We start from the raw sequence: 115,343 nt of genomic DNA, 5'->3' as shown, positions 1-115,343 counted from the left end.
CACAATGGTAATAGGATCGCCTGCAACATCAGCCTCAACTTTTAATTGCAGGTCACCATTAAAATCTTCTCTACCTGACACTTCGATATACGCACTGGAATCTGCCACACGCAAAGATTTTTCGAGTATCACTTTGTTATCATCTACCAAACTAATCAACACTTTTGCTCGCGATATCTGCTCGCCTTTTAAAGTCAACTGGATCGGTTCTGGGTGAATGAAGCGGTATTTATTCAACGCTAACGAAATAGTACCGCTCATATCTGATGTCGGTACAGTCACAGGCACAAAACGATTAGGCTCTATACGATCAATATCGTTGCTGGTTAAAGGTTGAGAATAAGGTGCAAAACGTAAAGTTTCACGATAATTATTGGCAATGACTTTAGCCGCTTTTTGCGTACTGGTAAGCTGAAATGGTGACATATCAACTGCGCTTGGGACTGGTTTAGATTGAGGCTCAATGGCAACTTGAATAGCTTGATTTTCAATAATCTGCGGGGCTTCTTTTTCTGCTACCGCAGGCTGTTGTTGAGATTCACTTGGCGATAAAAAACGCCAAATAATAAGTGCCGTTAAGGCACTTATTATGATTATAACCACTTTCTTCATCGTATTTACTCAGGCATAGCAGCATATAAAAGTGCTGACATACTGGTATTATCCGATTGTCTTACGTATCTATACTTTTTCTTCCAAATCCAAAAGCCTTTCTCTTCTTCATAAGTAGAGAATGCAACACGCTTATTTGGCGCAAGTTGAGCTGACGCATTGGCGGTTGTTACTTTACCTTTTGACTGGTTAACAATCACTGAGAAGTGATCATAATTATCACTCATCAACATTGGGTAGTGATATGGCCAGAAGTTTCTTACACCATCTTGGCTTGTTAATTTTCCATCCATGCCAACACTGGCACTACAACTATCGAAGGCACCTGCTTGGTTTGCGCCACATGCTGAATGTGCTGCAACAACGCTATCATCGATACCTGGTAAGAAGAGTTTAGTTGCGTTGAAGTAAAGATCACCATCAGCTACAAATCTCAATCTTGGAGTACGCTCGCTTGGGAAGCTTGCTAACTGACGCGCATTATTCACTTTCAAGTCATGCAATACACCGAGAGTTTGGCCAACTGAACGACCTAACCATGCTCTCACAGCCGCTTCGACTACTGGATTCGCCAATCCATTTGCAGCATTCACAGCCAAGTCAGCCAGTTCACTACCACCACCAGCACCAGCCACATCAAAAGTCGCGACAATATTAAGTGGCTCAAGGCCTGCATTTTCCAGCCAGTTTGCTTGGTTATCTATGATATAACGTGTGATTAAATCACCCGTAGAGTGAGTCAAAAAGATACAGCCAGGCTGACAAACGCCTTGCTCTGACATGGTACGCAATTTGGGCCATAGATAATCACTCGCGATTTTACCTTCTATACGCTCATATGATGGCCAGTCTATACGCTCATCTGCCAATGCTCCCCAGTAATCAGCCCAATAAGCCTGACCATCACTCTCTATTTTTCTTGGATCAATTGCAGATAATTGCTGTGATTGAAATCCATGAACTAAAACGGTTTTATATGCTTTAGCGCTGACATTGGCACTTACACCCATCAACGTTAACACAAAACTACTAACCAACATCTTCTTGATTAATTTCACTGACGTACACTCCATTTTTATTATATTAATGACGTAAACACACCAACGACTTCGTGCTTAGCCACAAAATAATTGCAAGTAAAAACTCAAAAATCAAATTTATGACTCAAATATGTTTCAATTATTTAACCTTAAAGATCAAAAAAGGGACTATTTGTCGATCTTTAAGCCACAAATAATAGGGACTAAAATTGAAACAAACGTGATGTTTAAGTTAAAAATGGATTAAATTATCGAACTGTAAAGTTATATAGACGCAGGCTCGCAGACTATTGATATGAAACACTTAAATGGATAGAGAGGAAAAGAAGTAACTTATCCAGCTACTTCTACACGGTTTCGTCCATGGGATTTGGCAAGATATAGGGCTTTATCGGCACACTCAACTAAGCTGTGCCAAGTCATTGTTTTACCATATAATGCTATACCAAAACTGGCACTGATATGCTTTAAAACTTCGCCAGTTTCTTTATCTTTTATGGACAACTTTGCAATGTCTTCACGGATGCGATTAGAAAAGCCAACAGCTTCACTGATGCTCGAAAAAGAAATCAAAATACAAAACTCTTCACCACCATAGCGGTAAGCTTGACCTTGTGCATTGCTGTGAAGCTGAAGCTTTTGCGCCACTTTACGCAGTACATCATCACCACGCTGGTGACCAAAGTCGTCATTAAACTGCTTAAAATGATCTATATCTACGAAAATGAGTACTTTTTGAAGTGAGCTTGGCTCATCACAAAATTTAATAATATCATCATCAAATTTGCCACGGTTGAGCAGCCCTGTCAGCTTATCAGTACTTGCTTTGGTTTGAGCGTCTGTCAATGTTTCTTGAAGCTGCTTAATTTCACTGTATGCAACTTCTAACTTCTTTTGAAAACACAGCGCATTGTGTTGCATTACAATAGACTCTTGCGTCAATTTCGACACATAATTCAGTACATCGTTATAAATCTCAGGACCGGCTCCAAGATCTTGCTTCTTAAGTTGATGCAAGCCTACATGACATTCAGATAGCACAGCTGAAAACTCTTCAGAGCAGTTCAAAGTATTATTAATCTCTTGTTCAACACTAGAGAGTGTGCCTTTGACCAGATCAGACATTTCGTGAAAAAGCGCCAAATCTTGCTCGCTGAGAAATTCATCAAAAAGTGACTTAGCATTTTGTGGCGGACAAGTGCCATGTTCAGCCAAAATCTCGTCGAGCTTTCGATTGAGATCAGGTTCTTTACCCAAGACGTAACAATACCATATCGCATAGTTCATCGGCGATAATGGGATCTGGTATTTCACCATAAAAGGGACTGCTTGTTTTAAACAACTTGCAGACTGCGCAAAAGAGCTATTTTGTTCCATGTAAGACCCATCAAACCACGGCTAAGGCGGTATAATTATTAATTTTTGTTCTGCTTTGAGAGCCAAGAAATACAATACTAAATAATTAGAAAAAATTAATCAATCATGAATTTAACACTCTAATAACAACGGACCTATGCAAAAAAAATGCATACGAATTAAGTATAAATAATAACGTGCGAATAATTTATGTAGCCAAACCATTAGACAGTACCTTTACAAGGTATTTGGTAATTGCATTTTAATCAACTCAATCTCACTCAACTGTTTCTTTTTTAGGGTCAATATTATCTCTTAGCATACTTTTAAATTGGCCTAATTGCCAAGGCCGCATCGCAAGTAATAAACCGACACCTCTACGTTTACACAACGGTAATTTAATATCTTGCTCATTAAGCTGCGCAATTTCTTTGGTCAGTTGCTGCAGTCGACGCTTTATTGTCGCTATTGTTGCATCGCTATAACTACCTCTTAAATAGAAACGATAACTATCTTCTTGATTAAATTCACCCTGTAAAAACTTACCTAACACCTGCTGCTCGATATATGACTCCAACGGTCCCCCAGGGATCCAGCTAAAGTCTTGTGCGATTAATAGTTTATATCGGTTATTAGGTAATAACTGAATCATTTTCAATCTATCTAGCTGTGCTAAAAGTCGAACACACTCCAAAGCTTCAATCTGATATCTAGACACGATGTCTTCAAACTCCCAGCCATCTCTCACACAGACCGCCACTAAAAAAAGCTTTGGGTTATCCATAAGTTCTTGCTCTTGCCTGACGCTTAATTGGCTGATCCGTGATTGCTGTGATTGAGTCAATGAAAACAGATCGCACAACGTTAGCTCCAGAAGCTCACAAATACTCTCAAGTTTTTGTAACGAGAATAAGTCATTAGAGAACATTCGCTTTATTGTTGCCTCACTTTGTTCAAGGTGTTCAGCGACATCCTTATAAGTGAGTTTTTTCTGCTTAAGAAGTGTCTTAATTGTATTGGAAACTAATGGGATCTGACTCATGGTATTAAAATATGATACTTAAAGTATCTAATACTTATACATGGTATTAATAAATTTACAACTCCGTCCAGTTTGCTAGTTTAAGAAGCAACACAACGAAATATGGAGTTTTCACATGATTATTCAACATCTAAAACAAGCAGCTTTACTGAGTACTGCACTGTTTTTAACACAGCCGAGCTTGGCATCTGACAACGCGTCAAATGCCAGCACACACGGCAGTCATGCAATCAAATATAGTGCACTAGCAGCAACCGATAGCTTGGCAACAACAGCTGCGATTTCTACGGCAATTGTTGCCGTACCTGTCATGATATCTGGTGCTGTGTTACTGAGCGGCGGCGCTGCAAGTGTGGCAATTGCAGACAACGCATTTAAATCAAAAAAGGCACAACCACTACCAATTAGTGATGATGTCATTATCGCAGGCCCACCTCCCTCAAATACATTATAAGGAGAAAGACATGGGTATATTAAGGCGCGTCGCTTATCTAGTGCTGACTATGCAAAGCATGCATGCTACCGCAGGCAGTGAACAATCAGGGGAGCACCACTATTCACCAAAAGAAATAGCGCAGTTTGCTAAAAAAGTGGAACGATACAGCGCAGCGCATCAAGCCCATGTGTTTATCATTGCAAGAGTCGGGCAACCGAGTAACACACTACCTAAAGGCGTAGAGTTTACGCATGTAGCCTTAGCTGTGTATTCACAGATAACAATGCAAAATGGCGAGACAAAACTAGGGTATGCTATACATAACCTTTACCAACAAGCAGATAACCCAGAAATTAGTGAATTAATCATTGATTATCCAACAGATTTTTTTTGGTCTGTGCAAGACCTTAAAGCTGGGATTGCAATACCCACAATAAATGTTCAAAAACAGATACTGGAAGCAATCAATAATGGAGTGGCGAAGCAAGTTCATAACCCTAAATATTCACTGATTGCTAACCCTTACAATAACAAAAGACAAAACTGTACAGAGCATACGCTCAATGTCATTAATGCCGCTCTTTACAAAACAACGGATATGAAACAGATAAAAGCAAACACAAAGGCCTATTTTCAGGCACAGCCTTTATCAATTAGCCGATTTAAATTGTTCTTCGGTTCTATATTTAAAGATGACATCTATAAAAAAGATCACAGTGGTGATGTGCGCATAGCAACCTTTACCAGTATTCGTAATTACCTCAAACAATATAATTTGCTAGCACATTCGGCGGTACTTACGCCAGATACACCCATAAACACCTTGAAGGAAAAATAACGATGGAAAAACAGACTTCAACACAACCATCTAACAAAGCTTTTAACTTGGCCTCTCTGCTGGTTTTAGCAATTGGTGTAGCAACCTACTGCATTGGTCTATTTAATGCTTCTATGCAACTTAATGAAAAAGGGTATTATTTGGTGATCCTCTTATATGGACTGTTTTCAGCCGTTTCATTACAAAAAAGTATTCGAGATAAACAAGAAAATTTAAACACGTCTAGGATTTATCATATATTGAGTTTAGTTTCGACAGGCAGTGCTATCTTATTTCTCCTCATTGGTTTGTATAACGCGGATTTGCTACTCAGTGAAAAAGGGTTTTATGGTATCGCCTATATTATGAGCTTGTATGCAGCTGTTGCGGTCCAAAAGAACCTCAGAGATCAAGCATGTCACGCTGATGCAGAGCACAATACAGAGCACTTACAAGATGCACTGCAAGAGTTAAGTTAAAGCAAGCTAGACATCGGCTGTTAATTTGCAGGACATAATCAACTTATCGTTGTGGGTCTCAACAATCTCAAAGTTATATTTTTGATATAAGGCTACGAGGTGAGGCTCACATTTTAAATTTAAAAATGACCAACCAAGCTCTATTGCTCTCTGCTTGGCAAAATTGACCAATACCTCTGCCAAGCCTTTGCCGCGAAAGCCATCATCCACATAGACACCATCTAACCAACAGCGTCCATTATTAAATTTAATCTCCGCAGCGCCTGCAAGCTGCTCATTAAAGTGTACAACAAACCCAACTCGCTGCTCAGTACTGGAGAGTTTTGTGGTGACATCTGACACGCTGGTATTTAATTGCTTACTATCCCATTGCTTATAATACCAATTTGCAACTTGTTGCAACTCTTTAGATTCCGCGAGTAATAACGATATGCTTGTACACATTGTTTAATCTTAATTTAATAACGCTGATAAGGTGTGTGTTTATACAAGATTTTATATCAGCGACGCAACAGCGACATGGCCGATTATGAATATGCTAATAGCGTTACTCTAAAAAGACTAACGCGCACCGAAGTGCGCGTTATCATGACATGGTGAAGGGGCGACTCCAAGGATGTGTTACACATCAGAAACCCTTCACATGTATAAACGCAGCAGCTATTAAGTTGGATCAAAAAAATTTAATAATTTTTCTAACCGCCCAAACAACAAACAAAAACCAAGCCGTATCATGTATTTTTTGAGCTACTCCAAGTTTTGTAAGCCTTTGGTGTGCGTCCTAACTTTAATTTAAAGTTTTTCGCAAAATTCCCTGCGTGCTTATAGCCAACCTCTTGAGCAACTTGCATAACAGGAAGTTCAGTGCGCGCCAATAAGCTAGCGGCACGATTAAGGCGCAGCTCTGTCAAATACGCAAATGGCGCGCGGCCAAACACCGTTTTAAATTGCTGCTTAAGCTTATAGTCATTCTCACCCACGATTTTAGCCAGCTCCACAATACTCGGAGGAGACTGCATATTGGTTTCCAAGTATTTTGCAGCTTGATAAAGCGCTTTTAAGTCAGTTTCTTTAATGGTGGCCAGACTATTGTGATAGGTTTGATTGTACTCAAGTAATTCAGTCATCAGTTCCATCATTTTGGCCTGCACTAATAGTTTCATGCTTTTAGCAGATAATTGGCAATCATAAACTTGATTTAGCATATTTTTTATTGCCAATTTAATTGGAAAACAAATGAAGTGTTTTTCGATTAAAGATGATACAGAGTTCGCTGATTGATATTGTGCTATCAACGATGACATCAGCGCGTGACTCAAAGTGAAGCTCATCACTTTATTTTCGCCTGCACTATATTCAAATGTACAAGCCGCTTGCTCAATAAAAAATAAACACAGATGATCTTTTGGGATCATTACAGTGCCTGTGACAGGGGTTGTAATGCTCACTCGCCCCTCTAAAACAAAAAATGCGCCACAGAGTTTACCACTATCAGCCGTGAATTTTGTCTTTTGGTCAAAGTTCAGTTCATTGATTTGCAACGCACTATCGTCATTATAATTAAATCCAAAACTCACTCCCTTACCAAGCTTCTCAGGCAAAGAAATACAATAATCCGAATCTTGTGACCACCTACTCCTACAGTCTAATACTTTTTCTGATTGCAATACCTGTTTGCTTGCTGAAAACGCGGTATTCCCTGCTTGTTCAGTATGCACTATTCAATACTCCATTCAGTGACAAAATAACTCCTTGTCGTGCTCTGCTTGCTCTGAGATATAAGTAAAAATGTGTGTTCAATACAACACGTACTCTCAATACAAACCACAAATGATGAACAACTTTACTCCAGTTAATAACAATGACGACAGCAAAACACCAGAAATTAAAGGTACGGTTTTAAAGCGATTTAAGCCGCTCAAAAATGCTTTTGTACATAACTTCACACAACATCACGAAACTGGCGCTGAGATCTGTGTTTATCACAACGGACAATTAGTGGTTAACTTATATAGCAACAACGCACTCACTTCACCTTGGCAAGCAAATCACAGAGTCAGTGTAATGTCTTGCTCAAAAGCAATGCTGGCTATCTGTATCCACAAATTAGCTGCCAATCGGCAAATCGAGTTAGATGCCCCAATTTGTCGTTACTGGCCCTGGTTTGCAAAACACAACAAAGCACATATCACCATTGCTGCTGTGCTCAACCACAGCGCAGGACTACCTTGCCACTCAACGGGAAAACCCCATGATATCTTTGATTGGCAAGCATCGATTAGCAACCTGGAATCAGCCAAGCCTATTTTTCCCGCAGGACAAAAGCTCGTATATCATGCCCTTACTTACGCTCATATTTTAGGTGAAGTATTACGCCGTGTGGACGGTCGTATGCCAAGCACTTACTTTGAGCAGGAAATTGCACAGCCATTTGATATTGATTGCGCACTAACAAGACAGGCAAACCATCCGCATCGAGATATAAAACCAAGCCCAGCCTTTTCTCGTTTTGGACTAACATTGATGTCTCGCTGGCTGCCTTATATTCCTTTTTGGAAAAACCAGTATTTTAGAACCTGTAGCGAACACTATCACCCAAATTCATTGGCTTGGCACAACAGTGAGATTCCTGCGGTGACTGGTCATGCATCAGCTTTGGGGCTTGCAAAAATGTATGCTTTTTAGCCAGTTGCGGTACTTTACAAGGCCAAACACTCCTGCCGCAGCCTCAGATTAAAACAATGATGCAACTGAGTTTTGCAGGGAAAGAAATGGCAACTCAAAAACAATGGCGTATGGGCGCCGGTATGATGCTCAACTCCCCAGATTTTTGCCCATTGGGGCCCAACTTAGCGGTATTTGGTCATATGGATATGGGCGGTTCAATCGGGTTTGCCGATCCCGAATCAAAACTTGCTTTTGCATATGTGACCGAGTCTTTTCATACCCCAAATAAACACGACAAAAGCCTCTGCGGTAAACGACAACAGAACTTAATTAAAGGGTTATATAAATCCATTTTATAACAGGTTATTAATCAAGAGTGACTGGTCAAAAAAGTACATTAATTTCATTACCTTTGTTTTTAAACCATGCTAATTTGATAGCAAAATAATAATAATGGAACGACAATGAAACCCATTTACTTTTCACTTATCTATCTTTGCACTATGTCGGTGTATGCCAACTCTCCTCTGCCCGACAATAGGCATGTAAGTATACAAGGCAGTGCAACAGTTGAAGCAAAGCCCGACTTAGCTGACATCTCTTTTGAAGTTGAAGTCATGAAAAGCACCACTTTGGCGGCAAAACAAGAACTAGATAAACGGGTCAATGCTTTATTAGAAGGGTTAAATACATTTGATATTCAAGATGAACATGTCTCAGCGTCTAGTTTATTGACTGAGCCTCATATTATTTATGATGATGAGGACAACCCAATAGAGTCAGGTTATATCGCCACTCGTTCAATCATTATCACGCTCACAGACATAGATAAACTCAATGATTTTCTCAATTTTGCCTTGAGTGTTAAAATAGACACAATAGAAGACATCAAATTCAGATCATCAAAATCGTCCCAATACCGACAAAAAGCAACCATGCGAGCGGTTCGTAACGCAAGAAATAAAGCAAATATGTATGCTGAGGCTTTTGGCGCGAAACTTGGCCAAATCTATAGCATCGATCCCAGCGCACATGGTTCTAGATACCAATACGGTATTGAGCGCATAGAAGTAACTGGCTCGCAGATTGACAGCGCCTATTTATCCACTGGGCGCTATTTACAAGCAACCATTACATTCTCTGTGTCAGTCAATGCCGTGTTTGATTTAGAAGTAGAGTAAATAACAGAGGTGTTCGTCATCGTACACAGACGACTTGCTCAGCCCATGTCTGATAAGCACTTTCTTTATGCTTTTCAAGTTCATCCGTTAAGAATGAAAGAAAGACGCGCACTTTTGCCGGTAAATAGGTCCGTTTGGGGTAAATTGCAAATACCCCATTTTCTATTTGTGGTGGCCTAAAGTAAGGGTAAACAGAGATAAGCTTACCTGACTCTAAGCCTGCTTTTGCTAAAAAGTGTGGGAGTTGCGCAAACCCTACCCCATCCTCACACATTGCCACCATCATTTCACCATCATCCGTAATGTGACTAGCTTCAAGGTCGTACAGTGTATACTCACCTTGCTCATCAGGTAAATAAACTGGCTGCAGTTGCTGGGTTTCTTTTATACGAAACCCAATCCACCGATGTACTTTGAAATTATCTCGCAGCACAGGCGTGCCATTTTTCGCTAAATATTCCGGTGATGCACAGACGAAAAAGTCCATCGGGCTGAGTCTCTTAGCTACCAACCGACTGTCTTTCACATACCCAGTTCGAATGGCAATATCTACCCCATTATCAATGACATCTGTGTGCAAATCATTAAGTTGCAAGTCGAGTTTAATATCGGGATAACGCGCACAAAACGCAGCCAATATAGGCCGTAAATACAAATGGCCATAACACACTGCGGCATTGATCTTTAACACCCCGCTTGGCGAGTCATTGAGATGTTTAATCTCACCTTCACATGCAGAGAGTTCCTGTAACAACTTTCGAGCAGTAGACAAATATTGCTTACCTGCATCGGTGACACTCAACTGCCTGGTCGAACGCTGGATCAAAGTCACTTGAAGCTGAGTCTCCAAACGACTAATTGCTTTACTCACTGCAGATGGGTCTGTATTACAGGATGCAGAAGCCGCAGCAAAACTCCCAGCTTCACAAGTCGCAATAAATAGCTCCATTGCTCTTAGCTTATCCATTTGATATTTCCTTTATTATTTTTCACTCAAATATACCAGTTTAATCCGTGAATTATATTCATGGCTGAACTGTAATTTTTACTATTTTTCCGTAAGTGGTGTCTTCATACACTGAGCTAACCATTTTTAAGTACTATTTTGGAGGCTAAGTTTTGCGACAACTCAACGAGAATACACCTGACAAACAACCGATGCTGCTATATTTTGCAGTGGCTTTTATTGCGATGTCAGGGCTCTCTTATATTAATTTTCTACCGGGATTAATAAATGTCCTAGTAAATGGCTTAGGATATACAGAAAGCCAAGCAGGCCAAATTGCTGCACTCAATGGGTATGGCGCTTTATTTGGCACTGCGCTGGCCATCTTTAGCGTGAAATATATACATTGGAAACCGTCGATTATCAGTGCCATGTCTGTACTGCTGATTTTTGAGTTGACCACTCCCGCCATGATTAGCTTTGATACCATGTTAGTGCTGAGATTTGCCGCAGGCTTTGCAGGCGGGCTGGCCGTTGGTGTGTCATTTTCTGTACTTGCAAAAATGCATAATACGAATCGGGCTTTTGGCTTTTTGTTATTTATTCAATTTATTATCGGCGCATTGGTCATGTACGCACTGCCCTTGCTAGAAGCTACCTTTGGTTCATATGCTGTATTTTATGTCATGGCAGCAATAGCAATCATGAGTATTTTTATGGCGATAAATATTCCTTCTGGGCGATTTCCAACTTACACACAGTCACAACAAAGCCATACAAAGATAGGCTCCCTTAGCCTATCAATGACGATCATGTTAGGTATCTTTATTTTTTTAACCGCAGCCAGCGCTCTTTATGCTTATGTTGGTTTAATTGGTATGAGAGCGAACCTAAATGAAACGCAAGTGAGTACATATATCGCCTTTACAGGCTTATTAGGTTTGCTCGGCGCTATCATTCCCATGATACAAGTGCCATTGATTAAAAGACGACCACTGACCATAATCAGCATTTCATTATGTCTCGTTGCAGTGCTCATATTACTCCAACCAACCATATCCATAACTGCCTATATTGTCGCACTGGCTTTGTTCTTCTTCGCCTGGCCCACAGTGCAATCCTTTTTATTTGCGGCGATTGCCGATATCAGCCTCAGTGGACGACTATCTACTATAAGTTCACTCGTATCCTCTATTGCGATGGCATCAGGGCCTATGCTAGCCGCATTTTTAATAAAACCAAGTGACTATAGCCTGATGCTCACGGTCTGTGCGTCGTTATTTGCGCTTTGTGCAGTCATTTTATATATGCCGCTCAAAACAGCGCCTCCTGCAAAGAGGCAATCTACTCCCACTCTTGCCACACAAGCTAAGTAATAAAAGGAAGTATCATGATCAGGTTTTTGCTTAATAAACAGATACAAGATATGAAGTCGAGGTACGATTATGATGTGCAATATATGGAAGATATTTTGCAATCTAATTTGGCCGCTTTTTTCAAATATTGGGGTTTTACCAGTATGTCATCCCATAGCGCACAGGTACCCATTGCCCCATTATTTGCTGCACGCATACGTACACTTATCAAGGAAGATTGCGGGCCCTGTATACAGCTTGCTGTCAATATGGCATTAGAAGCTGGATTAGATGCGGCACTGATTGAACGTATTATAAAAAACCAACAAAACAAAGTACCTAAAGAAGTGGCGCTTACAATGCGCTTTACCGAGCTGGTGCTTGCCCATGACCCTGATGCTGATGACCTCAAGGCACAAATAGTTTTGCTTTGGGGCCAACAAGGGCTAATCACACTAAGCTTTAGTATCAGCACCTATCGCGTATTTCCAACGCTCAAATATGCGCTAGGCTATGGCAAAACCTGCCATAAAATTGAGATAAATCAGGCAGTACATAAACCGAGCTAACTCTACGAAAGACGACAGCTCTTGCCCACTTTAGCGAATAAAAGTGGGCTTATTGATCCGCTTAAACAGAAGTTAAAAGACCCCATTCGCATTGTTAACTTTACCGCCCATAAACAAGTTATACAGTCGCATTGACATATCTAATGGCTGTATCGCATCCCAGTGCTCTACCAACCTACCATCTCGCACAGTCCATGTATCTATAATGTTCATGCCTTTCGTATCATCACCACGATGCTTTTCTTTTAATGTCGCATGAGAATGAATGATCACTTGTTCACCATCAACAAACATACGTTTGACGTCATAACTAAATTCAGGCGCTAATTTCACAAAGTCTTTAAGCGTTTTTACCACACCAGCGATACCATCCGCCATGGTACGGTTGTGCTGCTTGTATTGGTCATTTCCAAAGCGTGCGATTACTTCGTCAAAGTTGTGATCGTTCATCAGTAACTGCACAAATTCAGCTACAGCTTGGGCATTACCCAGTTCTTCTGCTTGCCAGTGAGATTGAGTTAGTGCTTGTAAATTGATCTGTGGTGTACTCATTGTTTGCCCTTAAAACTTGATTCAACTAAGGCTATCAAAGCCTTGAATTTCACTTTTAAAATGCAAGTTAAATTATTTGATTGCAAAATGCAAGTGAATTATCATGTAAGCATATCGAACAAAGAGACGTATTATGACCAAACGTTCTGACTGCCCTATCTCTAATTTGCTTGATATTGTTGGGGATAAATGGAGTTTACTGATCATCAGAGATCTGATGTTTTTTGCTAAACATTCTTACTCTGAACTACAAAACTCTGAAGAAAAGATGGCTACCAACATTCTATCCAGTCGCTTAGAGAAGTTAGAAAAGCAAGGGCTCATCAAAAAACTACCTGATGAGAAAGATAAGCGAAAAAAGGTATATCAGCTCACAGAGCCTGGCATCGATTTAATGCCGACTCTGTTAGAAATGATACTTTGGAGCGCGAAACACGCTTCAAATCTAAATATACCAACGCAGCTAGTCGAGCGTGCACAAAGCGATCGGGCAGCATTATTAAAAGATCTGATAGCGAATATTAGACAATAGCGCAATCCATGCTCTGTTTTCTATTGTAACGACATGCGCTCAAATGTGGCGGAGGTGCCCGTTGCCCCCGCTTGTTTTGCTCCGCCGAGCAAGTAGATATGATTATTTGTACTTACCGCACCAAGCCCATGACGCGTCGATGTCATTTTAGAAGGTTCAGTGTGCCAGAGGTTGGAATCCGGATCGTAACGCCAAATACCATCAAAGGTACGTGTTTTCATTTCTCGTTCTCCCTGAATGTTCATGGTGTATGTATACTCTTCACCACCAAATACATAGATTTGGCCATTAAAAACTGCACTAGCGAGCCCTGCACTGGCCTGAGGCATGTTTGCAAGGCGCTCCCAGCTATCTTGCTTGACGTCATATCGCCATAAATTATCGAGATTTTTAAAATCGAGTGCATTAACACGGCCACCCATCACATACCATTGATCGTTAATCACCACTGATGTCGCTGAATTACTTGCTATCGGTAAAGGTGCAGCTTGCTGCCACCGGCCTGCTTTGAGTACCCAATGCGCATTTGTGTCACTCAATTTACCGTTTATCAAAGTGCGACCACCAGCAACATGCACATAGCCATTGATCACACCATAAACAGATTCCCCCATAGGTATCGGTAAATGTGGGCCAACTCCCCATGTACCACGGCCTTTTTGCAATGTAAAAACAGTTCGCTTTACTTGCCATGCATTCTGTGATGTTGCATTAAACCCGCCTATTGCATAGAGCACATTGTCGCTGGCTATCAGCCCTAAATGGTGTCGAGATTCCGGTAATACAGGACCACGCGTCCACTTTTTCGACTGCTCATGATACACATAGGTACTCTTTGAGGCCGCCAAATGAGCAAGTACTGCGTGCTCATGCGCGCTTTGTTCAAAAGCGCCAGCCACATATATTTTTTCATCAAAAACAGCTGGGTATACTTCTTGAAGTGGTGTGGGTAACTTTGTCTGCGGTTGCCAATGGATATTTTTTGGCTCAGAAGCTGCGCCTTGCGTTGCATTCACCGAACAAGCTTGCAGTATAACCAAGCAAATAGATGCGAGTAAAAATGAATAGTACTTTTCGTTCATAGATTGAGGCAATGATAATTTTGGTCTGAAAAGTAAAGCATACTCGACTGATAATACCTGTGATTTTTTCCTCACCTTAAAACTTATCTATATAAATTAGGCTTTTAAGTTTGCACTGTACCCTGTATATAAGCAGTGATGTACTATTTTTGCTGAGTGTTGAAAACATAGTAACCAAAACAAGTGTTACTTTTTGACTTATCTGTGGTACTAAAATATTTCCCAAGCAAGCCATATTTCACTTTAAATTCAATAATTTCAGGGCAATATAATGTGTATACCTCACCTAATCGGAGCAAATCAAACTGTAATTACTCAGTTTGACTCGGTGTTCAGCTACTTTACTTTGAACCGTGTTAAATATACGTCACCAAATAGGAGGAATCGAGATAATAAAACAACGAACGCGAAGGCTACATATATTTGTTCCTGATTTACACGCACATCAAACACTACAATATAAAAGCCCAAGATAACAAACTGAAACAAGCTACTTTGTATACGCTATCAATCACATTTTGAAAACGAGCCTGAATGATTTATTATGCCTTAACCTTCCTTGATTGAAGTCTCTTAACGACGGCACGCACCACTTTCACAACGCGCCTTGCCTGTCAGTAAGTACGAGATTCGATAACGATTTTTTGCAAACAATAAATAAAGCTTATCCGCCATTGGTTTAATTAAAGGCCAACGAAGTGGTGCATACAGCCACCCCATACCTACCAGTTGCCATGCTCGGTGTGTGACATCTAAGCCCAGCAACAAGCCGTCTTGCTCGTCAAGCGCATGTAAAATCAAGTTGGCTTGATTGGGGTCTATATGTGGATAGTTGATAAATTCATCATTGTGAATGTCGACTGTTTTAATTTGTGCTGACTTATCACGTTTGGTCAACGCCATCATCTCTTTTACGCAAAGTGGGCAAGTACCATCATAAAATATCGTTAATTTAGTCATGTTTCTCACTCATGTTTATTACCCGATACGTACAGACAAAAAAATACGATCAGTACCGTGCTTGCAAATACACCATAACGCAGTAAGGGTGGATATTAAACTAGATTACAAGAAATTAGCCTATGTGAAGCATCAACAAACGTATGAGGATTTTAAAGTAAAAAGAGCCACAATTGGATGGCCCTATTTTTCATAAGTAAGTTTAATAGTAGTTAACTATTTCGCCCTTATTATCTACCACCGAAAACACGTGGAGTGCCACCTTCATTAGTACAACGAAAGTATGCGCTATTGATAGAGCCATCACTATATGCCTCCTCATACCACAAGAATGAACCATTTTTATAGCATACAACATAAGTGGCTTCTTGAGCTGTAGAAAAAGTAGGTAGTGAAAGTGTCACGATGGCTGCTAATGCTACCAGTGTTGTTTTAATCATTATTTGTCTTTCCTTATTTTAATAATTTTCGTGATTTAAAATTACGCAAAAATGCTATCAAAATAAGAATCAAAAGAAAACAAAATGTATATACTGATATTTTCCTGATTAGAACTAATATTTTCGTCTTTTCTAAAACTCCCCCGTCTTATATGTGTTAATAATTTCGGAGGTGAAAATGCAGTACCTAAAAACTCAAACATTCGACTTACAATTTCCAATAAAAACAACCAGCGCGCACAAACCAAAAGTGCTGGTTCTATATGGCTCGCTAAGAGCAAACTCCATAAGTAAAAAGGCAGCCTTTGAAGCGGGCAATATACTGACCTACATGGGCGCAGAAGTCCGATATTTTAACCCCCAAGGTCTACCTGTATTTGATCATGGTGAGAGTGCCGAACATCCCAAAGTCATAGAGCTTCGAGATTTAGTCACTTGGTCAGAAGCACAAGTATGGAGCTCACCAGAACTGCATGGCAATATGTCTGCCGCACTTAAAAACCAAATCGACTGGATCCCATTGTCTATTGGTGCTGTAAGGCCTACACAAGGCAAAGTCCTCGCTGTCATGCAAGTCAATGGTGGTTCGCAAAGCTTCAATGCGGTAAATAATATGCGAATTTTAGGGCGTTGGATGCGTATGCTAACCATACCTAATCAGTCATCGGTAGCGAGGGCATTTAATGAATTTAATGATGATGGTTCCATGAAAGCAAGCAGTTATCGAGATAGAGTCGTCGATGTGATGGAAGAACTGATGCGCTTTACTTACTTAACCCGAGACAATAAAGACTTTTTAGTCGATAGGTACAGTGAACGAAAAACCCAAGCTAAGCCACAAACACAAATATCCGCTGCGATGGCAGATATCCTAGAGCAAAAAGCACCATTCAATGAAAACAAGCAAGTATCTTGCTGCTAAGATAAAGGAGCGATAGCAAACTAGCTATCGCTCCTTTGAGAGTAGAAAATGACGATAGAAGAAATCTGGAAAAAATATAGGAATAGCTTAAAAGCTTTTTTACATAGCAAAGTCTCTAATCCAGATGATGTTGAAGACTTACTTCAAGATGTATTGCTTAAAACACACCTCGCCATGCATAGTTTAAATCAAAAAAGCAGTGTCAAAGCGTGGCTCTTTCAGATTGCGCACCATACAGTGATTGACTATTACCGAAAAAACGGGCAAGAAAAACACATTCAATCTCAGCAATTATGGTATGAGTCTCAACAAAGAAATATAAAAATTGAACTGGCGCAGTGCATCAAGCCTTTTATTCAAACACTGCCTGACTACAGTGCCTCTTTATTACAGGAGGTTGAACTTGAGGGCAAAACTCAAAAACGACTTGCCCAAGAATTATCTATAAGTTACTCAACTTTAAAGTCGCAGGTACAAAAAGCCCGAACGGAACTCAATGATGTGTTTCACGCTTGCTGTGAATATGAATTGGACAAATATGGCAATCTCATTGAATACCATCCTAAGTCAGACTTTGATTCTCGTGGGTTAAAGTCAGATTTAAAACAACAAGTACACAAACGACCATGTAATGATTTGAAGTTGATACTCAAAAACGCAAAGGATTAATACTTAATTCACAAGACGCTTTTTGGTTTTTCGAGGGAATAAGCGTAGCCAAAATGCGGTTTCCAACGCAACCCCTAACACTACAAAAACAAAGGCACTATGGGCACTACCGTAGCTGTATGCACTCAGCGCAGCAATTAACAGTGCCAAGATAATCAAGATCCGAAATAATGTTTTCATATTTGTTCCAACTGTCTAACTCGGTCATTTATACAGTACGAAAAAATCGCGTCAAAAGCCAAAGGACTTTGTAACAAATATTAAACGCTTGTTGAATGGCAACTAAATTAGATTCAACTTCTGAGGTTAACACCAGTGGGTAGTAATAAAGCAGCGTACCAATATATGTAAAGACTATATTGGTACGCACGATATAAACCTAAACTGACACTATTGCCATTTCAAGTCATCCCAAGTTGCTTTAGTCCAGCTTGTTTTTGTAGCTGGTAAAGTACCAGTATCACCGCCACCTTGGTCGCCACCACCTTGGTCGCCGCCACCTTGGTCGCCGCCGCCTTGGTCGCCACCACCTTGGTCGCCGCCGCCTTGGCCACCACCACCTTCGTCGCCGCCACCTTGGTCGCCGCCGCCTTGGTCGCCACCACCTTGGTCGCCGCCGCCTTGGTCACTGTCACCTTGGTCACTGTCACCTTGGTCACTGTCACCTTGGTCACTGTCACCTTGGTCACTGTCACCTTGGTCACTGTCACCTTGGTCACTGTCACCTTGGTCACTGTCACTGTCACCTTGGTCACTGTCACCTTGGTTATTATTTACGTTCGACGCACTAGATGATTGCTTATTATTGGCTGTTGAAGCACCATCACCTCCGCCACCGCAAGCACTGAGAAGCATAACCAAAAATACGACGAAAATGATTTGCAATAAGTTCATACCCGCCTCATCAAAGTGCCGTTACACGGATGTAGTTTGCTAAACGGCTAAAATCAACCACCTCATCAATTCGATCTGCTTTGGCCGGCCAGTTAAACCCGTTTGTCAGATCATACTGGCCGCTAGCAAGTGCACCTTGCCCATCAACCTCCATACCGCCAGACCATTTACCTAAAGTAAGGCTAAAACAGGTGTAACGACCTATCTTTACTTGTATTTGAGGCCTGAGCCTTTGAAGTGAATAAGAACTCTCAATTTTATCACTTCCCATTTTGTACTGTCTTTGCATAAACCCACTTACAGAAAATATCGCTTTAGCATTATCACCTATGGGTTGTGAAGGAGATAAATGAAAAGTACTACACATGGTACTTACACCAATCGACTCGTAAGTATTTCCTTCACTTAGGGGGATATCGACGGCATACCTTTGGTTTGTTTCAAAATCCATCACCGGGAAACGGTACATTCTAAAATTTTCACCATGTAAAGAAAATACATCGCCGGGTGCTGTGGCAATATAAGAGTAATTAATTGGTGCGTCCAAAATATCTTCATGCGGATTAATGATTGGATCGTACGTCTGTATTGGCTGACGTGCAGCCTCTAGCGCATCCAATCTACCACCATGTCCCTGCACAGATGACTGTATGGTTGAAATTGTAGAAGATTGCGTATTGACTGTAGCACTCAAATTAGAGACAGCCGCATCTAAATTGGTTAAATCTGTATTCAATGTTGTTTGCGACGAACTCAGTGTTGTGATTGAATTTTCATTATTCTGAGAACGCGTTGAAATAGCAGAGAGCTGGGTATTTACTGATGATACCCCATTACTCAATTGCGTTACTCGATTCTCAATATTTGTATCAACAGCCTCCTGTTGAGCTACTCTCTCCTGTAACGCATTCAAACTACTCTCGTTAGCCTGAGATCGAGTAGAAATAGCAGTAAGCTGGGTATTTACTGAAGATATCCCCGTATTCAATTGCGTTACTCGATTCTCAATATTTGTATCAACAGCCTCCTGTTGCGTAACTTTCTGCTGAAGCGCACTTAGGCTGCTCTCGTTGGCCTGAATTCGCGTATTCGCAAGGCTAACGGCTTGTGTCTGTACTTGCAAACTCGTATTCATTACCTCTAATGCAGCGCCATTTTGAGTTGAAGCTGTATTCAATGCAGTAATCGTTTGTGCCTGATCTGCCATCTCTGCACGAATACTACCTAAGCTTGTATTTATCTGCGTAATTTGTGTGGTTTTTAATTGTTTGTCTGTTTGTAGCGATTGAATACTCACTAAAGATGAACCAATAAAGTTATTCAATGCATTTTCATTTCCACTAACAGCCTGCTGTAGGGTAGATATAGAGGTGGTGTTATTTTCAATTTTATCATTAGCATTGGTTAGCTGACTGTTCAATCCAGATACAACTGAAGTCAATGACGTGTTTAACTCTGCAAGCTTTGTCTGGTTTTCACTGATATGCCCTGATAAGAAAGAAAAATTTTCATTCACTTCAGCTGCTTTTGCAGGCGTATTTGCAAAAAACTCATGTGGTACTGCCACACTATTGCCTTCATTTGCACTTAACGACATGGTAGATAGAGCGGCCCCAACCATTAATATGTGTTTCATAATGTCCTTTTACTCATAATAAAAAGAAGTATTCTAAATAAGAAAAATCAAATTAAAACAACAAAATCAAAAGTTCTTTAAAAAAACAATTGAATCCTAACTTTAATTAATAAATTAATATTTAATACATTAAATTTTTGAGAAAAGGGAAGATAAACTTTATCTTAACGGTAATACTATACACCACATCGCGTGCAAAAATAGAATGACTTACTTAGCACTCAAATATATAAATAAAAGCGACTATTACTCTTTGGTTATCTCTTTGGTATTGTCAGAACCTGACCTATTTTAATAGCATTGGTCCTCAAATTATTGGCTTGCTTGATGCTTTTTATAGTCACACGGTACTTTTGCGCAATAATTGAAAGTGACTCACCTCGCTTTACACGATGAGTTAAAGAGCTGGTTGCTGAAATTAGTGTGCCTTTCGGAGGGTATTGGTTAAAATAATTTAAAATTGCATTAGTTATAGCCACCGCCAACTTTTTCTGGTGAGTTGGGCTATTTAAGTTTTTTTCATCTTTAGGGTTGGAAATAAAACCCGTTTCAATAAGTACCGACGGAATATCTTGTGCCGTCAATACAGCTAAACTCAACCCAACAGGCTTTGTCTTATGTAACTTGGTGACTTTTTTTAACTCGCTTAAAGCTTCCGAGGCAAATACATAACTACTTTGAGTCGTAAACTCTTTAGTCATATCAGCCAGGATCACGGCCAAATTGTCGTCTTGCGTATTTTTAATTATTTCCCCAGCACCTCCGAGCAACTGAGACTCTCTTTCACGATTTGCTATCACTTTCGTGAATTCCGAATTCGCTCTTCGCGCAGATTGAACCAAAACGGACGCACCATTAGGTTTAGAAGACGTAAAGGCATCCGCATGAATTGATATTAATAAATCAGCTCTGTTTTCTCGCGCCATACGTGGCTTTCGCTCATGCCTGACAAAATAGTCACCAGTTCTGATCAACACAGCCTTAAAGCCAGATTTCGCATTAAGTTGAGCAGCCAACTTTTTGGCAATTGCCAGCGTAACATGCTTTTCGTAACTGCCTGCATAACCAATAGAACCAGGATCATCACCGCCATGCCCTGCAACAATTGCAACGACAACGTCTCGGTTATCATCAACTGTCTTACTTTTAATCGCTTGTTTCGCCTGCACTGTATCATGCAACTCAACTACCAATCTGTGACCATATTGTCCTGTCGGAGCCAAAGGAAAAACAACCAATTTATATGTATCCCCCAACTCTAATACAACACGTTTTGATGCTTTATTTTTGGGTGTACTGGTACGCACTTTTTTAACTCGGTGGTCGCTTTTGGTCAAATTTTTAAAACTAACTTGAGAGCCACTATCGTTAAAATCAATCACTAGACGATTAGGAGAACGCAGACTAAAAAAAGAATAATCAGGTTTGTCTTTTAAATCAAAAACCACTCTTGTGCTTGTTGGAGCAGACCAGAGCCGCACAGACTCTATAGCATTGTTAGCATATACTTGTGCACTACTTATAGTCACTAAGAGTAAGGTGGTGGCTAAAACTGAGCTTGCCAACAATTTTTTGTATACTAAACCGACTTTCAAAGCTTGTCCTTTATAGCAAACATACTGCATTTATGCAGATTATATTAGTAAAATAAATAATGTAAGTGAATTTTAATTCGATGAAGTGCGAAACCCATCATGTTTAGGGCTAAGCTATAGAGTGAAGCAACTTTAAAAGCAAAAACGATAGCCATAACCACTTCTAATCACCACTGTGTAAATTTAGATGTGATTTCAATATCTAAAAGAGTTAATAGGGGCTTGGCTCACGTTATCAGGATTGATTTATTTTAAGAGACTTATTTAAATACAAGAAAAAATGCAAAGCTAGAAAAAGCCTTGCATGAACTCAGATCAATCTCATTTAATAATTATACTCGATCACAATTTTCAACTGACTTAGAAAGATCTGTAGAGAACCCTATTTCCGCTGTTGTTCTGACTGGTTGGGCGAATTTATTGCTCTCAGCGGGTTGCCATTTAAACTGTCTAAGTGCCTTTTTAGCTGCGGAAATGAATCGTGTACCAGGGATTGACTTAATTGTCTCAATATCTGTTGCTTTTCCTTCACTTGAAATCACGAACTCAAACTCTACACAGCCACTTATCCCTTTCATTGCGGCACTAGACGGATAAACAGGTGCTACATGCTTAGTATTATACCAATACAGCTCGACATCCTTTTTAGAAGAAGTTAAATCAAGAATCGGCTTTTCTTTTGTGCCATCAATCCCCTGCTGTGATGCACAACCAGTTGAAAGTGCCGCTATTAATCCTATTGTGATTATCTTCATATTATTTCCTTTAATTTAAGTTAAAAGTTATTGCATAAGCTATTTTTTAAATAAATAAAAGCCATAGCCCAGTGTATTTCTTCCCGACTCAAGATAAATATCCATCCACGAATCTAATTGCTGAGTCTTTGATTTTAGTGCGTCGTTGTAAGGGGACTCTTCCAACAACATGTGCGCGTACATCACACGCCCCCATTCAAAGTTGTCCCAATCCTCATCACTGCTAGTAGTCGCATATAAAGCGGTAAAACCGACTTTACGTGCCAGCTTTATATTGCCATGATGCGAGTGATATATATCCTCTGTGACTCCCAATACATTCAGATAACCTTCCTTAGGCGGCTGTTTCCAGTAGCACTCCCCTAGCAGAAGCTTACCGTTTGGTTTTAATAACTTAATCGTTTCCGACAATGTGCTTAATAATGCATTAGGGCCTTGTTCATATGCATGCGTTGCGCCATTGCAAATAATTAAATCAAAATGATTTAAAGGCAGCTCTACATCGTTAATCGATTGACTTATAAACTCAAAACGATTTGGCTCAAAGTGACTCTTGGCATAGTCCTGTGCTTGTTCAATGAGAACATCATCAATACCCACCCCTAAAACATGAGCATCATAGGCTTCCAAGACTTGGTGTAAAAACTTGCCATTTCCACACCCTACCTCTAACACATGTGAGGATGGCGGCAACTGCAATTTTGAAATTAAATACTGTGCTTTTATTTTCCCTAAAGGACTATTATATTCCATTTGTTAATTACCTCATAAAGAAACAAAACAAATGTAATACAAATATTTAAAAAATATAATATTTGGGTAATTTACCTAAAATGGAAGCTATGAATTATGTCAAATAAATTTAAACAATCTCTGCCATTGATGATAATCAAATTATTACAGTTCAGAAGTTGATAAATTCGACTAACAAACGGAGTTTGGAAATTTAAATGATTCAACTTATCCAACGAATAATAAGTAAACAAGCACTTTGGCAGAAAATAGTATTCGCTTTAATTTTAGGATTAATTATTGGGTTAATACTCTCTCCTAAAGGCCTAGGAGCTCTAAACGAACAAAGTGCACATCAAGTAGCTCAGTGGGTTGCCTTGCCAGGTAAATTGTTTTTGGCCTTGATCCAAATGGTCGTCATTCCACTCGTTATGTCTTCTATTATTTTAGGTATTGCTGGAAATCAAGATACTGAGTTTTTAAAAAAAGTTGGCCTTAGGATCTTTCCCTATTTCGTCGCAACAACCATTGTTTCAGTGAGCATCGGCGTTATGGTTGCTTCAGTCGTAACACCCGGAGACTTTGTCGATGGTCAGCTATTAAAAGATCTTGGCGTGGGCATGGTACCAATAGCGACTAACGATGCAACTCAATCAAGTATCCCCGAAAAAGTAGCTGCAATGATCCCTGCCAATTTCACTCAGTCTGCGCTAGATAAAGATATGCTCGCTGTTGTTTTATATTCTGGGTTTATTGGTGTGGCCATGGCCACTCTCATCGCTAAGCAAAAAAGATTACTGCTAGATATCACTGAATCCGTGCAATCGCTATCACTTAAGGTCGTAAATTGGGCGATGAACTTGGCGCCTTTTGCTGTGTTTGGTTTGCTATGTGATATCACAATACGAATTGGTGTCGAAGCGTTGATCGGTGTTTCTGCATATGTAATCACCGTTATACTAGGCTTGTTGATACTGTTATGTGCCTATCTGCTGCTGGTTTATCTGGTTGGAAAGGTCCCTCCATGGCAATTTATAAGCACAATCAAAGATGCTCAGCTTCTCGCGTTTTCTACATCAAGCTCAGCAGCTGTCATGCCACTATCCATGAAAATTGCAGAGCAAAAGTTGAAGGTAAACAAACCGATTGCGCAATTTATTATCCCGCTTGGAGCGACCATCAACATGGATGGAACTGCGCTATACCAAGTTATTGCAGCTTTATTTCTCGCTCAAGTATTTGGTGTAGAGTTATCGCAAAGTCAAATCATACTATTAATGCTAACGACGGTTGGGGCATCAATTGGCTCCCCAAGTACGCCAGGGGTGGGCATTGTGATACTCGCTTCGGTTTTGACCAGTTTTGGTATTCCGCCCTCTGGTATTGCGCTTATCTTAGGCGTGGATAGAATTTTAGATATGTGCAGGACAACCTTAAATGTCACAGGGGATCTGACAGCATGCTTGTTAATGAATCGATGGCTGAGTAAAACAGTATAAAGGGAACCTAGTCGACACTTTACTCAGCAAATCTGAGCGCATCTATGGGTGCACTGATGCGCCACCAAATTGTTCAGCAAGCGTATTAACTATCTCAATAGGATCCGTAATGGGGCTTTTATCAGATTGTATTAAAACTGGTAACCATTGTTTATCTTCGCCTAATAAATCCACCAACATTTTACGTGGTTTTGGAAAATCAATTCGATGCACTTCAATATCAGCTTCCCAGTGTTTATTTACAGACAGAGCACCTTCAATTAATGCACAGTGAGCACAAATCCACGTCTTTCCAGGCCCGTCTTCAAATGGCATTTTTAGCACTATTAACTTCGGTTTCAATTGATACTCCATAAAATTAACTAGCTGTAATTAATAAAGATAATATCAAACGGGAACGCTCGAAAAACTTGAAAATTGTTCACCGTACCTCAACGCATCCACATTGACTTTATCCATATAAACTATGTAATAAAACGAATAGTGGAACAAATGGTCAGTCGTATCATCTATAATGGTTTGTGTTGAGATATTCACTTTATAAAAAGTCAGTGAAACACTATCAAAGCAGCCAAGCTATGCGACAGCCACGACTTTAATCACCGTTAATTAAGCCAATGATGCATCATGTTTGCTCTTTCCTGTGTGCTGCCTTATACACAAAAAGTATGCCCAAGAAATTAAAATTAGCTGTAACGGCCCTCTAATAAGCAAATAGATAGGTCCCCACTGATGACCACCGAGGCCTATACTATTGATCGCAGCATACACATTTGCAGGAAAGAAAAGTACAAACATCGCAATCGCCGCTTTCGCTGCCCGCACTTGATATTTAGGAATAAACAGCGCAATACCCACAACCAATTCAAGTATACCCGTTAAATACACCAAAGCTAATCGGTATGGGATCCAAGCAGGTAACATCTCCACCATACCTTGCGTTTTAACAAAATGACCAATAAAAAAGAATAAATATGCTAGTCCCAACCCCCAACAAGCAAATTTTTGAACATTAGGGGACGTGCTTTTTAAGTGTGAAATAACATAATGAATAACAAGCGGACTTATTAGTAAGAACAAAATAACGATGGGCGTAACCATGGCATACTCTTCTTTCGTTGTGCTTGATGATGATTGGCACTGTATGGAAAACAAACCAAGCTTTTTTGCATCCATGCACCATACTTGTAAAACCAAGATATTTAAAATGAATACTGTGCCTTTTTCAATCACTACTTTGTAAAAATTGTCCCTTACACCCTCACAAAAAACTAAATTTTATTGTCATCAATTTGTATCTATGTATACCTTTAAAATTGTACAAGTACTTGTATAAATTCAATCGCATGCTAATGTACAAGTACTTGTATACTTATGCGATGCACCATGAGCGAATACCTAAACACTTTAGACCAAGCATTTCTTGCCCACTTTTGTCGTCGTTTGTCTGATTTGATCAGTGAACAAGGCACGACAGTGCTTCAACGTTATGGCATCACAGCCCCAAGCACAGCTATATCAAGCATGTATTATCTTGAGCAAAATAATGGCGTCACCGTTGCTGAGTTAGCCGCAGCGCTTTGTGTCACACATCAGATGGCAACACAAAGAATACATATTCTGATCAAGCTCAACTTAGTTTGCCGAAAACCTAACCCAAAGGACAAGCGCGCAAAAACACTGCATTTAACCGACCTTGGTAAACAAGAAGTGATGCAGTTAAAACCTTTGACGTCGAAAATGACAGAGGTATTCACAGATCTCATTCAACAAATCGAATGTGATTTGCTGCAAAAAGTGCGAGAAGCTGAAAAAGTACTCATCGAAACGCCGCTTATCCAACGCTTCGAAATGTTAAATAAGCAGCGGTAAACCAAAATCGAACTATATCAAGGGTGGCGACATGAAAGCGTGTATTTCATTATTGCTTTTACTTCTAAGTGGTTGTTCAATTCACACAAAACACACCATAAACACGCACTCAATGAACGAGGTATCCCCGCCAAACACCGCACTCGCAAAACTTAAATGGCACCACGGAGCTCAAAATTGTGAGGCATCACAAGCGACTGCCCATGATATTTATCATCATGATGCAAGCACTTATATTATTAGACAAAGCAAATGCTTAACATATGAAGCGCCTTTTATATATGTCTTGGTTGGCCAGCAAGCTATTTTGATTTTAGACATGGGCGCTTTGGGAGAGCGCACTTCGTATAATTTGTATCAAACATTGGAGAAGTTGTTAGGTAAAAAGCAGCTCTCAAAAAAAGAACTGCTGATCATACACTCGCATGGACACAGTGATCACTACCAAGGTGATTGGGCTTTCGACAGCCAACCAAATACCACACTTATCCGACCTTCAAAGGCCGCGTTACAAGCCTACTTTAAATTTAAAAGATGGCCTGATGAACAGGCGCTAATCGACCTTGGTGGACGAACCTTAACAATTCTGCCCACACCAGGTCACCAAGAAGAAAGTCTAAGTATTTATGATCCGCAAAATAAATGGCTATTAACAGGCGACACACTTTACCCCGGATATATCTATGTAAAAGACTGGAACGCATACAAATACAGCATCAATAAGCTGAGTCAATTCGCAAAAGATAACGCTGTGAGCGCTATACTAGGTGCCCATATAGAAATGAAAAATGTACCAAAACAATATTACCCTATTGGCTCAACGTACCAGCCCAATGAGGCATCGCTGGATTTAAGTGTAGAGAAACTTCACGCTCTCAATAGCGTATTAAAAGCAAATGAATCACCCACTGAGCTGATATTCGATAGCTTTATCATTAAGCCGATGAACTTTTTCCAAAGAACGCTAAATAATATAGTTAGGTGGTTTCAGGCCAAATAATATGGCTAAGATAAAAATAAAGCCATGGCTATTTATTGCTTCTACGAACACGTTACTAATGTGGGCCTGTTCATTGTTTGATGATAAAATCGGCACTCTTACTCTAAGCGTCATGATATCCCTATCTCCTTTTAATCAAAACTTATACATTATTCTCTTTTTTACCCATTTCCCGAATAAAAAAGCAAATAAAAACAATACAAAAAATTAAGTTAAAGACTATTCTCCAATAGGTGTATGGATACTAAATGCTCTTTAGACGCACTGAAAAAGTGGCTATGTAAGATAACTAACTACCTAAAAAAAAACATCAAAAAGGACTCTTAGTAAACGCCCTGAGACCGCAATATAAGAAAAACCAAGCGCGACGCCAAAACTACTAATACAATGAAACCAATTAAGTAACTCTGTAGAGTTTGTACCTATTATCCCCAATAATTCAAAAAACGAAAACCCCCAAAGTAGCAGTGCTGTAACACCTGCAAGTAACCTAAAGAAAGGTCGTATAGTTACCATATTACTCATATTCTACGATGCATTTAGTGATGGTTTAAAATAGAAAAAGCCGACGGCATAGCTCATCGACTTTTTCATTGTTCATATGCTAAAGCATATAAGGGTTATCGCTATTTTGACTTGAACCTTGACTCGGTGCAGGCTGTCGCTCAATACGTGCTAGGCGCTCTAAAATCACATCCACTTTGCGACCAATCTCAGGGTCTAGGGTGCTTGATTGCTCTGCCTGTTGCACCAGCGAAGGTAACGCAGTGTTGACCAACTCACTCAATGCAAGTGCCACTTCATCACTCGGTGTCGCTTGCTGTGCACTCGCCACCTGCTCTCGCAGCTGAGCAACTAGTTGCTCCAACACAGAGCTATGCACTTGTACCTGTGTAGTCAGTTCATCATGATGCTCTTGCAACTCTCCTGAAACACTTGAAAGTTGTTCTGCCGTTTGGTGCTGACTAGACTCAAGTACCTCTTTTAACTTGAGACCTAGCACATCTTGGCTTTTTAAAAAGTCGCGGCTGAGCCCAGATAAAGCGTCACCGATATCAGTCTTTTTAGCCATCACCTTTAACGCTTCACTTTGTTGCGCTAACAGCTCGGACTGACGCGAGTGATGTGCAACTGAGTTTTGCGCCTCCAACACCTTAGCCATATGCTCCAATTTGCTGGAAACACACTCTACTAAAGCCTGCTGATGCCCTTTAGATTGCTCTACCTGCGATTCTTTGAGCGTGTTTTGAGCACTCAATGTACTTCGCAATTTTGTTAATTCATCAGCTAACTTCGCAAGTTCTGCGCCGTGCCTTGCCATGCCTTCACTATGTTTTAAAGCACTTTGCTCTGCACTACTAATCTGACTGTCGCGCTGACTCTCAATTGCACCCGAGACTTGTTGTAACTGCTCAGACAATGCCGCTGTTAAAGCTTGCTGTGAAGCAAGTCTATTATCCGCTCTTTGCGCATCGAGCTGTGCTTGCTCTGAATAACGCTCTGACTGAGTATTTAAAGCGCCAGTAAGTTGTGCCAATGTTTCATTCACCTTGTCCACCAGCGTCTCAGTCGTATTCACGCCTTGATGCGCTAAATGTTCACTGTGTGTCTGCCTTTGCTGATGCTGCTCAGCCAAAAGCCCTATAAGCTGCTCAAATGATGCCGTAAGCGACGACTGCTGCGCAGTTTGTTCAATCACTTTTGCTACCGACTGTATGCTGTCATTGGCGTCTTGCGCACTGACCACTTGATTCAGAGATTCAAACAAGGCTGAGTAATTATGGCTTAATTGCTCTTTATCCAACTTTGTTGCAATACTGGTGAGTGACTCATTCAGTTCACCAAGTTGCTCGACAGCAAGTAGTATTGGACTGCCTGCATCATTGGCTCGGTTAAGTAGCGCGTAATCATCTAAAATCTGCTGCCAACGTGCTCTTGCCTGCTCGTCCAACGTACCACGTAGCTCAGCGAGTTTAAGGAGGTTCTCCTCACTGCCTTTGCTGAGCGTTTGCGCCTCACCGCGGTAATGATCTTGAATAAGGTTTTCTAATTCCTCATCATTCATTGCCGCCACCACTTTTTCAGCCATCTTATTCATGTTTCGATAACTGCCCTGCAGCTTAAACGGTGGCTCAATACGATAATCATCGTCTTGCGCTGCGGAGGCAATATACTGGGCATTCACCTTCAATACGGTATTTCTTATCTGAATAAGCTTTTGTAACACAGATACAATTTCATTTGCTTGCGCCTGCGAATAGTTATGCTCCAGCTCGTTTAGAGAGATGTCTTCGCCTTCAGAAATACGCACTAATTTATACAAATCCTGCATGTTACGGTTGGCAAGTGGCGCAAGCACTGCGTTTGAGGTGAGTGCATTTTCAATGAAGCTCATTGCAAACTCTTGCTCACAACCCGATAAAGTGTCACCTAAATTGTAGATATCGGCACGGTTAGCCAACATATCTGGAATTTTAAAGCTCTCGCCAGATTCAGTGTAAGGATTACCCGCCATCACAACTGCAAACTTTTTACCACGTAGGTCATAGGTTTTACTGCGACCATTCCATACGCCATCAATACGCCTAGAGCCGTCACAAAGTGAAATGAATTTTTGTAAGAATTCAGGGTTGGTATGCTGAATATCATCCAAATAGAGCATGACGTTATTGCCCATTTCAAAGCTCTGATTAATTTTTTCAATCTCTTTTGCGGCCGTTGCATTGATCGCTTGGCCTGGGTCGAGTGAAACCTGATCATGGCCTATTGATGGGCAATTCACTTTTACAAACGTTAAACCAAGTCGATTGGCAACATATTCAATCAGCGTCGTTTTACCGTAACCCGGTGGAGAAATAAGTAACAACATCCCCATTAAATCGGTACGCTTGTTATTACCTGACGCACCAATTTGCTTCGCAAGGTTGTCACCAATGATTGGGAAGTAAACTTTATCAATCAATTGGTTACGGACAAATGAACTCAATGGCCTTGGCTTGAATTCATCGAGCTGTAAACGCTCCTTTTGCTCTACCAAAATATCAGACTTAATTTCATGATAGTGACTAAACCCACGTACATGTTCAGCCAAATACAGCTCTGTACGCGCAAAAAACTCCGAGTAATCAAGCGTTAATACTTGCTCATCAATACGAATATGTTGACCTAACAGCCCATTAACTTGATTAGTGACGGCCACATCTTGCGCGTTGAACTTAGCCGTTTTTAGATGCTGTAATAGCACCATATTAGCCGCCTCGATCAAATCATCGCTACTGACTTCTGTATCATGCTGTTGTCCATATGCGTTAAGCCAGCTAGTTGCCATAATGGCTTGATCTTGCATATGTTCCAATGCCTGCAACGTATCTTGCAGTGAACCTGCAAACCCTTTACTTCTGGCAACACTGTTAAATTGCTCGGCTAATTTTTTAACCGTATGGGAGGTCGAAAAAACAAGGTCTTTTTTGCTGTGCGCCAACTCTTTGATTAAATATTCAGCACTTAACTGTCCAGATAAGGCCGATGTGTAACCCAGGTAACGGTTTAGATCAGTTTGTGCAAACTGTGTGATCACCTCGCCAAGTTCAGTGGCTAGCTGCACTTTAAATCGCGCATCACCTAACAAGGTCTCCATCAACTCAGCCTGCTTAGACTGCTCGCGCCACTTGATTAATTGCTTGTCATCACATTGACTTGCATACAGCTGCGCTACCACACGCGCTGATGTAGGGTATATCAATAATCCTAACGCCTGTTTTTGTGCCAGCAAGTTTTGCAAGATCAAGGTTGCATCATGGTCATGAATGCCCTTTTCATAACCCTCTTGATATCTAGGCTCTGCAAATTTCTGCACTAACGTGAGCAGTGAATCATCAGCTATCGCAGCATTTAACCCATCAAGCGTCAGTGCGTGAGTCGGATCTGTCGCCGCTGTCAGCACTTGCGCGGCTAGAAACTCACCACGATATATGTCGTTATTTTCAGAGACTAAGTTCTGCTGCCAATATGGGCGATAAGCCAGCAAAGTTTCGCGAATACGCTTATCCCCTATAGGCTCAAAATACTCAGTACCAGTAAGATGAAACATCAAATCTTCATCACGAGGCAATAAAGTCAAGTCTAGTTGCTGCTTATTGACTCCAAAATTGTGCTTGCCAATTTTGACCGAGTTACCACCATCACTGTATATATCTTGCTTATCACGTAGAGAGCGGATCCCTTGATCTTTAGACGCTTTTAGCTTAGCTTGAATATCATCCGCTTTAATCTCATCACCCAGATCTTTAAGCTCTTGCGTCAAACTGCGTAACTTGCTGATCATAGGATCAGAAGCAAAATAGCTGTTTATTTCATCAATATCAGTGAAGTTTTGTGAGCGTCTAGTTACCCCTTGCAAAATACGCTCAGCGGCATTGGCTAAGTTTAGTGCTCTGCGCTGCCTTTCATCTATCAGCTGCTGCTTATGTGCTTCAAAGCTTTCATAGACATCATCGCGCTTGGCCATGATCTCAGCAAGATACTCGTCATATTCACTAAACTGAGACTCCAGCTCTTCTAATTGAATTAACAAGCGAGAGAGCTGCTCATCACATTGCTCCGGCGTACGCGCGTTGTTCAAACTGCTGGTAATACTTTGACTAAACAGTTTAAAACGCGCTGCAAATTCCGCTTTTGCCTCTACACTACCAAGACTTTTTCGGCGGATCTCAATACTGGCTTTGGCTCGATTAACCAAGCCATAAACACCACTGACATCCTCTAGGATCTGTGTTCTAACACGACTATCATCGATTTCTAAATCAAGCATGGTATGATTGAGTAAATCAAGCTCATCGCCCAGAGTATCTAACGCATCTAAAAATCCATTGAGCTCAGTGACACTCTCACTTTTCTCGCTCAAGCCGGTGAGCTCACCGAGTTTGTCATGATAAGGCGCTAAAGCAGCCTCTTTTTGTAAAAATTGCGCCGTCGCTTTACTCAACTCTAAAGTCAGCTCATCAAGGCGTATTTGCAGCGCTTGCAAAGCGGTAACATCTATATATTTTACCTCTTCCAAGCTAATAATTTTGCCTTTAAGCAGCTTAAGCGCTTCAAGGCCTGTGACAAATTCAGTGGCCAGTTTAAAGCTATCAGGGCGAATATCCTTAGTGGTCGCCTTATATTCTTGCTCAATATCAGCCAGTGCTTTTTTGGCTGTCTCTTGTATTTGGCTGACTTTCTCAAACTCATCCAAAACCTGCTCAGAGGTTTCAAATATCTCATGTAATTGAGTATTGAGAGGTGTAAAGTCAGGCTCTGTTAGCCAGTGATATCTGTCTAAGATACTGCGTGTTAACGAGATCAAACTTTCATAGTGAGACACATTGGGATTTTGCTCACTGATAGCCTTGCAAACACTGTATAGATCTGAAATACCTCGCACCAAATCTGGATTCCCAATCTTACCCAGCATACTGCTTGGTGTAGGCGCATTGGCAGCAAACTCAACAGAGCAAAATGGGCTATCCCAGATCTGAATTGGATGAACGCGCTCAGCTTCTTCCTTTTCAGCCTTGAAGGTGATGGTTAAACCATCTTCATAGACACCATAACCATGACAATAGATTGGGTTTTGAAGGTTTTTCTCGATCAGATTATAGGCAAATAATGCGTAGCGCCCTTCGCTTGGCTCATAAAAAACATATAAAACATCCTCACCATTAGGAGATTTTATCTGCTTATGAAATTCTAAGTTTTCAATGTGGTCTTCAAACGAACGAGTCTGCCCTGATTGTAAATAGTAACCACCTGGGAAAATTATGCCGTGGTCATCAGGAAGTTGTACACATGCATCTGAAATAGCATCTTGGCGGATGACCTTTTCGGTCACACAATTGAAAATATAATAGCGCCAAACCTTTTCGCGATAAGGTAGCACTTTAAGTAAGATGATTTCGCCAAGCTTCGCATAATCTACATCACAATCAGCGAGGGATTGGTTTTTATCTTCAACTGGCTCCGCATAGATCCCTTCACCACTTTCAGTATTATTCTCGATTTTAATGGTTAGATCGCCACCAACCGTCTCAACAAACACGGTATCAAGAATATTAATATGCGGATGACGACCTTCTACATGATTACTTCTATCGGTTTTTATCCATTCAAAGTCATAGTCCTGACCCGTATTTAAATCCCGTTCGCCGCGATTATCTATGTAATCAAGGGTGTTATCTGCTGCTATCTCCCAACGAAAGACTCGTACATCGGTGAGCTTGTCACCGATTTGAAATAGCGCGTAAAGCTTGCCATTTTGCTGAAATAAATGCTGTAAGCGGGTTTCTTTGTAATAGGTATATAACTCGTCAAAATCTCTCAAAAATCGATTGTCTGTGAGAAACTTTGTTTCACTTGGATATGCTTCTACCTCATAGTGATCATCTTGCTGAACTAGCTTTTGAACACTGAACACATCACCTACTTGAGTATTCTTTTTCAATCCTAAAAATACGTTGTAAGCAAAGATGAGTTTATCACCAATGAGCACGATATCTCGTGGTATACAATTGTGTTCTGTTCTTACTCTAGCACGCCCTTTTACTTTGATTTCAGTGCTGCCAAAGGTATCTATACGGTTTTGGTTGAGTAAATCAATGTCTGTGCGCAATTGGGCACCCGAGTTACTCAAACGGCGCTTGATTAAATCATAAGAGCCCTGTTCTAGTGCGGCATTATTTGCAGAGTCCGTCATAGTCTACTGTCCTGTTGTACAAGGAGGGTAATTAGAAAGGTGAGAGCATGCTAGAACGCATGCTCTGTTCATCATTTCAAACGATGCTTAGCTCTGCTCGTTTGACTCAACTTGCTTCGAATTGCCGTTTAGCGTACTACCAAGTAGCGCTAAAAGCTGCTGCTTTTCAGCATCGCTGCTATTTCCTAACTGACTAAAAAACTTACTCATTGCCACATTTTTCATCGTCTCTGATGACGCATTCGCACCACTTAAAACACCTTTTAGGTCATCCATGATATTTCTTTCCCCATTTAAATGATCTTTAAATAAGGTTTGTACTGTATCACTCTCACCCACTAAGCCATCAATTGACTTACCGAGTGTGATAGCCTTCATAAACTGATTAAAGAACTGACCATCACCACCCATGATGTTGATGTCTGCACTACCCAGTGTTTTACTAAGCACTTCAGATTGATGCGCTGCAATGTCTTTTTCAGCTTCTAATTTAGCAAGCATTAACTCTTTTTGCTGGTTAAGCTGCAACGTAAAGCTTTCATAATCGCGCGCCGACTGATCCATCGCATTTAACGCTTGTAGCTTCTCTTCAAGGCCTTTTGCTTCTGCTGACATACGACGTTCAAGTGTCTGAGCTTCCGCTTCACCTTGTTTCTCAATTGCCTCAGCCATTGCCGATTGCACTTCAGCATCTGCAAAACCGATGTCACGTTTACCTTGTGCTTCTGCCGCCAGTTTTTGTTGCAATACTTGTGCTTCCGTTTCACCTTGCTGCGCGTTTGCTTCTGCTTTCGCTTTAGTAACTTCGGCTTCAGCTAAACCAGCTGCCGCTTTTTCTGCGCGCTCTGCTTCCGCCAACACTTTTTTCGACTCAGCCGTTTGATTTGCGATACGCAGCTCAGCTTCAGCCATTTTTTCAAGCTCTCTCGCCTTGAACTCTGACGCTTGCTCTTGCGCTTTAGCTGCTTCAATATCTTTCACCAGTGCTTCTTCTGCTTCTGCTTTGGCTTTAATCACAATTGCTTCTTTTTCCCGCTCTGCAGCTGCCAATGTTTGCACATCTTTAATACGCTCTTGTTCTTCTGCAACCGTTTTCTCAACGGCTACTCTGTCACGTAACACTTCAGCAATTTCTTTACGCTCCACTTCAAGCGCTTTTTCTTTGTTAATGCGCATGATTTCCGTTTCTTTCTCACGCTCAATAACTTCGATTTCACGAGAACGCGCCACTTTTTCTTCTTCAATGGCCAGTACACGAAGGCGATTTTGTTCAGCAATGTCAATTTCACGCTGTTTGTTTTGCTCGGCAATCTCAATTGCTTCATCTGCTTTTAAGCGTGCATCTTCTGACTTCAAACGTTCTTCTTGCTTTACACGTTCCGCTTCAGCCGTCTCCCTTGCACGGACCGTTTCAATCTCGCGCTGCTGCTTTGCTTTAGCATCTTCTTTTTGACGCTCGATTTCCAACGACTTCTCTAACGCCGCTTGGTTTTGGATCTCAATTTGCGCTTGCTCATCACACTTCAGTTGATTGGTTTGAACGTTTTGTTCCGCTGTTTTTTCGGTAATGCGACGGATCCCTTCAGAATCCAAAATGTTGTTTTCATCAAGTTTGTGAATGGAGGTTTGCTCTAGATAATCAATCGCAACATCTTCCAATGTATAACCAGATAGATCCTGACCAATCACCTCTTTAATCGCATCTCTAAACTGGTTACGATGGGTAAACAACTCCTCAAAGTTCATTTGCTTACCCACTGTTTTCAGTGCTTCGGAAAACTTAGCTTCAAACAGCTCTTGTAGAGTCTCAGGTTGAGAAGCGCGTGCACAGCCAACTTGCTTGGCAACACGTAAAATGTCCTGCTTGTTTTCATTAACGCGAATATAAAAGGTAATTGCAATATCTGCACGGATGTTATCTTTACAGATCAAGCCGCTGTTCTCTCTGCGCTCCAATACCATGCGTTTGGTTGAGATATCCATCACCTCCATTTTATGAATAACAGGGTAAACAATGCCCCCCGTAGTTGTGACATCTGGCTCATTTTTCATTTTGTTAATAATGAGCGCATGCCCTTGATCCACTTTTCGATAAAACTTCCCCACGATTAAAATAATCGCAAAAATAACGGCGATGACCACGCCAACGATTGTTAAAATTGGTCCGAGATTATCTAAAAATTCCATGTGTATTCCTAAATGTTTTAATTATTCCAAACCATGGCTATGTTTGTTTTCACGTAGAGCTGCCATGGGATATTTTCCCCAATCACCATGATAGAAATTGGAGAAGTTGATTAAATATTATTGATGACTTAATTCGTTATTATTACCAAGGCTTTTCAACAACTAAGTAACTGTTTTTATGAATATCGTGTTCAATTAGTAGCGCGACATCGCCAAGTCCAAACAACCCCTCTTCATCGGCTCTGACTTCTATCAATTGTTCTGTACCTTGAAACTGGACTTTTGCTTGGCCAAATTGGCTGTTAACTTTGCTTGTTGCAATCACACATTCAAGACCAATAAAGTCGTTTTTAGACGCCGCTTCCTTACTATCAAAAAAGCGTCTCAAAGGTTTAACTAATAAAGCGGTTAAAGGAATGGAAGCTACAAAACAGCCAAGCATCATCAAACTGCCAAGTAAATAAAACATCACCCCATCGCCTAAAGCATAAGCAAATAGTTGATGTGCGTAAAAGCTTGCAACCCAACTGATCAGCACCACTAAACTAATTGAAATAGTCAGCGGTACGCCACCAAATCCCATTTGCAAGAAAGAATCGCTGCCCCCCTCAACTTCAAGCTCAACGTCGCCTTCTAGCATATCGATATCAGCAAAACCTAACAGCGCAATCAGCCAAAAAATAATGACGATAAGCAATAAAGTGGTAAACACCACGGTGGGAAAAGTAAAAATAGTATTGAGAAAGTCCATAATCTTTTGTGTTCCTATGAGTTAGGGGCTATTCAAACCACATGTACTCTTTTTAAAAGCGCTACTTACTGTTTTTGACATGCTGGATAAGCAAATCAGCAACCTTTTGCTTTACCATACGCTTATCTCCATCAGCAATGTCAAAACGCTCCGCCAGCAGCCCAATTTCCTCATCGCTTAAATTAAAACTAAGCCTTTGGCGCGTTTTTTTTGATTTTATTTCTAATCCTAGGATCCGTCGGATCATATCCGATGGGGTGAGCTCCTCATCAATTGCGTTTTTCTTAATAAATTTTTGCACTTCGGAGCTTAAGTCAAAAGCAAGCTGTGTAGCTCTAACTGCCTTTTCTTGCTTTTGCCAAGTTTTTTTATTTTCACTCATCCGTGTTACTTATTTTGTTTTGCTCGGATCCGAGCCAATACATCTGCGCCCTTTGTTGCTTCTTCACCGATACCAGCTGCGCGCATTTTATCATTAAGTGATTTATCACTATTTTCATCAGCTAATTGCTGTGCTGCATCTAGTTGATCTTGCCTGTCCATTTGCCGCTGTTTAATACGCTCAAGTGACTGTTTCGCAGATGTCATCGCAGAGTCACCCGATGCCATAGTATCATTCACAGCCATGGTTGCTTTTTGTACGCTTTCAGTGGTTTTAACCATGCTTAGTTGGCGTTGATTCTCAACAATGGTTTTTTCAGCTTGCTTAATTTGCTCTTTAAGCTTGCTCACATTAGTCGCAAACGTATTGAGCACTTGCTGCTGCTCTGCTTTTTCCTGCTCAAACTCGGCTATTTTACTAGCGATTTCAAGCGCCAAAGTTTCTTCATCTTTATCAAGTGCCTGCGCAGCATAAGTTTCGTGCTGAACGATATCTTCATCGAGACTTTTGATAGCGCGTGTAGTCTGTATTTCCTTAGCCATCACTTCTGTTAGGCTGCGCTTGGCATCATTCAATGCGGCTTGGGCATCTCTAATTTCTTGCTCAAAAATACGAATTGCATTGGCGTCAACAATGCCTTCACCCACTTCATTCACACCACCTTTAACCGCAGTAAATAACTTCTTTAAAATACTCATGATTAATACTCCTTATTATTCAGTCAAATAATCACTAATTGCATCTAACGCATCTATCGAGTTGGCAGATAAAGTGACAATCTCATGACCAAGCTGCTCAAGTGTTGAATTTGTAGAAAGCGCACCAAAAATTGCGTATTTATTGTCAATCTTAGCAAATGCACTCAACGGCATAGGTACGTTTAAGCGCAATAATGTATCGTTTAATTCAGCTTGCTTTTGTGCAGTTATTTCTTGCTCTGAGAACAAATAACAAATACACAAGATTTGCTCTTCTGTTCGGGTAACAAAAATTGGAAGTTCATCATTTCCATCAACAATAACTTGTAGAACTTCTTGTCCAACATTGTTGATAAAAAAGGACTCAAAACTGGCCCCTTCAGTTTCATACTGAGAGAGTTTGAGGGAAAGCTCATTTAATTCCATATAACAGATTCCTTATATCTAATTGGCTTTTTCCGTAAGTAAAAGCCGAACTGTTTGTATGAGTTAACGACTTTAGATTTGCACGTCATGACATAATATGTCAATAACATTTTTGAAAAAAACGCAAGTTTACTTATCTCGCTTCAAGCCAAAAGCTCAAAGAGCCATAGTTAACCACCGCTATTTATAACAGCAATTTATAACAGCAATTTATAACGAGGTAAAATTAATATATTCATATGAATAACAACATGTTATGGAGTACAACAACGATTATAAGCAGGCTTTATGATTTTAAGATTGATGTGTGTTAGTTGGAGGTGTAGATCGTTTTGGAGTAACGAGTTAATGTCCTCATCACTCCGACAACACAATATTAATTACTTCGTAATCTGGCTTTTAAATTATTTTTTACCGCAGGCCATTCGTGAGACAAAATTGAATAGATAGCAGTATCTCTAATTGAACCGTCAGGCATGACTTGGTGGCTTCGTAACACACCATCCAACTTTGCGCCTAGCTTTTCAATTGCCACCCGAGAAGTTTGATTAAAGAAATGCGTTTTAAACTCCAAAGACAACGCGCCTTTAGTGTCAAAAAGGTGAGACATAAGTAAGTATTTGCTTTCAGTATTTACTCCGGTTCTTTTCACCGAGTCTGAATACCAGGTGTAGCCTATTGATGCTCGGCGGTGCTTTTCTTTTACGTCATAAAAACGAGTAGTTCCAACCACTCTTCCGTCATGTTTGGTTTTTACAACATAAGCCATTTCCCCACTTTCCATAGCTTCAAGCGCTTTTTGAACATAGGCTTGCATCCCCTCTGGAGTAGGCACAGTTGCATACCAAAGTTGCCAACTTTGACCGTCACTTACGGCCTCTTTTAACAGATCACAGTGGGTAACTGACAAAGGCTCCAAGACGACGAGCTTGCCTTCAAGTGTACCGCTGGATAACCACATATTTAAATTCCTTTAAATGAACACTATGTTCAATTGTAAAGGATATAAAAATCGGAAACAGTAACTTTTATAGTGAACATCCTTGATTAATCGATACGGACAATTCTTCTGATAATATGCTTATGTTGTTTGAGAGTATATGAGTGATAAACGGACTCATGATAAGCCAGGGAATCACTCTTATCCAACTCATAACATACATACTGTATGCCAGTGTTTTGATAGCACTTTTGATTGTGCACGGCTTCCCAAGCATCGCTCAACAGTGCTTCATAATCTCCTTTAGGTTGCTCTCCTATTATTTTCTTTAATTCTAATATTGAAAGCTTACACCCTGCTTCGCCTTGCTCACTTTTAGCTAATCTTGTTTTATTTTGTCCTACCACCGGGGTCATTTGTGCGTTGTTCTTTATTTCGTCTAATTCTTTTAAAGCGATGATTGAAATATCTCGAATCATCTGCGTTTGAAGCAATTGAAAAACCTCTTCCGAAGTGTGCTCTCCGTATGCTGCAACACGGTCTAATGCCATTATTAGGCGATTATCAGGCATGCTTTCTTGTGATAAATACATACCATAATCTGGGTCATTAAAAATAATAAAATCGAATATATCTTCTTTACTTATTTCAGTGCCAACACGATTATTTTCATGACAAATGCAAGCAGCTAAGAAACTGTCAAACCCTTGCATAAACGACACGTTCAAACTACCATTTTCAGAAGATTTAACACTGATAATATAGCTACTTTCCACAACATTGTTGCAATCATCTTGAGAAGTAGTTATCTGATTATTATAAGAAATACTGTATTGACCATCCTGCATTATAACGACTCCCCTCTTTATTGAGGCTATTAAACTCCGCAACTAGCTTCCACCACAACATCGACGCCGAATTAATCAATCGGCGTATAAATTAAGTCGCAATGAAATTTATCCATAACAGATATGCATTTTATTATTTTTTGTTTAGATATTAATCTAAAGCTAAATACCTATAATGTAAACATTAAATTTACATTATAGGTTAGCGTTCGTTTATAAGTGAAGAAATGGGAGGCTAGAATCAATAAAACACAATCAAGGCCTTGCTGTACGACTTAATTTAATAAGGCAAAGCGCATATTAAATACACCATCTGCAACTTCCTCTATTTCAATCGATGCAGAGTGACGGTACAAGTTTAGCTGTGTCAACAGTTTAATTCTATCTTCATCTGAGGCGTTGCTTTCATCCAGAAGCAATGTGGCATTAATATAGTGCTTATTTGACTCAGCATATTCACATGATTGAGAATCACGCTCTTCATACTTAATTTGTTCTATAAATTTCTGATCCATAGCACGTCTTTATTGTAAGTTATTCAACATTAATAACTATATAAAAGTCCTTGTAGCTCAACTATTACAAAGTATTACACGAGTATCAAGTTTAATTTGTCACCATTCTCAAGTGATGCAAAAAACCCACTGCTTAGAGATGGGTTGATAAAAGCTGAGCTAGCCCTTAACTACCGAGTATTTAAATACAATGATTGCAATGGTCCAGATGTCAACCACTCCACCATCACTTGCCGCTGACTTACAGAAAACATAAGTTGACCACTGTCGTCTACTTCCGAGTTCATAAAGTTCATGTACAAGTCACTATTTTTGCAAGCTGTGGTCGCTTTACCATCACATGTTAAATGGCTATGGGTATTTTTATCGGTTGGCATTCCATGCGTATGCCCTATTAAACCCAATAGATGCCCCAGTTCATGTGTAAATGTTTTGCCTTGATTAAATCTGGGCTCTCGTGGCTGAATGATGCCAAATGCAGTATCCGCTACTACCACACCAATTACCCTATCATCAGCCAAGCCAGGTATGTTTGCCCTGCCAACTAAGCCTAAAACGCCCTTAAAATCCCTCGCATAACCCACCCAAACATTGAGATATTGATCAGTTGGCCAAGCATCTATTCCTCCTTCTTCCGACTTTGCGTAAGAATGCTGAGCACTAATTACACTCAAATTAGCAACTTTACGATTTATGCCTGAATGTGGGTTACCATTGGGATCATGTGATGCTAAATACAGCTGAATCCCAGTGTCCGCTATGTATGGCTTAAACTGATCATCAATTGATTCAAGCTCATTATGATTCAACCCTCTAAAGTGCTTATTTGTCGCCTCAATTTGCGAAATAATTTGCTCATCACTGATTTCAACATACTCATTTTCTAGCACGTGTACAACAACAGGTAACCGGATCCTTTCGATCCCTTCCTCTGGGAGTGGGAAATGGCTTTGTAGTTTAATTGTAACAGTACAGTCAGCTTTGACAGCTCCCGTTTGATAGCGCAAATCATTCAAACTACCATCGCAGCCTACTGCAGACTCAATATAATGATCACTATTTGGTATAACTAAAAACTCAACTTTATTGCCATGAGCTACCTTATAATTAGGCTGAGCCACCCATCCCCCTGTTGATGTTTCCACATTGACAGCATATTGATGAGCTTTAAATTTAGCCTCTATAGTACAATCCTTATTTATATTCTTGACACTAAAGTCGTGCCCATTTAGAACACCACCACACCCCGAAATGTTTTCTAGCTCATAACCTTGCTCCATCTCAATCTTGAATATTTTGGAGTTTGAAGCTCCCATTTTGAAAGATAATGGAGATATTCCTCCACCCTTGTTAAATGATGTTGAGACCACATAATTTACAGGCGCAGGATATGATGAGTTAGGTGTATCTGACTCACTAGAACCACCGCAACCCAGCAAAAAAATTGATAAAATACCAGTAAAAGCTATATATCGCATGAAACTTATCCTTAAATTAAAAATGCAACTAATTAACTACAATAGCCAAGTGTATATAAAACATCCAAGTTAAATTTGTTATTTGTTGTTACTCACAATATTTTCTATTAGTAAATAAAAGCTGATTTTCATTTTAATATTACTGGGTCCGAGCAATTTAAGGAAATAAAAATACTTGCCATTTTAAGTTTCAGGAATAAAATAACCCAACATAGAGCCAAAGCTCTATACTGTTAATTATTAAGGATGAATGATGAAAAAATTAATTACCTGCCTCTTAGCACTTTGCGCCTTGAACGCATCAGCTAACACTGACCAAATTAACGCAAAGTTGCTTTCTAATAAGATTAAAATAGTCGCATTTGGCAAAAGCGGTTGGGATGCACGCTGGAGAGAACCAACATGCAGCGTGTCAAAATCAGATAAAGATGAAAATGGTAGGCCCTATCTCACAAGTTACTATGATATGTGTACATGCCAAAATAGTATCCAAGCTAAATATTTGATAGAAGACACACAAGATAATCCAAAGGATGAGCTTGTTATTTGTTATCTTAACAAGTAAGTATTCTTACTCTAGTAGGCCAGTTTAATCTCGGCCTACTTTTAAATTCTAAAAAGTCAAAAAAGCAACAACCCCTTTCAATTAAGCAAAGAAGCAGCAACGACAAAACAAAGAATTTTATATTCTTAAACCCTTATTTACCTAGAGTAATAAAATTACCATCGCACTGGTTAAAATGTTATACTGTAACAGTAATAACCATGAAGACAGTATTAGCTTCATAACCTATAGGTATTTAAATGTCACCATTTCAATTAGAAACTTACATCAAATATAGTAAATTTGTTGCTGTTGCAGCCATCCTTATTAGTATTACGGCATGGGCTGTAGAGCTAGCTGGCGTCGTATATGTATGCCCTTACTGCAGAACACAACGCACGGTCATTGGATTACTGGGCGTACTATTGCTTCTTCCAAGCGCATCACACTGGATTTCTAAATACATAGCGCTTGTAATAGGTTTCTTTGGTGCAGTTGTTGCGGCTAATCAACACTTTATGGGGTGGAAATCCATATCGGCAGGCAAATTTAAGTTTCATGAGCATATCGCAATGGATCCATTCTTATTATCTGGCTTAGCAATGACAGGGATCATTGGCTTAGTATTTTTGAACATAAAGCAATCAAACGTTCGTCAAAAAACAGATTAGCAGCCAGCATGTGCACAGCACCGGCTTAATTCTATGTCGGTGCTAAGCGCATATGGCGTATGTTTATAAGCCATAAACACTTGGATTCCTACCATCTTTCAATATCTGCTTTTCCAGCTCCGTTTTGTAAGCAATATCAGCGTCGTCATTATGCCAATACCTACTACCAAATAGTTCGACCACGCGCTTCATAATGACAGCTGTTGGCATCCTCACTCCGGCCTGAAGCAACATACTATAAAATAGGTCATCTGCAGAAACTCTATCTAATTCATGGGTATGATATAACCAATCATGCACCAAGGCGGCTTGCATATATCTGGGGTTGAACGGCGTACCTACAAGGTAATATGCCATTTTAGGAATGCTTGCACCATCATATTGAAAAAACTTGGGCACCCAATACACTTTACAATCATACTCATATTGAAAGTCTTCAACCAATTCATAGGCACTGTTTAGTTTATTTGAATGTGAAATACTGACAGGTTTTAAGTTTAGAACATTCATAATTGCTTCCAAAAAGATAAGAGTCTGGAGCTATTAATGCATTTTTAAGTGTCAGTTTTATGAGATAGCTTCTCAAGAGAAGTACATTGGAAATGTAAGAAAAACGATGGCAACTCCAAAATGGAGTTGCCATACTGGCCAAGAAATACCATCCCTTTTTATTATTATTTGATGGGATACCAAAATTTCTTTTTGCAAAAAAACCTTGGTCAATCGGGGTTTTAGTTATTGTTATGGTTCCCCTAATTTGGCTTCAACTTGTGCCTCAACGAGGACCTATATTAGGTATATATGGTGTGTTGTGTCAACGTTAAAACACCATTAAATTTAATAAAACAAAATATTATTAATTTTTTTATTTACACACCAGAATTTGTTACTTTTTTATACAAAATTCACTATTTAAGTACATACCTTAAAGGACACCCACTGACCTCCACTTTGAATTTAAAATTGTTACACTCCTAAAAAAGTAGAGAAATTACATAAATATGAGTGACATTCGAAATTCAATATACCGCTGTGTACACCCTATAGTTAACGCATCAGACGATGCCATATTGTGGCAAAACAAAACGGCATTTTTACAATACCGAGAACTTGTTAAACCTGATGACAAATACTGGCAAGTAAAGCTAGACCCTTGTAGCCATGAGAAAGCGCTTTTACACAGCCTACAAATTTATCCAACTATTTCTTTTGAGGATAGAACTACACCTAATATAAGCACTGTATTAACATTAGAGTTAGAGATGCAGGATCCGAACTGGGAGTTTGCGGATATCATATTTGTGCCACAATCTTTGGTAAACCAAGAAACTGAAAATATGGGACAGCCAACACAACCCAGAATTTTAGCGGATGTAAATTTAGCAAATAAGCGTAAAGCTATCATTAGATATAACATTGAAGCGGGCCACCCGCTGACAGACTTATCTCTGCGATCTGCAATTTTCGAGTTCTTTATCCGCGGAAAAAACCTCAAAACCGGTCATTATCATACTACGGATGGTCCAAACACCTTTGCACTGGACTTTCTGAATCATAACTAATGACTCTCAGCCCTGAGTATGCACCCCATACTCATCATACATACACAACGACCTACCTGTATAAAAATAAAACGCATCAAACGTTATTTTTACAAAAAATATACATTTATATATTAAGGCGAGTTTAAAAAAACAGACTCGCCATATTACAAAATATATAAAAGGATTCTCATGTATAAGGTAAAAACTATATTAATCGGTTTATCACTACTTGGGTGTGCAACTCAAGTATATGCACACACAAATAGCTCCGAGTTCAATCGCTACGTCAACTTTAATTGGGGTGAATGCCCTTCAACTTTTAAGACCCCTGATGGCAGGAACCAATGCTCATTCGCAAAAGTACCTATTAATTGGGATAAACCTAATGAAAAACTCATTGATATCTTAGTTTCAAAATACCCAGCAAAACGCCCACAACCTAAAGGGCAAATTTGGTTTTTACAAGGTGGGCCAGGTTATTCAGCTGACTTTTATACAAAACATTACGACACAACACTTGCACAATATACACAAGATTATGATCTATATATTCTTGAACACAGGGGAGTCGGGTGGTCAACACATTTAGCTTGCCCCAATCAATTTGAAGGCGATTATGCAAAGTATCAGCAAGCATGTTACGAAGCACTACATCAAACATGGCAAGACGACCTCTTTCATTTTAATACAACAGGCGCGGCCAAAGATTTAGCCTATTCAATTGATAAGAGTAAGGCAACGAATTGGATCCCAACTTATGTTTATGGTGCTTCCTATGGCACTCTTTGGGCACAACGATTTGCACAAGTCGCTCCCCAAGGTGCACAGGCACTTATTCTCGATTCTATCGTACCGTCCAAAGGCTTTAGCCTTGACTTATGGGACGAAAACTTCAACTCTATCTTTGATGAATTGACTCAATACTGCAACCAAGATCCGCTTTGTCAAAATAAGTTAGGCAGTGACTCTGAAAATACCATTAAGGCATTATTAAAAAATGTCTACTCACAGTCTCACTGTAGCGCAACCAAGTTCAAACAAGGTACCTTACAAGCATTATCTACTTTACTTTTAATGCGTTCAGTAGAAGGCGCACTCATGCCAGCATATTACCGACTAGCTCGCTGTAATGAAGATGATGTTATTGCTTTGAATAACTTGCACCAATTTATATTTGAAGGTGTGGGTCGTGAACTACTGGAAATTAAAGCGAAACACCCACTTAATTATTCTCAAGTATTGTCTAGCCTGATTGTGCACAACGAGATCAGCCAAGAGCAGCGAACTCTTACCGATCGCCTTGAGTTCTGTAAAGATGCGGTATCATGTATACCAACAGATTTGTTATACACACGTCAAATTAACAGAGATGTATGGGGGAGCAAATATAGTAACCAATTTATATATCAAGACATCCACCATTACATGCCCACTCTTGTTTTAAACGGGGATTTAGACCCACAAACCCCACATAGTTATGCACATGAGTTTATGCGCACATCTACTAATGCAAATCAACGCTATGTAGAGTTTCCTCAAACTGCACATGCAGTTATTTTTGAGTCCCCAGCAGATACAGATACGGGCAACAACTGCGGTGTTGATGTAATGCAGAGCTTTTTGAATAATATATGGCAACAACCCAATACAGATTGCATTGCACACCTTGACGGGCTCAATTTCAGCTTATCTACATTTGAAAGTAAGGTACTATTTGGCACTGATGATGCCTATGAGGGCCGTGCACAGCCCCTAACTATTGAGTCACTTAAACAAATAAAACATGGACAGCCAGAGTTATTTAACGCATCTAGTGATACCTTCATGCGCTTAGCTGACTTTTGACACAAAACACCTAAGCTTGAATGCCAAGTGAGATAAAACTCGATATAGGCGTCAATTAGGCGCCTTTATTATTCGAAACGATAGAGTAACAGATTCACTTGACCTACCAACCTGAGCTTTACTAACTCAATTAATGTCTTATGATACAAGCAATTACTCGCTATTCTTGATATGTTCGGGTCATTAGCTTATTTGTCTAATTTAAGTATCGAAAAGTATGTTTATGAATTATTCATCCCGCTACTCGCCTGCTTTGCTGCCCTGCTTATATCCATAAGGTAAAATTACCCGATATTAAAAACAAGCAATATTGCGTAGTGTTACTTTGCGTTACAAAATACCTATTCACTCACCGTATAAACCATTCTTTATTTCTCCTTACCTATTATACTCTCAATGATGTGAGTAAAATACGTGCGTATAAAAATGAAAACGATAAACTATTTAGCAAGTATATTCATCGCCTCTAATGTGATGACTATTACAGTAGCAGCAAATGAAAAAGTAGAGCAGGTCTTTAAAAACAATTGTGCCTCATGCCATGGTGTGCAGTTGCAAGGGGCAATGGCAAGCTCATTATTAGATAACCAATGGATAAGTGATGGATCAGACGACTCGCTGACTAAAGCGATATCAAACGGCATTGTTGACCGCGGTATGCCTGCATTTGGGCACGCATTGTCTGAAGAAACAATTCGTACTTTGGTTGTTTATATAAGAGAGACAAGTTACAACGCCGACATAGCTAAAATCCAAACACCAACCTTAAGTAAACAATTTAAGACAAACCTCCATAACGTCAACACCCGAGAAGTCCTTTCAACGAGCGGTATAATTTGGGCAATGGATTTCTTGCCTGATGGAAGCCTACTCTACACTCTAAGGCATGGGGAACTCTGGCTCCAATCCCCCAAAGGAATACGTACAAAAGTAGCCAACACACCTGATGTTTGGCACCGTGGCCAAGGTGGCTTGCTTGACGTACTCCCTGATCCTGATTACGACAAGAATGGTTGGATATATCTGTCTTATAGCAAAAAAACAGGAAAAAATGCCTCGAACAAAGATATTGGTATAACGGCTATCGTGAGAGGAAAAATCAAAGATGGAAAGTGGGTAGAACAACAAACTTTATTTGAAGCACCAAAACAAACACACAAAAATAGAGGCTGGCATTTTGGTTCTCGATTCGCAATTGATGGACCATATCTCTTCTTTACTAATGGCGATGAAGGACATCAGGATGATGCACAAAATTTAGAAACGCAAAACGGCAAAGTTCATCGTATTTACAAAGATGGGCGCATTCCCAAAGATAACCCCTTTTACAATCAAAAAGGCACTCTCAAGACTATCTGGACTTATGGTAACCGGAACCCTCAAGGCCTCGTGATCCATCCTAAAACACGTCAAGTTTGGTCAACAGAACATGGGCCAAGGGGGGGGGATGAACTAAACCTCATTACCAAAGGGGTGAATTACGGTTGGCCAAAAGTGACATATGGTATGAATTATGATGGTTCCCCAATCACGCAACATACTGACTTACCGGGTATGGAACTCCCAGTCCATCAGTGGACCCCTTCTATCGCCGTTGCAGGCATGAATTTTTATACCGGTAAGCAATTTAAAAACTGGCAAGGTGATCTATTTGTAGGTAGCTTAGCAAAAAAACAACTTCACCGTCTGAGAATTAAAAATAACCGCGTTATTGAGGACGAAATCATATTGAAAGGACTTGGACGGATCAGAGATGTTGTTACTGCGCCTTCAGGGGAGTTATTTATCACAATCAACGATCGTCAGAGCAATCAAAGTAAGGTTGTTGCTCTGAGTGAAGTTAAATAACTCAACGATGTAGCGGTACTGTTGTTGCCGCTTCATCACCTAATTGACAAAGGACAAGATCATTCCCAGTGCATCGCTGAACTGCTGAAGTATTTTTGGACATGAGCCCAACGTCAAAAGGCAATGGAACTAATTATCTCTCGAAGACAATTTAAAAAAGGACGCAGAAGCACGTAACCTTTCGGACAATGCAACAACGCTTTTCACCGAGTTAGATAAGTCATTACTTGCCGTTGTAGAACGTTTAGAGGCAGTATCAACAGCCTCTACTGTTTGGTTTATTTGACTAAGACCAGCTTCCTGCTGCTTAGAAATCTCCATAATATTTTGCACTAGATTAGACGTTTTATTTGCTGCTGGAATAATCGTTTCTAACTGGCTTCCTGCATTTTCGGCCAAATTGACACTTTCTGACGCGCTTGTACCTATGCGCTCTGATGCATTTTGGCAACGTTCAGCTAATTTACGAACTTCACTTGCCACAACCGTGAATCCCTTTCCATGCTCACCCGCACGGGAAGCTTCAATGGTTGCATTTAATGCTAATAAATTAGTTTGATAGGCAATTTCATCGATGATTTTGACTTGTTCTGCTATGGTCTTCATCGCCTCTATGGTTGTTTTCACTTTTTGCCCACCGTCATTGGCTTCTTGAGCTGTATTAATCGCGACTTGTTCAGTAGCCAAAGCATATTCACTGTTAGATTTTATAGAGTCACTGATAGATATCACCGCATGTTTTGTATCAGCGACACTGCGCTCTTGAGATGCCGCGGTGACCTCCATTTCTTTTGCAGTGCGAATAACCAATGACGCAAATTTTTCAAGCGCGGCTGCACTTTGTTTCACTTCATGAATAACCGCTTTAAATTGCTCCGCCATGTCTTTTAAAGCCTGCATCAATTTGGCCGTTTCGCTGTGGCCTTTTACTTTTTTCTTAAGGTGAAGATTGCCTTGTGCTAATGCATTTGCGATTGCAACAGCTTCATTAATAGGCACCGTAATTGAACGTGAAATCAGCAGTGCGAGTATAATCGCTATTACTAAACTCAACACACTCACGGATATCACAAACTGTTGCGAAACCTTATTATCTTTTTGTAATACTGGTCCCATTAGGTCTTGTTTATCTTTGATAGATAACTTCAATGACTCTATTTTATTTGCGGCTTGTTGACCAATCACATCTAGATTTTCCCGCTTCAATCTATTACGAGAATTTATCACGCTTACTAGCTCTGTAAACTGATTCATATATCTGGGAGCCAGTCGACGGACATTGGTAAAATGACGCCTTCTAGTATCATCTTGCAATTGATCATCGAGTGCTTTTAAATTAACTATGAATGCTCCATATTCTTTATTTACCTTTTCAACATCTTCACTGTCATTACTGTCTAAGAATTTAATCACATGAAGTCTAACCAATAAGAGGTTTCGCAGTGCCAAAGAGGCATAAAAAGCCTCCTCCATATCGTTATCTTGGCGTGCGCTGAGTAAAATACTCGACAAATCTTGTTCCATGAGTGGACCCATTTTATTGAGCTGTTCATGAACAATCGCATTGCGCTGAGCTATTTTGTCCTCAACTTTTTGAAAGGTATTGGCATATTGATTGGCAAGTTTTTCAACATCAATGAAAGTCTGTATCTGTTCGTTGCTGATTGCGTCTTGGTGGGCGTTTGCTAGCAACTCATTCAAGGTTGCCATTCTTGTTCGCTCTTCTTGCAATGCGATATGACTACCCGTGTTGATATAATGCAGTGCCGCTATCCTTAAGGTCAGCAAATTTGCTTGCACACGCCCTGCATTATTAGTATTTCTGGCCAGTGACCGGTAATCACTAAAACCGTCAGCCGCGGTGTTAAGCGCTTGAATAGAAACCAAAACAGCACAACTAAACAAAAGTAGTAACACACAAAATCCGACACCTAGTCGACTCGATATTTTTAGCTGTGCAAACATATCAACCTTCCGGTACTATCCATACCCGCTATACACATGTCTAAAAATATAATACAACTATTCGGTATTGCAGCCTTTTATTGTTAAATACTCATCAAATGTCGTTTTTAACTTTCTGTTTTGGACAGAGGATGCCTAGCATAAGTTATCTACCAATCTAACTTCTGGTGACTCTACATCAATAAAGAGCTTTTCAGTAGGAGCAAGTATGGTTGCGATACCAAACACTACTTCTTCATTTCTTTGGTTAGTACATTGACAATCAATCGTTAAAAAGCCATGGCTGTAATCTTTATCAACCACTGTGACTTTGGTCGTGATCACATCCCCCACTTTTACCGGCGCAACGAATTTGAGATCTTGCGAAAGATAGACCGAACCGGGACCTGGTAGCTTCGTCCCTATCACCGCCGAAATTTGCGCCGCACTCCACATGCCATGAGCAACAATACCGTGAAATGGGGTGTGTTCTGCGTAATCTTGGTTTAAATGAATGGGGTTGCAGTCTCCAGTCAATGCCGCAAACCCTGTAATATCACTCATTTCAACGTGGCGAACAAGCGCTGCACATTGACCTATTTCAATATCTTCAAAGACCGTATTTCTTAATTTCATCATTTAACCCATCATATGATAGCCATTATCAACATATATCGTGCTACCTGTCACTGCATGTGACAAATCACTCACTAAGTATATTGCTGTGTTTGCCACATCTTCGCTGGACAGGCTCCTTTGCAAAGGAGAACCTATTTGGCTTTTTTCGATTAGTTGTTCAAAGTTTTTGAGCCCTGATGCGGCTCTGGTTTTTATTGGACCTGCTGAAATCGCGTTTACCCTGCAGCCTACACCACCCAATTCCATGGCCAAATATCGAACACTTGAGTCTAAGGCTGATTTTACAGGCCCCATCACATTGTAATTTTGAACAGCTCTTTCTGAGCCTAAATAAGACATTGTCACCACGCTGGCCTGCGCGTTTAGTATCCTTTCAAATTTACTGACTAAACTGATCATAGAGAGGCACGACACATCAATTGCATCTTGAAATCCAGCCTTGCTACAATCGATTAAACGGCCCTGTAGGTCAGACATCGGCGCAAATGCAATTGAATGTACTATAAAATCAATTGAGCCTAGATGAGACTCTGTCAACGCGAATAAACGAGTAATAGAAGAATCATCACGCAGATCACAAGGCACCAATAACACGCCTTCTAGGGTGCTTTGCAACGGCAGAACAAATCTCGCCGCGGACTCACTTGCGTACGTTGCGATAACTTCCGCTCCCGAGTCATTTAATTGTTTGGCACACGCATAAGCCAAACTATGTTCATTGGCAATACCGATAACCATGCCTTTTTTACCAGACAAATTAATCATACTATTGTCCAAAGGTTTTAATTCAATGCCTACTTAAACCATGTTCATAATTATAAAAGCCAGACTTTTCATAAATAAGACAGTAAGAAAAATAAGAAAGTGAATTTGATTCTCAAACACCCGATTACTCAGCTTTAATGGCTATACTTCGCTTGTATAGTTAAAACACTGGCCCAAAAAAATCGTATCATTTTCAAACAAAGGTTAAATTAAGTTTCAAAAAACCCAATTATTGCACAATTTACACCCAATTTAATTCCAAAAAAGTCAATAAAAACATTGTATTTAAATTTAACAACCAACTGAAAAGCCTCAAAAAACAGCCATAAAAATAGATAAAACACACCAACCAGTGCATTTAAAATACAAAATAAGTAAAAAACAACCTAATTATACCAAATAAAAAATCAAACCATTTTTTGCAAAAATATACTTTACATTAAGTAAACAATCGGTATGATTCGCGGCTGAAAATAGTACCTAAAACAAGTAAGGAAATCATGAAACTCATCTCTTTGGCGCTTTCTGGTGCACTTTTATCTGCAACTGCCCATGCAAACGACAACTTTAACTTTGATTACATTGGCGCAGGTCATGCAAAGTTTAAAATGGAAGCTGTGGACACAGACATCAGCCTTAAAGGCTATGCTGTTGAAGGCAGTAAGCAAGTCGACGAAAACTGGGTAGTCTCTGCTCAATATTTAAAAACATCAGATGAGCATAGCTACAACACGGTTGATGAATCTGAAAATACGGTTTCACTGAAAATACTCGATGAAGACAGTGATGCAACCCAATGGAATGTTAATGCAGCTTATCTCATTCCTTTAGAAGAAAATGCACTTTTAGAGTTTAAAGGCTCAATTGGCAGATTGGATTACAAACAGACAGGCATTCAATACGATCGTGTTTTTAGCACAAATGATGCTGATATGCTTGGTAATTTACTTCAATACAGTGTGCAAGGACACAGCAGTGTGTTTGGCGTTGAAGCCAATTACCATATCAATCTACATGGCAACTTTACTGCGATGACAGGTATTGGTTACCAGCACATAAAAAATGCGGCTGAGAAAGATGAATTAGTCATCAAGTTCGAATTACAGTATCAAGTTACTGAAAATGTCGCCCTAAGTGCGCGCTATGAGAACTTTGATGTGTACGAAAACCATTTCGTAACTCTTAGATATCGCTTCTAAATTTAAAATATGTGGGGCCTATGCCCCACTTATTTCATCAAGACATAGTTCACTTTTTATTTTCAATAATATGTACATCTCTTTGTGGGAAAGGAATTGATACGTTCGCACTATCTAAGGCGGGTTTTATTGCACGATTTGTCGCAAAATACACATCCCAATAATCGTCTGTTTTACACCAAACCCATACAGCTAAATCAATCGAGTTATCGCCATACCCAACAACACCAACAAAAGGAGCTGGATCTTGCAAAATACGCTCATCACTTTTAGCCATTTGTAATAATGCTTTTTCTGCTTCATCCACACCATTGTTGTAACTGATCCCCACACTAAGGTCGACTCTTCGGATTGGCTCGTGCGTTACATTATTGACTTGTTCACTGGCCAAAGGTCCATTAGGGAGAATAATTCGGCGATTATCTAAAGTCGTTAGAAAAGTACAAAATACATCAATTGCTTCAACCACACCTTCCTCTCCCTGTGCAACAATATAGTCACCAACTTTGAAAGGCTTAAAGATAAGGATCAGCACACCACCGGCAAAATTAGATAGACTGCCTTGTAATGCAAGCCCTACTGCAAGGCCTGCGGCACCCAATATCGCGATGAAAGATGTTGTTTTAACACCCAAAATTGAAATAACCGATATGAATAAGCAAGCTTTAAGTAAAACCGTCGCAACACTACTTAGCCATTTTCTTAAAGAGATATTGAAATCTCGCTTCTCAAGCAAGTAATCAATCGCTTTGCCTACGAGTGAGATCAACCATAAACCAACAATCAGCGTAATAATCGCCAGAGCCAATTTAGGCGCAAAATTAACAGCATGCTCAACCATCAAGTCAATCACTTTCTGTGGGTCAATCGAAGACGTATCCATAAAAACCTCATTAATTAAACCTAAAGAACTAAGCTTAGTTAAAAAAATGAAATTAATTATGAATATTTATTACTTTGAGACTATAAACTGAGCTGTTCACAAACCTAGCTATACAAATCAGTGTAATACGTGGGCACTCAGCACATAAACTTTCGTCTATAGCAACAACAGCGGTAAGGGAAAATGTTACTGCTCTTCAAGTTTAGTGCGCTAAGTTCAAATCATCACTCACCTTGCTCTCATTTAAAACAGTAAGTTAAAAAAGAAAAGTATCAAACACGCCTCATTTTTTAAATCACACAAACAACGTTTTACCGTCTTCAGTGTAATCCACTGTAATTTCTAGCGTTACAAATCCATGCAAAAATATTAACAATCATCAACTACCGTCTGAGAAAAATATGTCCAATCAGCATCCGATTTTACTTTGCTGGCTACGAAAGAAATGGCCATGGATCCTATCTGCGCTCATTATCCTAGCCATTATTTTGGTCTCGTTACGCACCATTGCTGCCCTAAATGAACTGAAATATGCACTAACCCCACCTAAACTGCCAGAATATAAACAACTTGATACTCACTTTATCAACCAAAATGGTTGGCCTAGCACGAAAGATTACAACCACCAATGGCCCTACCATGCATCCCAAGGAACAGCCACGCTCCCCATCCCCTATGAGTGGTTAATTGCGCTTGAAGCTCCAAAAAACACACCTTGGTTTATTTTATTTGGCCAAGAGAAAACCTTCCTGACAGAGTACATTTATCGACTAGGCTTTATAAACTTAAACGACCCTGATCAACAAGACAGCGTAGAAGTACAACTTCCTTTAGGCCTTGCCAAAACAACCAGTATCCCAATGGCTGGCCTGAACCGAAAGGCCACAGCAGTTGGTTTTACATGCGCGGCTTGCCACACTGGGCAATTCACCTATCAAAACACGCGATATGTGGTCGATGGCGGCCCAGCAATGACAGATTTGGGATTGTTGACAAAATCTTTAGGCGCGGCCATTGGTCAAACGGTATTGTCCAGTAAACTAGCGCCTTTCGATGGTCGCTTCGAGCGATTTGCTAAAAAGGTACTTGGCAGTAATTACAATGTTGTCAGCAAAGCCAAACTCAAAGATGCGCTGAATGCTACGGTTGCAAAATTAGCTAAAAGCCAAGATACCATCAATGTTACCGAAGGGTTTACCCGACTAGATGCGCTCAATCGTATTGGTAACAAAGTATTTGCTGACAATATGGATAGACCTGAAAATTATAATCCCATCGAAGCACCTGTGAATTATCCACATATATGGACCACATCTTGGTTTGATTGGGTGCAATATGACGGCTCAATTATGCAACCACTTATTCGCAATGCAGGCGAAGCGCTTGGCGTTGCGGCCTATGTTGATATGCAAATTCCGACCAACCCATTGCAACAGCCAGCAAGCTTTGCAAGCTCTATCCCCATCAAGTCACTCTACAACATTGAACAATGGTTAGCAGGTGAATATCCACTTCGAGATTACCAACCAGGAGAGCTGGGCAAGATCAACGGCCTAAGAGCCCCCAAGTGGCCTGATAGTCTGCCTAAAATTGACGAAAAATTAGCTGCAAAAGGTAAAGAACTTTACATAAAAAATTGCCAAAGCTGCCATTTACCTCCGATGGATAACCCTCAATTTTGGCAAGAGCACTGGCAGAAAATCCGCTATGAAGAAGAGGGGGAAGTTAAACAGACTGATTTGAAATATCTAAAGCTCAATCTGATCAACTTGGCATACATAGGTACAGATCCTGCGCAAGCCGAAGTACTTCCGAACCGTACCGTCAATACAAAAGAACTAGGCCTCAATACTGACGTGTGTGTGCACGTCAATAAAGAACAAAAAACTAAACACATGAAAGAGGAGTTGCAGTTTGTTACGGTAAAAGACAACGCAGCAAATAACTTTGCGCTAGCACTTGGCGCGGTCGTCGAGGAAACTAATCAACAATGGTTTATACAAAACTACACTTCCGAAGAGCAACAACATAAGCTTGAAGGGGGGAGACCAAATTGTCTCAAACATAGTTTTGCATATAAAGCGCGTCCGTTAAACGGGATTTGGGCCACAGCACCATACTTACATAATGGTTCAGTGCCAAGCCTATACAGCCTGCTATCGGAACCTCGCGAAAGGCCAACTTTTGTTGAGCTGGGTCAACTCGAATTTGATCCAATTAACGTCGGTGTATCTCAAGGAAAGTATGTGAATGCACTTAACCTGCGTACGGATTTACAGCCTGCAAACCAAACAGATGATTATCAAAACGGATACTTCATTTTAGATACTCGCCAAGCTGGAAATTTCAATACTGGTCACGCGTTTACTGACGATCCGACAGTGCTAGGTAAAATAGGTAAAAAACTAAACCATGAAGAAAAAATGGCCTTGATAGAGTATTTAAAAACACTCTAAGCGCCTGCGAGTGCATATTCTGTGTGATATGCATTTAAGCTTATTTTTTTACACCCATAACTCGCTTTCGCCAAGCAAACTGCATGCGAAAGCGACTTGGCGTCATGTTTTCATGCTTTTTGTAAAACTGATTAAAGTACGCACTACTGTTAAAACCACATTGCTGTGCGACCACACTGATAGGCAGTGAAGTCGTAGCAAGCAAATGCCTTGCTCGCTTTAGTCGCAATTGCTCGCAATATTGTGAATAGCTCACCCCCAAGCTATCTTTGAATACTCTTTTAAGTGTCGAAATACTTAAATTAGCCAGAACGGCCGCTTCTGATAAACTAGGAAAACGAGTTACATCCTTGTTCAAAACTTCCAAAACCGTCGTAACTCTGGTCACATGCCTGCTTGATGCATTAAAAGGTATCTCTTTCTCAATTTGCGCTCGCATCAATAATGACAATACTTCACTAAGCAATGTCAGTTTTTTAAGCGCGTTGGCATCCCCCATCTCTAGCAGTAATTCCTTCACTTTTAACGCACTCTCTCGAGAAAAAACACAGCCATATTCAAGCCCTTCCAACCAAGTTTGGAGCGCTTCAAATTCATTAATATTTACCGCGAATAACGCTTTCGGCCAAAGCACAACTACAACATCACCAACCGGTGCTTGCTGATCTTTGTTATCCCATGTATGAGGTTCACCAGGCAGAAGCAAGGCGAGATCAACATCTTCAAAAGCGTGAACGTCATCAGCAATAAACCGCTTGCCTGTGGCGCCTAAAGTGAGTATCAGCTCATAGCAATCATGCTGATGCCACTCGAACAACAATGGGCTTTGTTTAATATGCTTCACGCTCACAGACTCATTGACACTGAAACGAATCGGAACCGGTTTTATTTTATTTATGACCTTAAACCTTAAAAAATTGAGCTAATAGCTAAAACTGAAGTGTGCATTTTTGGCAAAGTAAACGCAACTTAAATAATGGGATGTAAAGTAATGAATGTTGTATTCGACCTTGATGGTACATTAATTTTTCAAGGCCAACCTATGCAAGAAGCAGTATCAAACGCAATTCAAACGATTGAACAACAAGGCGCAACAATTTACTTCGCAACAGCGCGGCCTCTCAGAGATACGCTTCCTGTCCTTGCTGAATACTTTTGGGACCACAACATCATTGGTTGTAATGGTGCAATGATCAGTAAAAACAAAGCAGTGACTGATGCGTTACACTTTAGTAGGCCACAAATTATTCAGGTTCTGGAGTGGCTAGACAAGGAGGAAATTGCCTACCTTTATGATGGCATTGAAGAGTACGCCATTTCACACACCTCTCATCACTTTCACCAAGAAGTTAAGAAATTAGGCCGAGAACCTGCTTGTAACCAAGCTCTCAGACTACAACCAATTGTTAAACTATTGGTACTTGAAGAACACCGACATGAAGAGGTCAAAGCGTTTCTCAAGACAGTATTGGATGATTTCGATGTTTACCATCATAACGGCTACAATAGCTTTGATGTAGTCCCAAAAAATAGCAATAAGCTCAATGCGTTATTGCGGATGGGTTTAGATATGAACAAGACTATCTGCATGGGGAATGATCAAAATGATATTGCAATGTTAGAAGCGGCCAAAGCTGCTTTTGTTGTTGGCGATTTAATTACCTTAAAGCGAACATGCAATATAGTTAGCCAAGAGACATTGATATCGCAACTTAGTGAAATAGCCAAGTTAGTTAAGCTATCTACTTAACATGTAATGACGAGGGAGTGATATTGCGCACTCTCCTAACATCAAATAATAAGCATGGCGTTAATGCCATGCATATCTCTAAGCATTACATAAAAAAATATTCATCTATAAATTCATATATAGTTCTCCTGCAGTATCAAAAAATCCAAAGCAAAGCGAAAAAGCAAAAGCTAACGCTTAATAATGATACAAAAGTAAACCTATCTCGTAATACACACGTATCACCAAGAAACCTAGATAGGAGGTTGTATGAGCCACTATGTTATTAAAGGGCACGACTACGAAGCATTTCGTGATACCCAAGACGAGCTAGAAGCTCTGCATGTTGATAATGAAGATGTCAGTGCAATTTGCGACGACAAATCCCACCCTCTGCATGATTGCTTAACAAATCATTTAGTCCAACTTATGAAATCAGAGTTGGTGGTTCTGTTTACTATCATCACCACGGCATATTGTGCTGTCACATGGGTGCTGATCCCACCGACAGCCGCGATAATAGGCACGGTTATCTTAGGGATGTTCAGTCTTTGGGTGAGCGGTATGATTGGTACAGATTTAATCAGATATTACATGATGTGTAAGGATTCAACACAAGGGGAGCACCACCCGCTAGTTTTACATGTTGAAATTGATGATAGCCAACAAGACACGCTCAACAAAGTAATGCAAAATCATCCACAAATGAACCTGCAGAAACTCATGTAATTGTGTTGGCCTGCAAATGCAGGCCAGCATCTTGGTACAAGGTTAAATCGCTCGTAACTCTTTTTCACTAAAAAGTATGTCTTTACACAGGCTCGGTAAATCAGATGGTTTTAAACCACCGGGAAGATACCTCAACTTATTGAGGCTCTTACCTGATTTCACTGAGTTTTCAGGATCAGTCATTACCCCATTTATCCATGGCAGAAAATAAGAAACACGAGAATAGACCTCTATACTGTTATATTTTTCGAAAGGCCCACCGCCATAGCGCGAGCTTAAGCCAATGACGTAATAATCATTTCCCTGCTTTAAATATGCAGGACCACCGCTGTCACCACCGCCGGAGATCCCTTCTAAAGGCAATGCTTTTTCTCCTTTATCAAATTTGAATTTTAAAATTGGCCCTTCTGCATGTTCAACTCGGTTCTGGGCTTTTCTCAATACCCCTTTGTTTTCATAGTTATCAATCGTGATCCCGGTTAAGCCATTGCCCGTTCCACCAATGCCGATAAACCAGATTGTTTGTCCTGCTTCATTCTTTTCTTTGTATAACTTTGCAGATATTACATGCAAAATAGGCTCAGCAAGCTCAATTAATGCGATATCGTGACTCACGCCTGGGGTATGTGAAGGGTGTACATGTAAACGCTTAACAACCGCGCTGCCCCGAGTGGTTTTAACTTTAGTACCAGCCTGTAAACAAAAGGTCGTATGTGCCGCGGTGAGAATCCAGTTTGGCCTAATCAATGTGCCATGTGCGCCATCAATATAGAATGTGACCAAAGCTGGGAATTTAGACGGCTTTGTTAAATAGCGCTGTTCATCAACGTCATGCCGAATAATAATTGCATAGCTATTAAAAGAAAGACATAATAAAAACAATGAAATATACTTCACAAACCCCCTCTACAATCACACTACAAGCTATTTGTAGAAAACGCTTACTCTACCCAAAGCTAATTAAATATAAAAAGCATTAAAAATAAAGCCAATTATTTATAAAACAAACACAACCAGCTTATAGATCCGCATTTATTATTTTACATATAAGCATATTCGATATAGGTCATAAATAGAGATAGTTCTATAACCAAGATCGAATACAACTTATTTTTTATGTTTAATTTAACATGCCTTTGTTTCCATTATTGGAAATGAAAAGTACCTTCGTATGCGAGCCCTTCATCAGTAGTAAAGTGCCCAAACCACTTACCAGCTTGAACTTCATATATTCCGTCTTTAGCGTTAATTATTTTAAAACCATTGTTAGGTTTAACTTGTTCTAAATAACCAACACCATAAAAAGCCCAACCTGAAAATAGATCTGAAAATTTATGAGAGTGAATTAAATATGCATTTGTAAAGTTAGCTTGTTCAGTTAAAACCAGTGATATGAAACGATTATCATTCCTAACCTGAATAATTTGACCACACCCAGTTAAAAACCCTGTTTTACCAGTTTGCCCATAGAGCTTAGGTAAACCATCGCTGTACTCATTTATAAAGTCTTGAACTGGCGTATATTCATCGTAGCATGGTAAAGAAGCAATAAGATCTGCTTGTGTCGGTAGTTTGCCTATGACTAACCCAGCTATCCTCAGTTCCGATTCATCTTCAGAAATTCTATAGGTGTCATAGTCAAGCATACTATACTGCTGCTCTAAAACGGCTAAGTGAGAAGCGGAAATAGCTTGATTCACTATGTTAAGACTATTTCCATCAACCTTGAGAGACGGTTTTGATGCAGCCAATTCTATCAGGTTACTCCATACCTTCGGTAGCAATTGCCTGTGATACTGAGCCCCAACTAAAATGTCTTGTTTGAAAAATAAGGCGGTATTACGCCCTACGGTTACTAGTCGCCAAATATCATTAACTTGCCAATCGAAGCTAAACCGACCAATTACTTTAAGTGCATTATCATAAGACTCCCCTAGACCAAGTCCATAAATACTATTTTCATTTAGCATAGTAGACATTATTTGCTGGTCTAAGACCGCCGTACTCACTTGTCGTTTTTCGAGTGCTATGTTTGAATAATTATAAACAAATCCAAGCTTATTATATTCATTTTTGTTAATCACTTGACCATGTTCACAATCTGTAACAGCAGACAGATGCAAAAAACCTGTTAATTGAGCACTTCTAGTGATTTTCCCACTCTCAATTTTTCTTCATCTTGCTTAAACCTGAGTGACTGAATCACATAACTTTTGCCACTTGAAATTTGGTCATAAGCTTTTGTTAGTAGTGTCTGCTTTAAACTAGCAAGCGCCTCATGTTTTGGGAACTTTTGATCAAATATTGTGGTGTCACGAAAATAAACATCTTTGACATTATTATCTGCTTTACACTTACTGCCTCGAAAATAAATATCACTAGCACTTGATAAGAAACTAGCTGAAATCAATGATAGAAAAATTATTACTCGCATCCTTACCTCTTTCTTCTTAAACATTCATTGACCAACATATATAAAAAAACAAACCCAGTCAAAAAACCATCAGATTAAATGAATAATAAAATTAGAAATTATGAATTTATGAATTTATGAATTTATAAAAATATTAGTAAATTCACACACTGAATTATTCAAAAGCCTATTTTTCAATGGCGTAGAACGTTCAACAATAGAACAAATATCAAGTCCTAGCTAAAAAATAAAACGCAACACTCAGCATTGACCGATAAGAGAGCCAAAAGGTTAAAATCAATAATCTAAACACAGCACCCAAAAGAGGTTAAACCTTCATACTATTCGCATGCATGTTACATTATCCATATTGAGTTTATATTTTACAATCACCCTTCAAGTTTTTCTAAAAAATCTTACATCGTTTTAGTTCATCAACTTTAATACTAAAGCCTAAATCATAAAAATTAATCTATATAAAAACGGTTTACTTTCAAAATCCTGTTTGAGCTAATTTGATGGCCTTGAGGTAAAATCAGCTAAGCAAGTATATTAAATTCGCCGGGCTTAATTCTATATTATTGATAACATTAGATATGCTTTAAATAAACAAACGTTCCATCATAGTGGAAAGCCCATACAACTTTAGTTTTTAAACTCAACTAAACAACAACTCACTTGAAAAAACATTCGCCAAATTTACAACCAAAGGTGTCTCTACAAAGTTGCTGTGCGATTTCGCCGCTGGCGGAACGAACAACAAGTCTTGGAGGATCAAGTTGATCGGTCATGAAACGGTGCTGACGGTTTTCTGTCCATCAACCTACTTAACAACTTGGCGATTTAGTGAATCAACATCATATGCAACCTGTTTACTAAGCGCTGCATGAATCTATGCAATTGAATAAATTGAAATTTTCTGATGGGACTTAATTTATCAACAAAGTTTAGTGAGTACTGTTTAGACAGTCTCAACTGGGTCCATACAAACAATGACGCATTTTAAAATCAGCAATGACAAAGATGGACCCGCAAAAATAAAGCATATTGTGGTCAATTTGGCAGGTTTGAATCAGATAATTTTTCGGCTTTATGTTCTTCTTCAGTGCAATCTAATTTCCAGTAGCTGCTGACGTACATTTGCTCTTTTTCAAGCCCTTTTTCCTTTTTAAACCAACGGCGAAGGGTCTTCATCATGTCGAATTCACATGCACACCACACATATACACCACCTTGCTGCCAGTCAATGTCTTTAACGGCATCGAACAACGAACTATTTTTACCTGGTGTGGTATTAACCTGCCAGATAACCTCAATGCCACTGGGCTTATTTAAATCTTGAATATCTTCTGGGCTTGTCACTTCAATAACCGCATACCCATGAGCACACTCAGGTAAGTCCTCTAAATAACAGCTGATGGCTGGCAGAGCGGTCATATCTCCTACCAATAAAAACCAGTCAGCACTGTGATCAACACCTATTGTTTTACCGGGCCCGCCAACAATAATCTCATCACCAAACTGAGCCGCCTTAGCCCAGTCAGAGGCAGGTGCAATTGCGCCTTCTTTTTCATGCAGTGCAAAGTCTATCGTCAATTGCTGAGCCTGCTTATCAAATGCGCGTACTGTATAAGTTCGCATCATGATGTTGTTATTTGCCAATTGCGCAAAGGCTTCATCTTCGCGTAACACTCTGCCTTGTTTAGTAAAAAGTAATTTTACATATCCAGCTTCAAACCCCTCTGGAAAACTGGCTAAATCCGCTCCTGTTACAACAATGCGCTTCATATTTGGTGTTAAATATTCGCTTTTTAAGACCTGTGTTTTTCGATAATTACCTACAGCCATACCTAAACTCTTTTGTTCTTTGTTATTAATACGATTGGCAGTTTGAAATATTTAATCAAAGTAGTGATAAAGTCGCTCAAGGCACCAGGCACGGCTGGCAAATACGTATGAATTATGTTGTTGGGTGAAGAGGATGATAAAAAGCGGTTAGGCCTTAAAAGCATACTTAGCCAAGTTACTTGCTCAAAAGCATGCTTTGGAATAACGTTATCTGACATAACCGTCTGATAAAGGCGATTTTATACCGCACTTAAAGCATCAATTAACGCTTCATTTCTGTATCTAAAGTTGTCGTACACATCAGCCGAATTGGCGGCTTAGCACCACCAGCAACCAAGTCGGCTAGCTTAAGGTTTAAGTGCGTATCTTCACTTAGCTGTTTGAGGTTTTTTTTCTTCAAGTTCATTTTGCATTTCTCCTTTATTTCATAAAAACCATCCTCAAACTAAACGTTCTCAAAAAGATCATCAAGTACATAGCTTAAAATTATGATTTTTTATTCCCAGTAAAACAGTTAGATAAAAATATTTATAAAAACCTAGATTGACAAAGTAGATTATAAGCATAGAATAACCACATTCGAATGTCATTCGAATAAAAATCAAAACTGCTAATCTAGAGGTACTTGTATGGCACCAGCGCCAAAATATGACCAACAAACTCAGCAAAAGATGATCCTTTCAGCCGCCGAGCAATGTATCAACGAATCATCAATTACTGACTTCACCATGGCAAAAATTGCGCGTATTGCCGGACTTTCGATGGGGTCTGTCTATAAATTCGTACAAAGTAAAGAAGATATCGTATTGGCCCTTGCCAACGAGTCTTTTATTCACCTCTCCAATGTATTTAACCAAGTGCTGACCCTTGAACTCACTGCGCCTGAAAAAATCATCGCTATTAGCCTAATCTCACCTGAAAAACTTCAACTATTCGAGTTTGATTACGCATTACAAACCTATGCCACCAATGAAGCTGTTATTAAAAAAGGGTCTAATTACTGGACCAGTAAAATCATTGAAGCGCAGTCTAGATGCGAATCATCTTTTAAAGTAGCACTCGCCGAAGGTATTAATGCAGGCGAGCTCGAAGCTGTGCCAAACTTGGCTGAGGTTATAGAAGAGATCATTATCAGTGGCTGGGCGCTTACTGTCGGCTACGAGCAAGTGCAGCGTGTACAACAAACAAAACAAATCATAGAAGGAACTGATTCATTGCTTGCACCATTACCACTTAACCACCCAATTATCAGAAGTTCAGTGCGTCTACTTAATAGTTACCCATGGAAGCAACCGCTGAATAACGCGTCGCTCAAAAAAATCGAGCAACAACTCATTGCGCTTAACCTGCGCTAATCACACATCGGAGTTATTATGAATATTAAACGTTGGCTCGCAGCTATTTTTATTGTCCTTGTTGTGATAGCCAGTCTAGGTTTTATTAAATTTAGCCAAATACAGGCAATGATTGCGTTCGGTGAATCTTTCCCTGAACCATCAGCCTCTGTCAAAAGTACGTATGCCCAAGCTGTTGAACATACTACATATATCAATGTGGTCGGTCAGTTACAGGCTCGCCAAAATATGACCATTAGTAATGAGTACTCTGGACAGATCACCTATGTGGGGTTTAATCCCGGTGACACAGTTACCTCCGACCAAATCCTACTTAAGCTCGATACCAGTATCGATGAAGCCAATCTAAAAGCGGCAAAAGCACGTGTTAAACTGGCTAAATCGACCTATGCTCGTGTGGTCAAATTACTTCAACAAAAAAGAATTAGCCCTGATGAGGTTGATAAGGCAGAAGCAGACGTCAGCATTGGTGAAGCAGAAGTACAAAACCTACAAGCCCTGATCGCTAAAAAAACCATTCGTGCACCCTTCGCTGGACAGACGGGGTTCGATCAATATCAAATTGGCCAATTTTTAGATGTGAATAGCCAAATTACCACCATGGTAGGCAACGATAACGCTATTTGGGTCGATTTTCATGTGCCACAAACCTTGTCTCAGCCAAGTATTGGCAGTGAAGTCAGCATCTCATTTTCAAATAACAGCCAAAATGTTCAAAGCGACTATAAAGCACAGATCATCGCAAAGAAGCCAAGTATCGATTTGAACTCACGCCAGCAAAGCTATCGTGCATTGCTCTCCAATAAAGACAAGTTATTTAATCACAACCAAATGGCCATGGTGAAAATTCCTTCAACAACCGTGAACGCCGTGATGGTCCCCACCAATGCAATTACACGTAGTCACTTTGGTGAGTTTGTATACAAGTTAGAAAAAGACGATGAGCAAAACTGGCGTGCAACTCCCATTAAAGTGACGTTAGGTGACAAAGTTCAAGACAATCAAATTGTCTTATCAGGGCTCACTGGCGGTGAATTTATTGCCAGCGAAGGGGCATTTAAACTCAGAGAAAACTTATTGGTTTTTACCGAGCAAACGGCGTCAACGCAAAGTGAAAACGGAGTGCAGTAATGAGCTCATTACACGAAAACAAACCGTCAATCATGGATATTTTTGTCAACCGTCCGGTGTTGGCAATTGTGCTGTCCTTATTGATTATTTTAGCGGGTGTGAATGCCGCTCGGCAGATCTCCGTTCAGCAATATCCAAAAATTGAAAGTGCCTCGCTCGTCATCAATACCGTCTACACAGGTGCAGCGGCCGATGTTGTCAAAGGCTATGTTACCGAGCCTATAGAACGTGTGGCATCGACGGTACCTGGCGTCGACTATGTTGACTCAGTCACCACATCAGGGCTGAGCAAAGTAACCGCTTGGCTTGATTTGAATCACAGTACAACCGATGCCCTTGCAGAGCTGACTACACGACTTAACCAAATTAAGTTTGAGCTGCCAACTGGCGCGGAAGACCCAGCCATTCAAATCGTACGAGCTGATAGCCCCTACGCGGTATTTTATCTCGACGTTGAATCGCAAGGCTTACCAAGAAACGAAGTCAGTGATTATCTGGTCAGAAATGTCGTGCCGTCTATGTCAGATATTCCTGGGGTACAAAAAGTCACTCTAGAGGGCGGTAGAAACCCAGCAATGCGTGTTTGGCTAGACACAGATAAACTGGCCATTTATAACCTCAGCGCCAGTGATGTGTTTGCTGCACTGCAAGCAAACAATACCATTGCGACTATTGGTTACACCGAAAATAATCGTCAACGCATCGACTTAATGGCCAACACCAGTCTAAAAAGCGTTGCTGACTTTGAGCAGCTGGTTGTAAAAGAGACAGACACTGCACAGTTAAAACTGGGCGACATTGCCGATATTGAAATTGGCGAAGCCCCCGGTATGGTGACCGCCCGTTTAGATTATCACGATACGGTATTCTTAGCAGTTTGGGCGCTACCTGGTGCCAATGAGATAAATATCGGTGATGCGCTCTATGCAAAGTTGGCCGAAATCAACCAGATTTTACCTGATGGCATGAAAATCTCGATTGGCTACGACGGTACACTCTACATGCGTGATTCAATCAAGGAGATCTTTACCACCCTTGCTGAGACTGTACTGCTGGTCGGTATCGTTGTCGTTGCCATGATGGGCTCATTCAGAACCGCCATGGTGCCACTTATCACCATTCCAATCTCTATTTTAGGTGCGATTGCCGTGATCTCAGTCATGGGATTCTCGTTAAATCTACTCACGATTTTGGCCATCGTGCTCTCGGTTGGTTTGGTCGTCGATGATGCCATCGTGGTCGTTGAAAATGTTGCCCGCCACATGCGAGAAGGCAAGCCCAGATTGCAAGCGGCGCTGATCAGCTCAAGACAGCTCCTTGTGCCCGTCATTGCGATGACCTTAACCCTTGCAGCCGTGTATGCACCGATTGGCTTTTTAACGGGCTTAACGGGCTTCTTGTTCCGTGAATTTGCCTTTACTTTGGCCATTGCAGTCTTAATTTCAGGACTGGTCGCCGTAACCCTCTCGCCCATCATGAGTGCCTATGTTAGCCCAGAAGGCGGCAAAGAAGGCAAGTTGACTCAAGCTGTGAATGGCTATTTTGATAGACTCCAAGCATTCTATTTCAAGAGCTTAGACACCTTGTTCCAGTGGCGCACACAAATATTTTTTGTCGCCATCGTGTTCTCACTCCTGTCAGTGCCGTTTTACTTGTTATCGCAAAAAGAACTTGCGCCGATTGAAGATCAGAGCAGTGTGCAAGTGGTGATAGAAGCGCCGCCTGAGTCTTCACAGGTCTACACCGCAGAGAAAATGAATGAAACAGCACGCGTGATGAACGCAACAGAAGGCGGTCAATTTACTTGGCAAATTGTCACAGCAGCTGCGGGTTTTGGTGGCGTAGAACTTGCCCCATATGAAGAACGCGAAAACTCAGTACATGACTTATTGTTTGATTTGTACGGTCGTCTAGGAAGTGTCACAGGGTTAAGCTTATTCCCTATCCTGCCGGCTTCTTTGCCAACCGCAGGCCAGTTTGATGTCGAAGTGGTGCTGAGATCCAGTGATGATGCACAAACGATGAAGCAATACGCAGACCAAATCATTGCTAAGGCCAACGCCAGCGGCCAATTTATGTTTGTGAATACCGACCTTAAAATTGACTTGCCACAGGCAGAGCTAGAAATAGACCGCTTACTGGTTGCTGATCTAGGTCTGGATCTCGCGGATGTAAATAACCAGCTGAGTGTATTGATGTCCAACAACTTTGTGAACTACTTCAACAAAGAGGGTAAAGCTTACCGCGTGATCCCAATTGTGGATGATGATGAGCGTTACAATCCTGAAAATATTCTGGATATGCAAGTTAGAAATGACCAAGGCACGCTCATTCCAGTCTCTGCCTTTGCCACTTTGCGTACCTTCACCAGTCCGCGTGTTTTGGGTTCATTTAACCAACAAGACTCGTTCAGGATCTTAGCGGGCGTGCTGCCACACATCACCAAGGAGCAAGGGCTAAGCAGTATTGAAGACATTGCCAAAGAAATCTTGCCTGCACATTACTCAATTGATTATGCGGGCGAGTCAAGGCAGCTTCGTAAAGAGGGTAATACCATGGTTGGGGTACTCTTGGTCGCTATGATTGTGGTGTATTTCTTATTAGCGATTCAGTTTAATAGCTTTAGAGATCCTCTTGTTGTGCTACTTGGGTGCGCGCCTTTGGCATTATCTGGCGCACTGATGTTACCGTTTTTATCACTTACCACGGTGAATATTTACAGCCAAATCGGCCTTATTACCTTGATTGGCCTTATCGCCAAAAATGGGATTTTAATTGTGGAATTTGCCAACCATTTACAACTTGAAGGTAAAAATAAATTTGAGGCTGTCAAAGGTGCTGCGGCAACCCGCCTTCGTCCTATCTTAATGACAACGGGCGCAACCGTGCTGGGTCACTTCCCGCTAGTCCTTGTTACAGGCGCTGGTGCAGAAGCAAGAAACAGCATTGGTATTATTCTGGTTGCAGGTATGCTGATCGGGACGTTCTTCACGCTGATTGTCTTGCCGCTGCTTTATGAAAAGCTGGCTTCTGACCACCGAGGAGAAGTTGAGTCTGAAAAAGCACTAAACGAAACACAGTTTGCCACTGAAATTTAAAGCAAACAGGTGCTCATCGCTGAGCACCTAAACCTATCCACGCAGCCTAACAGCTCTCCCAAACTTCCTCGGTAACAATAAATAACAATGATCGTTCCTATTTTGGTCCATACTTCGTCGCGTAAAATTAATATGAAAGGATTTACTATGCGCTATTTAGGCTCAGCGGGATTATTTGTTTTGGTGACAACTTTATTTGGCTGCGGCTCAGACTCAAGTGGGCCGACAACTCCTCAACCACCAAGCGAGTCCCAAACCGAAAAAATCGTTACAGGTGTAGAACTGCATTTATTTAATCGCGAACTAAACTCCACACTTTCAAAAGAAGACATTAATCGCGGCGACTCTTATCAAGAAAATACACCGATTAAATACAATCACTTAATTTTTGGATTAGATACCGCCACAGACATAGTTACGCTCAAGGCATCTCTATTTAATTTAATGCCGCTCTCACTCATCAGTAAAGCCTATGCGCTGTCACCAGTACCTGAGACAACCAAAGAAAACATCCAGTCCATCGTGATCACTTCCCCTTATGATTTTAATGAAACAGCCCCAGCAGGCAGCAACTTAAACCCATTCTTTTCCGTGTCTTTTGCCAGCTTTCCAAATCAATACTATGTCTACAAAGACGATAAACGTATCTACACAGCAGTAAATGAGTACATTGAAACAGCCGATGGCGAGCCTTTAAAATCACTTGGCTTTAGTACAGACTTAATTTTAAACACGGCACCAGATGCAGGCTATCCGATGAGTTTTTACATTGAAATGACACTCGACGATGGCCGAGTATTTTCGCTTGAAAGTCCTGAGATTCAGTTTTTAAAAAGCGGTGAAGAATAAACCCCCTGTCAACTTTGGGCGCAACCGCAAGATGCTTTAGGTTAATGTCCTCAGTCAGATACACTCATTAAGACGAACTCATCATTCAGACATGAAAAAGGGGCCTAAGCCCCTTTGACTACAGTGACAAAAAAATCAGAAATGGCCTCTAAAACCAAACGCAAAACTTCTGCCCGGCATAGGTGCTTTATCCTTTAATGAACCCGTTTAATCGAGCCGGACACTTTAATAATGGACCATGTTCCAATACTAAGGTGCTAAATTAAAAAACATAAAAATAAATCTTACACAACCGAATTTAAGCAATTAATTTATGTCTGTTCCAAAGCAAAGAATGTATGTCTGCCCCAAACTTGTTCTTTTGCAGCCACGTTTTGTTGGTTAGCTAAGTGACTCAAAAACTGTTCTACCGCCTCGTCACCAAGTGTTTTTGGGTGCAATAAATTATGAAATCGAATAGAGGCAGTTATCCAATAGAGATTACATGAAATAGTACTTTTGGCATATCTCTGTGTATACATACGGGCCTGAATTATGGACAAGGGCGACTTTATAACCTGTTCTATTTTGATTTGTTAGTATGTGTATAAATACAGTTGTTTGGTATTTGTCACCTATCACTGTTATACGACAAGTGACGTACTTTAACCCTTTCTAACTTGATGACATCTGCTTAACTTATTGTTATGGTTGGGGGTATTAAAGTGCGTATTTGAAAAGCTGTTGTTATGCGGCAGGCATTACGCTGTTGTTATGCGACATTTGTCGTAGATAAAAATGTTATGTTTACAGAAGAATAAGAGTATATGAAAAATATATTTATTTTAATTTTAACCGTACTTGTTTTAACGGGTTGTGCTTCAACAAATATCAAAGGTAATTATTCTTTAAACTCTCAGTCAGGAAAGGGAGTGCTAATTTCTTCAATTAGTGTACAAGGTAGCTACTCTGGATATTCAGTTTACTTTCAAGGTATTGATAATGAGAACAAAGGATACATTGAATTTGGTGCAGGTACAGCTTTATTGCCCATTTTTCCTGAGGGCGATTTTTCACATTTAGATCGTAAAGGGGAAGTATTTGCTGTCGAATTACCTGCTGGAAAGTATAAAGTATGGCGTTGGGGAGTTGCGAGTGGTTATGCCTTTATTAAGCCAGCGTTGCCCATGTCAATTGAATTCGAAATCATAGCTGGTAAGGCTACCTATATTGGAAATTTCGACTTTATCCAAACAGATAGTTTTGGCTTGACTGTTACTGGAGTTAAGGTCAATTATTCAGACCAGTTTAAAATCGATACGGGAATTATAATTAATAAATACCCCAACATCGAATTTTCGCAAATAGGGAAAAGCATCGTTGACAATGCTAAATATATAGCCATAGGTGGTAACTCTAATACAAATTGGGATATACCTATTGTGGTAATGTAAACATAACAAGGCAAATTAAAAAATGCGGACAAAAAACAGTTGGCTTTGTTCGTGCCTCACAAATTATAGCCAACTATTTTTAGCCGTTTATTTGCGGCGTTATGCATAATGGAGAACTATGAGCATTTACGAATATGAAACAAAATTATTCGACAGTTGGATCGGCAAACGAGAAGGCTTTGTTGTAGATGGCGTCGTATCTGAAGAACACTATATCAGTTCTCCACTAAAGCTCTGTTTTGTGCTTAAAGAAGTCAATGACGAAGGTGGCGGTGGTTGGGACCTAAGGCAGTTTGTTCGAGACGGTGCGCGTTCACACACATGGAATAATATTTCGCGGTGGGTTAAGTGCATTTCAATATTTGATCAAGATGTAAGCTGGTCTGAACTGGCTGATATTACCGAAGAGGATCGGAAAGATACCTTGAAATCAATTTGTGCTATGAATCTCAAAAAATCACCGGGCGGGCATACAACTATAAAAGCAAGTTTCAACGAAGTTGTAACAGAGGATAAAGAGTATATACATAAGCAATACTCATTATATAGCCCTGATATAACGGTGTGCTGTGGCACAGGGTGGGAGTTTCGCTGGGCTTTAGACCTCGATAAAACGGAAGTATACGAAACAAGTAGGGGGGTTAAGTGGTTTTTAAATTCTGAAGGCAAGGCGGTAATCATGTTCGCCCACCCAGCGGCGAGAGTTCAAGATTCATTGCTGGTCTACGGTCTAGCAGATGCAGTGCGTGAAATTATGCATAACAAGGCGTTTAAGACGGATTCCCAACGCTTGGCATTTTCGGTTTGATTCAGCTTTAGTGTCTACGGCACAATGACTTAGGTGTGGTGCTCTGCGTTGCTCACCACTTAACGCGGCGTTAAGTGCCTATGAAGTTTTGTGTCACATTATTGATCGCTACAGTATGCTTATTTTGGACATGTATACATAAACCAGGTGGTTCATTAGATTACGAGTTGGTAATCAAACCATCTCTATTGTTAAGCATTGGCGGTGGTGAGGAAGGAAATTACAAACGAAGAATGGAGAGAGGTGAGTTTCCTAATTGGTTGACCAACAATAATTATAAAGTTATTGCTCATGGTAGTTTTGAGTCAAAGACTCAATATTGGGAGTACATTCGATGGGCTTTAATTTCATTTGTTTTTATAGGTTGGTTAGTAGTGTTACTGTCAGCTTTTCAAAGAGTGCTAAAGGCACTTAACAAGCAATTAAACAGGGATTAAAAACAGTGGGCTTTTCGCTTCGCTCAATTTTAGCCCACTTATTTTAACCCGTTAATCGAGCGTTAGTTATCAGTTAATCTTTGGAGTTTAAATGGACAAAAGATTTCAAATTTTCATTTCGTCAACGTTTGTAGATTTGATTGAAGAAAGACAGGCTGTTCTTAAATCGATATTAGAGATGGATCATATGCCAGCAGGTATGGAGTTGTTTCCGGCCGCTGATGATACTGCTTGGAATTTAATAAGAGATGTAATTGATGCTTCGGACTATTACGTTTTAATCATAGGTGGAAGATATGGTTCGCTCGATGAGGAAGGCTTGAGTTATACCGAAAAAGAGTATAGGTATGCTGTTGCAACTAAAAAAGCCGTCATCCCATTGTTGCATCAAAATCCAGATAACTTACCCCGTGATAAGACAGAAACTGATGAACTTGCGTGGAAGAAACTGAAATCTTTTAGAGAAGAAGTGGAAAATAAGCATACTTGTGTTTACTGGTCTAACGCTGATGAGCTTAAATCTAAGGTAATAATAGGTTTAACATCAACAGTTAAAAGATCGCCTGCTATTGGTTGGGTTAGAGCTGACAATGTGCCTTCAGAAGCAACTATTAAAGAAGTTCTTAGTTTAAAGCAAAAGATATCGGAACTTGAAAGTGAACTAGAAGATACACGCACAACCCCCCCACCAGGAACTGAAGACCTTATGCAAGGCGAAGATTCTTTTGATCTTGAATTTACATTTGAAGCTGTGCCACCTCACGGTGGGTGGGGAGATGAAATTCATTACGAGGCGACTATAAGCCCTAGTTGGAACGATATCTTTGCTGCTATAGCTCCAGTATTAATAAATGAAGCTACAGAAACTGTTTTACAAGACGAATTCAGAAAGTCTTTAATTAAGCTAGCGAGAGATGAATACGAAGATGATGAAGATCTAAAAGGGCATAGATTGAAATCTTTTTCGTTTAAACAGGACGATATTTATACTTGCATGATTCAGTTAAGAGCTTTAGGGCTACTAAAAGAAAGTGACAAGAAAAGAAGTATAAGGGATACAAAAACATACTGGACGTTAACACCTTATGGAGACCAACTTATGGTTCAATTAAGGGCTATCAGTCGTCACAAGAAAGCTTCCAGAAAGATAGGAAGTGAAATTGTTGAGAGTACTGAAAAAGATACCTAACAAGTGCCTAAACCCAAGGACGCAAATTGCTTGGCTGCGCTCCTTCGTCGCTAATTTTAGCCAAGCATTTTACGCCGGTTAGGCAAGCGTTAAATGCTTAGGGGATAAAATTGACACAGCATAGAAGTGATGCGATCAACAGAATCGTGTCAGAGCTTGAAGCTTATGAGATTAATTTGAATCATTATTATGACGTCCTTGAGCTTCAGAGCGTAATTGATAATGATCTAGTGGGAAAAATCGACACTCTGAAGTGTTTTTGTCAGACATTTGGTTGGAGTAATTTAGTTGGTTTTTTGGAAGTTCTATTGCCACTGCAAGGTGATGCAATTCAAGCTTTGGAGAGAGTTCAGGGCTTTGTAATACCGGAAATTAAACACCAACTTGAATCTGAAAATATTGATTCAGCTTCAAACCCAACAGATTGGTATTGGAGCTTAATTCATCCCCGAATTAAAGCTCTAGCAAAACCACGTTTTGATGCTGGCTTCAGAGGTGATGCTGTAGAAGCTGCATTCAAAGAAGTTAATGATGCAGTAAAACTTATCTTTGTCGCTGAAACGGGAAGAGAGTCAGATGGTGCGGGGCTAATGAATACTGCATTTTCTCCTCAAAACCCAATTATCAAACTAAGTGACTTGGAAACTGAGACTGACCGTAATATTCAGCAGGGTTACATGCAAATTATGGCTGGGGCAATGATAGGTATAAGAAACCCTAAAGCACATTCAAATTTAAACCCTGATGCAAATAAGGCTTTGCACCTAATATCGCTAGCAAGTTTGCTAATGTGCAAGGTCGATGAACGCATTTAAGATCAGATAACAAAATGGGACAGGCACAAATTATTTGTAGTTGCAAATCAGTGGTTGCTTTGGCGAATAAATTAGCAAGGACTATATGGGTAGTATTGGCTCAGAAAACAGAGTTTGATGTAAAAAACGCATGCGCTTAATTTAGCTGAATAAAGTAACGAAGTTAAAAATAACAAGACATAGCAATCGGTAAAAAGCAGTGATGAATTAAACGGTAATAGTCTTATTTGGAACCTCAGAGGGACAGCTGCCAGCAGGCATTGTGACTGCATAGGCAAATAAGACGTCATTTGGATCTCATGAGGGCGCTACCCAAAATAACCAAATGGGACAGGCACTAAATAACCAAATGGGACAGACACAAATTTTTTACGCATGCGTAGTGATTTCAGAACGAGAAAATATGTAGAAAAGAGTTCATCAGAAGGTAAATCAACTAAAGAGATCCAGCTTTGCTTGAAACGCTATATTGCAAGAGAGTTGTATTCAATTATTGTGTCTGATTTGTCAAAACTCACTTGACCTTGACATAAGAGCGTCAATGCTTGTATCGCAAGCTTCTTCCACTCAATGAAAGTTGAAGTGGTTCAATACGAACCAATTATGAACCGTGAAACCATGCGCCAGCACATATTTTAGTACATCAAGATTGATTACACCAAGAAGAGAAGGCATCGTGCCTTAGGCTATTTAAGCCCCGAAATATTTGAACAATTAAACGTAGCTTTATGTAGTGTCCAGTTTTACTGGATCAGATCACTATTCTTTTGTTTATAAAAACAAGAATAATAATCTAAGCTCAGTAAAAGCCTGCCTTGGATTTAAAATGTTCAACTATATTTTTAAGCACTTTGGTATTGCCTTAACTTTTTTGCTGATAATTTCTTCTCAGACTCTAAGCAAGCCATTTCATAACAATGGGTCTCCAAACTTTCAAGTTGTTGGTGACAAAGGGCAGTTACCTGTCATAACAGACATAATCCAAGACAAACAAGGCGTTATTTGGTTTACAACGCAAGAAGGTTTCTTTCGCTACGATGGCGCAGGGTTTAAGCATTTTTTAAACCAAAAAGATGACCCCAACAGCTTAGTCGCAAATTATGTATATCGACTTTGGGAAGCACAAAATGGTCATATCTGGATTGGTTCAAGAGCAAAAGGGTTATCTGTACTAGACCCTGTTACGGGTCAATTTTCTAATCAGTCACCTCTCATAGAGAGCGTTGACTCTAGTAATCAAATTTTTGATATAAAGGGTAACAAAAAAGGTCAGATCCTCATTGCTACGACAGCTGGTATTGTATGGCAAGACCCTAGCAAAAACTATAAAGCCTTATTTTCTGACATATCTGGGTGTCAGCACCCACAAAGCAAACCTCGTTTTTTTCTATGGCAAAACCCTACTACCTTTTGGCTTATTGGTACAAAACAACTCTGTAAAGTGAGTGTTGATGTTGGCACAAGAGAATTAAAAGGCACACAAATTAAAACCTTTGCAAATGGAGAGTTATCAACTGGCATGCTTGACGAAGAATTCATATGGTTAGCAGGTCGCTCTGGGGGAATACATAAACTCGACACCAGAGATAACTCTCTTATCTCAGTTTCTACGGAGAATGAGATGTCGCTCGATATCGATTCACTGTTAACTTTTGAATTGCTTAAATTTGATAATAAAACCATTTGGGCAGGCACTTATCTTAGCGGGATCCTCGTTATTGACAGAGATAATGCCAAAGTATTGAGAGTTATTCACCATCAAGAGGGTAACACATTTTCAATTGGCGGCAATAATGTAAGTGCTTTTTTACGAGATCACACGGGCTTATTGTGGGTAGGAACATGGGGAACTGGCATGTTTAAATATAACCCCATCAACGATGTTAGTCATATGATTACTAAAGTGCTTGTGCCCGGGAATACTTTTCGTTCTGCCGATATTTTTCGGGTAATGGAACGATCAAATGGCGAACTATGGTTTGCGCTTAACGACAAAGGAATAGACATATACTCCCCTAAAACCGGAAAATTATCGCCATTAATATCGCCAGAAGGATTATCAGATAAAAAAATTATGCGCATGAAAGAGCTAAGTAACGGCGATATTTGGCTCGCAGGTTTATCGGAGCTATTTTATTATCAGCAAGCAACTAACAGCTTGAAGACTTTCGTGTTTCCCACTTCAGATACAATTCGCTCAATGCTAGTGGACGAATCAGATACTATTTGGCTCGGGATGGAAGATTCGCTTTGGCGGTTTAGTAAAGAACGAGAAAGTTTTGTTCAACTTAAAACCGTTTCAAACGAGACCGAAGAGTTTAGATACTTCGTTGAAAGCATGGTAATAGATAAGCAAAACCGGTTGTGGATAGGTGCAAGTAGCGGCGTTTACTTACTAGAGCGAGGTAGTGATGAATTAATCGCGCTTAGTAAAAAGCACTCAGAACTATCAGGTATCATCGCATCGATCATCAAAGACTCTCAAGACCGTATTTGGGTTGCAAACTTTTCAACAACAAGTTTATTAACAGTTCAAGGAAAAGCGACCGATTTGCTTATTACAGACGTAACTAAGCGATTATTCAATGAGCAAGCTTATTTAAAAAATGGTTTTAAAATAGACGGTGTGCTTCTTGAAGACCTAAAGGGTCGAATTTGGGCTAGTGGTCTAGTTATTGAAGAAGATATTAACAAAGCCCATAAGCTGAATATGGGAGACTTTATTATTTGGATTGGCAGCCAGATAATAAACCAAGAGGGCGTGATCATCGCCACGGGTCCAAATGGAATGCTTACCTTAAATACTAACCTATGGCAGCCGTGGAAATATGAACCAAAAACCATAATCTCAGGGGTGAGCATAAACGGACATAAGATACACGAGTTGACAGCATCATTAGAACTCCCTCCTAATACTAAAAGTCTCAGAGTTGACTATGCAGCCACTGATTATTTAACACCAGAAAAAATCCAGTATGCGTATCAGTTATCTGGCTATGATGAGCAATGGCAATTAACAAACGAGCACCATATTACCTACACCAACCTCTCTCCTGGCTCTTATGTATTAAAACTGAAAAGCACTAACAGTGAAGGAGTTTGGTCTCAGCATGTTACATCTCTTCCCATACAGCAGCTACCCGCTTGGTATCAGACATACTGGTTTTATTTACTGTGCATCATACTCCTATTAATATTGATGTCAGTTGTATTAAAACTAAGAACTCAAAGTTTGGAGCAACAAAAAGTAAAGCTTCAGAGTTTAGTTGACGAACGAACTCAGCACTTAATTGAACTTGGCTCAATGGGACAAGAAATAACCTCATCTTTAGACTTAGATAGAGTGCTCGAAATTATTCACTCTAGAATATCAACATTATTAGACAGCCATGTATTTATGGTCGGTCTTGTAAATATAAAAGACAACACCCTAGATATGGTTGCTTGGTATGAGGGCGATGAACAAATCGAAAATGCGTATTTTGAACTTTCGGAATTAAACCGTCCAGGACCTTGGTGTATCGCTAATCGAAAAGAGATTATTGCACGCACACAGACGGAGCTTTCTGAATACTTAGGAAATATACTTGAACCTGTTGTTGGTATTAAATCTGAATCCGTTATCTATTTGCCTTTGGTGATCAATGATAACGTGGTTGGTTGTTTGAGTGTGCAAAGTCCCCAAAAGCACGCCTACCCAGAAAATACCATCAATATGCTCAGAACGATTAGCACCTATGCAGCCATCGCTATTGAAAACGCGAAATCTCATACATTCTTAATCAATGCACAAGAAAGGCTTATCGAATCAGGCAAGCAGGCCTCATTAAGCTACCTAGTATCTGGTGTAGCCCATGAAATTAACACACCTGTCGGTATAGCTCTCACTACAGTTAGCGGCTTAGGCAGCCATGCACAAGACCTTAAAAATAAATTAGAAAATAATCAAATTCGTAAGTCGGATATTGAGTCTTTTGTGACGTTTAGCATAGAAGCAGATAAACTCATGCAAAGCTCCTTAAATCGGTGTTCCAAGCTGGTTCAAGACTTTAAGAAAATCTCTGCCGACCAGTTTGATTCAGGTAAACGTGAAGTTGAATTAAAAACTTATTTAGAAGATATCCTGAGTACTTTTTCAAGCGTTATTGCTGAACATAAAATTAGTTATCACATTGAGGGGGATAACCCTTATCTACTCATTGACCCAGGTATTATTAGTCAAATTATGAGTAACTTAATCCAAAATGCGATCACCCATGCATTTGATGCCGAATTTGACAAGCAAAACAACGAAATTCAAAAGCGTATCTCAATATCTGTCAAAGCTTGCGATAGAACCGTTGAAATTAAGTTTTCTGACAATGGTAAAGGCATGGATGACGAAACTAAGTCACAAATTTTCATCCCCTTTTACACCACAAAAAGAGGAACCGAAAGAATTGGCTTAGGCTTAAATATTATTTATAACCTTACCACATCGGGCCTTGATGGCACTTTAGATGTAAGCTCTAAAAAGTTTGAAGGCAGTCAATTCACACTAACGTTTAGTTGGCAAAAAAGTGAGGCTTTTTTACCAACTAAAAGATCAAACAAGTAGGGTTGTAGTGGTACATTGAATTTGGCCACCTGATTAAAGGTGATAGAATCACCATAACTAAATTAGGTGCAATCATGGCAAAACAAACACGACCAAAATACTCACCTGAGTTCCGCTTAGAAGTCGCCCAACAAGTAGTTGATGAGCAACGCTCAATTCGAGATGTTGCTGAGGCGATGGGACTTGGAAAATCTACCGTTGATAAATGGGCGAGACAGCTTCGCCAAGAGCGCCAAGGTAACTTATCTAGTGCGACTCCATTAACGCCTGACCAGCTTAAAATTCGTGAATTAGAACGCAAATTAGGAATCAAATGGGACAGGAATCAAATGGGACAGGCACAAATTATTTGCATAAATCGAGCTGTTTAACTACTGTTTAAATATCCAGTTTAAAGTTGAGTTAAATAGGAATGACAAGAGCAAGGAAAGCACTGATAGATCTATCGTCGACGTCTTATTACCACTTGATAGCACGGTGTGTACGCCGTGCTTTTTTGTGTGGAGAAGATAAGTACACTGGCAAAAACTTTGACCATAGACGGACATGGTTAGTCGAGAGAGTAAAACTGCTAAGTCGTGTATTTGCCATTGAAATAGCAGCATATGCCATTATGAGTAATCACTATCATTTGGTGGTCAAAGTGAATAGGCAGCAAGCACTTAGTTGGTCAGATAATGAGGTAATATCTAGATGGTATAAGTTGTACAAGGGAAGCCCTATCATTGATAAGCTACTAAACGGTGATACTCTTAGTGATACAGAGCAACTGTTTGTATCTGAGTTAGTTGAAAAGTGGCGATCTAGGCTGTTTGACATTAGTTGGTTCATGAAAAACCTGAATGAGTTCATCGCAAAAGAAGCAAATAAAGAAGATAGCTGCACGGGTAAATATTGGGAAGGGCGATATAAATCACAAGCCTTGTTAGATGAAACAGCATTGCTCAGTTGTATGGCTTATGTAGATCTAAACCCAATTCGAGCCGACATGGCAAATAATCTGGAGGATAGTGATTTCACATCGATTCAAAAGCGCATCCAGCACTTTAAAAACACCAATTCAAACGCAAAGAAATCAAATCTAAATGAAGCCAAAAGCCAAGCAAAACAACCTAAATCACTAAAACCGTTTGGTGCGAGGGAGCATGCAAACACAATACCTTTCTCATTAATTGACTACCTTGAGCTAATTGACTGGACGGGCCGGCATGTTCACCCCAAAAAGAGAGGATACATACCAAAAAGCATGCCCAAGATTCTAGTTTCACTGAAAGTTGAAGAAGTGACATGGCTGGATAGGATACAAAGTTTTGGAAGTCACTACGGTAACTTTGCAGGTTCGCAAACTGTGTTAAGAGCGCATGCCGCTAAAAATGATGTGAATTGGTATAAAGGAGTTGGTTAGCAAGAAGTAGGTTTAGCCTTGCTTACCCAGCTAGACTCTTCTTGTTTAATCAAATGAATATATTCCTAATTTATATTTATTTCTATCAGAAGGTGAGGGGTTACCACGCTGCTCAAAAACCCTTGGCTTGTAAATACATCTCTATAATTCAATTCTAACTTTAAAAAAAGTGCCTGTCCTAACTTTGCATTACATTAAAAAAAAGTGCCTGTCCTAACTTTGTTATTACATTAAAAAAAAGTGCCTGTCCTAACTTTGTTACTTGGCTTGTAAATACATCTCTATAATTCAATTCTAACTTTAAAAAAAGTGCCTGTCCTAACTTTGCATTACATTAAAAAAAAGTGCCTGTCCTAACTTTGTTACTAACTTTGTTAAAAAAAGTGCCTACCCTAACTTTTTCCTAACTTTACCCTAACTTTTTCCTAACTTTACCCTAACTTTTTCTTAACTTTACCCTAACTTTTTCATAACTTTACCCTAGCTTTTCCCTAACTTTGCTCACGAATAAAAGAAAAGCGCCTTGCCCTATTTGTTCAGAGTTTGCTTCGTTTGACTGTTTTACGCAATTTGCACTTGCCATGCTCATTAACCCCATGGATACTAAAAACATATTTGGCAAAATCGATGCCAGCAACTTTAATTAAAAACATATGGAATCTCCTCCTCTTAGTTCAATACCACTATGGCACCTTGTGGCTAATTGGTTGGGAGTCCATATCATTCGTTAGCAGCTAAGAGAAATGTTCAGACCTAAACGATGTAGAAGCCTAATACATAGTATCGCGCATCATGCCGTAAGTGCACTAAGTTGGTTACACCCAGAGCTGGGAGAAAATTGTATCCAGGGAAATGTACAAGAGTTCAGGTATGATTTGCTTAACGGTATATATTTGCCCGTTGATTTAAAGATCTGCGAAAGCAAATCCCTTGCTCTAAAAGCACTTTCAGAAACCTTCTTCAGAATTGCTGAATCTGAAGGAATCAAAGAAAGCGACTTAGGTTCAGCCATTATTGTTTTTGGTTTTAAAATTGATAGCTGGCCTTACTTTTGTGAAGTATCAGTGACCTCTAAGTGCGGTTCAACTATGAAAGTAAAAGTTGATAGCATGGGGAATAAATTTAATATGGTTAATGAGTTAATTTATAGGTACAGCTAACAAATCACTCAAATGATTTAATTAACCCATCCCTCAAAACTATAAGTCAGATATAAGCGGCGACACTCTGCATCAGCAATCACTGCCTGTGCAATCCAAGGCCTGTTGCAATACCGCTTGATAAGTGCCATCCGCCTTCATTTGTAACAAGGTGTCATCAAAGCGTTTTTTCAGCTTTTCTCCGCGTCTGGTCTTTGGAAATGCAAAATAACTTGGGATGGCATATGCATATTCTGTATGCCGTTTAATTTCATTTTCAATATCAAGTCGGCGTAATATATCAGCCCCACCTAACTGATTACTGATCACAATATCAACTCGGTCAGCCAGTAATAACTTAAAGCTTTGCATGCCTGAATTTGCTTCCACGATTTTATGGATCTGTCCTTGTTTGATTGCTTGGTCAATTTCAAAACCATAACTTACATTTCTGACCAACCCTACGCTTAACTCACTGAGCTCATCTATCGTGCCAGTCAGGTTTAACTTGCTATCTCGTTTACTAAAAATAGACACAGATTGACTGATCAAGACTTGATCAGAGAACAGCATGGTTTTTTTTCGATCTTTAGAGCTGTAAATTGTGAAGATGCCATCTGCATGGCCTGACTGGATCTCTCTAATCGCCCTACCCCAAGGCATAAATCGAACCGCAATGGGTATATCCATGCGATTGAATACCTCATTGACCATGGTAATGCCAACGCCTTTGGGCTGGTTGCCTTCTAAATATTGATAAGGAGGATATTCTAACGTCACAAACTGTAATACGCGTGCTGCGAGTGCTTGATGACTTAATAGCAGCAATAAACACGCAGCGAGATAGACTGACAAGTTGCCACATTGACATTTTACTTTGAAAAAGTGCCCAGTCATTGCACGCCAGCTCATCATCACAGTTTAAAACTCAACCTTTAACTTGATATACGCTCTGCGCCCTCTTGGATCGCCTGTCCTGGGGTCATAACTGCCCGCAATATCCACAAAAGGCGGGGCTTTGTCCGTCAAATTAACAACCCCCACTGTCATATTTGTATTTACATCGGCTTTTATTAAATCACCCATGTCGACTTCATATTGAAGATCGAGGGTATTAAACGAACTAATTTTCTCTAATGAAACATCATTTTCATAACTGGCGACATGGCGAAAAAACACATTGGCGCTATGTGACTCAAACTTCCAATTTACGCCAAAACTGCCTTTAAGTTTGGGGGTCGGATTACCCACCGTATTACGATTAAGCTTACCAAGCCCATTGGTGACGACACCGGCATTGTCCGTTAAATCATATTCTAAAATATATGAACCCCAAAGCTGAGGGGTAAGTCGGCCAAAACGCGTATCCCACTGATACATGACATTAAAGTCTATACCTGATGTATCAATGGCTTCGGCATTTATGAAGCGGGTATTGACGATTGAAATTGTCCCAGCTGATGTGCGAATTACCCGCTCAGGATCATCTGCAAAGGCGTTTACAACGGCTTGGTGACTTTCTCGGGTTAGCACCTCCTCAAATGAAAAACGCCAATAGTCTATATCCATATCAAACTGGTTTACGCTAAATGTGCCCCCGACATTCAGCGCTGTAGAGGTTTCTGGTACTAAGTCTGGGTCACCTACAGTTCTATTGCCACCAAATGTCGTTGACCCGTCTCTGGGATCTGTAATATTGGCAAAATTCGTTTGTACTCCTTTTAACTGATGCACCGAAGGCGCACGAAAAGACGTACTATATGACCCTCTCATAGATAGGCTCGAAGAGGCATGCCAAAGCAACGACACTTTGGGATCGGTGGTATCACCGCCCAAGTCGCCATAATCCTCATAGCGCAGTGCAAGGCCGATCTCTAGCTGCTCAAAAATAGGGAATCTGAATTCTGTAAATACCGCTTTGACATCACGGTCGCCTTCAACATTTTGATTGCCAATTAAAAATGCGAATCTATCTTGCTGAGTTAAGGCATCATACACAGAGCGAATAGACTCATTTCGGTATTGCATACCAAACGCCATTGCCGCAAACCCAGCGTCCATTTCAAACAATTCATCAAATGCAATGACGCCCTCTATAACTTGCATCTCAGATTCTACATTGCCGATATAATCGCCAATAATATAACCACGGAGTTGCTCATTAGTATTTGCTTGCGGATCAAACGGATTAAAATATAGACACTCTCCAGCACCCGCTACAGCACTAAGGCCTTGCCGACAGTTAATGCCGCCAAACCCAAACAATGCGGACTGGAAGTTATCCGCTATCACGTCTTTAGGATTTAAAAAAGCCTCATTTTTGGCATTCACGTAGGATAGTTGCCAAAATTTATCCGTGCCTAAGGCCCCTTCGATACCCAATGCAACACGGGTAGTTTGATGCGAGTAAAAATTGATTTCTGTGGGTTTGCCCACACCAAACGGTCTTCCTCGGAAAAAGATATCTTCGTTATAGATATTATTAGGGTGGCTTGCTAAAACACTGGGCGCATTCAATACCGGAAAGCTCGGGGAGACCTCTCTTGATACATCGTTATCTGCAAACCCCGCTTCAAACCACAGCTCTATGTCATCATTCCATGCCCACTTTGTGCGCATGTATAGCTGGAGCCTATCTTCATTAGGCACCGCTGTAATTTGAGGAGCAAAATCAAACAAGCAGAACGAATTACCATTGCTGCCCTGGGACACACTCCCGCCATTTTGCACGCAATTGGGATCTGCAACGGTGAGACCGTCAGGGTTTTCATCGTTTGCAAGTGACGGAACCACAAAGCTCCCAGGGTTACCAAAGCTACTAAATGCAGGTTGCACCCAATCGACCTCTGAGAGCACCAAACTACTCCTCTCTAAATAACTCGCGGCGACCAAAACATGCCCAGAACTGCCCGTATCACTGCCAAATACAAAGTCCACTTTTGTCTCGTCTTGGCTGCCATCGCTCATCCGTTTGCGATATTCATACTGCACTTCAGTACCGTTTAAATCATCTCGACTAATAAAATTCACAACCCCCGCAACCGCGTCTGAGCCATAAATCGCAGATGCCCCGTCTTTGAGGATCTCAACGCGTTGAATTGCCAAAGTCGGAATCAGTGACGCCGTATCAACAAAGCTAGCCCCTTGATCGGTCACAACCGCAGATACAACTTGTCGCTGGCCATTCAATAACACCAAGGTAGAAGAGACACCTAGCCCTCTCAAATTGATATTTGAAGTCCCGACGGTAAAGTTTTGCGTTAAATTATCAGAATTATTCTGCGCACCCGCATTAAATGGCAGGGTCTCAACCAAATCTCTGACATCATTTGCACCAATGTAGGAAAGCGCTTTAGCATCAATACTCGTAATCGGTATGGGGCTATCAGATTGAATTGAACGCTTTAGTCTTGTTCCAGTCACCGATATTTTTTCGATGTCTTGCGCGCCGACAACCATAGCGGGTAAATACAACAACGCCCCAGTAAACAACCAGCCGATAAGTCTTGTTGACTTACAATAAGACATTCCCCCTCCATTTCACACCGCGTAAGTTGTATCGCAACTAAATGAATACTCTAAATAAGCATAGAAGGTTTTTGGCTATATTCTGGAAAATTATACTGAGCGCTAAAAACGGGGTATGTACGAGCTCTTTTAAAAAAATAGCGCTTTAGTGAAACAAAAAAGCCCAGCAATTGCTGGGCTTGGGTATTTTTAATTAAAAATGCTTACCACATTTTTGAAATTTTGATGTCAGCTGTTGAACCGTCTGCTGATTGGCCAACAACTTCAAACATTACGCCAAGCTTTGGTAATTTAGTACCTGTCGCTGGACGGATGTAGTTTGTATAGTCATCCCAGTCTGCAAAGCGAGGGTTTGCATTGATGAATTGATCTCTCCAGACCGTTTCTAGATAACCACCGTTAGCAAGATCTGTACGGGTCGTTCTGCCTTCATCACCTAACTGCGGTAACGTGTTAAATGGCGCATCTTTAATTTGTCTGCGGCTATTTAGAGGTGTAACACTTCTATCTGTAACCCACTGCCCTGTAGCACTATATTCGGTCACATATTCTAAGATTGGGTTTCTATCTGCATCTACAATACCTAGGAAACCATGGCCTGGGTGTGCTGCTGATAGATTATCTACACTAGGTACATCGAAGAACTCAATGATATAAGATGGGTCAACAAACCATACAAGTAGACCTTCTTCCATACCTGCATCTTTTAAACTCGCGTCGAAACCTACATGCTGACGCCACTCTAATAGGTAGTAAGGTGTGTACTGAATAGTACCATCAGAAAGTGATGCACTATATGCAAATGTCACTTTTTCCGGATTGTTAGAAGTGATTTCGTTAACCACTGCACCATTATCAGCAATAGAGATATTGTCTACAGCTACATATGTTGCATCACCGCCAATCGCATAGTTCTCGATTGTGAAACTCACATCATCAAACTGAGCTAAAAACGAAACGTCGTAGTTAACATTGGTCCATTGTGCACCTGTACCACGTACTTTTCTGCCATCTGATGCCATTTCCAGCTCAGCTGCATTCGATGGTGCTAGTGAACCATAGATACCCGCACTAGGTACACTCACCATCACTCTCAAGCCATATGCACCATTTAGAGAGGTCGTTGAGTTTAAGTCAAAGCTTAGCGTCGCAGCTTCAGTGCCTTTTAATGGCTGTGCGAATGAAATAGAGCTATAGCTAGTTAGGTCAAATGCATTCGCATTAAGTGGCTCATAGATTCTTTTAGTTTGCTCAGGTAAGTTGACTTTAACTAAGTCATTATTCAAGCCCTTAACACCAGCTTGAGAAAACTTAACTGTCACGCCTTGACCTGTTAACTCTGCTGCATTAATTTCTTGAGACTGTATCCAGTTTCCGCCAAACTTATTTTGTAAAAACAGCTTCGCGTAAGGGCTATAACCTGTTGGCTTAGTACCACCAATCGTGCCGCCCCAGCTACCAGATGCCATTGAAGAGTACGAAGAAACTTTTGCACCAACACCACCATGCTTATCTTCTGAGTAAGCAATATCGTACTCATCAGGTAGACCTAGATCATGGCCTAATTCATGTGCTAATAGACCAATTGTTGCATCAATTGGTTGAATAACATAGCTACCAATGCGTGCTGTTTTACCGACTGTTTCATTCACGACATCTGCGTTTACAACGTGTCTATGAGACCAAATATAATTATTAAATGGGCTGTTTGGATCTTGGCGCAGTGCACGAGGCTCTGATTCTTCACCTAATGTTGAATGAACAATACTTAAATGATCAATTTGACCGTCATTATCTAAATCATAGTCACTTAAATTAAAGTTTTCATCAGCTAGTACGTTATATACTGCTTCTTTAATAAGTGCATGTGTATCATCTTTATAATAAGGGTGCGCAAACTCAGTTTTATACCAGCCAAAAACGCCACCCTCAACGTCAAAAGAACCACCACTTTGGTCAATAAAATATTCACGCATACTTGGAAGCGTATCACCACGAGGACCCACATAACCATTTTTAGAGAAAATCATTTCTTCATAATGCTCAGGAGTATAATCATCATAATAATGCTTATTTGGAGCATCTTCTGGTTTAAGTGAATTATGTGGTACGTCTGCGAACTCCATTAAAATGGTTAATACCTTGCGGGTTGTAACCTCGCCATGCCATTCACGTGTTTGTGACGCAGCATCACCATTTTGAATAACTAATGGTGCACTAAAATCAGCTGTTAAATTTTTATGTAAATCAGCATCTTTTTTTATTTTTTCAACTTGAACAGGATCAATGGTTACATTTTCAGTAGGGGTATTTACATGATTGGCATGCGCTTGAGCATAACCACTTAACGCACAAATTACAGCTGCTGTTAGTGAGTTCAGCATATATTTTTTCATTATTATTTTCCATATTATTGAGTCAATAGTGAGCCGGAGCAATAAATTATTAAAAAACAAATTAATCGCTCAACATAGCTAAACTATATTATCTACAAAAAATAACAAGAAAATCAAAATATTTAAATAAAAAATCCACAAAAGGATAAAATACAGACAAATTGATACATTATAACAATAATGATATATTAATAATAACAATGGTTACTTGCTGTTTTCTTCTGGCTTTTTAATTAATAGTTACAACTTAATTGTTAAGTGAGTAATTAAAGCCCAATATTCACTGGGCTTTAACATATTCATTACCAAACTTTAGAAATTCGAACCTCAGCCACCGAACTATCCGCTGATTGGCCTAAAACTTCAAAAATAAGTCCAAGCTTTGGCAGCTTTTTGCCCGTTGCAGGGCGAACATAGTTGGTATAATCATCCCAATCCGCAAAACGAGGGTTTGGACTAATAAAATCATCCCGTAATATTGTTTCTAAATAGCCTCCATTACTCAGGTAGTTTCTTTTGTCTTTTACGACATAACCTTGCTGTGGGAGTGTATTGAACGCGGCGTCTCTAATTTGATCACGAGTTCTGTATGGCAAAATGCTTCTATCAGTCACCCATTGACCTGTGCTTGTATACTCTGATTGGTATTCAAATATTGGGTTTCTATCTGCGTCGACAATACCAATCCAGCCTTCCCCTGGATGCGCCGAAACTTGGTTGTCAGTACTGGAAATGTCAAAAAAATCAGTCATGTAAGAAGGATCAACGTACCAAACCAAAAGCCCCTCTTCCATGCCTTCAGTTTTAAGGCTTTCATCAAAGCCGACATGCTGACGCCACTCTAATAAATAATAAGGAGTATATTGAATGGAGCCATCAGATAATTTAGCATTATATCTGAAGTAAACATGCTCAGTGTTATTTGAATTCACTGTCGCTTCGACCTTACTGCCATCAAAAATATCAATATTGTCGGCAGCGACATAGGTAGAATCACCAGCAATAGCTAAATTCAGCAAGGACACATAAATTGTGTCATAGTCTTTAAACGCTGATAAATCATAATGTGCTTTTGTCCACTGCTTGTTGGTTGAGCGAATATAGGTATTATTCTGACTCATCATAAAGTCATCACTATTTGAAGGTTTTATATCTTCAGAAAGATTCGTACCTGGTACTTGGACTCGCAAAGTGAAGCCATAACTCGGGTTGATAGATTGTCCACTGTTTAAATCTAAACTCAATGAAGGCGCTTGACTGCCTTTGAGTGATAAAGCAAAAATCACTTCACTATAGCTCGTTAAATCAAAAGCTTGATTATTTAATGGCTGATATAGTTGTTTGCTTAATTGTGGTAAGTTCACCTTAACTAAATCATTATATCTGCCTTTCACTCCAGCAGAAGAAAACGGCACCACAACGCCTTTACTGTTCAACTCTTCACTATTAATCTCTGTAGACTGTACCCAGTTTCCGCCGTATTTGTTTTGTAAAAACAATTTCGCATAAGGGCTATAACCCGTTGGCTTGGAACCTCTGACTACGCCTCCCCAAGACCCAGAAGACATCATCGAGTATGACGCAACCGTCTCTCCGGCTATGCCATATTCATCTTGTGTGTAAGTCAGATCATATTCATCCGCCAACCCGAGACTATGACTGAATTCGTGTGCGTAGAGCCCCATTGGTGTGTCTATTGGTTGAATAAAGTAACTGCCAATTCGCGCCGATTTCCCTACACTTTCATTCTTTACCTCCTGATTTACCCTTGAGCGATGTGAGTGAATAAATTGCTTATAAGGGCTATTGGGATCTGGCCGTAAAGCCCTAGGCTCACTTTCCCCCCCTAGGCTTGAATGGATAATACTTAAATGGTCAATTTCGCCATCATTATTCAAGTCATAATCACTTAATTTGAACCTTTCATCAGCCAACACCTGATGAACGGCTTCTTTCACCAAAGCACTTGTATCTCTCTTATATACGGTGTGGTCGAAGCGAGATGTATACCAGCCAAATACCTCACCACTTATGTCAAATGATCCGCCGCTTTGGTCTAGCACATAATCACGCACCGTCGGTAACATCGCATCCTTAGGGCCCGTATAGCCGCCTTTGCCATAAATTAAGTTTTGATAATGGTTGATACTGTAGTGGTCTAAATAATGTCTACTCGGTAAATCGTCAGGTTTCATAGAGTTATTAGGAATATCATTAAACTCCATCAATATCGTGAGTACCTTTGCGGTTGTCACATCTCCATGCCACTCCCTTGTCTGCGATTGTGAACCTTTAAAAATTTGAGGTGCATTGAAAGTTGCTGATAAGTTTTTGTGTAATTGTGCATCACTGTTTCTCTGTTGCAATGCGACAGAATCTGCATTAACAATAGCTATTTGTGCATTTACCCCTGTAGATAATAAAACCGCAACAGCAAGCGTGTTGAGTTGATATCGTCTCATAACTACCTTCCTATTATTATTCTAACGCCAATGACTGGCACTTTGTTTAGCTTGAGTTTCATCTATAAAAATCAAACCAAACAAATTGGATAGAAATAACAAGAATGCTGTTAATAACTTAAACACCATTAAATAAATTAAAAAATAATTTATAAAATCAGCAACATAAATTTATGAGCTAAGAAAAAATTAAGTGTAAAGTGAGTCACTCTTTGAGGAAATTAGTCTTTAATATTGGCAAAATTTGAAAAGTGCCCGATAACAGGCACTTTCTTAAAACTTAAAGATTTAACGCTTTAATTTGCTGAGATACACGAACACCGCTGCGCACAGCACCTTCCATATAACCTAAATATAAAGTGTCGGTATGCTCTCCGGCGAAGTAAACTCTGCCAACAGGCTGCTGGAATAGTTTCCAATATTTGCTTATCTGACCAGGGCCATATGCAATGAATCCACCTTGCGTCCACTCTTCAGCTACCCAGTTTTGTACTTTTGTCGCCACAAGATACTGCTTTGAACCTGGATACATCACTTCAATTTCGTCTAGTCTTGCATCAGCAATCTGTTGATCTGTCCACTCTTTTTGTATTTGGCTGTAGTCACCTGATGTATATGTGATAAGAATACCCCCCTCTCCACCTTGACGCTCAGTTGTCTCCCAAGTCCACCCAGTTGGTAAACCACCAGCGACAACAGTATCGCCGCCTAAGTTTTGGTCTAGCCAAAAACGTTTGTTATATTGAAGGAGTACTTTTGCATGAGACCCGTAGTTAATGCTGTTTGCTGCATCTGTCAACGCTTGTGGTAAATGTGGGGTAAACGTAATCTTATTTAATACCGGAAGAGGGACCGTTACAACGACTACATCCGCTTCGTAGCTGCCACCAGTTGCAGTTTCAACCGTCACACGATCATTGTGTTCGCTAATATTAACTACCGGCTGGTTTAAGTGAAGATCACCTTCGAGATTATCAACAAAGGCTTGTGCCATCGCCCTGCCACCTTTTAAGAAACGGTAACCTTCTACATCATCATCCGATACTTGCTCATAAACTTTGGCATACTGCGCCAAGTGCAATAGAGATAGATCGCTTGGCTCATCAAATTCTCCTCTGACAAACTGCTCTGCTAACAATTTTGCTTCAGGGTGTAGTTGCAACCCATCAATCCAGCTTTGTACAGTTGTGAGATCATACTCCTTCGCTTTATCTAGGCGCGCAGGTTCATCTGGATCGGGGACTACATCAGCAAGTAAACTTAATTCATCATAAAAGCGGTTATAATCAGCAACAATTTGAGGCTCAAAGTTATTTTCAAAATCCGTATAACTTATTAATTTACCATCTACATAATAAGCCCCGCTCTCAATTTCTCCCCAATATCCTGTCTCTGCAAGTTCAACATTGAAGAGGCTGGCATATCGATGAATTTCCTGATGCACTGTCGGTCCATCAATAAACTCTCCACCAATTTCGCCATGCTGCTGGCCCATATCATATGTGCCTATGCGACCACCCACTCTGTCTTTCGCTTCGAGAATCGTAACCGAATAGCCAATACTCTCCAGTTCATAAGCCGCGGTCAACCCTGACAAACCAGCTCCAACTATCACAGCTTGGTTGACCGTGGGCTTTGCAGCGGGTTGTGGCTGTTGAACTACGACCTCGTTGGTATCATTGCTTCCACATGCAGATAAAACCGTGGAAAAAACCACAGTACTGACGATGATACGCAAAGAGTCCTTTCTCTCTGATAACTTCATAAACACCTCTTTAAACCTAAAAAAACTCAAATATAATTAATAAATTTATTTGGATATATTTCAATCTATTAGCCCTTAAGATAACCACCTAAAAGGCAGGCGCACGCTAACATGCCCCTAAGGTATTAACAAGGGCAAAATCATGTTAACTCAGAAGTGGGAGAGAAATTTGCTCGCTAATTTAAAGAAATTGAAAATAACAACTTAAACGTTTTCTTTATTATCAATTAATCGAAATACAAGCACTTCTTGTAATGCATTGACTGGTTGGAACGCGAGATCTGTGGCCATTTTAACTTCGATACGCCTTTTTTCAACTAAAGCAAAAGCACCGCTTGGCAACGGAGTGTAACGCTCATAAAATCTTGTAGGTTGACATTGCACAGCAAGTAAACGCGTAAAGTTTGAACCCGGTGCGAGATTGCGTTCTTTACCTTGGTACAGGGCAAGGTCATCTACGATGCACAATAACGTATACAAGCCCTCATCCTGTTCAGGTGTAATCAAGTACTGTGCTAACTCACTCACTTCAACGCCACTGCGCAAAGCTTGATACACCTCTTGAAAGCTGTCGATATAAGATACAAACTGAAATTGTTCGGCAAGCGCATGGAGTCGAATATGTTTTTGTAACTCAGATTCCATCGGCTGAGGCTTCTTTTCTGTGCTGCGCCAAGGTGCCAAAGATTGCTTTAATTTTATGAGTGCTTGTGCTTGGTTTTGCACCACCTCTTCTTGTTGACGTTTTACCTGTTCAGCCATTTGCTGCCGACGCATCAGCTCTGCTTCTTTTGCATTTTCCTCAGCACGTTTTTTATTTCCACTTTCGTACGCTTTAATTTTAACATCCATTAACTTTTGTGCCTGCGCAAAAGATAATTGTTCGCCAAACCGATTCGTAATATAGGCACTGGTGTTTAAATAATCAGGTTTTAAGGACACCATTTCTTTAAGTAAACCTTGGTACCTTTCATATAAAGCCTGCTCCTGAGCTAACGTTCCTTCACTGCCGCATTGTGGATCGCCAAGCCACTGCGCCTCACGCATATTGCTAACGGTCAAGTACATAGCATCCATTAATTCAACCAGCCTATTTTGATTATTTACCATACATTTACTTAATTTTTTAATTCATTATTTAACCAATTAGAGCTTAAAACAATCATTTCTTCAATTAATAAGCCTCTCAGCATAATATCTGATTAAAATCCGAGCACATATAGCAATAGAAACCCACTATAAAATTTAAAACCTCATTATAAAAAACAGAACAAAAACACAGGGCAAAAACAAAAATCACACTTGAAAAAAACAAAAGCAACAAATATCATAAAAAAATAAGAAAATTAAAAGGAGGTTAACCAATAAAACCCATAAAAAATACTTATAAAAAATAGGGAAGTTAATAGTATGATTTGCTTATTAACCAAATTAGAAGAGCAAAAGGAACATTATTGCTAAATTTTTATTTAAAACAGTGAAAAACAACCTAAAACAAGCAATCCAACTTTTAAAGACCCTCCCAATGAACATTAAAATTTAATAAAAAGTTAATGGACAATAATGAAATTAATAAAAATAGCACTACTTATATTATTGCTTGGTCCTAATTTTTTAGTCAGTGCCTCTACCCTGACGACCTCCGATAGCAATATACGTTTTCTAAGCGGTGATAAAGATAAACTTATCATTGCACCTCCTAACCAACATGGTATTTCCTATAATCGATTTACAAATTTTACTGTCGACAAACCACTCCTTATGCTCGATCCAAATGGGTTAGCTAGCTCAGATGCTGGAACCAAACTCAAAACGATCGTGATCCATGCCAATAGCTTGTCATTAAAAAGTGAACTTGCATTTGCATCAGGAGACATTGCCGCAAACATCGTATTTGTCGTAAATAAAGATAATGGCTTAATTAGCTGTAGTAGCTGTTCATTTAAAGGTTACCCCAGAATTACGCTTGCTGTTGCAAACAGTTCTAGTGGTTATTCTAAAAATATGAGCAGCATAGGTAATTTAACCAGTAGAAATGCCGGTCGAATCTCCTTAAACAACTTATCAGCACCGGACGCGACGTCAATTGAAACGCATTCTCAATATATCTCAACAGCAGGAAACATCAGCTCAACTTTCAGAGCCAGTGCAAGCGGTTCACATCACAAGATAAGTAACTCGGGCCTAGTTGGGGTAAGCGGCGGCTTTAACTTTTTCCTTGGGCGGATGACCGTGGATTACAACACCCACGAGATCGTTGACGCAGACCAAGTTACTACTCTCGGTGCAATCACATTTTCAGGCACCATCCACGGTGCAGGCGTTTCTATCGTCAGCGCAAGACCCGTCACCATCAATTCAGGTGCAAAAATCACAACTCAATCCGATATCATGGCAACAAGTCATTTTGGGGACGATTTCTTCGTACCGACAGGCAACATTGATATTGTAATGCTTAGTCAGACAACAGCTTTAGGCACAATCAACAATAAAGGCTCTGTACTGTCTGATACCGGCATCAATATACAAGCAATCAGACTCTACAATAGCGGAACAATCAAAGGACACAACGCAGAAGTCACAATTAAAGACCAAGCGCAGAACTTGGGCACAATTGAAATGTCTGGTAAGTTTGAGCTCGGTGCAAAAACAATTGATAACCGCAAAGTACTTGCAGGTAATACATTGCGCGCACACGCAACCGATGCTGTATTTAACCACTTTGATGGCAGTATAGTTGGCTACAATGTGTCATTTGAAACCGACTACTTTATTAATGGCTCGCGTATCGCATCTGTACCCACAATTAAAAAGCATAGCGCATTAACCATTGAGGACGGTCTAGAACCTGCAGAAAAGTACGGTGTTTTTAATACCAATAGCTTTGCACGCTTTACAAGCGCTCAGCTCAGTGTTAACCGACCAGCTCATATCAGTGCAACACATTTAAATATCAAAGCAAACGTACTGGAAAACATTAACCCTTATTACAAAGAAAGGGGTAGTGCAGCGTGGCCTGGGAAAGTAGACTTAGACTATGCAAAGTCTAGGCAAGTTAGTATTACCGCACAATACACTCTGAAGCTGCATAGCAGCACATATGTATTGAACAGTAGTGCGATTCTTGGCCTTGAAAACGCTGGTGAATTCACGATCAATACGCCAAAATTACAAAATGAGCGTTATCGATTTGACTCTAAAGGCTATGTTTTCCATAAAAAACAGCACAATAGTGCAAATGAACAACATTCTGTAAAAAGTCCACTGGCGGTAACCGCATCAGCACACGTCGATGCAATTTCTCCGATGGCGGCGCTGTACAGCTTTGGAGAATTTAACCACTCACCTCTAAACAGTAGTGCATCGACAACATTCACTAACCTTGCAAGCTTTTTGCAAATCCATGGTCGCTCTAACTTTTACAAAACTACTTTCGGCTCCATTGCTATCTCAGCGTCATCTGAATATCAAGAAGGGTTAACGCCTGCATGTATTACCAATGCATGTAATATCGATAGCTATGAAGAAAACTACACACAGACCACATTTACTTCTTTTTTAGATGATGTTAATGGACTCAGTACAGACTTTTTGGTTCAAACAAATCTGCAGCTTGAAGCCTCTATCGAACAAGATGTTAAATGGTACCAAGACAAATTTATCGCAGAAAAAAAAGCGGCTTTCGGCGATGAATATCACCCAACACACGGCAAAATGTTCTACTACAATGTCAGGGAACAAAAAACCACCTCAGCAAGGCACCTCATCATTACCATTTATGAGTGTCGACTCAGTATCTTGCAAGATGGTGAAACGTTCGGCAACAAACGTTGTGTGCCAACTGAGTACAGCAAGCCATTTTCAGAAATTTTAGAAGAAGCAGCCGCAAATCGTCCTATACCAGGTACATCCCACACAGCTAAGCAACTTGGTGAGTTGATTAAGATTTACATGGGTAGGTTTAATGGTTTCGGGCAAATGGATCAGACCTTTATTGACAGTGAGGGCTTCCCAGACACCCAAATGGTGGACGGTTATTGGGGCAATGTCTATGCAAACGCTTTCTTCACACCAAAACTTAACTCAAGCGGTGCTGTCGAGTTGGAAGTTAAATACTTCCGTCACTTCTTTAAAACCACAGCGCTGAAAAACCCGCATGTGGACTTAAAAAATTATAACCCTTATAAAGAGTACACTAAAGTAATTGCTTACAATGACTTAAAAGATCCAACGCCTCCAATACCTGCAAATCGTACAGTCGCTTACAACAATAAGACCGGTCGACTGGTGCTTAATTGGGGCAATGTTTTAGTCCCGCATCACAGCTACATTTTGGAGACTGACTTAAGCAGCGCTGCAATACGTACCACACAAAGCTGGCGTGCATACACCAAAAAAACTGATGGAACAGTCAAGTTTAGAGTTAAAGCATGTACCAAGTATCAAAATAGAGAATATTGCAGCGCTTTCAGTCCTTGGAAAGAGCAAACCGTAGATTATGTCGGCGGTGGCAGTAGCGGCGGCGGCGGTGGCGGCGGTGGCGGCGGTGGCGGCGGTGATGACGATAAACCACCATGTGAAGGCTGTGCGCTAGAGTAAGTAAGGGAGAAAAATAATAATGAATACATCTATGGAAAACATAAAACGCTCCTTTTGGCATAAAGCCACAAGTTATGGGATGGCGTTTTTTATGATGCTGCAGCTCACGCTGCCAAGTGTTGCATCTGCAATGACAAGTGTTTCAAGCGGACAAGTAGAACATGATTTAACCTCAGAGCAAATGTTTATTAGATCTGTGGTTAGTGATTATTTGTACCAACGTTCTAGTTATATACCAAAGCCATCCAGTTCATATGGCAACCAAAGTATTGCCGAGTTCCACAGTAAATTAAAAACTTCAGCAATTTACCGTTTACCCAATGTAATGGAAACCGACTACATTCCGATTGTAGGTAACATCACCATCATCATACCCCAAGAACGGACAACCTATCCGCTCCAAAAACAGGTTGGTGATAGCTTTGTACAGAAAAAGCTAATTGGCGAACAGATCAAGCGACTTATTGGCCGAACCTACTACAAAGATACGTTTACCAGCGAAGAGCAGCAAATAAACCAGTTGTATGTGAATGCAATGACTGTTGCTAAACGCACTTCGTTTACCAATATGTTTGGTGCACAGTTACCCAGTAACATTGCTGATACACTCAATATTGATTTTATCTGGCCTGAGTCACGAAAGATCGGTGGTCACTATGTGTTAGTACCAGTGGTTCACTTGCGTACAAGCGTTGTAAACTCGCAAAGTATCGACGGCACGCATACTGTTGAATTTAGAAAATCAAATGCCTCATTTAAGTCAGCAACAATCTCAAACGCAGACTTAAAAATTCAGCGAGATGCCTCTTTTAGTACCATCAATGACTTAGTCATTGGCTCAAAGTCCAGCATCACATTAAGTAAAGATGCATCCAAAATTTACGCTGGTGTAAGTTACATGGATGACGGTCACGGAAATATCAAAGGCGTCGCCTCAGGCACACTGTTTAATTATGGCCAAATCAATGCAGCGCGTAATGTCAGCATTGTCGCAGGTAACTATGAACAAAAAACACTTGCTCACAGATTCAAAACGCCTCATGGCTATGAAGATCACCTAGGTCGAGTCGCTTCAATTAATGCTGGCGGCGGCATCTCAATACAAACATTCAATGACATCGAGCTAGTTGGAGCCCAGCTTAACGCAAATGGTGGGAGTATTATCCTAACAGCCGATGGAAACATAAAAATCGGCAGTACTCCACTTAAGCACAGCAGTGAATTTAAAGTCGGACAGTACGACAAGAAAAAAGAAGGGATCAGCTACTACCAATCAGTCTTAAGTGCCAGCGATACTATTCAGCTATTGGCTAAGGGAGAGCTTGAAATATCGGGGGCAGAATTCCTCGCAGATACTGGCCTCATTGAGCTTATGGGTGCCAATGGCGTCACTATTGTTAATGATGTTAACCGCGAATCTTACAATGCTTCAGACAGTCAAGGCAGCTCGACAGATATAATACAAGAGCTCAAATCAATTGCGGTCACCGCAGCGCTAGATGCGGGTAAAGGCGTTATTATTCGAAGCCCACTTGGCGATATCAAACTTCAAGGTGTTCAGATCCATAGCCAAGATGGCGCAAATATCAGTGCCGAGAGCGGCAAAGTTGAGCTATTGCTAGCGCAAGATACCTATCAGTATTATCGACACTCCAAGCAGGAAAACTTCTGGAGAATTAAAACACGCACAGTAGATGAACAGCGTGAACGTCCTATTTACAACACCATCACAGGTGGCGTAGAGATCAATGCGGCACAAGGTATCGAGCTTGAATTAGCAAAAATTGACGGTCAACCAGATCCTTCTCTTTACACGCTAAAACAGGAGTTTAACAAGCACCAAGGGCTTAAGTGGATGAAGACACTTGCTGAAAAATCCAGCTTACGTTGCCCAGCGGTACCAAACAACACTCTAGATTATGGCTACCTGTCTGACGGAAGTTATAACCTGTATAAAGAGCTACAGCTTAAACGCCAAACATGTCTCAACGAGTCTACGGTAGACATCGCCTTTAAAGCACTAAAAGATCATCGCACCGTCGACACGACTCGCTCACTCACACCAGCAGCGATGGCCGTTATTGCGATAGCAGTCTCGGTGGCTATGGGCCCTGGAGGTTTCGAACTTGTTGGTACTTCAGGCGCTAAGCTAAGCGCTACAGCGATCGGCAAGTCAATTACTGCCGTTGTCGGTCAAAAAGCATTTGCAGCCGGTGTTATCTCAATCGCGACGCAAGCAGCATCAAGCTTAGCAATTGGACGAGGGCTCGATGGCACTGTTAAAGACTTACTATCATCTGATGGGATCAGAGCAACCGCCACAGCAGTGGTTACAGCTGGATTAGGAGAGTATTTCCTACCCGAAATAGCGCTTAATACTAACTATGATATCGTCAATCAGATCGGCGATGCCATTGTTCGTAGTACGATGAATGCGACTGTTAACTGGGCAATACAAGGTGGCAGTTTATCTGAACTCGACAACCAAATTATTGCAGGCGTTAAATCTTTCGCGGTGCAACGTCTAGGGCAAACTTTTGTTAATAAGATTGATTCGACACTAAATGTGGTTGACGGAAGTACAACAGAAATCGCTATGAACTATGTCGCTCATGCTTTTTCAGGGTGTGTACTCGGTATTGCAGCACTAGAAGCCAATAGCACACCAGAGCATGACCGCGCGAAGACTTGCGCAATCAATGCAGGTGCCACAGTTGCAGGTCGTTATATCGGAGTTAAAAGAGCGCAGGCTGAACAAACTGTTCGTGAGTTTAAAGATTTCGAACGTGAATATAACAGTACCTATGACCGCTATAGACAAGATGTATATAACGTAGGTCTCGAGTTAGGTGAGATTGGCGCTATTACAAATATGGCGGCTGAAGGCATGACTCAACAATTCTTAAACCAATATGGTTCAACTGAACTTATACGTTTATATGCCGCACTATTAGCCTTTGTTAGTGGTGCAGGGCCGGAATACATCAACCTAGCATCTACTACTGTAGCAACCAATGCTGATGCAGCATCTCGCGTAGCACTTGCACACCTAATGATAGGTAAAACATGGGATATCTTAAGTGCTCGAGCTTCATTCAATGGTGATTCTAGCCATATGTCTGGCAGCAACGCATTCAATGAGGTTGTTGCTGATTTTGCGAAAGATATTAAGGCAAAGCAAAAGCAGTCAGCTAATCCTCATCTTACAGCTGAGGAATACAAAGCTGCGATTATAGAGAACCTGTCAAAACACTACAGCCCTACTGAAATTAAACAAATTGAGGAAATGGTTGACCTAGATACAAGAGTTAAAGAGTTAGAAAAGGTGACTTACGACCTTGCTAAACTAGGCGGGACATGGGGATGTACTGAGAGCGGTAATCGATGTGTAACTGAGTATTACTTCAACATAGGCGACTATGGGCTGTTAAATAAATTAAGCCAAGCTAAAACCTTAGACGCTCACGCTGCTGGGACTGACAATAAGGAAAGTGTCACGAACGCTCAGCGCCTATTAGCAGATATGGTCATCGCTGTTCAGCCTGTTGGCCAACCAATTGATGAAATCGCATCGGGTTTTGTCGCTGAGTATGGTGATCAACTTGATGCGGCAAGTGGCGCACTTATGGTGATTGATATGTTGAGAGCACCAATTTGGTCAGTTGCTAAACTCATCATCAACGAAACACCACTCAAGCAGCGATACGATGAAGCTATTTCCGCAGCCCATACACAAGCTGTTGTATATGTTGCTAAAGGCGATGAGACGCTTCAACCTGGAGACGTATCAAGTACACTTTCGGGCATGTTAATAGCAGGCGAAGTTGCGGTGAGCGTTGCCACTTTACCTAAAACAGTCCGAGACTTGAATGTCAGTAAAGCGATGTTCCAAAACGAAGGCATGGTGGTATTACGCGAATTCCCGCGCCCTTGTGGTGTTGGGCTTAGATCGGCTTCTCAATACTCCGCTTTTGACAGCTATGGTTCAACTTACGAAGAATCATATCAGGAGTCTTACCCAGCAGAGCTAGACCCTTATCAAGTGACGGCTTACTCAGCGTACACACCTATGTCAAGCGGTTGTAATGCCAACATCAAGAATGTTGAAACCCCTTCGGGTACATTCATCCGTTTTGATGAGAATAATAAGGCTGCATCTTGGGAAGAATTTAAAGCACTCAACCCAAATACATCGCTTAAACCAGATGACTTTTACGATTATGCCTTTGAACAAAAGAAGGTCTTTAATCCTGACACTAAGCGCTTTGTTAATGTTGTTGATGGCAAAAAGATAACCAAGACACCTTCTCATCTGGTTAAGCCTCAATCATTTTCCATGATTGACATGAATGTCACCAACAAATCCGTGACTGATCGCGATGGTACAACCCATACCTACCAACAGGTCTCTGATGCTAAACGCCGTATCGAAACACGCAAAGAAGAGATTAAGCAACTGTACCCTGACACGTACACTCAAAATGCTGAGTACAAATCGTTATTAAATGAAGGACGCAAGTACAGTGAACGAGGCGGTACCATTGCCGGTAAAGCCGCAATGGAACACATTGGCAACGAAAAAAATGCCAATGTACGCAGTATTTTGGCTGAATACCCTGATGGTACCCTCAACAGTAACTTTGATGACATCATTGAAATTGAAATTAGTGGCGTAAAAACCTATGCTGTTATCGAAAATAAAGGTGGCAGTGCAATACTCGGAACTAGAAATGCTAAAGATGCTCAAGGCAACCCCATTAATGCACAGCAGGGCACCAAGGAGTACCATTATAGTCTATTGAAATCTATGGAAGCGAAGCTTGCTAGGTTGAAAGATGACCCAAGACGAGCTTCAGATCCAGCATTTAATAATGGCTATGAAAAGGTTTTGGAAATGTACAAAACGATTAAGCACAAGCCTGTTGAGTTTTACCATGTATCGCAAACCTACGATGCATACGGTAATCCGGCTGAAATTAAAATTAATCGACACCCTGATATTCCAGGAAAAAAATAACAATCAATAGAAATTACTCAAGGGGCTGAAACGCCCCTTTTAAGGTTTATTTATGGCACATATAAAAATCTACCCAAGGCACTATGATAATATGGACATATATAGAAAAGTGTTTGAGATGACAATGAAGGAGGATCAGGATGAAATAAAGGACACTGTAAAAGAAATAGCCACGACAGGACCTTATGTCACATTAAAAAATCTAATTAGTTCTGTGGAATCTATTGCAATTAGAAATTATCAAAACTATCGCTTTTTCTTTCAACCAGAGCAACTAAAAACCGCAATTGTCCACTGGCGATTAGTTTGTGATATGTATAAATACAGGTCATTGGGTGAAAAACTCCCTCCAGAAGAAAAAAAAACCATTCATATTTTCGATACTGACATCGATTTATTTGGACTACCGAAGAAAGAACAACTTACTACTTTAACACTGTGCCGGATGTTAGAAATGGCCATTATTATGCGTGATCAAGCATGTATAGATACTTTAATCGCGGATATCACTGCGGAAGATTTAAGGATAGATGAAACAAGTACCTCCATCCCTGGCCTTACAGCACATGCAAACTATATTCACTCAGCTATATTTGGCAATAGTGAGTCGGTAACGCTATTAGAAAAGTGTAATGCAATTAATGACTATTGCTATAACTTGAGCTTGTGGCAAGCCCTCGATGAACTCAGAACCACACAAGACCTAGAAACCTTTGAAGCCGCTGTGGTCGCACAATTTACTCAACACAGTAACATGCAACGACGTGACACCGAGCTCAACGCTCATATGCTGCCAAAGCAGCTCATCGCCCCAGTTTGTATTGCGCATGATAAATATGGTTATGTGCCACAACACCAAAATGATTACTTACCCGAGTGGTTATTAACAGGCAAGTTTGAACAAGCTATTCCTAATTGCGATAAATAATCTGTGTTGCAAAGTAGCAAAGGGGTGAAATCAAGGATGACTCCCAACATGATGAGAAAGCACACAAGGCAAACGGGCCTTAATCATGATGTACCTTGCCAGTATGACTTTTTACTGGCAAGGACACATAAAATGTAATTTATTGCCTTGCTTTATGATCCGCTAATCGAAATACAAGACGGCCACTACAACCACTGTCGGCAGCACCGCATTGGATGCGAGATGTAGCTCGATTAAACGACCAACCATAATCGTGCCAGCCCCCACGCAGTATGCCATCCAAACCATCATCTTCCATCCCTAAGATCAAAGGGTATGCTTGCAGTGGCGCAGGGTAGTCTGGTACATCATCCAACACCCACTCCGCTTGGTTACCTATCATGCCCAATAATCCAAACGCATTAGCTGGCCCCTGCTCTGCTTCGGTGAATGTTCTATACCCATCCATAGCGTCTTTGTGTCGCTCTTGTAGCGCATAATCCGGGTTTGGTTCATTTCCCCAATAAAACAAAGTATTACTTCCTGCTCTACATGCGTATTCCCATTCAATATTAGAAGGTAATGACAAATCAAGCCTCATTGCCCAGCTTTGCACAGCGTGTCTTTTCACGGCATCAATTGGGTGATCGTCGCCGAACTGACGATGTAATCGCATGCCTTTATGCGCTATCCATACCGACTCGGTGATCGCAAAGCGGGAAATCAACATGGGGGGCACAGTCACTGATTGTCTGACGTGTTCACCGTTTTCATCCAACTCATTCGTGGGGAAGTACTCAGGCAAGTCCATCGAATAGTGATTACTCACATACTCATATTGTTGTTCATCTAAACCAGCTTGAAAATGAGTGCAACCGGGTAATAAGTGAAAGATCATACCCGTTGTTATGTGCTTAAATACGCCAATACGGTGTTGCAACGCTGCGCAAGAAAAAGTCTCGATTGAGATGAACTCAAAATGCTTATCCAATGCATTATGTTGTATGAAATCTTTAACTGCTTGATGTTGGGCTGTTTCTGAAGCTTGTCCCCAGAGATGTAAGTCTTCTAAAATCATAATATTATTAAACTTTATTGTTATTGAGTGTTGGAGATAATGCCATTATTCTACCTCAATAATTAAATTAAAAGCATAACTAAATAACACTGTATTTCTCTGATGCACAGCAAATGAACTTCGCCTTAATTTCATATACATGACCACCGGATACATTATTGCAGTTATTGGTTTTTTAACCACTTCCCCTTCAAAAAACCCATGCACACTGTTCAAAAAGAACCCAAAACGTAAACAATTGTAAAAATTAGAACGTTCTTTATTGTATACAAAAAGCATTAAATAATTAAAAAATGTTAATGAACTGATTTTGTAGCAAACAACTCACCTCCGTCGTCATAAACAGCGTGAATGTAACAAAATAGACACATACATCATAACCCCCTATTAATCATAAAGTTATGCAAGGACAAATGTCCCCATTAAAATACTTAAGCTAAAGAACGTGTTAATAACTAGAGGTGGTTAATTGTTGCAATTAGATGTCCGATATTTAAAGCATTTTTAATAAAAAGTTCATAATAGAGTATTATATTCGCCTCCCATTTTTTAATGGGAATATTTGCACCCTTAAAAATAATCTAACTCGCAAATGATAAAACAGAGTGACAAACACACGGGAAAAATATGAACTCTAACAATAAGCATCGTGGAAAATTGCGATACTTGGGCCGCTGCATCGCGATGGGGCTGTGTTCAAGTGTCGTCATGGGACACGCAAATGCAAACGTTATCTTTACAGAGTATGTTGAAGGTAGCAGTAACAACAAAGCGCTTGAAATTACTAATTTTAGCAACAATAGCATCGACCTGAGCACCGTCAGTATTGCGTTAACTGCAAATGGTAAAAAGCTGGATGAAGTCACGCCGCTTACCCTATCTGGCACGCTTGCTGCGGGCAGCAGTTATGTCCTATACAACAACGGCGCAAGTGACGAACTAAAAGCACTTGGCGATATCGCCAGTACCGCCACATATTTTAATGGTGACGATGCGTTAACCCTGATGATTAATGGCATCATCGTAGACAGCATTGGCCAAGTCGGTACTGATCCGGGTAGTAATTGGGGTTCTGGTGACACCAGTACAAAAGATAAAACGCTACGTCGCAAAATAGGCATCGAAAACGGCGACACCACCATAGATGATGCATTCGACCCAGCAAACGAGTGGGTTGGCTTTGCAAAAAACACGTTTGATGGCCTCGGTTGCTCAGGCGTCACAGTCTGTGGCGGCAGCGGTAATATCCCTTCAGAAATAAGTGGATCACCTAAAGGCTTCGTGAATGCCACAGACACATACGTATTCACTCCAACTGTCACCAACCTTGATGGTGACACACTGGTGTTCGCCATCGAAAACAAGCCGAGTTGGGCAAGCTTTGATACGACGACAGGCAAACTCTCAGGCACGCCAACAGCCGCTGATATGGGCATATACGACAACATTGTGATCACAGTCAACGATGGCACCGTGACCAATGCACTTAACAGCTTTACAATCATGGTTAGAGCTGCCGGCACCAATGATGCGCCTGTCATTTCCGGTACGCCTAACACATCAGTGCAAGCGACTCGGCAGTATGCCTTCACACCAGTAGCCATCGACCTTGAAAATGATGATTTGGTGTTCTCAATCACGAACAAGCCAAGCTGGGCAGCAATTAATACGCTTTCAGGTCAGCTTAGTGGTACCCCAGCGGAATCTGATGTCGGTGATCATGATAACATCATTATTTCAGTGTCAGATGGTTTGCACGCACCGGTGAGTTTGCCTGCATTTTCAATTACGGTTACAGACAAACCAGGCAGTAACTATGATTACACTACCTACTACGCCTCGGCAATTGGCAAAGTCGGTACAGAGTTAGAAAGTGCACTTTCTTTAATTGCGAGACAAGGTCAACAGAGAATGACTTACTCGCAAGTGTGGGACGCGCTAAAGTATACCGATGAAGATCCAAATAACCCAAGCAATGTACTGCTGTTTTACACAGGAAAAAGTCAGTCTAAAGATACCAACGGTGGCGGCACAACGGACTGGAACCGAGAGCACAGTTGGCCAAAGTCTCATGGCTTCCCAAGTGAAAGCCAATATGGTTATACCGATATTCATCACTTAAGGCCAACCAATGTCAAAGTGAACTCCACGCGTAGTAGCAAAGATTATGATGATGGCGGTAACCCAGTTGATAACGCACCGGGTAATTTTACTGACAGCGACTCATTTGAACCAAGGGATGCTGTAAAGGGCGATACTGCTCGTATGATGTTCTACATGGCTGTGCGCTATGATGGCACAGACGGCAGTATGCCGGATCTTGAACTTGTAAATAATATCAGCGCAAGTAGCTCACCAACTTTGGGTGTCTTGTGTAACCTGATGGATTGGCATCGTGAAGATCAGATAGATCAATTAGAACTAGATAGACACCAACGTATCGTTGAGCAACAAGGTAACCGTAACCCGTTTGTCGATAACCCAGAGTTTGCAGAAACACTATTTGGTGAGACATGTCCTAAATTAGGCGAAGTGGCCCCTGTCATTGGCGGTCAACCGGAACTTATCGTGGGCACAGGTCGCGAGTATAGCTTTACGCCAACGGCATCAGATCAAAATAAAGATGACTTGACGTTCTCTATCGTTAACAAGCCGTCATGGGCGACATTCGATACACAAACGGGCCGCTTGTCTGGCACCCCTGTGACGGCCGATATTGCCGTTTATGAGCATATTGAAATTTCCGTAACCGACGGAAAGTCGACAGTGTCTTTACCGAGCTTCAACATTGAAGTGGTCGACTCAAGTTCAATTAAAAACCCACCGACCATTTCTGGCACACCGAGCACAAGTGCTGTCGTAGGTATTGCGTATGGCTTCAAACCAGCAGCAAACGATGAAGACAATGACACGCTCACCTTCTCAATCACCAACAAACCCGCTTGGGCAGACTTCAATACACAAAATGGTGAACTGACTGGTACGCCGTCATCTCAAGATGTAGGTGTGACAAGCAATATCGTCATCGGTGTCACTGATGGCAATACAGATGTTGTGACCTTGCCTGCGTTTTCCATTCAGGTCAGCGAACAGGTCGAAACCAGTAAAGTGATTTTCACCGAGTATATTGAAGGTAGCAGCAGCAATAAAGCGGTTGAAATTACCAACTTTACCGGTGCAACTTTAGACCTTAGCCGCGTTACAATCACCTTAGCTGATAATGGTAAACCGCTGACGACAGAAGGGTTAAGAACACAAACTCTGTCTGGCGAATTAAAGCACGGCGAAAGTCACGTTATTGCCAATAGCAGTGCAAACGACGACATTAAGAGTCGTCAAGACAGTACCAGTACCATCACTTACTTTAACGGAGATGATGCACTTGTACTGACAGTTGATGGCCAAATTGCCGATGTATTTGGTCAAGTTGGAACGGATCCTGGCAGTGCATGGGGCAGTGGCAACACCTCAACCAAAGATAAAACCCTGCGTCGTAAAGACGGGATCACATCAGGTGATACAACCTTAGATGATGCCTTTGACCCAAGCGTTGAGTGGAAAGGGTTCGAGAAAAATACCGCTGACGGTCTTGGCTGTAGTGGCGTTTCAGCATGTGGTTCTGATGGCGGAACAACGCCACCACAAGTTGAACTGGGCGCATGTAACGACCCTGCAACACTCATTAGTAATATTCAAGGTAATCAAGCAGCAAGCCCTCTTGTGAACCAGACAGTGGTTATTGAAGGCGTTGTAGTGGCAGCCTTTCAAGGCAGCGGTCAACATGGTGGTTTCTTTATCCAAGAGGAAGACCGTCATGCAGATACTGACAGTGCCACGTCAGAAGGCATTTTCGTTGCCGAAACAAATACCCAAGTCACAATCGGTGAACAAGTCCGAGTACTGGGCACCGTTGTTGAAAAGTATGACTTAACACAAATTAGTACGGTAACAGAATCCCTTTCTTGTGCCACTGATGTGTTGTCACAGGTTACACCAACAGAGGTGAATTTACCGTTTGCAAAAGGCTTTGACCAAGAGTCACTTGAAGGTATGTGGATCTCTATGGCGCAAAAGCTACATGTCACGCTGAGCCATAACTTCACTAAATATGGTGAGATTTACTTGTCTCAAGGCATGAGAATGCAGCCGACCAACAAATACCCTAAAGACGACCCTCGTCGCCTAGAACTTGCTGATCTAAACTCAAGAAACGTGTTACTTGTGGATGACAACTCAACACAAACTAACCCTGAAGCAATCAGCTATTACCCAAGCTTCAGCGCTGAGGTGCCACTTCGCTCTGGCGACCTAGTATCGAACATGTCAGGGGTTATTCACTACGCTTACGGAAATTACAAACTCATTCCAACCAATACACCGCAGTTTGAACAAGCGAACCCACGCCGTACTAAGCCTTTCGATCGTAAGTCAGATCAACACATTCGTGTTGCAAGCTTTAACGTGCTGAACTACTTCGTTGACTTTAACGGTCGTGGCGCAAATAACGAGAAAGAGTTTAATCGCCAACGTAGTAAGGTGATCCGCGCAATTCTGGCATCCGATGCGGATGTTGTCGGCCTAATGGAAATCGAAAACAATGGCTACGGCGACAACAGTGCCATCAAAAACCTCATTGATGGGTTGAATGAGCGAGACGATACCAATGATTGGGCATTCATTAATCCTCAGATAGGTCAAATAGGCACAGATGCGGTCACGGTTGGCATCATTTATCGTGCAAATCGTGTTATACCTCAAGGCAGTGCACAGGTGATCACAGATGCACCATTTGACGAAGCAACACGTGCACATAGACCCCCAATGTTGCAATCATTCAAACCAATGAACGGCGGCAAAGAAATCCGTATCGTTGTGAATCACTTCCGTTCAAAAGGCGGATCATGTGGCGAAGATATGGATGACGCTGTAGAGGGCGCGTGTAATGGCCAGCGCATTCTGGCTGCAAAAACAGTCGTTGCAGCACTGACCCAAGCAAACGTGGAAGCAAGTGCAAATACTAACTCGCCTGTTTATGCCATTTTAGGTGACTTTAATGCCTACGCATATGAAGCGCCAATGCTTGAGTTCTATAACGCCAACTTCACAAATATCAGCCTTGAGAAAGACGCTGGTGACAATTACTCATACTACTTCAGCGGTGTGGCAGGTAGTTTAGATCACATGCTGACGGCGAGTAGTTCAATGGATAGTATTGCACAATCCATGCACTGGCATATTAACGCCGATGAAGCAGCGGGCCTAGACTACAATACGGAAGGTAAATCTGAAGATCAACAGAATAAATGGTTCTCGGACTCCCCTTATCGCTCATCTGATCACGACCCAGTAATTACTGACTTCGATTTGACAAACGTTGTTCTACCAAATAACCAAGCACCGGTTGCGAATGACGATACCGCTGAAGCAGTACAAGGCGAAGCCATTACAATCGATGTGTTAGTTAATGACACTGATGCAGACTCAGATCCACTCACCATCAGCGCAGCGACGCTCGTGTCAGGCGAAGGTGAGGTTAGCTACTCTGATGCACAAGTCAGTTTTACACCAAATGTCAACTTCGTTGGTGAAGCAACCATCAGCTATACCATCATTGATGGCAATGGTGGCACTGCTGTAGCAACGATCCACGTCAATGTCATCGCCAGAAACCTAGCCCCTGTTGCAATCAATGACACCGCCAATACACTTGAAGATCAAAGTGTGACGGTATCGGTATTGAGTAACGATACCGACGAGAACATGGCAAGCGTAAAGGTCACAAGTGCAACACTGAATTCTGGCCTGGGCCAAGTGACGTATTCAGACTCTGCCATTACCTATTCGCCAGCAGAGAACTTTAACGGTACAGCCCAAATCACCTATGAGATCCGTGATGAAGCAGGACTAAGCGCAACTGCACACGTTGCAATCACAATTGCACCGCAAAACGACGCACCGACAGCCGTTAACGACTCAACTGTGGTCTCTGCAAAGTCACTTGCTAACATCAATGTGCTTACAAATGACACTGACATCGATGGCGATACGCTGAGTATCACTTCGGCAGAAGCGGACGTAGGTAGCGTTGAAATCAACGGCAATGTGCTTCAATACCAAGCGCCTGCATTGAATACAGGCCATGCGACTATCAGCTACTCTATCAGTGATGGTGCCGAGACGGCACAGGCGACTGTAAAAGTGCAAATTAGCACGAGTAACCTTGCACCTATCGCCACAGATGACTTTGTGCAACTGGCTGAGGGCCAATCATCAGCAACGATTGCAGTACTAGAGAATGACAGCGATCCAGATGGTGATGCTTTGTCATTGGTGGCTGTTAGTACCAATGCCGGTAATGCAATAATTCAAGATAATCAGATTGTATTTAGTACCAATGATACATTTAATGGCATCGCTCAGGTTCGTTATGCCATTTCTGATGGATTTGGTGGCCGCGCAGAAGCTGTGTTAGAACTGCGCCAAAATCAGCCCTCGGCACCTGTGATCACCGCACCTGCTGATCTGACGGTCAATGCAACAGGCCAACTAACCCTAGTAGATTTAGGCGTTGCAACAGCGGTTGATGGTCGCGGCGAACCTATCTCAGTGGAACTACTTGGCAGTAACTTCCTACCGTCTGGCGCCAATAAGGTGTATTGGCAAGCATGCGGTAGCAACAATGTATGTGAAAAAGTGGCACAAATCGTCAATGTGCGCCCAATGGTGAGTCTGCCTTCTCCAAGCCAAACTGTGGTTGAAGGCCAAACGACAACCGTACCTGTGGTACTGAGCGGTGAACATTTTTCCTACCCACTCGCGATCAACTTTACTGTGTCTGGCACGGCAAGTGAAGCAGACTTCACGCCAGTATCTGGCCAAATCACTATCGAATCTGGTACCCAAGGTCAGATCTCTATTGAAACTGTGTTGGATGAGATCGAGGATGCAGACGAGACCATTGTAATCACATTGGATACCAGTGAGCTCAATTCAAGTGTTCAACAGCGCCATGAAATCACCATTGTAGAATCCAACATTGCACCGACCCTAACGCTGACTGTCCAGCAGCAAGATGAAGTGCGCTCAATTATGGTGACAGAGCACGGTCTAATTACAATTACAGCGGATGTAATGGATCAAAATAGTGCAGATACCCATACCATCGAGTGGCAAGCACAAACAGGTTTGAGCAATGAAAGTACTGACTCAACTCAGTTCAGTGTCAATGCATCTGCACTGTCTGTCGGGGTTTACCAAGTCAGTGCAACAGCGACTGACAATGGTGGCTTATCTGATACACAAACTGTGATATTTAAAGTGGTCTCAGCACAACCAACACTGGACGCGAATACGGATACGGATGGCGATCTCATTAGTGATGCGCAAGAAGGCTACGGAGATGACGATGCTGATGGTATCCCCAATTACCTAGACCCGATTGATGCGCAATGTAATGTGCTGCCTTCTTCAGGCAATAACTGGGAGTCTGGTCTGATTGAAGTTGAATCCGGTGTGTGTATGGCTCTTGGTAGTGTGAGTCTTGGCAGCAACAAAAATGCGGCCTCGCTCGATGCTGATGAAGCAGTACAAACAGGTTTAATCTCTGCGGACGAAGGGATGGAAAATCGCGGTGGTATTTTTGACTTTGTCGTTGATTTACCAAGTGGTGTAGACAGCGTCAGTATCGTTTTACCACAGCAAGCGGCTACCCCAGCAAACGCACAATATCGTAAGTACCTACCAAACCAAGGCTGGATGACTTTCTCAGCGCAAAACGGTAACGCGCTGCATTCTGCACTGGGCCAACAAGGTTACTGCCCGAGTATGAATGATAATAGCTGGCAAGAAGGGTTAGTCGAAGGTGCGTGGTGTGTGAAGCTAACACTGGTAGACGGTGGTGAATACGATGCAGATGGCATTAAAAATGGTAAAATTGTCGACCCAGGCGGTGTGAGTGTCACGCAGACTGACAACAAAGCACCTGTGGCGGTAGACGATACACTGGAAGCGGTTCTCAATCAGTCAGTAACGCTACACGTGCTTGCAAATGACACTGATGCTGACAGCGACACGCTTTATATTGTGAGCGCAACTGCAATGCATGGTGCCGTAAGTATCAATGCTGATTCAAGCTTACAATATCAAAGTGCGCCAGATTTCATTGGTGTTGATACCGTTGAGTATACACTCAGCGATGGTCAAGGTGGGACAAGCACTGCAACGGTACAGATCACAGTGGTTGCACAAGCCCAGCCGATAAATCAACCACCGGTCACTGTGAATGACGTGGCTGAAGTATTTAATAACGATACTGTCACGGTCGATGTCATTGCCAACGATTCTGATCCTGAAGGCCATCCGTTAACGCTTATCAGTGCAACAGCAGATTCTGGTGAAGTGACCTTTACTGCAAGTACGATCACCTTTAAGCCAGCACCTCATAGCGAAGGTGAAGTCACCATCAATTATGTTGTGGCTGACGAGCAAGATGCAAGCGCATCTGGCATGTTAGTGATCACAGTGAAGGAAGCAATTATGATTGAACGTGTAGAGACCAGAACTATTCGTTCTTCAAGTGGTTCAATGCCCTTATTCCTATTATTACTTATTGTTCCTGCTCTACTACGCCGTAGACAATAACATTAAGCTATAACAATAAGCCCCTGCCGCCTTTGGCTTCAGGGGCTTTTTTATGGTGACCTTTAATTAATCCCCCCTTAGAAAAATTAACCTCGTCACCCTGAACAAACTAAACTCCGTCACCCTGAACAAAATAAACCCCGTCACCCTGAACTCGTTTCAGGGCCCAAAGTGGTTCAAAAAAACAAATAAAACACAAGCAAGCTTCCGAAGGTGGTGAGATATAGATTTTTGAACTTAAACGCTAAAAAGACCGCCGCTGAAGCACCTATTAAATAAGGATTATTCAACTCAGTCACAAACTCTCCATTTGGCATAAATACAATCGGCACCCATATGGCCGTAAGAACACAAGGTGCGCTAAAGCTCAGCAAGCGTTGAAATCTAGGACCAATAGTAAACGGCAAGTTTTTTGCTAAAAACAAATACCGCGTGGCAAAGGTGACACAAGCAAGTACAGCAATGGTGGTTATCATCATTTATCCTCCCTTGCTTGTAAAACATATCCCGTACTCATACCAAGCAAAGCTGAAGCGACTAAACCGAATTCAAACTGAACAGTTTTGAAGTACAGCATACTGAGCCCTGAAACTAAACAAGCACACAAGATCGGTAAGTTTGACACGCCTGGCACCACCAGCGCGATGAAAATAGCAGCAATAGCAAAGTCCAAACCTAAGTTCGTCAAGTCAGGTAAAAACTGCCCTGCCACGATGCCAAAAAAAGTCCATAAATTCCACGCAAGATAAAAGCTGCCGCCTGCCACTAAGGCATACACAAGACGCAACTTTCCTTGATATGCACGATGATGATGAGAAAAAGCAAATAACTCATCTGTTAAAAAAAATGCGATTGGGCCACGCCACTTTAGAGGCTTATCAATCATTTTATTACGTATGGCCAAACCATAAAGCAAGTGACGTGCGCTGATGATAAACGTCGTCACAATCAGCGTTAGCAAGGATGCCTCCTTGGCCATCAGCTCCACAGCGACTAATTGGGCAGAACCGGCAAAAACCAGTACCGACATCAGCTGTGCCTCCACGGCAGTAAAGCCATTTTGAATAGCTAGCGAGCCACATAGTAACCCCCAAGGTAATACCGCAAGATTTAGCGGTAGCATATCTAACAGCCCTTTTTTAATTGCAACTTTCATCTTACTAACATGCCTGCCTATATTGATTCGGAGTTATACCCATATTTTTCTTAAAGTGGCGGCTGAAGTGGCTATGATCATAAAACCCCACATAATTTGCCACCTCAGCGATATTCTTCCCATTACGCAGCAGTGCCTTGGCGTGATTCAATCTATGTTGAATCTGGAATGCATGAGGCGTCAGCCCTGTCTGAGCTTTAAAAGAACGAACAAAATGAAAATGGCTCATATGAATAAGCTGCGCTAAATCAGCCAATGACACGTCATCAAACAAATGATCGAGCAGATAAGATTTTGCTAACTCTATTCTACATCTCAGCGACTTTTGCTCATCAACTAACGTAAGCCTACCTGCTGACTGGCACAAATTATCTAAAAAACGCACCAGCTTAGTTTGCTTTTCCAGCAAGCTCGCTGCTGAGTCCAATGTGGTAAACAAGTCATGTAGCTGCAGGGCAAGCACTGGATTATGCATCACAGCCTCACTGAAGTAAGGCGCACGGCTTTGGTTGCAGTCCATTAAGCTGTTAAACAACTCCGGCGTTGGATACATAGAACGATAAGATGAGATCCCCTCACACGCCTTTTTACAATCATGTACTTGTTCAGCATTAATCAAAATTAGGCTATGTTTACCAGCAAGGTGCTGCGCGCCAGTTCGAAAAAAACGCTGTGCGCCGCAATCGACCAAAGCCACCGTGTATCCACTGTGATTGTGCCGCCCAAAATCAGTTTTTTTATCTATATTATGAAGTACTTCCAAACCACCTAGTTCGTGATGAAAGCTAAATTTTGATTGCTGCATAGATTTCTCCCTTACTCAAACTCAGCTTAACGTAAGCGACCTAAAAGAGCTTGTACAAAATTGCGCAGTTTGCAATCCAAAGCCTCAAGTTTGATTAACCTTAGCGAGCAAAAAACGCAGACTATTCTCTTATAGCTTATTAACCAAAGGCTTATGCAGCCTCTAATAATCAATATAGCGCCAAAAGCTCCTTCAACTCACCAAGATATGGCATACGAATTGCTTACTAAAAACACCTTACTTACTAATACCTAAACACTAGAAATTAAGGTTATTGCCACGAAAGGCATTATTTAAAACATCAAAATAACTCTTTAAGGAAAAAAGAAATATGAAAAAGTTCATCTGTGCAACCTCTTTATTTTTCGCTGCTGTATCAAATTCTACAAGCTTTGCGAATACAGACCTTGTCGATGTAAATCAGATGCTAGCGCAAACATTTGAATTGATTGCAAACAATGAGAACCGTGCAGCATTAGACAACCTAAACTGGTTAGCTAAACATGGCGTATCCCATGACCCAAGGTTTCACGATGCCTTGGTTAACACCATGCAAGACCTCTGGTTTAACTTCGCACACAGCTATGCGCCTGCTTGGAAGTCATATCACGCCGTATACAACACAGCACAAAAATCATTGGTTGCAGCACCGCAAAATTGTGCCGCATTTGATATCGCACTGAGTTATAGTCAACAGTCTCATCATGCGACAAATCATATCGCTTATTTGGAGCAAACCGAGCAGCAATTTCAAGCCACATGGCAACGCTGCTGGACCTTACCAGCCTCCTTCAAGGCCATTAAATTCATCTCAGAACCACTTATCACACAGTACGTTGGAGACTTATCTGATCACTTCAAATTACATATTGTCGATGACCTAAATGCCACTTATCGCGACTGTGACAACTTGCCTGACGAAACTTTAGCACTTGAATGTAAAGACGAGCATAAGGAGCAGCTCATTGATGCCTCAGTGATGTATAGAGATGCAGCAATGGCAATACATGATGACATCTCAGAAGCAGGTAGAATTGGCGGCCACACAATTGGCTTATTCTTGGAATGGCAAGCTTACG

General features: G+C 40.8%; 91 protein-coding genes and 2 pseudogenes (2 of these 93 running past the window's edge). 41 read left to right on the top strand and 52 right to left on the bottom strand.

Features of this window, described 5'->3' with window-relative positions:
* The 4 genes from S4054249_RS25380 to S4054249_RS25365 all read right to left on the bottom strand — a co-directional run.
* Positions 1 to 603, bottom strand: the 5' portion of a protein-coding gene (locus S4054249_RS25380; RefSeq protein WP_235611277.1) for a hypothetical protein. Its footprint begins 453 nt before the window's first position; 603 of the gene's 1,056 nt are visible here — the first part of the coding sequence; the start codon lies at positions 601 to 603; its stop codon lies off the left edge, out of view.
* 14 nt (positions 604 to 617) lie between these two features.
* Positions 618 to 1,685: a hypothetical protein gene (locus S4054249_RS25375; RefSeq protein ID WP_052961050.1), complete on the bottom strand. Its 1,068-nt coding sequence runs from the start codon at positions 1,683 to 1,685 to the stop codon at positions 618 to 620.
* A 300-nt stretch (positions 1,686 to 1,985) separates the two neighbouring features.
* Positions 1,986 to 3,029 (bottom strand): GGDEF domain-containing protein, encoded by a 1,044-nt coding sequence (locus tag S4054249_RS25370; RefSeq protein WP_046357156.1) that lies wholly within the window; start codon positions 3,027 to 3,029, stop codon positions 1,986 to 1,988.
* A 256-nt stretch (positions 3,030 to 3,285) separates the two neighbouring features.
* Positions 3,286 to 4,050 carry a helix-turn-helix domain-containing protein gene (locus tag S4054249_RS25365; protein WP_046357157.1) on the bottom strand — a complete coding sequence of 255 codons (765 nt, stop codon included), beginning with the start codon at positions 4,048 to 4,050 and terminating at the stop codon, positions 3,286 to 3,288.
* Between the two features lie 115 nt (positions 4,051 to 4,165).
* Between S4054249_RS25365 and S4054249_RS25360 the strand changes: the two genes are divergently transcribed.
* The 3 genes from S4054249_RS25360 to yiaA are packed head-to-tail and all read left to right on the top strand — an operon-like array spanning position 4,166 to position 5,782.
* Positions 4,166 to 4,504, top strand: a complete 339-nt coding sequence (locus S4054249_RS25360) for a hypothetical protein (RefSeq protein WP_046357158.1) — start codon at positions 4,166 to 4,168, stop codon at positions 4,502 to 4,504.
* 10 nt (positions 4,505 to 4,514) lie between these two features.
* Positions 4,515 to 5,324 (top strand): DUF2145 domain-containing protein, encoded by an 810-nt coding sequence (locus S4054249_RS25355; RefSeq protein WP_046357159.1) that lies wholly within the window; start codon positions 4,515 to 4,517, stop codon positions 5,322 to 5,324.
* A gap of 2 nt (positions 5,325 to 5,326) precedes the next feature.
* The gene (gene yiaA, locus S4054249_RS25350) at positions 5,327 to 5,782 is read left to right on the top strand and encodes an inner membrane protein YiaA (protein ID WP_046357160.1); all 456 of its coding nucleotides are present in this window, start codon (positions 5,327 to 5,329) and stop codon (positions 5,780 to 5,782) included.
* Between the two features lie 6 nt (positions 5,783 to 5,788).
* On the opposite strand, the gene S4054249_RS25345 is transcribed toward yiaA, so the two are convergent.
* Entirely contained in the window at positions 5,789 to 6,226 is a 438-nt protein-coding gene (locus S4054249_RS25345; RefSeq protein WP_046357161.1) for a GNAT family N-acetyltransferase, read from the bottom strand.
* A 287-nt stretch (positions 6,227 to 6,513) separates the two neighbouring features.
* Positions 6,514 to 7,500 (bottom strand): helix-turn-helix transcriptional regulator, encoded by a 987-nt coding sequence (locus S4054249_RS25340; protein ID WP_046357162.1) that lies wholly within the window; start codon positions 7,498 to 7,500, stop codon positions 6,514 to 6,516.
* 112 nt (positions 7,501 to 7,612) lie between these two features.
* Here S4054249_RS25340 and S4054249_RS25335 point away from each other — a divergent pair, with 112 nt between their 5' ends.
* From S4054249_RS25335 to S4054249_RS25325, 3 genes are all read left to right on the top strand, one after another.
* Entirely contained in the window at positions 7,613 to 8,467 is an 855-nt protein-coding gene (locus S4054249_RS25335; protein ID WP_167354872.1) for a serine hydrolase domain-containing protein, read from the top strand.
* Between the two features lie 56 nt (positions 8,468 to 8,523).
* Positions 8,524 to 8,808 (top strand): hypothetical protein, encoded by a 285-nt coding sequence (locus S4054249_RS25330; RefSeq protein WP_046357164.1) that lies wholly within the window; start codon positions 8,524 to 8,526, stop codon positions 8,806 to 8,808.
* Positions 8,809 to 8,913: 105 nt separating this feature from the next.
* The gene (locus S4054249_RS25325) at positions 8,914 to 9,630 is read left to right on the top strand and encodes an SIMPL domain-containing protein (RefSeq protein ID WP_046357165.1); all 717 of its coding nucleotides are present in this window, start codon (positions 8,914 to 8,916) and stop codon (positions 9,628 to 9,630) included.
* A gap of 16 nt (positions 9,631 to 9,646) precedes the next feature.
* Here the strand turns inward: S4054249_RS25325 and S4054249_RS25320 are convergent, their stop codons facing one another.
* On the bottom strand, positions 9,647 to 10,597 hold the full coding sequence (locus S4054249_RS25320; protein WP_046357166.1) for a LysR family transcriptional regulator: 951 nt from the start codon (positions 10,595 to 10,597) through the stop codon (positions 9,647 to 9,649).
* Between the two features lie 152 nt (positions 10,598 to 10,749).
* Here S4054249_RS25320 and S4054249_RS25315 point away from each other — a divergent pair, with 152 nt between their 5' ends.
* Entirely contained in the window at positions 10,750 to 11,952 is a 1,203-nt protein-coding gene (locus S4054249_RS25315) for an MFS transporter (RefSeq protein WP_046357167.1), read from the top strand.
* A 14-nt stretch (positions 11,953 to 11,966) separates the two neighbouring features.
* Positions 11,967 to 12,500, top strand: coding sequence for a hypothetical protein (locus S4054249_RS25310; protein WP_046357168.1), 534 nt, complete (start codon positions 11,967 to 11,969; stop codon positions 12,498 to 12,500).
* A 72-nt stretch (positions 12,501 to 12,572) separates the two neighbouring features.
* On the opposite strand, the gene S4054249_RS25305 is transcribed toward S4054249_RS25310, so the two are convergent.
* Positions 12,573 to 13,052, bottom strand: coding sequence for a nuclear transport factor 2 family protein (locus S4054249_RS25305; RefSeq protein WP_046357169.1), 480 nt, complete (start codon positions 13,050 to 13,052; stop codon positions 12,573 to 12,575).
* 133 nt (positions 13,053 to 13,185) lie between these two features.
* Here S4054249_RS25305 and S4054249_RS25300 point away from each other — a divergent pair, with 133 nt between their 5' ends.
* A complete protein-coding gene (locus S4054249_RS25300) occupies positions 13,186 to 13,584 on the top strand; it encodes a winged helix-turn-helix transcriptional regulator (RefSeq protein ID WP_080928406.1) in 399 nt (132 codons plus the stop codon).
* Between the two features lie 20 nt (positions 13,585 to 13,604).
* Here S4054249_RS25300 and S4054249_RS25295 read toward each other — a convergent pair whose 3' ends face one another.
* From S4054249_RS25295 to S4054249_RS25285, 3 genes are all read right to left on the bottom strand, one after another.
* A complete protein-coding gene (locus tag S4054249_RS25295) occupies positions 13,605 to 14,666 on the bottom strand; it encodes a Kelch repeat-containing protein (protein WP_145925115.1) in 1,062 nt (353 codons plus the stop codon).
* Positions 14,667 to 15,239: 573 nt separating this feature from the next.
* Positions 15,240 to 15,626 carry a thiol-disulfide oxidoreductase DCC family protein gene (locus tag S4054249_RS25290; protein WP_046357170.1) on the bottom strand — a complete coding sequence of 129 codons (387 nt, stop codon included), beginning with the start codon at positions 15,624 to 15,626 and terminating at the stop codon, positions 15,240 to 15,242.
* A gap of 230 nt (positions 15,627 to 15,856) precedes the next feature.
* Positions 15,857 to 16,066: a hypothetical protein gene (locus S4054249_RS25285; protein WP_046357171.1), complete on the bottom strand. Its 210-nt coding sequence runs from the start codon at positions 16,064 to 16,066 to the stop codon at positions 15,857 to 15,859.
* A gap of 178 nt (positions 16,067 to 16,244) precedes the next feature.
* On the opposite strand from S4054249_RS25285, the gene arsH reads away from it, so the two are divergent.
* A complete protein-coding gene (gene arsH / locus S4054249_RS25280; protein WP_063881481.1) occupies positions 16,245 to 16,988 on the top strand; it encodes an arsenical resistance protein ArsH in 744 nt (247 codons plus the stop codon).
* A 48-nt stretch (positions 16,989 to 17,036) separates the two neighbouring features.
* Positions 17,037 to 17,657, top strand: a complete 621-nt coding sequence (gene sigZ, locus S4054249_RS25275) for an RNA polymerase sigma factor SigZ (RefSeq protein WP_063881480.1) — start codon at positions 17,037 to 17,039, stop codon at positions 17,655 to 17,657.
* Between the two features lie 3 nt (positions 17,658 to 17,660).
* Here sigZ and S4054249_RS26775 read toward each other — a convergent pair whose 3' ends face one another.
* The 6 genes from S4054249_RS26775 to S4054249_RS25250 form a co-directional block, all read right to left on the bottom strand.
* On the bottom strand, positions 17,661 to 17,837 hold the full coding sequence (locus S4054249_RS26775) for a hypothetical protein (RefSeq protein WP_167354871.1): 177 nt from the start codon (positions 17,835 to 17,837) through the stop codon (positions 17,661 to 17,663).
* A 210-nt stretch (positions 17,838 to 18,047) separates the two neighbouring features.
* A complete protein-coding gene (locus tag S4054249_RS26840; protein WP_069953173.1) occupies positions 18,048 to 18,551 on the bottom strand; it encodes a hypothetical protein in 504 nt (167 codons plus the stop codon).
* 10 nt (positions 18,552 to 18,561) lie between these two features.
* Positions 18,562 to 20,187, bottom strand: a complete 1,626-nt coding sequence (locus tag S4054249_RS25265) for a hypothetical protein (protein ID WP_046357368.1) — start codon at positions 20,185 to 20,187, stop codon at positions 18,562 to 18,564.
* Positions 20,188 to 20,444: 257 nt separating this feature from the next.
* Positions 20,445 to 21,782 carry an N-acetylmuramoyl-L-alanine amidase gene (locus S4054249_RS25260; RefSeq protein WP_230851952.1) on the bottom strand — a complete coding sequence of 446 codons (1,338 nt, stop codon included), beginning with the start codon at positions 21,780 to 21,782 and terminating at the stop codon, positions 20,445 to 20,447.
* A 332-nt stretch (positions 21,783 to 22,114) separates the two neighbouring features.
* The gene (locus S4054249_RS25255) at positions 22,115 to 22,537 is read right to left on the bottom strand and encodes an energy transducer TonB (RefSeq protein ID WP_052961062.1); all 423 of its coding nucleotides are present in this window, start codon (positions 22,535 to 22,537) and stop codon (positions 22,115 to 22,117) included.
* Positions 22,538 to 22,576: 39 nt separating this feature from the next.
* Positions 22,577 to 23,290, bottom strand: a complete 714-nt coding sequence (locus tag S4054249_RS25250) for an SAM-dependent methyltransferase (protein WP_052961061.1) — start codon at positions 23,288 to 23,290, stop codon at positions 22,577 to 22,579.
* 197 nt (positions 23,291 to 23,487) lie between these two features.
* Here S4054249_RS25250 and S4054249_RS25245 point away from each other — a divergent pair, with 197 nt between their 5' ends.
* On the top strand, positions 23,488 to 24,768 hold the full coding sequence (locus tag S4054249_RS25245; protein ID WP_046357367.1) for a dicarboxylate/amino acid:cation symporter: 1,281 nt from the start codon (positions 23,488 to 23,490) through the stop codon (positions 24,766 to 24,768).
* Between the two features lie 42 nt (positions 24,769 to 24,810).
* Here S4054249_RS25245 and S4054249_RS25240 read toward each other — a convergent pair whose 3' ends face one another.
* Together S4054249_RS25240 and S4054249_RS25235 are read right to left on the bottom strand one after the other, a co-directional pair.
* The gene (locus tag S4054249_RS25240; RefSeq protein ID WP_046357366.1) at positions 24,811 to 25,110 is read right to left on the bottom strand and encodes a DUF3088 family protein; all 300 of its coding nucleotides are present in this window, start codon (positions 25,108 to 25,110) and stop codon (positions 24,811 to 24,813) included.
* Positions 25,111 to 25,377: 267 nt separating this feature from the next.
* Positions 25,378 to 25,944: a DoxX family protein gene (locus tag S4054249_RS25235; RefSeq protein WP_230851951.1), complete on the bottom strand. Its 567-nt coding sequence runs from the start codon at positions 25,942 to 25,944 to the stop codon at positions 25,378 to 25,380.
* 210 nt (positions 25,945 to 26,154) lie between these two features.
* Between S4054249_RS25235 and S4054249_RS25230 the strand changes: the two genes are divergently transcribed.
* The gene (locus S4054249_RS25230; RefSeq protein WP_046357365.1) at positions 26,155 to 26,640 is read left to right on the top strand and encodes a MarR family winged helix-turn-helix transcriptional regulator; all 486 of its coding nucleotides are present in this window, start codon (positions 26,155 to 26,157) and stop codon (positions 26,638 to 26,640) included.
* 112 nt (positions 26,641 to 26,752) lie between these two features.
* Positions 26,753 to 27,640, top strand: a complete 888-nt coding sequence (locus tag S4054249_RS25225; RefSeq protein ID WP_046357371.1) for an MBL fold metallo-hydrolase — start codon at positions 26,753 to 26,755, stop codon at positions 27,638 to 27,640.
* Between the two features lie 604 nt (positions 27,641 to 28,244).
* Here S4054249_RS25225 and S4054249_RS25210 read toward each other — a convergent pair.
* The 10 genes from S4054249_RS25210 to S4054249_RS25165 form a co-directional block, all read right to left on the bottom strand.
* A complete protein-coding gene (locus S4054249_RS25210) occupies positions 28,245 to 34,373 on the bottom strand; it encodes a DNA repair ATPase (protein WP_063881489.1) in 6,129 nt (2,042 codons plus the stop codon).
* An 87-nt stretch (positions 34,374 to 34,460) separates the two neighbouring features.
* Entirely contained in the window at positions 34,461 to 36,560 is a 2,100-nt protein-coding gene (locus tag S4054249_RS25205) for an SPFH domain-containing protein (protein ID WP_046357362.1), read from the bottom strand.
* Positions 36,561 to 36,702: 142 nt separating this feature from the next.
* Complete coding sequence (locus S4054249_RS25200) at positions 36,703 to 37,311, bottom strand: hypothetical protein (protein WP_046357361.1); 609 nt, start codon at positions 37,309 to 37,311, stop codon at positions 36,703 to 36,705.
* A 61-nt stretch (positions 37,312 to 37,372) separates the two neighbouring features.
* On the bottom strand, positions 37,373 to 37,693 hold the full coding sequence (locus S4054249_RS25195; RefSeq protein ID WP_046357360.1) for a hypothetical protein: 321 nt from the start codon (positions 37,691 to 37,693) through the stop codon (positions 37,373 to 37,375).
* Positions 37,694 to 37,698: 5 nt separating this feature from the next.
* Entirely contained in the window at positions 37,699 to 38,391 is a 693-nt protein-coding gene (locus S4054249_RS25190) for a PspA/IM30 family protein (RefSeq protein ID WP_046357359.1), read from the bottom strand.
* A gap of 15 nt (positions 38,392 to 38,406) precedes the next feature.
* Complete coding sequence (locus tag S4054249_RS25185; protein ID WP_046357358.1) at positions 38,407 to 38,817, bottom strand: YjfI family protein; 411 nt, start codon at positions 38,815 to 38,817, stop codon at positions 38,407 to 38,409.
* 376 nt (positions 38,818 to 39,193) lie between these two features.
* Positions 39,194 to 39,778 carry a GNAT family N-acetyltransferase gene (locus tag S4054249_RS25180; protein WP_046357357.1) on the bottom strand — a complete coding sequence of 195 codons (585 nt, stop codon included), beginning with the start codon at positions 39,776 to 39,778 and terminating at the stop codon, positions 39,194 to 39,196.
* Positions 39,779 to 39,864: 86 nt separating this feature from the next.
* The gene (locus S4054249_RS25175; RefSeq protein ID WP_046357356.1) at positions 39,865 to 40,605 is read right to left on the bottom strand and encodes a hypothetical protein; all 741 of its coding nucleotides are present in this window, start codon (positions 40,603 to 40,605) and stop codon (positions 39,865 to 39,867) included.
* Positions 40,606 to 40,880: 275 nt separating this feature from the next.
* Positions 40,881 to 41,120: a hypothetical protein gene (locus S4054249_RS25170; RefSeq protein WP_046357355.1), complete on the bottom strand. Its 240-nt coding sequence runs from the start codon at positions 41,118 to 41,120 to the stop codon at positions 40,881 to 40,883.
* Positions 41,121 to 41,290: 170 nt separating this feature from the next.
* On the bottom strand, positions 41,291 to 42,598 hold the full coding sequence (locus S4054249_RS25165) for a M43 family zinc metalloprotease (protein ID WP_046357354.1): 1,308 nt from the start codon (positions 42,596 to 42,598) through the stop codon (positions 41,291 to 41,293).
* A gap of 253 nt (positions 42,599 to 42,851) precedes the next feature.
* Between S4054249_RS25165 and S4054249_RS25160 the strand changes: the two genes are divergently transcribed.
* Complete coding sequence (locus S4054249_RS25160) at positions 42,852 to 43,163, top strand: hypothetical protein (protein WP_046357353.1); 312 nt, start codon at positions 42,852 to 42,854, stop codon at positions 43,161 to 43,163.
* A 239-nt stretch (positions 43,164 to 43,402) separates the two neighbouring features.
* Positions 43,403 to 43,813 carry a hypothetical protein gene (locus S4054249_RS25155; protein ID WP_046357352.1) on the top strand — a complete coding sequence of 137 codons (411 nt, stop codon included), beginning with the start codon at positions 43,403 to 43,405 and terminating at the stop codon, positions 43,811 to 43,813.
* A 63-nt stretch (positions 43,814 to 43,876) separates the two neighbouring features.
* On the opposite strand, the gene S4054249_RS25150 is transcribed toward S4054249_RS25155, so the two are convergent.
* Positions 43,877 to 44,323: a DUF1353 domain-containing protein gene (locus tag S4054249_RS25150; protein WP_046357351.1), complete on the bottom strand. Its 447-nt coding sequence runs from the start codon at positions 44,321 to 44,323 to the stop codon at positions 43,877 to 43,879.
* A 491-nt stretch (positions 44,324 to 44,814) separates the two neighbouring features.
* Here S4054249_RS25150 and S4054249_RS25145 point away from each other — a divergent pair, with 491 nt between their 5' ends.
* From S4054249_RS25145 to S4054249_RS25135, 3 genes are all read left to right on the top strand, one after another.
* Positions 44,815 to 45,375, top strand: a complete 561-nt coding sequence (locus tag S4054249_RS25145) for a hypothetical protein (protein WP_046357350.1) — start codon at positions 44,815 to 44,817, stop codon at positions 45,373 to 45,375.
* A 171-nt stretch (positions 45,376 to 45,546) separates the two neighbouring features.
* Positions 45,547 to 47,202 carry an alpha/beta hydrolase gene (locus S4054249_RS25140; protein WP_052961059.1) on the top strand — a complete coding sequence of 552 codons (1,656 nt, stop codon included), beginning with the start codon at positions 45,547 to 45,549 and terminating at the stop codon, positions 47,200 to 47,202.
* 426 nt (positions 47,203 to 47,628) lie between these two features.
* The gene (locus S4054249_RS25135; RefSeq protein ID WP_046357349.1) at positions 47,629 to 49,050 is read left to right on the top strand and encodes a PQQ-dependent sugar dehydrogenase; all 1,422 of its coding nucleotides are present in this window, start codon (positions 47,629 to 47,631) and stop codon (positions 49,048 to 49,050) included.
* Between the two features lie 129 nt (positions 49,051 to 49,179).
* Here S4054249_RS25135 and S4054249_RS25130 read toward each other — a convergent pair whose 3' ends face one another.
* The 3 genes from S4054249_RS25130 to S4054249_RS25120 all read right to left on the bottom strand — a co-directional run bounded on the left by S4054249_RS25130 (position 49,180) and on the right by S4054249_RS25120 (position 52,398).
* A complete protein-coding gene (locus S4054249_RS25130; protein ID WP_046357348.1) occupies positions 49,180 to 51,015 on the bottom strand; it encodes a methyl-accepting chemotaxis protein in 1,836 nt (611 codons plus the stop codon).
* 135 nt (positions 51,016 to 51,150) lie between these two features.
* Positions 51,151 to 51,633, bottom strand: coding sequence for a MaoC/PaaZ C-terminal domain-containing protein (locus S4054249_RS25125; protein WP_046357347.1), 483 nt, complete (start codon positions 51,631 to 51,633; stop codon positions 51,151 to 51,153).
* Complete coding sequence (locus S4054249_RS25120) at positions 51,634 to 52,398, bottom strand: enoyl-ACP reductase FabI (RefSeq protein WP_046357346.1); 765 nt, start codon at positions 52,396 to 52,398, stop codon at positions 51,634 to 51,636.
* Between the two features lie 500 nt (positions 52,399 to 52,898).
* On the opposite strand from S4054249_RS25120, the gene S4054249_RS25115 reads away from it, so the two are divergent.
* A complete protein-coding gene (locus S4054249_RS25115) occupies positions 52,899 to 53,597 on the top strand; it encodes an outer membrane beta-barrel protein (protein WP_046357345.1) in 699 nt (232 codons plus the stop codon).
* Between the two features lie 49 nt (positions 53,598 to 53,646).
* On the opposite strand, the gene S4054249_RS25110 is transcribed toward S4054249_RS25115, so the two are convergent.
* Positions 53,647 to 54,480 carry a mechanosensitive ion channel family protein gene (locus S4054249_RS25110; RefSeq protein WP_046357344.1) on the bottom strand — a complete coding sequence of 278 codons (834 nt, stop codon included), beginning with the start codon at positions 54,478 to 54,480 and terminating at the stop codon, positions 53,647 to 53,649.
* 401 nt (positions 54,481 to 54,881) lie between these two features.
* Here S4054249_RS25110 and S4054249_RS25105 point away from each other — a divergent pair, with 401 nt between their 5' ends.
* The gene (locus S4054249_RS25105) at positions 54,882 to 56,936 is read left to right on the top strand and encodes a c-type cytochrome (protein ID WP_046357343.1); all 2,055 of its coding nucleotides are present in this window, start codon (positions 54,882 to 54,884) and stop codon (positions 56,934 to 56,936) included.
* Between the two features lie 40 nt (positions 56,937 to 56,976).
* On the opposite strand, the gene S4054249_RS25100 is transcribed toward S4054249_RS25105, so the two are convergent.
* Positions 56,977 to 57,780, bottom strand: a complete 804-nt coding sequence (locus tag S4054249_RS25100) for an AraC family transcriptional regulator (RefSeq protein ID WP_046357342.1) — start codon at positions 57,778 to 57,780, stop codon at positions 56,977 to 56,979.
* Positions 57,781 to 57,927: 147 nt separating this feature from the next.
* Here S4054249_RS25100 and S4054249_RS25095 point away from each other — a divergent pair, with 147 nt between their 5' ends.
* A complete protein-coding gene (locus S4054249_RS25095) occupies positions 57,928 to 58,686 on the top strand; it encodes an HAD-IIB family hydrolase (RefSeq protein ID WP_046357341.1) in 759 nt (252 codons plus the stop codon).
* Between the two features lie 249 nt (positions 58,687 to 58,935).
* Positions 58,936 to 59,394 carry a hypothetical protein gene (locus S4054249_RS25090; protein WP_046357340.1) on the top strand — a complete coding sequence of 153 codons (459 nt, stop codon included), beginning with the start codon at positions 58,936 to 58,938 and terminating at the stop codon, positions 59,392 to 59,394.
* A 42-nt stretch (positions 59,395 to 59,436) separates the two neighbouring features.
* Here the strand turns inward: S4054249_RS25090 and S4054249_RS25085 are convergent, their stop codons facing one another.
* From S4054249_RS25085 to S4054249_RS26770, 5 genes are all read right to left on the bottom strand, one after another.
* Positions 59,437 to 60,291, bottom strand: coding sequence for a trypsin-like serine protease (locus tag S4054249_RS25085; RefSeq protein ID WP_046357339.1), 855 nt, complete (start codon positions 60,289 to 60,291; stop codon positions 59,437 to 59,439).
* Positions 60,292 to 60,539: 248 nt separating this feature from the next.
* Positions 60,540 to 61,373, bottom strand: a complete 834-nt coding sequence (locus S4054249_RS25080; RefSeq protein WP_145925116.1) for a hypothetical protein — start codon at positions 61,371 to 61,373, stop codon at positions 60,540 to 60,542.
* A gap of 152 nt (positions 61,374 to 61,525) precedes the next feature.
* Positions 61,526 to 61,852, bottom strand: coding sequence for a hypothetical protein (locus tag S4054249_RS25075; RefSeq protein ID WP_145925117.1), 327 nt, complete (start codon positions 61,850 to 61,852; stop codon positions 61,526 to 61,528).
* Positions 61,853 to 62,860: 1,008 nt separating this feature from the next.
* Entirely contained in the window at positions 62,861 to 63,655 is a 795-nt protein-coding gene (locus tag S4054249_RS25070) for a siderophore-interacting protein (RefSeq protein ID WP_046357336.1), read from the bottom strand.
* Between the two features lie 262 nt (positions 63,656 to 63,917).
* Complete coding sequence (locus tag S4054249_RS26770) at positions 63,918 to 64,061, bottom strand: hypothetical protein (protein ID WP_155401402.1); 144 nt, start codon at positions 64,059 to 64,061, stop codon at positions 63,918 to 63,920.
* 223 nt (positions 64,062 to 64,284) lie between these two features.
* On the opposite strand from S4054249_RS26770, the gene S4054249_RS25065 reads away from it, so the two are divergent.
* The 4 genes from S4054249_RS25065 to S4054249_RS25050 all read left to right on the top strand — a co-directional run bounded on the left by S4054249_RS25065 (position 64,285) and on the right by S4054249_RS25050 (position 70,088).
* Positions 64,285 to 65,010, top strand: a complete 726-nt coding sequence (locus tag S4054249_RS25065) for a TetR/AcrR family transcriptional regulator (protein WP_046357335.1) — start codon at positions 64,285 to 64,287, stop codon at positions 65,008 to 65,010.
* An 18-nt stretch (positions 65,011 to 65,028) separates the two neighbouring features.
* Positions 65,029 to 66,141 (top strand): efflux RND transporter periplasmic adaptor subunit, encoded by a 1,113-nt coding sequence (locus S4054249_RS25060; RefSeq protein ID WP_046357334.1) that lies wholly within the window; start codon positions 65,029 to 65,031, stop codon positions 66,139 to 66,141.
* Entirely contained in the window at positions 66,141 to 69,239 is a 3,099-nt protein-coding gene (locus S4054249_RS25055) for an efflux RND transporter permease subunit (RefSeq protein WP_046357333.1), read from the top strand. Before S4054249_RS25060 ends, S4054249_RS25055 begins: the two co-directional genes overlap by 1 nt.
* A 147-nt stretch (positions 69,240 to 69,386) precedes the next feature.
* On the top strand, positions 69,387 to 70,088 hold the full coding sequence (locus tag S4054249_RS25050) for a hypothetical protein (protein ID WP_046357332.1): 702 nt from the start codon (positions 69,387 to 69,389) through the stop codon (positions 70,086 to 70,088).
* Between the two features lie 311 nt (positions 70,089 to 70,399).
* Here the strand turns inward: S4054249_RS25050 and S4054249_RS26255 are convergent, their stop codons facing one another.
* A complete protein-coding gene (locus tag S4054249_RS26255) occupies positions 70,400 to 70,609 on the bottom strand; it encodes a phage integrase N-terminal SAM-like domain-containing protein (RefSeq protein WP_230851950.1) in 210 nt (69 codons plus the stop codon).
* 285 nt (positions 70,610 to 70,894) lie between these two features.
* Here S4054249_RS26255 and S4054249_RS25045 point away from each other — a divergent pair, with 285 nt between their 5' ends.
* From S4054249_RS25045 to S4054249_RS25010, 8 genes and pseudogenes are all read left to right on the top strand, one after another.
* A complete protein-coding gene (locus tag S4054249_RS25045) occupies positions 70,895 to 71,521 on the top strand; it encodes a hypothetical protein (RefSeq protein ID WP_046358665.1) in 627 nt (208 codons plus the stop codon).
* A 118-nt stretch (positions 71,522 to 71,639) separates the two neighbouring features.
* Entirely contained in the window at positions 71,640 to 72,329 is a 690-nt protein-coding gene (locus tag S4054249_RS25040; RefSeq protein ID WP_046358473.1) for a hypothetical protein, read from the top strand.
* Between the two features lie 528 nt (positions 72,330 to 72,857).
* Positions 72,858 to 73,955 (top strand): DUF4062 domain-containing protein, encoded by a 1,098-nt coding sequence (locus tag S4054249_RS25030; RefSeq protein WP_046358475.1) that lies wholly within the window; start codon positions 72,858 to 72,860, stop codon positions 73,953 to 73,955.
* 110 nt (positions 73,956 to 74,065) lie between these two features.
* Entirely contained in the window at positions 74,066 to 74,770 is a 705-nt protein-coding gene (locus S4054249_RS25025) for a TIGR02391 family protein (protein WP_046358476.1), read from the top strand.
* Between the two features lie 540 nt (positions 74,771 to 75,310).
* Positions 75,311 to 75,547: pseudogene (locus S4054249_RS26250) on the top strand (IS3 family transposase); the annotation flags it as partial.
* Positions 75,548 to 75,596: 49 nt separating this feature from the next.
* Entirely contained in the window at positions 75,597 to 79,367 is a 3,771-nt protein-coding gene (locus S4054249_RS25020) for a two-component regulator propeller domain-containing protein (RefSeq protein WP_046358477.1), read from the top strand.
* Positions 79,368 to 79,441: 74 nt separating this feature from the next.
* Entirely contained in the window at positions 79,442 to 79,738 is a 297-nt protein-coding gene (locus S4054249_RS25015; protein WP_046358478.1) for a transposase, read from the top strand.
* A gap of 41 nt (positions 79,739 to 79,779) precedes the next feature.
* Positions 79,780 to 80,772, top strand: a complete 993-nt coding sequence (locus S4054249_RS25010; RefSeq protein WP_187301412.1) for a transposase — start codon at positions 79,780 to 79,782, stop codon at positions 80,770 to 80,772.
* A 539-nt stretch (positions 80,773 to 81,311) separates the two neighbouring features.
* On the opposite strand, the pseudogene S4054249_RS25005 reads toward S4054249_RS25010, so the two are convergent.
* A pseudogene (locus S4054249_RS25005) lies at positions 81,312 to 81,425 on the bottom strand (IS110 family transposase); the annotation flags it as partial.
* 222 nt (positions 81,426 to 81,647) lie between these two features.
* Between S4054249_RS25005 and S4054249_RS25000 the strand changes: the two are divergent.
* Positions 81,648 to 81,932: a hypothetical protein gene (locus S4054249_RS25000; RefSeq protein ID WP_145925118.1), complete on the top strand. Its 285-nt coding sequence runs from the start codon at positions 81,648 to 81,650 to the stop codon at positions 81,930 to 81,932.
* Between the two features lie 72 nt (positions 81,933 to 82,004).
* Here S4054249_RS25000 and S4054249_RS24995 read toward each other — a convergent pair whose 3' ends face one another.
* The 6 genes from S4054249_RS24995 to S4054249_RS24970 form a co-directional block, all read right to left on the bottom strand.
* Positions 82,005 to 82,826, bottom strand: a complete 822-nt coding sequence (locus S4054249_RS24995) for a substrate-binding periplasmic protein (RefSeq protein ID WP_080928477.1) — start codon at positions 82,824 to 82,826, stop codon at positions 82,005 to 82,007.
* A gap of 6 nt (positions 82,827 to 82,832) precedes the next feature.
* Positions 82,833 to 85,439, bottom strand: coding sequence for a TonB-dependent receptor plug domain-containing protein (locus tag S4054249_RS24990; protein ID WP_052961180.1), 2,607 nt, complete (start codon positions 85,437 to 85,439; stop codon positions 82,833 to 82,835).
* A 203-nt stretch (positions 85,440 to 85,642) separates the two neighbouring features.
* Positions 85,643 to 87,835 carry an immune inhibitor A domain-containing protein gene (locus tag S4054249_RS24985; protein WP_046358481.1) on the bottom strand — a complete coding sequence of 731 codons (2,193 nt, stop codon included), beginning with the start codon at positions 87,833 to 87,835 and terminating at the stop codon, positions 85,643 to 85,645.
* Positions 87,836 to 88,137: 302 nt separating this feature from the next.
* The gene (locus tag S4054249_RS24980) at positions 88,138 to 90,297 is read right to left on the bottom strand and encodes an immune inhibitor A domain-containing protein (RefSeq protein ID WP_046358482.1); all 2,160 of its coding nucleotides are present in this window, start codon (positions 90,295 to 90,297) and stop codon (positions 88,138 to 88,140) included.
* 280 nt (positions 90,298 to 90,577) lie between these two features.
* Positions 90,578 to 92,062: a flavin monoamine oxidase family protein gene (locus S4054249_RS24975; protein ID WP_046358483.1), complete on the bottom strand. Its 1,485-nt coding sequence runs from the start codon at positions 92,060 to 92,062 to the stop codon at positions 90,578 to 90,580.
* Between the two features lie 204 nt (positions 92,063 to 92,266).
* Entirely contained in the window at positions 92,267 to 93,172 is a 906-nt protein-coding gene (locus S4054249_RS24970) for a hypothetical protein (RefSeq protein ID WP_046358484.1), read from the bottom strand.
* A gap of 453 nt (positions 93,173 to 93,625) precedes the next feature.
* Here S4054249_RS24970 and S4054249_RS26765 point away from each other — a divergent pair, with 453 nt between their 5' ends.
* The 3 genes from S4054249_RS26765 (at position 93,626) to S4054249_RS24955 (ending at position 102,606) form a co-directional block, all read left to right on the top strand.
* Positions 93,626 to 96,661 carry a hypothetical protein gene (locus tag S4054249_RS26765; protein WP_046358485.1) on the top strand — a complete coding sequence of 1,012 codons (3,036 nt, stop codon included), beginning with the start codon at positions 93,626 to 93,628 and terminating at the stop codon, positions 96,659 to 96,661.
* Positions 96,662 to 96,752: 91 nt separating this feature from the next.
* Positions 96,753 to 101,678 (top strand): DUF637 domain-containing protein, encoded by a 4,926-nt coding sequence (locus S4054249_RS24960; RefSeq protein WP_235611276.1) that lies wholly within the window; start codon positions 96,753 to 96,755, stop codon positions 101,676 to 101,678.
* A gap of 52 nt (positions 101,679 to 101,730) precedes the next feature.
* Positions 101,731 to 102,606, top strand: coding sequence for a hypothetical protein (locus S4054249_RS24955; RefSeq protein ID WP_046358487.1), 876 nt, complete (start codon positions 101,731 to 101,733; stop codon positions 102,604 to 102,606).
* 139 nt (positions 102,607 to 102,745) lie between these two features.
* Here the strand turns inward: S4054249_RS24955 and S4054249_RS24950 are convergent, their stop codons facing one another.
* Positions 102,746 to 103,663, bottom strand: a complete 918-nt coding sequence (locus S4054249_RS24950) for a formylglycine-generating enzyme family protein (protein ID WP_046358488.1) — start codon at positions 103,661 to 103,663, stop codon at positions 102,746 to 102,748.
* Positions 103,664 to 104,290: 627 nt separating this feature from the next.
* Here S4054249_RS24950 and S4054249_RS24945 point away from each other — a divergent pair.
* Positions 104,291 to 112,303: an ExeM/NucH family extracellular endonuclease gene (locus tag S4054249_RS24945; RefSeq protein WP_046358489.1), complete on the top strand. Its 8,013-nt coding sequence runs from the start codon at positions 104,291 to 104,293 to the stop codon at positions 112,301 to 112,303.
* A gap of 176 nt (positions 112,304 to 112,479) precedes the next feature.
* Here S4054249_RS24945 and S4054249_RS24940 read toward each other — a convergent pair whose 3' ends face one another.
* The 3 genes from S4054249_RS24940 to S4054249_RS24930 are packed head-to-tail and all read right to left on the bottom strand — an operon-like array spanning position 112,480 to position 114,264.
* Complete coding sequence (locus tag S4054249_RS24940; RefSeq protein ID WP_046358506.1) at positions 112,480 to 112,779, bottom strand: AzlD domain-containing protein; 300 nt, start codon at positions 112,777 to 112,779, stop codon at positions 112,480 to 112,482.
* On the bottom strand, positions 112,779 to 113,459 hold the full coding sequence (locus S4054249_RS24935) for an AzlC family ABC transporter permease (RefSeq protein WP_046358490.1): 681 nt from the start codon (positions 113,457 to 113,459) through the stop codon (positions 112,779 to 112,781). The genes S4054249_RS24940 and S4054249_RS24935 overlap by 1 nt, the downstream gene beginning before the upstream one ends.
* A gap of 4 nt (positions 113,460 to 113,463) precedes the next feature.
* Positions 113,464 to 114,264 carry an AraC family transcriptional regulator gene (locus S4054249_RS24930; protein WP_046358491.1) on the bottom strand — a complete coding sequence of 267 codons (801 nt, stop codon included), beginning with the start codon at positions 114,262 to 114,264 and terminating at the stop codon, positions 113,464 to 113,466.
* A 331-nt stretch (positions 114,265 to 114,595) separates the two neighbouring features.
* Here S4054249_RS24930 and S4054249_RS24925 point away from each other — a divergent pair, with 331 nt between their 5' ends.
* Positions 114,596 to 115,343 carry the 5' portion of a hypothetical protein gene (locus S4054249_RS24925; protein WP_046358492.1) on the top strand. It continues 14 nt past the right edge of the window, so 748 of the gene's 762 nt are visible here — the first part of the coding sequence; the start codon lies at positions 114,596 to 114,598; its stop codon lies off the right edge, out of view.

Origin of the sequence: Pseudoalteromonas luteoviolacea, assembly GCF_001750165.1 — a bacterium.
Taxonomy (GTDB): domain Bacteria; phylum Pseudomonadota; class Gammaproteobacteria; order Enterobacterales; family Alteromonadaceae; genus Pseudoalteromonas; species Pseudoalteromonas luteoviolacea_G.
This window is presented reverse-complemented; position numbering and strand designations above follow the sequence as displayed.

Excerpts from the sequence above, each read along its gene's own strand:
- S4054249_RS25375 (WP_052961050.1), bottom strand. The coding sequence starts at position 1,685 with ATGGAGTGTACGTCAGTGAAATTAATCAAGAAGATGTTGGTTAGTAGT.
- S4054249_RS25370 (WP_046357156.1), bottom strand. The coding sequence starts at position 3,029 with ATGGAACAAAATAGCTCTTTTGCGCAGTCTGCAAGTTGTTTAAAACAA.
- S4054249_RS25365 (WP_046357157.1), bottom strand. The coding sequence starts at position 4,050 with ATGAGTCAGATCCCATTAGTTTCCAATACAATTAAGACACTTCTTAAG.
- S4054249_RS25360 (WP_046357158.1), top strand. The coding sequence starts at position 4,166 with ATGATTATTCAACATCTAAAACAAGCAGCTTTACTGAGTACTGCACTG.
- S4054249_RS25355 (WP_046357159.1), top strand. The coding sequence starts at position 4,515 with ATGGGTATATTAAGGCGCGTCGCTTATCTAGTGCTGACTATGCAAAGC.
- yiaA (WP_046357160.1), top strand. The coding sequence starts at position 5,327 with ATGGAAAAACAGACTTCAACACAACCATCTAACAAAGCTTTTAACTTG.
- S4054249_RS25345 (WP_046357161.1), bottom strand. The coding sequence starts at position 6,226 with ATGTGTACAAGCATATCGTTATTACTCGCGGAATCTAAAGAGTTGCAA.
- S4054249_RS25335 (WP_167354872.1), top strand. The coding sequence starts at position 7,613 with ATGATGAACAACTTTACTCCAGTTAATAACAATGACGACAGCAAAACA.
- S4054249_RS25330 (WP_046357164.1), top strand. The coding sequence starts at position 8,524 with ATGATGCAACTGAGTTTTGCAGGGAAAGAAATGGCAACTCAAAAACAA.
- S4054249_RS25325 (WP_046357165.1), top strand. The coding sequence starts at position 8,914 with ATGAAACCCATTTACTTTTCACTTATCTATCTTTGCACTATGTCGGTG.
- S4054249_RS25320 (WP_046357166.1), bottom strand. The coding sequence starts at position 10,597 with ATGGATAAGCTAAGAGCAATGGAGCTATTTATTGCGACTTGTGAAGCT.
- S4054249_RS25310 (WP_046357168.1), top strand. The coding sequence starts at position 11,967 with ATGATCAGGTTTTTGCTTAATAAACAGATACAAGATATGAAGTCGAGG.
- S4054249_RS25305 (WP_046357169.1), bottom strand. The coding sequence starts at position 13,052 with ATGAGTACACCACAGATCAATTTACAAGCACTAACTCAATCTCACTGG.
- S4054249_RS25300 (WP_080928406.1), top strand. The coding sequence starts at position 13,186 with ATGACCAAACGTTCTGACTGCCCTATCTCTAATTTGCTTGATATTGTT.
- S4054249_RS25295 (WP_145925115.1), bottom strand. The coding sequence starts at position 14,666 with ATGAACGAAAAGTACTATTCATTTTTACTCGCATCTATTTGCTTGGTT.
- S4054249_RS25290 (WP_046357170.1), bottom strand. The coding sequence starts at position 15,626 with ATGACTAAATTAACGATATTTTATGATGGTACTTGCCCACTTTGCGTA.
- S4054249_RS25285 (WP_046357171.1), bottom strand. The coding sequence starts at position 16,066 with ATGATTAAAACAACACTGGTAGCATTAGCAGCCATCGTGACACTTTCA.
- arsH (WP_063881481.1), top strand. The coding sequence starts at position 16,245 with ATGCAGTACCTAAAAACTCAAACATTCGACTTACAATTTCCAATAAAA.
- sigZ (WP_063881480.1), top strand. The coding sequence starts at position 17,037 with ATGACGATAGAAGAAATCTGGAAAAAATATAGGAATAGCTTAAAAGCT.
- S4054249_RS26775 (WP_167354871.1), bottom strand. The coding sequence starts at position 17,837 with ATGAAAACATTATTTCGGATCTTGATTATCTTGGCACTGTTAATTGCT.
- S4054249_RS26840 (WP_069953173.1), bottom strand. The coding sequence starts at position 18,551 with ATGAACTTATTGCAAATCATTTTCGTCGTATTTTTGGTTATGCTTCTC.
- S4054249_RS25265 (WP_046357368.1), bottom strand. The coding sequence starts at position 20,187 with ATGAAACACATATTAATGGTTGGGGCCGCTCTATCTACCATGTCGTTA.
- S4054249_RS25255 (WP_052961062.1), bottom strand. The coding sequence starts at position 22,537 with ATGAAGATAATCACAATAGGATTAATAGCGGCACTTTCAACTGGTTGT.
- S4054249_RS25250 (WP_052961061.1), bottom strand. The coding sequence starts at position 23,290 with ATGGAATATAATAGTCCTTTAGGGAAAATAAAAGCACAGTATTTAATT.
- S4054249_RS25245 (WP_046357367.1), top strand. The coding sequence starts at position 23,488 with ATGATTCAACTTATCCAACGAATAATAAGTAAACAAGCACTTTGGCAG.
- S4054249_RS25235 (WP_230851951.1), bottom strand. The coding sequence starts at position 25,944 with ATGGATGCAAAAAAGCTTGGTTTGTTTTCCATACAGTGCCAATCATCA.
- S4054249_RS25230 (WP_046357365.1), top strand. The coding sequence starts at position 26,155 with ATGAGCGAATACCTAAACACTTTAGACCAAGCATTTCTTGCCCACTTT.
- S4054249_RS25225 (WP_046357371.1), top strand. The coding sequence starts at position 26,753 with ATGAACGAGGTATCCCCGCCAAACACCGCACTCGCAAAACTTAAATGG.
- S4054249_RS25210 (WP_063881489.1), bottom strand. The coding sequence starts at position 34,373 with ATGACGGACTCTGCAAATAATGCCGCACTAGAACAGGGCTCTTATGAT.
- S4054249_RS25205 (WP_046357362.1), bottom strand. The coding sequence starts at position 36,560 with ATGGAATTTTTAGATAATCTCGGACCAATTTTAACAATCGTTGGCGTG.
- S4054249_RS25200 (WP_046357361.1), bottom strand. The coding sequence starts at position 37,311 with ATGGACTTTCTCAATACTATTTTTACTTTTCCCACCGTGGTGTTTACC.
- S4054249_RS25195 (WP_046357360.1), bottom strand. The coding sequence starts at position 37,693 with ATGAGTGAAAATAAAAAAACTTGGCAAAAGCAAGAAAAGGCAGTTAGA.
- S4054249_RS25190 (WP_046357359.1), bottom strand. The coding sequence starts at position 38,391 with ATGAGTATTTTAAAGAAGTTATTTACTGCGGTTAAAGGTGGTGTGAAT.
- S4054249_RS25185 (WP_046357358.1), bottom strand. The coding sequence starts at position 38,817 with ATGGAATTAAATGAGCTTTCCCTCAAACTCTCTCAGTATGAAACTGAA.
- S4054249_RS25180 (WP_046357357.1), bottom strand. The coding sequence starts at position 39,778 with ATGTGGTTATCCAGCGGTACACTTGAAGGCAAGCTCGTCGTCTTGGAG.
- S4054249_RS25175 (WP_046357356.1), bottom strand. The coding sequence starts at position 40,605 with ATGCAGGATGGTCAATACAGTATTTCTTATAATAATCAGATAACTACT.
- S4054249_RS25170 (WP_046357355.1), bottom strand. The coding sequence starts at position 41,120 with ATGGATCAGAAATTTATAGAACAAATTAAGTATGAAGAGCGTGATTCT.
- S4054249_RS25165 (WP_046357354.1), bottom strand. The coding sequence starts at position 42,598 with ATGCGATATATAGCTTTTACTGGTATTTTATCAATTTTTTTGCTGGGT.
- S4054249_RS25160 (WP_046357353.1), top strand. The coding sequence starts at position 42,852 with ATGAAAAAATTAATTACCTGCCTCTTAGCACTTTGCGCCTTGAACGCA.
- S4054249_RS25155 (WP_046357352.1), top strand. The coding sequence starts at position 43,403 with ATGTCACCATTTCAATTAGAAACTTACATCAAATATAGTAAATTTGTT.
- S4054249_RS25150 (WP_046357351.1), bottom strand. The coding sequence starts at position 44,323 with ATGAATGTTCTAAACTTAAAACCTGTCAGTATTTCACATTCAAATAAA.
- S4054249_RS25145 (WP_046357350.1), top strand. The coding sequence starts at position 44,815 with ATGAGTGACATTCGAAATTCAATATACCGCTGTGTACACCCTATAGTT.
- S4054249_RS25140 (WP_052961059.1), top strand. The coding sequence starts at position 45,547 with ATGTATAAGGTAAAAACTATATTAATCGGTTTATCACTACTTGGGTGT.
- S4054249_RS25135 (WP_046357349.1), top strand. The coding sequence starts at position 47,629 with ATGAAAACGATAAACTATTTAGCAAGTATATTCATCGCCTCTAATGTG.
- S4054249_RS25130 (WP_046357348.1), bottom strand. The coding sequence starts at position 51,015 with ATGTTTGCACAGCTAAAAATATCGAGTCGACTAGGTGTCGGATTTTGT.
- S4054249_RS25125 (WP_046357347.1), bottom strand. The coding sequence starts at position 51,633 with ATGATGAAATTAAGAAATACGGTCTTTGAAGATATTGAAATAGGTCAA.
- S4054249_RS25120 (WP_046357346.1), bottom strand. The coding sequence starts at position 52,398 with ATGATTAATTTGTCTGGTAAAAAAGGCATGGTTATCGGTATTGCCAAT.
- S4054249_RS25115 (WP_046357345.1), top strand. The coding sequence starts at position 52,899 with ATGAAACTCATCTCTTTGGCGCTTTCTGGTGCACTTTTATCTGCAACT.
- S4054249_RS25110 (WP_046357344.1), bottom strand. The coding sequence starts at position 54,480 with ATGGATACGTCTTCGATTGACCCACAGAAAGTGATTGACTTGATGGTT.
- S4054249_RS25105 (WP_046357343.1), top strand. The coding sequence starts at position 54,882 with ATGTCCAATCAGCATCCGATTTTACTTTGCTGGCTACGAAAGAAATGG.
- S4054249_RS25095 (WP_046357341.1), top strand. The coding sequence starts at position 57,928 with ATGAATGTTGTATTCGACCTTGATGGTACATTAATTTTTCAAGGCCAA.
- S4054249_RS25090 (WP_046357340.1), top strand. The coding sequence starts at position 58,936 with ATGAGCCACTATGTTATTAAAGGGCACGACTACGAAGCATTTCGTGAT.
- S4054249_RS25080 (WP_145925116.1), bottom strand. The coding sequence starts at position 61,373 with ATGTCTACTATGCTAAATGAAAATAGTATTTATGGACTTGGTCTAGGG.
- S4054249_RS25075 (WP_145925117.1), bottom strand. The coding sequence starts at position 61,852 with ATGTTTAAGAAGAAAGAGGTAAGGATGCGAGTAATAATTTTTCTATCA.
- S4054249_RS25070 (WP_046357336.1), bottom strand. The coding sequence starts at position 63,655 with ATGGCTGTAGGTAATTATCGAAAAACACAGGTCTTAAAAAGCGAATAT.
- S4054249_RS26770 (WP_155401402.1), bottom strand. The coding sequence starts at position 64,061 with ATGAACTTGAAGAAAAAAAACCTCAAACAGCTAAGTGAAGATACGCAC.
- S4054249_RS25065 (WP_046357335.1), top strand. The coding sequence starts at position 64,285 with ATGGCACCAGCGCCAAAATATGACCAACAAACTCAGCAAAAGATGATC.
- S4054249_RS25060 (WP_046357334.1), top strand. The coding sequence starts at position 65,029 with ATGAATATTAAACGTTGGCTCGCAGCTATTTTTATTGTCCTTGTTGTG.
- S4054249_RS25055 (WP_046357333.1), top strand. The coding sequence starts at position 66,141 with ATGAGCTCATTACACGAAAACAAACCGTCAATCATGGATATTTTTGTC.
- S4054249_RS25050 (WP_046357332.1), top strand. The coding sequence starts at position 69,387 with ATGCGCTATTTAGGCTCAGCGGGATTATTTGTTTTGGTGACAACTTTA.
- S4054249_RS26255 (WP_230851950.1), bottom strand. The coding sequence starts at position 70,609 with ATGTATACACAGAGATATGCCAAAAGTACTATTTCATGTAATCTCTAT.
- S4054249_RS25045 (WP_046358665.1), top strand. The coding sequence starts at position 70,895 with ATGAAAAATATATTTATTTTAATTTTAACCGTACTTGTTTTAACGGGT.
- S4054249_RS25040 (WP_046358473.1), top strand. The coding sequence starts at position 71,640 with ATGAGCATTTACGAATATGAAACAAAATTATTCGACAGTTGGATCGGC.
- S4054249_RS25030 (WP_046358475.1), top strand. The coding sequence starts at position 72,858 with ATGGACAAAAGATTTCAAATTTTCATTTCGTCAACGTTTGTAGATTTG.
- S4054249_RS25020 (WP_046358477.1), top strand. The coding sequence starts at position 75,597 with ATGTTCAACTATATTTTTAAGCACTTTGGTATTGCCTTAACTTTTTTG.
- S4054249_RS25015 (WP_046358478.1), top strand. The coding sequence starts at position 79,442 with ATGGCAAAACAAACACGACCAAAATACTCACCTGAGTTCCGCTTAGAA.
- S4054249_RS25010 (WP_187301412.1), top strand. The coding sequence starts at position 79,780 with ATGACAAGAGCAAGGAAAGCACTGATAGATCTATCGTCGACGTCTTAT.
- S4054249_RS24995 (WP_080928477.1), bottom strand. The coding sequence starts at position 82,826 with ATGATGAGCTGGCGTGCAATGACTGGGCACTTTTTCAAAGTAAAATGT.
- S4054249_RS24990 (WP_052961180.1), bottom strand. The coding sequence starts at position 85,439 with ATGTCTTATTGTAAGTCAACAAGACTTATCGGCTGGTTGTTTACTGGG.
- S4054249_RS24985 (WP_046358481.1), bottom strand. The coding sequence starts at position 87,835 with ATGAAAAAATATATGCTGAACTCACTAACAGCAGCTGTAATTTGTGCG.
- S4054249_RS24980 (WP_046358482.1), bottom strand. The coding sequence starts at position 90,297 with ATGAGACGATATCAACTCAACACGCTTGCTGTTGCGGTTTTATTATCT.
- S4054249_RS24975 (WP_046358483.1), bottom strand. The coding sequence starts at position 92,062 with ATGAAGTTATCAGAGAGAAAGGACTCTTTGCGTATCATCGTCAGTACT.
- S4054249_RS24970 (WP_046358484.1), bottom strand. The coding sequence starts at position 93,172 with ATGGTAAATAATCAAAATAGGCTGGTTGAATTAATGGATGCTATGTAC.
- S4054249_RS26765 (WP_046358485.1), top strand. The coding sequence starts at position 93,626 with ATGAAATTAATAAAAATAGCACTACTTATATTATTGCTTGGTCCTAAT.
- S4054249_RS24960 (WP_235611276.1), top strand. The coding sequence starts at position 96,753 with ATGATGCTGCAGCTCACGCTGCCAAGTGTTGCATCTGCAATGACAAGT.
- S4054249_RS24955 (WP_046358487.1), top strand. The coding sequence starts at position 101,731 with ATGGCACATATAAAAATCTACCCAAGGCACTATGATAATATGGACATA.
- S4054249_RS24950 (WP_046358488.1), bottom strand. The coding sequence starts at position 103,663 with ATGATTTTAGAAGACTTACATCTCTGGGGACAAGCTTCAGAAACAGCC.
- S4054249_RS24945 (WP_046358489.1), top strand. The coding sequence starts at position 104,291 with ATGAACTCTAACAATAAGCATCGTGGAAAATTGCGATACTTGGGCCGC.
- S4054249_RS24940 (WP_046358506.1), bottom strand. The coding sequence starts at position 112,779 with ATGATAACCACCATTGCTGTACTTGCTTGTGTCACCTTTGCCACGCGG.
- S4054249_RS24935 (WP_046358490.1), bottom strand. The coding sequence starts at position 113,459 with ATGAAAGTTGCAATTAAAAAAGGGCTGTTAGATATGCTACCGCTAAAT.
- S4054249_RS24930 (WP_046358491.1), bottom strand. The coding sequence starts at position 114,264 with ATGCAGCAATCAAAATTTAGCTTTCATCACGAACTAGGTGGTTTGGAA.